Consider the following 81,432-nt stretch of genomic DNA (forward strand, 5'->3'; position numbering starts at 1 on the left):
TCGACCTTGGCAATGTCGAGGATGTCATTGATGAGGTTGAGCAAATCGTTGCCGGCCGAATAGATGGACTCGGCAAACTTGACCTGCTCTTCGCTGAGGTTGCCGTCGCCGTTCTCTGCCAGCAGCTTGGCCAGGATCAGCGAGCTGTTCAGCGGGGTGCGCAGCTCATGGGACATGTTGGCGAGGAACTCGGACTTGTACTTGCTCGAGCGCTGCAACTCGTCGGCGCGCGCCTGCAACTGCTCCTGGGCCTGGACCAGCTCGTCGTTCTTGCGGTCCAGGGCCTCGGTGCGCTCGGACAATTGCTCGTTGGTCTGCTCCAGCTCTGCCTGCTGGGTTTCCAGGTGGGCCTGGGACTCCTTGAGCACACGCGATTGCTCTTCGAGCTCTTCGTTGGCGGTTTTCAGCTCTTCCTGCTGCACTTGCAGCTCTTCGTTGAGCTGTTGAGTCTCCGCCAGCACCTCTTGCAGGCGTTGACGGTAACGAGCGCTTTCGATGGACATGCCGAGGTTGCCGGCGACGCGCTCCAGGAGCTCATCATCGCGTTCGTGCAGCGGGCGCAGGAAGCCCAGTTCGACCACGCCGTTGATCTGCCCATCCTCGATGGCCGGCATCAACAGCGCGCTGCGCGGCAGGCCGCTGCCCAAGCCGGAGCTGAGCTGGTAGTAATCCTCGGGCAGGTCCTCCAGGCGCAGCAGGCGGCCCTCTCGCACCGACTGTGCCAGCAGGCCATGATGGTCACCAAGCACCTGCTCGCGCCCCTGCTCCTCGGCGCTCAGGCCATAGCAGGCTACCCGCACCAGGCGGCCATGCTCGTCGCGCACGTAAACCGCGCCGACCACACTGCCCAGGTATGTCGCAAAAAACCGCAGGATGTTGTCGCCCAGCATGGGCAGGGTGAGCTGGCCCAGCACCTGCTGTGCCAGCTGAGTCTGGCCATTACGCAACCAGGCCTGGTGCTCCAGCCGTTCGGCGGAGCGCTGCTGGGCCTTGAGGTTCTGGTCATAATTTTCGGACAACGCCAGCAGGTCTCGACGGCCCAGATAGGCCAGCAACGCACTGAGGCCCACAATCAACAGCACGAACGCAGAGATCGCGGTTACCGTGACGCTGCTGACCTTGTCGTTGCGGGCCATGCGCAGCTGCTGCTCGGTGGTGACGAAGCTGTCGAACTCCTTGCGAATTTCGTCGGTCAGGCGTTTGCCGCGGCCATTGCCCACCAGTTCGCGATAGGGCCCTTCATTGCGGCGCAGGGCAATCATGTCGTTGCCGAAATCATTCCAGGCCTGCTGCAGCGCAATCAGCCGGTCGATGCGGTCGACCTGCTGCGGGTTGTCTTCAACCATGCCGCGCAGGCCGTGCAGGCTGCTGAAAATGCGCGGCTTGGCTACTTCGTACGGGTCAAGAAAACTCTCGTCCCCGGTAATCAGAAACCCGCGCATGCCGGTCTCCATGTCGATCGACAGCTTGACCGTTTCGTTGGCATTGCCGATCACCCGGTCGGTGTGTTCGACCCACTGCATGGCCGAAAGCAGGTAGTTGATGACCGCGACAAACGCCACGGCCCCCAGCAGGCCCACGCCCAAGGGCAAGCCGATGTTGCGGCTCAACAGCTTGCGAAAGCTACGCTGGTCTATCGAGGCTGCTTGAATCATGTGAAAACGCCCGAGCAAGAAAAGTCCATTGAAAAGTGTGGCCGATCAATCGTTATTGTTATCCGCCACTGCCGTCCTGTTAAGCGAGTCTAACCAGCTTTGACGGGTCTGGCGGGGCATTTAGCCAGTATTTGAAGGTGGCAGGCGCCAATCGTTCCATCTGATTGCAGGGATCGGTATCCTCGGGAACTTCTGCTGCCATGCGGTGCACAGATTAAAGACATTCATTTTGCACAGGATCCCAACCATGCCCCTTCTGGTAGTCGAAGACGACGACATCGTACGTATGCTGATGGTCGAAGTGCTCGACGAATTGGGCTACGCGGTCATCGAGGCGGCAGACGCTAATGCCGCGCTGACGGTTCTCGAAGACCCGGCCCAGTCGCTGGAGTTGATGATGACCGACGTCGGCCTGCCCGACATGCGCGGCGAAGAACTGGCGGACAAAGCGCGCGAGCTGCGCCCGCTGCTGCCGGTGCTGTTTGCCAGCGGTTATGCCGAAAACCTGAATGTGCCCGAAGGCATGCACCTGATCGGCAAGCCGTTCAGCATCGACCAGTTGCGCGACAAGGTGGTGGCGATTCTGGGCGCACCGTAACAACGGTGCCGCCTGCTTCGCGGGGACTGGGAACAACGCTTACAGCTCCCTGCGAAGCAGGTAGGTATCCATGATCCACCCCTTGCGCTGCCGCTCCCGCTCGCGCACGGCCAGGATCTGCGCCTTCACCCCCTGCAACGGCCCGGCAATCAGCAGTTCATCCGCGGTCCCCAGATACGCGCCCCAGTAGATCACCAACGCCGGGTCATCCAGCTGCGCAAAGGCACACTGCCCGTCGAGCATGACCACCACATTGTCGATAGCCCCCAGCCCGGCCAGGCGCCGCCCGGGCAGCACGACCAGCGGCTCGCCGATACGGTTTAGCGGTACCTGATGGCGCGCCGCCAAGGCCTGCACGCTGCTGATGCCAGGGATAACCTGCAAGCGCAGCGATACCCCGCGTTCGCGGACCAGGTCGAGGATGCGCAAGGTGCTGTCATACAGGCCTGGCTCGCCCCACAGCAGAAAGGCGCCGGTTTCGCCGGCGCCGATCTCCTGATCGATCAGCTGGGCATACAGCGCCGCACGTTGGCGGTGCCAGCCCTGCACAGCGCCCAGATAGTCAGCCGCCTGGCCATCGCGCAGCGGGTCGGCCACCTGTATCAGGCGATAGCCGCCCTCTGGTCGGTAGCGTTGCAGGATGGCCTTGCGCAGGCCCACCAGTTCGTCCTTGTCAGGGCCCTTGTCGAGCACGAAGAACACGCTGGCCTTGCGCAGCGCATCGACCGCCTCATAAGTAATCTGCCGCGGGTCACCCGGGCCGATGCCGATCAACAACAGGTCTTTCATTGCCCTGCCCTTCCAGAACCAGCCGCCATTGTCAGGCGGCTGCCGGTATTTGGCAAAGCGCCCGGTTACAGGATCGAGAAGTTGTAGCTGACGATCACTCGGGTTTCGTCCATGTCCCGCGCCCACTTTTCATAGTTGCTGCGATAAGTGGAGTTTCGCAGGCGCACACTGACGTCCTTGAACGTGCCACTTTGCACCTGGTACTTGAACTCGGTGTCGCGTTCCCATTCTTTGCCTTCGGCGCTGCTGCCCGGCACCTGAATATGGTCACCGTTGATATAGCGGGTAAAGAAGGTGAGGCCGGGTACACCCAGTGCCTTGAAGTCATAGTCATAGCGCACTTGCCAGGAGCGCTCCTGGGCGGCAGCGAAGTCGTTGACCTGAGCGTAGTTGACCAGGTACGGGTTGCTGCCGTCCAGATAGGGCATGGCGCTGTCGCCATACATGCGCTGCCAGCCTGCACTGAGCTTGTGGCCGCCCAGGCTGTAGCCAAGCATGCCGCTGAAGGCACGGTGGTCGATTGCACCGGCGCGGGCATTGCCGATATCGTCACTCTTGATCACACGCAGGTCGGCCGACAGGCTACCCACCGCCAATGGCTGGCTGGCCACCAGGCCGAGGAAGTGCTGACGGTAGATATTCTCCAGCTTGGCCACCTGGTACTGGGCACTGAGGCGCTCGTTGAAGCGGTAATCGACCCCGGCCAGGTCGAAGTGGTCGGCCTCGGTATCGCAGGCATAGCGCTTGTTCTTGCAATGCACGCGAATGTCCTGGCGGTCGGTGGAGTCCCGAGCAGTGTATTTGTCCAGGCGCGCCAGGGTGAACTTCAGGTCATGCAGTTCTTCGGAGGTCAGCATGGCGCCGTGGAACATGGTCGGCAGCAGACGACCGTCGTTATACTTGACCAGCGGCATATCCGGCATCATTGCGCCGTATTTGAGCACGGTGCTGGAAACCTTGACCTTGGCGGCAAGGCCCATCTTTGCGTACTGGTCGGCGGAGTGGCGTGGGTCGTGTCCGGAGGACGGCAACAGGCCGCTGTTACTGTCGCCGGGGCTGGAGTCGAGTTTGAAGCCGAACATGCCCAGCGCATCCACGCCAAAACCTATCGGCCCCTGGGTAAAACCAGACTGCACATTGAGGATGAAGCCTTGCGCCCATTCTTCGCGCTTGGAAGCGCCTTGGCTGGAACTGCTATGGCCGTCTCGGAAATCCCGGTTGAAATAGACATTGCGTGCTTCGACCTTGGCAGTGCTGTCTTGAAGAAAACCGGCAGCCTGGGCATTGACGCCGGCACACAACAGGAACAGGCCGGCAACACGACGCCCGGGGGCGAGAGGAAAAGGGGCAAACATGCGAGGAAACATCCAGAATCAAGGGCGAGTTAACAACCTGTGGCACACGCTGGCCACGGTACTGCGACAGGGCCGAACATTCGCCGGCCATTATCTGAAATTGTCGCGCAAGGCGTCTGCCACGAGCAATTGGACCATGGTCTAGATCCGCCCGTGGGTGATGCCGCGAAATTCCGAAAGTTACCGCCCGCAAAACTAGGAAAGTTCCCACCCTACTTGCAAAAAGTTAGCAGTTTACCCAGTACCGATGAATGACTACACTCGGTATCAGCGAACAGCGTAACCCACCCGCGTGGCCGGCGTTTTTTTATGCTTCTTCAATGTTCGTCACGCCCTGCCACGACTGACGTACAGGAGTGAATACAGTGTCCAGACTTGCAGAGTTTCGTGCTGCCGAAAAAGCGCTCCAGGAACAGATGGCGCAACTGGAAACGCTTAAAAAGGATGCCGGCCTCAAACGCGAAATCGAATTCGAGCAGAAACTAGTCGGCCTGATGAAAAGCTATGACAAGAGCCTGCGCGATATCATCGCCATCCTCGACCCGAAGGCGGTCAGCCGGGCCCCCAGCGCAGCGCCCAAGCAACAGCGCCGCCCGCGCGTGGTGAAGGTTTACCAGAACCCGCACACCGGCGAGCGGATCGAGACCAAGGGTGGCAACCACCGCGGGCTCAAGGCCTGGAAGGAAGAGTACGGGGGCGCCACCGTAGAAAGCTGGGTACGCTGATGAAACGTGCACATGGGCTTCACACTTTTTTCACAACGGCTGGCTCAGTATCGAGACAGCTAAAGGACTAGCGACCCCACGCGCCCGCACATGCGGGCCTCTAATTCCAGCGCCCTGCCTTGTGCAGGGCGCTTTCGTTTGCGCAATCGGCGCACTGCCGTATCATGGCCAGCCTGTCTGTTTTGCCGGTGCCCTGCGCCCGGCCCTGCCTCAGGAGTTCCCATGAGCCTGCACGATCTGCAAACCCTGCCGGGTGTCACCGCACAACCGGATACCGCCACCGCCCAGTTCGTCTTCAACCACACCATGCTGCGGGTCAAGGACATCGAGAAGTCCCTGGACTTCTACACCCGCGTGCTGGGCTTCCGCCTGGTGGACAAGCGCGACTTCGCCGAAGCCGCCTTCAGCCTGTACTTCCTGGCCCTGGTCGACCCGGCGCAGATCCCCGCCGATGACGCCGCACGCCACCAGTGGATGAAATCGATCCCCGGCGTGCTGGAACTGACCCACAACCACGGCACCGAAAACGATGCCGAGTTTGCCTATCACAACGGCAACACCGACCCGCGCGGTTTCGGCCACATCTGCATTTCGGTACCTGACGTGCGCGAAGCCTGCGCACGCTTCGAGGCACTGGGCGTGCCGTTCCAGAAACGCCTGCAGGACGGGCGCATGAACCACCTGGCGTTCGTCAAGGACCCCGATGGTTACTGGGTCGAAGTGATCCAGCCGACCGAGCTCAAAGGCTAAGCGTCAGCGCGGCTCGCTCGTCGGCCCGGGAACTCCCGGCCGCTTGCTGTGGTATATGAAGGTAACTGCTTCACATGCCACAGCGAGGTAAGGACGATGCAATCTCTTCACTGTGAATACCGCAAGCACACCATCACCGCCAGCGTGATGCCCCATCCCGACTCCCCCCTGCCCTATGCCGCGGGCTGTCTTATCACCGCGCCGGACGGGCACACCAGCAAGCGCATGTCGATGCCGATGAAGTTCTTCTCCGACCTTGAGAATGCCCAGCATGTGTCGCTGGCCCATGGCCGGGCGTTGGTCGACCAGCAGCTGGATGACGGGCAGAAGGTATTCTGAGGCTGTTTTTGCCAGCGCTGGCTACTTCGCGGGCAAGCCTTAACTGACTGGCATTCAGGCTTGCCCGCGACAGGGCCAGCTCGGGTAAGTCAGATATCCCGGGCGTAGGCCACCGCCGCATCTACCTGCGCTGATGTCGGCCGCACCCCGGTATACAGCACGAACTGCTCCAGCGCCTGCAGCGCGATCACCTCGAGCCCGGTGATAACCGGCTTGCGCAACGCCTGCGCGCGGCGGATCAACGGTGTCTGCGCCGGCATGGCCACCACGTCGAACACCCGCTCCGCCGCGGCAATGGCGTTTTCGCAAAACGCCAGCTGGTCAGCCTCCGGCCCGCCTGCCATTCCCACCGGTGTCACATTTATCAGCATTGGCGGGCAGCGGTCACCCAGCTCCGCCACCCAACGGTAACCGCAGACATCCGCCAGCTGCCGCCCGGCCTGTTCGTTGCGCGCGACAATGATGCCCTCGGTGAAGCCCGCATCGCGCAAGGCGCTGGCCACCGCCTTGGCCATACCGCCACTACCGCGCAAGGCAAAAGCGGTGCCGGGGTCCACCTGGTGTTGCGCCAGCAATTGGCGCACTGCCAGGTAATCAGTGTTGTAGGCTTTCAGGTGACCATCGGAGTTGACCAGGGTATTGACCGACTCGATGGCCGCCGCAGACGGGTCGATTTCATCGACCAGGGCCATGCAGGCTTCTTTGTAAGGCATCGAGACTCCACAGCCGCGGATACCCAGCGCGCGGATGCCCCCTATCGCCGCCGGCAGGTCATCGGTGCGCATGGCCTTGTAGTAGAAATCCAGGCCCAACTGCTGGTACAGGTGATTGTGAAAGCGCACACCGAAAGTGCCAGGGCGCCCCGCCAGGGAAATGCACAGCACCGTGTCCCTGCTGGGAGTTGTCGACATAACCTGCTCCTTTGTCATGACTGAATCGTTTGTTCACCCTAACAGAGCTAACCGCTGGTCGTCCCTTACACAACCTTTACCGTTCCCCTGTGCTCAGCTTACAGAGACCGGAGTCATAGTAATGAGGCCCCGAGAGTGGGGTTTACTGCGAGGTTGTTCCATGAACCGTTACATTCCCGGAATCGTGCTGCTGGCCGGTGCCCTGGCCATCAGCGGGCCTGCTGCCGCCCACGGCGGCGGCCATGGCGGTGGTGGTTGGTATGGGCCGGGCCCTCTGCTGGGCGCGGCGGTGGTTGGCGCGGTGGTCGGGGCGACGGTTCATGGTGGGCATGACCGCACCGTCTACGTCGAGCGCCAGCCCGTTTATTACGCGCCGCCACCCGTGTACGTGCAGCCGCCACCCCAGCCGGTGTACTACCAGCCGTACTACGCGCCGGCGCCACCGCCGCCCGGCTACCGCCCTTACTATGGCCCGCCGCCGGTGTACTACGGCCCACCGCGCTGGTAACGGTTGATAGAACTAATGACCACTATCGACAGCGTTGATTTCAAACCCGTCCGGCTGCTGCGTATGGTAGGGCCATGTTCTACAGGAGGTCCCCATGGCCACTATCCATATCATGTCCGTTGTCGGCAGCGCTGTCCCCGTTTCATTGCGTGAGCAGGGCCTGCTGGCGTGCTGGTACCTGATGCGCAACGGCGAAGCCGTGAGCGGCCCGATGCCAACCCTGGCCTCGGCCCAGGCATTGGTTGAACAGTTGCAGCCAGGCACTATGGTTGCCTGACCCGAATTTGTTGTGTGTTGCTCCCCAAGCCCTTCTGGCCCGCCCTCTGGCGGGCTTTTTTTTTGCTGCTTGCCGGTAGCCGGTGGCGTGGCTTCAGGGCTGGGAACTGCGGCTCACCTGGCCGGTCAAGGCCACGACCTTGCCCTGCAACCGCCCCACCGTCAGCACCAGCTCGTTACGCTCCCTGGCCAACTGGTCAGCCCTGGCTTGCGCCTCCCGACGCGCGTCGCGCTCGATATCGAGCAGTTCAGTGAGGCGGCGCACCACGGCGATATCCGCAGCGTCCATCGCGCGCTCGGCGGCATCCCTCGACAGCCACTTGCGCAGCCACAAAAATGCACCCAGCAACACAGTGCCTGTACCGCCCAGCCAAGTAACCGTGCCCGGGCCGAGGTCAGTCGGGTCCATGTAAACCTCTTTGCGCATGATGATGTCAGCAGCCCTGGAGAAAAATGTCTCGATGGCTTTCCTTGTTTGCAGGTTTAATTTAGCCTACAGCTAATTTCACCACAACCACCATTTTAGCTTTGCGCACATTTAGCAACGAGCTAAACACTGGCATGCTTCCACCTATGGATATCTACGAAATTCGCAAGCACAACCTGGTGAAGCTGATCGGCAGCCAGCGCAAGGGACTCTGCGCAGAGCGCTGGGGAATGGCGCCTGCGCACCTCAGCCAGATCCTCTCGGACAAGACCGCCAAGAACCTGGGCGATGACGTGGCGCGGCGCATCGAGGGCATCGAAGGCTTGCCGCGGGGCTGGTTCGACGCGATGACGCCCGCCGGCCAGGCACAGCCAGTGATCGAGGTCGACAGCAAGTTGTCTGCCGCCGACCTGGTCAAACAGATGCTGGCCAGAAGCGGCAAAGGCATTTCCGAGGTAACCCGACAAAGGCTGCTGGCCGCCGCAGAGGAACCGGGCGACGCTGCCCTGGTGAAGGCTGAGCGGGCTCGGCCCGGTCTGGTTGGTGACGAAGTGTGGATCGCGCACTACGACGTAAGGGCGGCCATGGGCGGCGGCCAGATCCCCCACGACTACCCCGAGATGTTCACCGATGTACGGGTCAGCCCAAGCCATCTGCGCGAACTGGGCGTGGCGTTCAGCGAGCACCATCACCTGAAGATGGTCACCGGCTGGGGCCAGTCGATGGAGCCGACCATCAAGCACCGCGACCCGCTGATCGTCGACGTGAGTATCCGCGAGTTCGTGGGTGACGGGATCTACTTCTTCTCCTGGGGTGACCATATCTACATCAAGCGGCTGCAGATTGCGGACGAGGATCACTTCGAGATGATTTCCGATAATACCCGCCACAAGGACCGCATGATTCGCCGTGAAGAGACGTATATCCAGGCCAGGGTGCTGCTGGTGTGGAATGCACACCTGGTCTAGTACGAAGCCCGCCAACCCGACGGGCTTTTGCTGATGATCAGAAAGGCGCCCCTTGGTCGCTGCCCTGCTCGACGATAATGTCGTCGCGCGCTTCTACGCTGCTGCGCTGCCAGCGCACCGTGACGCTGTCATCGTCGTTGAAGGTAAGGTCCAGTTCGGGCGTTTCCGACAGCAGGCCCATCACCTCGTCCCACTCCGCATCACCGTCGGTATCCAGGCGATGGACCAGCACCCAACGCTGTGTCTGTGCGAGCGGATGGTTGATCATCGACGACACCCGCAGACTCAGCCGCTCTATACCGGTCATTTCCTGGCGTAGCTCGGGCGCCGACTTCATGTGATATGACATAGCCTCATCCTGATATCTGTATATTTGTACAGTAGCCAGGGAAAGCTTATCTCACCGCCGAAACCAGCGTAAAGCCCCTATCAACAGAAAATTTGCCAGCGGGCAATTTATCGCCACGCGAAATTATTTTAGCTACGGGCTATTGACGATTATTTAGCGTACGGCTAAATTTTCTAACGCAGTCCGTCCGTGGCCGCTCGCACATTTCGTCGTCCATCCTCCGTATTTCGCAAGGAGCTCCCATGACCGTAGACATCAGCAAACTCACCATCGCCACCCCGGTGGCCGTATCCGCAACCAACCCTGTAGCCCTCGAGCTCAACGGTGCCGAAGCGGTCGTGCGGTTTCCTGGCATCGTCAAGGTGCTCGGCGATGGCTCGATCCAGTTCTCTGCCCCCACCAAAGGCGCTTCCAGCAAAAGCACGCACAGGACTCGCTGCGAGTGGACGGAAACGCAAGGCTGGACACTGTCCAGCGCCCGCGACCACTGGAATCGCCAGACCATGACGCTGACCAAGGTCAATGCAGCGCAGAAGGTGGTCATCGCCCAGATGCACGTGCGCGGGGACGACGGCCCGCCAGTGAAGGTGTTCTGGAACAAGGGCAATATCACCTTGGGGTTTCGGCGCACCTACAACCAGGCCGATCCGGTGAACTCCACGGTGCTGAAAGGCGTAGCGCTGGGGGCAGCGTTCAAGGTCAGCATCCATGTCACGGCCGCAGGTGTGGTCAACGTCACGGCCAGTTGCAACGGCGTGTCTGGCGCGTCTGGCGACCTGCAACTGGACAGTACCTGGGCGCCGCAGTTGTTCGAGTTTCATGGCGGGGTGTACAACCAGCTCGACTACACCGATACCACACCGGCTGATGACGGTTCGATCTGCATCATCAGCGAGCTCTCGCTGATGCATGCCTGAGCCCGGCAAAAGGGGCCGCTGCGCGGTCCCGATCCGGCGGGTATTTCAGGCCAGGATTAAATATCCTTCACCTTGCGCCCTTTAGTCATAAGGCATTCGACACCGTTTGGGCCATACTCCACAGATGTTTTTTGCGTTTCGGCAGGTTTTTGAGCGTGAGAAAAGCCCGTATTTACGGACCTTCCAGCCCTCCCCGCCACACTGCATCCCACTCGAAAACACAGCCATTGGTACAAAAATTGGTACGAGCTGCCTGTACGCCCATCCAGCATTATTTCAGGGCGACTAGTGACCCCTTTGGCCAACATCACCATGCGGTTTTTTAGTGGTGTTGGCCGGGGTCAGAGGGTTGAATTTGCTGGGCGAAACACCCCTCCTCTCCCCCTCAAAACCAGATCATTGGTATCAGAATTGGTATCGCCTGCAAGCTGTCGCTGACCGTCCATTATCGACCCGTTCCTGTCCTTCGCGGTAGGCAGCTCACGGCCACTAGCAGCCGGTCAGATGTGTGTAGGAAATCTGATGCAACTCAGGTGGTGCATACAGAAAAACGATCGTTGATAGTAATATGCCTTCATGGGCATAGGCCGAATACCGTCGTGTCCTATGTCATAGGTTACTCACGAGCTAAGATGCGGAGAATGGAATGTCCCTTGCTGGAAACGATAAGCTAACGATTGGCGCGATCATTAAATCAGTCAGACTCGTCCAGCAGGCTGGCTACCTCAAGGATGCCGGATCATGCGCCGGCCAAATCCTCTACGAAAACTACGAATATCTCATTCAACAATCGTTTCACCGCAACCTGAATTCAATCCCGGAAATTCTCAGGATAGTAAAATCGAAGAGAGATAAGGACTTAATACGTGGTTATCTACATTTGTTCTTTCCTGTGTACGCCAACGAGGAGTTGGAAAAGTGTAAGCCTAAGAAGGTTGAAGAGTTTCGGAGAGAAGAAACCAAGGCCCTGTTAATCGATTTTGAACTCTACAAGCGGCTGACAGATGCCAAGGTGGAGGTCACCTTCGATAAGCTTAATGACATCAGGCTTGAGGTCCGGTTCGTGACGACCAATTGGAAGGCCTACCTGGAGTCGTTCTTGAAATGGCCGACCACTGATGCGCCCGCTTCGCTTTCTGAATTAGTCAAAGTTGGTTGGATTAAGGCTGGCTTGCTAAGCCACTTTGGATATCACGTCGGAATGAGCGGACAGCCATCGGCAATGAGGATTAATATTCTCGATAAGCTATTCAATGCAACCTTGACGATTCATTACTTTGACAAAAGCTATCTCTCTGAGTGGGCTAAACCGTCCAGCCTCGAGCGGTTAATGAAAATGGCCAGGACGATTGCCGCTCTTTGTAGAAATGCCAAACGATCGCCGGGGAATTTCACACAGGCGATTTGCGATTGGGAAGAGGATTTGGAATATCTTCACCGGACTTACTACAAGACTTTCCTGAATCTGCAGGCCCTTAATTGGCCTGAGACGTGAGCAATATCTCTCCGTTGAGCCACCGTCAACAATGAGTCGAAAGCAGCCAGTCGCGAGGGACCGGCATCGCACCAGCCGGCCTAGAGTTGCTGGTTTCCTACCGTCTAACTAGCTGAGGTCCAGCGCTATGGCCGCTCAACGGTTTTCAAGACCGTGGTATAAGCGCCCGATCCATGCGGTTCCTGCGGAGAATTCGATTCCAAAACAAAGGCGAAACGGCCCGGCTACAGGCCGCATTCTGCAAGGGCCGCCGCTTCTGTTTTGGAATGGATTTTCTCGTCAAATATCAGCTTCGCTGATCTAAAAATGGCATTATTTAGCCACCATCCTTTACTGGACCGAGAAATGAAACTGGGACTCATTCCTTTGATTGCTGCAACGCTCGTTGGCTGCGCCACGCCACCAGCGCCCCAACCGAAACCTGCGGCTCCGACGGTGTTCTACCGCTACCCAATGCCACCGAATGCAGAGAAATTTGCTCAGTACATGGCTGCTCATGACTTGAAAGATCCGGAGTCGGCGAAATTCAGAGATACGTTTTTTGTGACTGCCGACGGGCGCGGCGACAACAGAGATAAATCCAAGGATTCATGGTGCGTCGAGGTTAACGGCAAGAATTCCTACGGTGCCTATACCGGTTACAGCTGGGCTCTGTTCCCTGCGGGAGGGACCAAGATGATTCAAGGCGGGGCTATGGCCGCCGTAGTAGAAGGAATTTGCTCGAAGGCAGTATACGGCTCTGTCTCAGTTCCACCCAGCACACTGCTAAAGAGCCAGCCACCAGTACTGCAGCAGTAGCGTGAGATTCGAGGCTCGGGCCGCACCACAAGCGGCCTGCGCATCCGACCTGTCTAATACGGTTCGGCCAGTTTCGGTGACTCTCGACCAGGAATACCGAGAAGCTTTCGAGCAGTTTTAGACAGCAGGTCGCCAGGTTTCAGCTCTTGAATGCAGCTCAAGCTGCCTCCTCCTGTTCGAGCAGCGCCCACAGTCGGGCCGCCTCGGCAAACTCCAACATGTCGGCAAGCTGGTCGGCGTCAACGTCGGTCCGTCGGTAGGCAGACATCGCCAGCTCCCCAAGCACTGCAGCTCGGCCATCGGGATCGGCCACCAAGGCAGGCTGATCATTGAGCTCAGCCAGCCAGGCCGATGGCAGGCTCAACATTTGACTGTCCACAGTTGATCGATCCTCGTTGTGTACGATTGGCTCATCATCTCCCGCCTCATGCCCCAGTCCGGCGTCGCCGGCACGCTGGCGGCCCTCATTGTCCCCCTCCCCCAGCGCTCGTTGATGTCATCCATCACCCGCATCAGTCGGTCACATTCCACCGACTGCTTAAGCGCGAACAAATCCTCTGAAGATTCGCCTGGCTGCCGCAGATCCATCAACAGCACCTCAGCCTTGCTGTATCGAAACTGGGGCCTGAAGATTTGGCCAACCGCGTCGGTAGCCAGCCTGGTCATCAGGAGCGTGTCGCAGGTTGGGTACGGCAGCTCGACCAACCCCCCTTGGGCGTGGTGGGCCTCGTCGGGGTTGAACATCCCGGTGCGGATGCTGACGCGCATGCGCTTGCAGACCGATCTCTGGGCACGGAGCTTTTCCGCTGCCCGACCAACGTAGGTGGCCACTGCCTGCTTGATCGGCGCCAGCTCGGTCAGGCGCTTGCCGAACATCCGGCTGCAGCAGATTTCCTGCTTCGGCGGTTCGGCCTCATCCAGTCCCAGGCACGGCGTACCCGCCAACTCCCGTGCGGTCTTCTCCACCACGACACTAAATTTCTGCCGCAGCGTCCAGGCGTCGGCCTTGGCCAAATCCATCGCCGTGTGAATGCCCATCGCCTCAAGGTGGGCGGTCATGCGCCGGCCAACGCCCCACACCTCTTTCACCTCGGTGTTCCGCAGAACCCAATCTCGCTTGCACGGATCGGTGATGTCGACCACACCTCCAGTCTGGGCCTGCAAGCGCTTGGCCGTGTGATTGGCCAGCTTGGCGAGGTTTTTGTGCCAGCGATTCCGACACCCACGGGTATGCCGGTGCACTGGAAGATCTTGGACCGCACCTTGCGCCCAAACTGGGTCAGGTTTTCCTGAATACCCGACAGGTCTGCGAAACACTCGTCGATGCTATAGATCTCGGTGGCAGGAACCATCGCTTCGATCAGGGTCATCACGCGCTCACTCATGTCGCCATAGAGCGCGTAATTACTGCTGAAGGCCATGATGCCGTGCCGGCGCAGCTTGTCCTTCGCCTGGAAGTACGGCTCGCCCATCTTCACGTAAGGCTTGGCGTCATACGATCTGGCAATCACGCAGCCATCGTTGTTGCTCAGTACCACGATCGGGGTCTTGGCCAAGTCCGGCCTAAACACGCGCTCGCAACTCGCGTAGAACGAATTGCAATCGATCAGCGCGAACACCTGGTCACTGCGCATGATCGCGAACGCTGTAACGCACGACACCCCAGATGACGAGTTCATCGCCCTCCATGATGTACCGCGGTGGGTAGGCCGGATTCTCCGATTTCAGGATCACCACGCCATCACGTCGGTGCAGACGCTTGCACACCGGCTCGCTGTTCACGGCTGCAATCACCACATCGCCGTGCTCGGCCTCGCGGCCGCGGTCTACGATGACGATATCGCCCGAGTAGATTCCAGCCCCCTGCATGCTCTCGCCCTCCACCTTCACTAGATACACATTGGGCGCGCGGAGGTCGAATAGCTCATCCAGGGAAGTATGACCTTCCAAGTGGTCCGCTGCTGGCGAAGGAAACCCGGCCGGAACATGGAACGAATAGAGCGGTAGCGGTTCGGTACCGCCGGTAGGCGTACCCAAGAATGTGATGGTCATGATGGAAGGTCCAATGCAAACTGTATGCATATACAGTAAATCTGGCATCGGGTGCCTGGTCAATCCTGGACGGTGAAATTTCTGACGGGCGAGAGGTGGAAGATGTGCGGACGGTACTCGATATACGAGTCGATGGATCACTACCTGCGCCAGCTATCGCTGGACCTGGTGGTGATAAATGGATATGACCATGCGCCAATCCACCGATACAACGTAGCGCCGTCCACTCGGGTGGAAATCGTTCGCCAGATAGGGGATGGCTTGAGCGTGGACCGCGTCAAGTGGGGATGGTCGCCTTTCTGGGCGAAGGGGAAGCGCCCGGATCCGATCAATGCTCGGGCCGAGACGGTAGTGACTGGAAAGTTCTTCAAGGGTCTATGGCCAAACGGCAGAGCCTTGGCGCCTGCAAATGGCTGGTTTGAGTGGCTGCCTGATCCAGCGGACCTAAAGCGAAAGCAGCCCTACTACATCACCAGCGTCGACGGCGAGCCACTATTCTTTGCAGCTCTGGCTGAGGTTCACCACAGCATGGAGCCGGATGAGCGCGATGGATTCGTGATCATAACCGCAGCGGCCGACCATGGGCTGGTCGATATCCACGATCGAAAGCCTCTGGTGCTATCACCTGATATTGCCAGGGAATGGATGGACCCAGCCACAAAGCCTGCGCGGGCGGCGCAGATCGTCGAAACTGGATGCCGGCCTGCGCAGGATTTTCGCTGGTTCCCCGTGGGTAAGGCCGTCGGCAACGTGCGCAACCAAGGACCAGAACTGGTTGAGCCGATTCAGTGAAGCGGCGGAAGATTCTTGCCGCGAGCCTTGGCAATTACCCTAAGTTGGTAGTCGGAAACCACCTGGAATAGAGACTCAGCCAGAAGGCGTAGGCGCTCCACTTCCTCCACCGGCGCGCCACGGTCCTGGGCCTGGTGATACTCGCGCATAGCGTCGATAGCCTGCTGAATCAGCGGCTCGCCGGCTTCGACCATTCCGATGAAGGTTCGCTTGTCCAATGGGCTCCCCTCTGATTTAGGCGATAGTGACCAGCACCAATCGCCTGCGAGTTTAGCTAAAGCTAAGCAGACGCCATCGGAAGCGGTAGCATTTCGTAACAATTACAGAGGGCGATGCACACCAGCCCTAGGCAAAATGCGGGGTTGTCGAGCCAATACACATGGAGCACATGGCGGTGCAAGTGACCCTAAGCAGTACTGATGATTACATCATCACGTACCACCAATCAAATGAAACATTGTCCGAGGTAGTGGTTGTCACGTTCGGCCAGATCAATTCTGGCCTGAATGACTCAGGATTCGGCACTCAATTCCTAAAAAAGCAAGGCATTGACACGATTTATGTAGGTCAAAGAAACAAGTCTTTTTACCAAGGACTTAGCGGTGACGACTTCGTTAGTGCGGTCTCCCCTACGATTGCAGGCCGTAAAGTATTCACATATGGGTCTAGCCTTGGGGGCTACGCCGCCCTTTACTTTGCATCCTTTTTAAACTGCATCGCCATATCGTTTAGTCCTCGATGCTCAGTGGACCCTTTAATATCTGACGTAATCGACAAGAAGTTTTCTGAGCCGTTCAGACATACTGCGTTGGACGAACTGACATCTGCTGGCCACTTAGAGCATGTAGTGGCCTACGATCCAGGCGTGGACATAGACCAGGCCTACGTCGATAGAAGAGTCCTCAAAGCTTTCCCGCGAGCAAAACTGGTCAGCGTTGCTAACGGTTTACATGGCGTCGGCCGAGCGATGAGCTACTCAGGGGTTCTCAAGCCTTTCATCCTGTCGATTTTGCAGACCGGAAATGTAATTGAATTTGAGATAGATCCGTCACTAGACCCTCGACACAGCGGCGAGCAAGCTTTGAAGGAGTACAACGAGGGCAATTTGGAAGCGGCACAAAAGCTTGCTGAGCGCTCATTAGGTGCGGGCGGAGACGAGAACTCAGTATTTGTAATTTCTCGTCTCTGCGAGAGGCGGCTTACCACCGTAAACCCAACTACATATAAGATCGACCCGACGATCAGGAAGTACTTTTTGCGACAGTTCGCGAAAAAGTCTGCCAAGCTACAGTCCGATACCGACGTGACGATGAACCTGATCGATGCGAACTGCCGGATTCTGAATTTTGAGACCGCTCATGATTTGGCGTATTTCTTGAGCATAAAAGAGCCGAGCAATGATGATGTTAAAAACAAACTGATCCGAGTTCGGAGAATCATCCGGCATTTGGAGTCGCTCGGTTAAGGTCACCGACCGCGTGGACATCCAGCGACATCAGCCGGGCGGCGTCAGGGCGTCATATTCACGCTCGCACTGCTGGCCGGCAATTGTGGCTCGGTCATAAGCTTTCGCCAGTTCTCCCGCTCGAGCATCAGCCCGTGTGAGCAGTTCGGAGAGCACCATGGCGGCGCGGGTGGCTGCCTCGCCTCTGGAGACAACGGCGGTATCCGTGCCGGGGCAACTGACGGCGGCAGCGAGCTGGGTGGCGTCACTGCGCAGCCGCTGGCCAGCAGCAGCGCGCCGTCCACTTCCTCAACCCCGTTGATGTTCATCCCGAGCTGAGCCATGCCGTTGACCTTGGCATCGTGCAAGCGCGGGATGATGTCTGGACCTGGTGTTGGGTTGAAGGGATGGCCACGCCATGCTCGCGGCGTCGAACGAGAAGGAAGTACATGCGTCACCGATACTGTATATTTATACAGTATCGTATGACCTATGATCCCTAAGGGCAACGCCGGATAGCTGGATAGACGAATGGCCTATTGCGGGCCGATCTGCTATGGCGACTGATCCAGATCAGACAAACGTCAACGGGGTCCAAGCTGGAGTACGTTCAAGAGCCTTATTGCAGTTTTCCCAAAATTGGATAAGCGCCCTACGGGCCTCATCCTCTGAAGCATAAGGGCCTTTTGGCTGAGGAACACCCTTCACAGATGCTTCAACTCTGCATGAGAATGCACCAGTACCCAAATGCCGTACTACTTTCCCTGCAGTTTGTCGATCGCTGTTGATGAATCCTTCAGCTTGAAGCTCAATGACCACTTCCACCACATCCAGCATCGCCACTTCTCCATTAAAGTTTGGAGTGCAATCTACCACAGCTCGTCGCGACCAATCAGCCGGGATGATTCAAGGCATCACGTTCTCGCTCGCACTGCTGGCCGGCGATCCTGGCTCGGTCATAAGCCTGCGCCAGCTATCGATTCGATTCGACAGACCGGCTGAGCAGGTCGGATAGCACCATGGCGGCGCGGGTGGCTGTCTCGCCCTTGGCAACAGCAGCGGTACACGTGACGTGACAGCTGACGTCGCCAGCGAGCTGGGTGGCGTCACTGCGCAGCCGTTGGCCAGCAGCGTGAGCACCAGCACCAGCAAACGATCTCACGACCTTTTACCCTACTTTCTTGCTGCGCATCTGCGATCCGATGTTGCTCCTAGCGCAAACCGCTCGCCAATCATTTCTGCCAAGCGATAGCTGCAATCCCGCGGCCCTGATACTTTGCCTGCTCATACAAGCGCACCCACCGCCCGTACTCCTTATGGCCACAACCTTGCTAGACGTGGTACTATCGCGAAATTTTAAGATTTAACTCAAAAAAGAAAATAATTAACCAACTACATTAGTGAAACCAACTGGACACCACCTCAGCCATATGGCTGTTGAATTGGAATAACGGAATAACCAATGGACGCGGCAAGATTTGATTCGACAGTACAAAGCTTTACTAAAAACTGGGAATTCGAGCTACTAATTAGACACTATGAGCAGCACGCAGAGAACACAGAAAAACATTTGGAATTCTGCGTACTCCTTGCTGACCTAGGACTCCTTGAAAACCTTCATCTTTTCATTTGCAAGGTCGGCCTTTACAGCCTAAAAAAGCTAGCCAGCGACCCAAACTCCAAGTACGCAAAAAGTGGCAACGCGAAGATTCTTCTAGAAATTTACGAGTCGGAAATCCTGCCCACTTTCGAACATCAACCTGGAAGAGCAACAGGCATTGACCACGAGTTATTGTGCCTTTCCCGATACAAAGACACAACCGTTCTCGAAAACTACATACTATCTAAAAAAGACGATATTTTTCAGATCGATCAAAACCCAAAGACATTGATGTATTTGACCTATGCTTTAAACCAACTATGGTCAAAAACCAAAGAAAGCCATACCAGCAAAATCACGCTCAGCAATTTCTCGAACTTTAAAAACCTGTCTGCAATCCGCAGAGCTTACATCACTAAAAATGTGTGCTTGCGCATAATTACATGTGAAGAAAGCATTGCCTTCCCACAACTTGGGCATAACGACCTTCAGAAATTGCTAGGCATTATTGCAGCTCAGAAATCTAGATACCGTGGTGCAGAGCGAGCATATGATTTAGTTTCCGACATCGTCCGCAAACAGCTCGCAAAACCAACTACATCTAAAAATCTTGGCTGGAATATCAAGCCGAGGGTTGCGGTTTGTATGTCCGGCATATACCGATGTGGAAACTTAGCAGTCGAGAGCATATTCGAAAACATCATCAAGCCTTTAGAGGCAGATGTATTTTTTCATTCATGGACAGAGATGCAAGATTGGCCAGGACTGGGCGGCGCGGGTGATGAGTGGGTGATAAGAACCTTCAACAAAGAAATTCTTTCGAAGTGCCCGCCAACCATCCGCTCAAAAAAACAATTCAAGTCTAAGTTCCCCAAATCATTCGAAAAACTCGACACTGCTTCACTCTCAGAATTCAAAGTAGAAAAGCTTCCACCTGAAATAAAATTTACAAAAGTTCTTTTAGACAACGATGCAACTGTTTTTTCTGAGAATGGAATAGACATCAACAATTTCCTTTCTTTAGACTCCCCCAACCAAGCCAAGATGATATACGGCATCTACAAAGCACATGAGTTGGCCGTAGAGCATGAAAAGCAAAATGGCTTCCGCTATGATTACATTATCAGATGCCGCCCAGATGTATTCCTGAAAAATAAACTTACATTTGACCTTTTAGAAGATCTCAAATCTCACGATGTAGCGATGGAGTTCTCAAAAGAATGGGGGCCTCAAGATCAATTCTGGTATGCCCAAAGAGCACCAGCACTTACTATGGCATCACTTTGGTCTGCATCCTTAGACAGTAATAGCTTATCCCCTTTCCCTCTAATACCGTCTATGCGTGCTCACAACCTCATATTGGGCTGGATGACAGATAATCATCTTCAACCTGTCAACACTCCTATAAAACGAGACATGAATCTAGTAAACAGTCAGGCCACACCACCTGACTTCTCAGCAGCTTTGATTGAAGACTTTACGAACGAAGCTAAAGATCTTAGCCAGAGCCAAGCAACACTTGACTTTTTCGCAGCCTTAAAGGGATTCAACAAGAAATGAAGCGCCTAATTATGGATTTGGATGATACAATTTGCTCAACCATAAATGGCGACTACAAGAATAGCACGCCGGACCTAAGTGTAATTCAAAAGCTTCATGAATATCGCGAGATGGGCTTTACAATTGCCATTAGCACCAGTCGTAACATGCGCACATATAATGGTGACATCGGAAAAATCAATGCGAACACTTTGCCCATAATCGTAGAGTGGCTCAACACACACCATGTTCCATATGATGAAATCATTGTGGCTAAACCATGGTGCGGAATGGAAGGCTTTTACGTAGACGATAAAGCAATCCGCCCCTCCGAATTCAAGAAAAAAAGCTATGAAGAAATTCAAGAGCTTTTGAGTTTGGAGAAATCTGCATGATCTTAATCACTTCAGCGGCATATGTTGATGCCGAATTTCAGGCAGAGTTTGGCAAGTTACCTCCCGCCTTTCTTCCAGTGGGAAACAAGCGCCTATTTACACTCCAAGCCACAGCAATAAAAAAAGCATACCCGAGTGAGAGAATCTGGCTTTCCATTCCCGAAAGCCATGCTGTATCAGTGCAAGATTTTCGAACTTTAGACAGCCTTGAAGTCAGCGTACTAAAGGTTCCTGACGGGCTAAGTCTTGCCGACTCAATCCTTTTCTCTTTGAATGTCATCGGGGCAAATAACACCACCGTCCGAATTTTACACGGCGACACCTACCTCCCCCAGATACCTGTTGGAGACAACCTCCTGGCGCTTGCCTCTACGCAGGATTACTACAACTGGGAAGTTGAAAAATCCAACCCCAGCGACGAACTTGTTTGGTGCGGTTACTTTGCTTTCTCCAACCCACAAAACCTAATAAAGAATTTAACAATTTGTCGCGGAGAATTTGTAGGTGCTGTTCGGGAATACTCCGCGAGCTATCCCACCGAAAAGATTTTGTTAGACAATTGGTTTGACCTAGGGCACATCAACACTTTCTACAAGACAAGAGCAAAAATTACAACTCAACGCTCATTTAATGAACTAAAAATCACAGATACCCATGTATACAAAAGCGGAACACCCCATCACAAAATTGTAGCAGAAGGCACTTGGTTCAAATCGCTGCCAGTTAGCCTCAAAGGCTTTGTACCTCAGCTTATGGACCAAGGAATTAAGGATGGGAAACCTTTCTACGTTATTGAGTTTTTGTATCTTGCGCCCCTAAACGAACTTTTTGTAAACGGCAATAACCCGAAATTCTTTTGGAAAAAAATATTCCGCCACATTAAAAGTTGGCTCCAGGCCTGCACCGAAAACTTCCCCGCAGAGCAATTGAGCCACGTACAAGCAGGCCGCCAAGACTTGATAGCTCGAAAGTCCGCGAAGCGTCTTGCGTCTTTCTGCGATACCAAAAATTACAACATGCATAAAAACGTCATTTTAAATGGTAAAACAATGCCATCTATAAACGACGTAATGGAGCATTGCATTAGCTTGGCCCTAGCCAAACCAACTCTACCTGGCATACTGCATGGCGATCTGTGCTTTAGCAATATGCTTTATGATTCACGCGCAGATATGCTAAAGCTTATTGACCCCAGAGCTATTGACTTCAACGAACAGTTCACGCTCTATGGGGACGTTGCCTACGACATCGCGAAAGCTAATCATTCGATCATCGGGTTGTATGATTTCATAATTGCCGGCGCCTTTAGCGCCCAGCAGATCGGGGACCTCAACTTCGTATTTGAAATATTCAAAGACGACAGGATTGATAGACTTCAAAGCGATTATCTCGACGAACAACTTCTCCCGAATACGTACGCCGCAGACTACATGCCGCTAACCATTCTTTTATTCCTATCTATGCTGCCACTACATGCTGACAATGAGCATAGGCAGCTTGCACTTTTCGCAAATGCTTTCCGGCTGTATGACCAATTCCTAATCGAGGCTAATTAAATGTTCATTATTCCGATGGTTGGCAAGAGCAGCCGTTTTTTTAACGAAGGTTACGATCAGCCAAAATACAAGCTGAACATTAAGGGTAAGTCTGTATTTGAAAGGTCGGTCCGTTCCTTTGAACGATACTTTGAGACTGACAAGTTTTTATTCCTCGTCAGATCAGACTTCAATGCGGCAGAGTATGTTGAAAGCAGCATTAAAGAAATGGGCATACTCGAGTACTCCATTATAGAGTTCACTGAGGAAACTCAGGGCCAAGCCGATACAGTTTATCAAGGACTCTCGAAAGCTGGCAGTTTCTTCACCCCCGATGAACCGCTGTACATTTTTAATATTGATACTTTCAGGCCAGGATTTAAAAAATCCGAGAGAAGCATTGACGATGGCTACCTTGAGGTTTTTAAAGGCGAGGGATCCCACTGGTCTTTCGCACTTCCAGGACCTAGCAACACCGTCATCAAGACCACTGAGAAAGAACGAATCTCCGAACTTTGCAGCAACGGACTTTACTACTTTAACTCGGCCGCCATTTACAATTCCGCATTCGAGCACAGCGTCAAAAATGACTTAAAAGCCAAAGGTGAGTTCTATATTGCGCCGCTTTATAACCACCTGATCAGCAACAATTTAAAAGTCAGCTACGAACTCATTCCGTCCTCTGAAATAATTTTCTGCGGAACACCTGACGAATACAAAGCGATCATTAACGCAACAATTTGAACGTAGCTGACAGTCCCCGAAAAATCCTTATTGAGCAAAATTTCCACATGAACAACCACCTTAGTGCCTCTGAAATTACGCTAGATGACCTCTACTACGACGACTACCACTCCACTAATGAAAGCATCCAAACAAACACGCGCCGCTTTGATCACATGAACGGCGTGGAAGCCCTTGAAATGATCAATGAGATCATCGCGATTCATGACCATCTTACCCGCGATGATCGCTATCTCATTGAATGGATGATTAGAGAGAAGCTTCCTTCGAGCATTACTGGATATAACACAGTCCGCGCCTGGATTAGCGATGAGCATAAAGATCTAGCAGAATTGCTTCCACTCCACTTAAAAAAACATCTTGCCCTGCAATAACCACCAGCTTTAGCCAAGGCCCAAAATCTGCTTCACCATCTTCCTAGATTTTATATATGATGAAGCATGGGCCTGGCGGCGTCTTCCACCCTCCAAGAAGTGACGGGATAGAGCATATACAAGCCGTATGGATAAGAAGGCTTCAGCCTCGCCGAACTTTGTGCACAAAGCAGTGACTACAGCTGAACTGGCTGGGCATGTGGATTGAGCGGGCCGGGCTGGATATTGGTGCATCAGCCCGGCGCACCTTTTCATCTCGTGACTTCTCGGACATAGGCTTGACAAGCCTTCAGTGCGATCAGCCCCCGGTCGCCGTAGTTGGTGATGGCGACAATTCGTTGTGCATGCGCTGTGTCAAGTTTGGCGCGTACGACTCCATGAACCATGCTTCCGGTACTGGCGGTTTCTCGCACCCCGCCGACACAACCAGGGGCGGCAAAGGCTCCGGTGTCGACAAGGACTGACAGCCGCAAGTCAGCAGTAGCCAGCCTGTCACGCAGGCGATCTTGAGTTTGTTTAGCATCACTCATTTCCTTCCAATGTGCTCTGTCCTGCTCCTGCAGGCGCTGCTCCAGGGCATATCGCTGGCTTTTCTGTCCTGCGAGCTGCTCGAGGGCGGCTGCCGCAGCCATCTCACGCTCAAGGCCATGAGCTCGATCCTTATCCGCCAACTGCCGGACATAGTTTGAAGCCTGATCGGATAGGCGCTGGCCGTAGTCATTGGACTGCCAGACCCAGGCACCACGCCACCCAACCCAAAGGCCAACTGCCAGCGCCAGTGCCAGTGCCAGTGCCAGCAGGCCGAGTCGCTCATTGAACGGCGCAGCTGCCATCACATTCATTCCAAGGCCCTCCGGATCCCCTCGTTGAATACCGCGTCGGGGTAGCGATAGTTTGCGCACTCATGGGCGATGATCGCGCCGACCGCTACACGCAAAGTGCGCACATCCTTGATGTTGATGACATCGTTTGCCCTGACGCCCAGTTTGGCGGTCACGGCTGCGATATAGGCTTCGGTGTTATTCTCGTTACCCGGCGCCCAGCGACTGACGGTTTCGCGCACCGTGTCGATCCCGAGACCTCCTACTCCCGGCATGCCGTCCTTGCCTCGGTAGTTGATGAGCAATTTACCCAAGGCTCGTATGCCGTTTTCGGCCGAGTCGAAACGGGCAAATCGCGGCTTGGCCACGCCCACCTCCAGGCCGAGCTGACCCTGCCAAGCATTGCGGGGGTTGAAATCGATGTTGCCCGGGTTGTTGTTGCGGACGCCGCGCGGTGTAGACATGTTTACTCCAGACACAAAAAAGCCCGCACTGGGCGGGCTGCATGAATTTCAGGCACAAAAAAACCGCTCAAGGCGGCTGTTTGGTGAAGTCCAGGATTAGGCGATGCCGTAATAAGTCTTCATCTCCGCCACCAGCTCCCTGAGCTGAGCGGCACCGAGCTCAGTCGAGAGCAGCGACTCGCTGAAGGTGTACAGGTCACCAATCTTTGAGTTTCTCAGCGCGTTCACGCTGTTGTGATAGCCAAGCTCCAAATAGGCATCAGCCGAAGGCGTTGGCGTGGCAACCGTCTCGGTGCGCTGCGTGAAGCTGTCCGCATCATTGATGGACAGGGAAATCACGCGAGTATCATTGTTGTAGTCCGCCACGAAGATACCCCACTCCGTCAGCGGGATTGCCTCATACACTGAGGTGAATTCGCCAGACCCCGTTGCCAGGCTGTTACGGGCTTCAACCGTCGCGTACTGCTGCCCATATGCGCGGAACAACCGCCGGGTAGGGGCTCCCGCGTCGAAGCCGACCACAAAGTTGGTCAGGTAGTTGCCAGCCCGATCAGCAGCATCCCACGCAAATGCCCCAACTGCTGTGTAGGACTGGGTCAGGCTGCCTGGCGGGAGCGCAATAGACGCCGCCGCCCCTTGGCCACCAGACGCCGCAGGCCCCGAGTAGAGAGCCGCCTTTCCGCCCAAGGTCAGAATCTGCCAGCGGGCGACATCCACCCCCATTGGGACCAGCAGCTTGCCTGTGAGCCGGCAACGGCCTGTTACGCCGCCGCCACTGAGGGCGGTCATGCTCCGCGCGCTGACAACGTGCTTGAGCGAAGCAACTTTGGCGGCTACCGCGTCGGGCGCGGTCATGATGATTCGTGGCGCGCCGGCAGCTGCAGCTGCAGTAACGCCCGGTAGGCGGATGAGTTGACCAGCCATTGAAATGTTCCTTCAGTCGGTAATCGGTGTTAAGCGGCTTGAACCGCGATGCGCTGGTGACAGGCCCAGTTGTAAACTGGCCGGCCCTGGCCGTCTCGGTCTGGGCTGTTATCGCGCAGGCATGCACGCGCGCCGGTCGTTGGTCCAAGCGGTTGGCCGGCGATTCCAGCGTCGGCAATGCCGATGTAAGGGTTTGCGCCGGTTGGAACCGCGCTAAGAGTGACCTCCAGCAAGTTTTCTCCCAGCAGGCGAACCTTGGAAACGCTCGCGCTCGACGCGTCGTCCACGTAGCGAATGCCCCAGTTGCCTGGGTCACTGACGTTTCCGGTGTCGACGGTGAGCGGCCCGGATGGGGTATGGAAACGCACGACAACCACAGCATCGGTCCGGATTGCCGAGATGGCATGTGTAGGCAACCAGCGGCCACCTCGGATCAACGCCTCCGCGGCGCGCATGTGCATACAGCCAATGCGGGTGTAGCTGTCGCCAGTTAGGTGCGTGCCATCCGTATTGCTCGGCACCCAGTATTTAGGACCTGCGCAAGCAAAGCGGTCCGGGTAGTCGAGAGCCGCCTGGAGCTGAGCCAGCGGGACGAAGCTGCTGACAAGCCCGTAGTTGGTGAAGTTGCTGATTTGGTCCAGCAGCATCGGCACCGGTTCGCTCTGTCCTGACGCGGCTCGGATATCGGTGTCCAGATCGGACTGCAACTGGAGAAGAGCCGCCAGGTAGGTGGCCTGGGCCATATTCCGGTCTGCCTCACCCTGAATCCAGTCAACGAACGGAACCCGGTAGGTAAGCCCCAGTCGCGCTGCTTCGGCCTTTGACGAAGCCACCGCCGTCAGCAGGTTGCTGTAGTAGAGCGACCCTTTGCTCAGTTGGGCGATAGTTCTCCCGTTCCTTCCGTGGGCACTGGTCAGCAGCCCGGCGTTCGCAGGCACCCCGCGCAGTCGATTAAGCTGTCCAGACATCTGAACAACCGGAACCTCACGCACGACGCTTACCAAAGGCTTGAACGGGACCACCATCGCGTCGGTGAGGGTAGTTTCCTGGTCTGCCAGCATGACCCCGCTCTGGATTGTCAGAAGACGGTTGGCAGTTGGCGGCTGGGTAGTCTGGACCACACTGGTGTCGCCCATGGATAGCGACTGGCCATAACCCAGGATATGAAGCAGCACCTGCACAAACGTGGCAACAGACCCGGCCACCGGAACGTCCACGGTAACAGAAGCCACACTGGTGCCTCGCCGGATGTAGGACAGCCGGCCGCTCGACACCTGCGGCGAGAAGTTGTCGCCACTGGACGTGACCTGGTACGGCACGCCATCCACCAGCACCCAGATATCCTGGCCACCCACCGGACCATCAGCGTAGGCAGCCACGGCGCCCGTGCTCTGGCCGAAGGTAACCACCTCCCCGCTCCACTTGATGCCGAGCAACACCACGCCTTGGGAATCGACCACCGCCCAGGCATAGTCGCCCAGCAGATCGAGGCCAGGCAGCGTGTCGAGAATGGCGTGCACAGCACCGTTCGCTTTAACGCCAAGAATCGCTCGGAAAAACTCATCAACGATAGCCCAAGGCATTGCGTCATCGAGCGAGCGCGGCGGGGTCTGGCTGAGCGCTGTGCGGGCCATGGCATCAGCATTCTGCGTGGCCAGCGCACTCGGGTATGTAGCGATCCAGTCAGCCGTCCCGCTTTCGTTGCGGTAGAGGTTGAGGTACTCCTGCGTACTGGCAGAGATGACGCTGAAATATCCGCCAGGCTGCGTGCCAGCTAGGCCCAAGGCGGTACTGGTGTAGATGAGCGCACCGCTCATCTGGGTGGCCAGGTCGGCCAGCACCTTGGCGTTCGTAGGGCGCTGCTGCCCTCCCCCCACGTCGACCATTTTGATTTGATCGGACAGCATCAGCTCGTTGGCCTTGTCGATCGTTTCCGTCAAGCGCGCGAGGTCTTCGGCTCCGCTCATGTTTACTCCAGGCAAAAAAAAGCCCACCGAAGTGGGCAGGAACTCAAATGGCCGGCGCGCCGGGCCAAGATCGGGTGTACCAGCGCTGCAGCAGGTTGCGCAGCGCGGCGTTCATCACCGGCAAGGACATGCCGGCGAGCAGTTCGGTGAACTCGGCTTCGTCGATGATTGGCAGTTCGAACAGTTCAAGCGTGGCCGTATAGCGCCACAGGTCATCGCTCACAAACTCAGGCCCGGTGTAGATGTCGGTGAACCTGGCCCGGTGCGGCTTCAGTCCAAGCGGCGTTCGAAGCGGGCAGAGAAACCAGTCGGCCCACCCGATCCCCCACTTGCACCACCCTTCGAACAGCTTGGCCTCCGCCGTCGAGAGCAACCAGCTGACGGGCAGCAGCGTAGGAACGCTGCCGAACCGACGCCGCTGCATAGCCCGACCACTCGACATCGTCGTCCTGACTATCGGGCTTACGGGCTTGAAGCCGTATCCATCCCCCACTGGCAGCGGGAGATCATCCGGAAAAGTCAGCATCCTCAAGCGTCCTCAGGTGCAAAGTTGTCGTCATCCGCGTAGACACGCGCGTCGTAGTTGACCGCCTCCATATCCGCCGAGTAGTCCCCCGGCTCGATGGACGTGATGAGGACCGGGTAGCACCACCTGGTAGAGGTGCCAAACAACAAGTGCGGCGGCTCAATCTCCAGGGAGAGGTCCGGTGCGAAATCAATCGTCGGGATGATTACTCGGTAGTCGTCCAGCCGTGCTGCTGCCCATGGCCCGCTGACAGAGCCGTCTGGCCGTCGAACCGCAAGAACGTGAGACTTCCCGGCCTCCCAGGTGAACGGCTCACTGCTCTCAACGATGACCGGCCCTTCACCTTGGGAGCAGTCGACCATTACTGCGGACTGGGCATAGCCGGGAATGTCGTCTGCCACGGCGTCGTAGCTGAGGTAACCGCTATTGAGCGCCGAGAGCTCAGTGCTCCAGCTGTAGCTTTTGGTCTGGTAGACATGCGCCCGGCGCTGCCGCATGCCATACCGCCAGGCGCGGTCGCGGTCGGTTACGCCATCGAGCGTGATTTCCTCTACCCTCTGGAATGCGTCGCCGGACAACTTGCACTTCACCGTTTCCTCCGCCCAGGTCTTACCGTCTTGGTACTTAATGAGCACCCCGTCGTAGTCATCCGGCGGCGGCGTTGTGAACGCTCGCTTCAAGGAACTGGTCATGTTCTGCGGCGTGTACATCTTGCCGATCTGGGTGCGCAATTCATCGCGCACAGGCGTGATACGCCCTCGCTCGAGTGTGAACTTAGCGAAACCAGCCTTCAGCGCATCATTCAGGGCATCCTTGACCGTGCCGGCTTCCTCGACCGAGAAATCGAAGTAGTCTCCGCGACTCTGCCAAGTGGCGCCGTAGCGCACGAACTCTTCGATATCCAGGTCGTCATCGGTCGCGCCTGCATCCTCTGCAACGTAATGGACCCAGGGCTCGATGTTCCGGGTAGCCGTAGGCTCGGACCAAGACCCATCGACCAGCACCGGCAGCTTGCGCGTGCCGATCACCGACACTTGGCTCTCGGACTGCGCCGACAGCTTGGTACCGCCCCGGGCATAAACAGCGATCACCGTCACTCCCTGATAGCGCAGCGGCGCCTTGTCGATCCTGGCGCGCAGGCCATACCACTGCACCCGGTCCTGCTTGGTGTTGGCAGTGGACTCCTCGCCGATTCGGCGAACCCGCATTTCGCCGCGCATATAGGCCGGGAAAGTGACAGCTCGGGTAAACGCGATCTGATCCCGCCGGGTTGCGGTGAAGGTCCAGAATACAGAGGTCCATCCCCCTGCCGTGCTGACATCGCGATACTGCGCTTCGACCTTAACGCTGGTTGCTCGCTGGTTACCGTTCTTTTCCGTGTAGCGAATCAGGCCGCTCGGGAAGAAGAAGTCCAGCTCCACCCGGCGTACAGTCTCGCCTTCCGGGCAGACCACGAACGACCCCGCCCAGTCGCCTTCAGTGGTCGAGCCGTCCAGCACAGCGCTCACGCCATTGCTTTGGATTGCGTCGAACCCATCCCATTCATCGTCAACTGCACCGGTGTCGGTCAGGCGAACAACTGTGATCGCTGAAGGGCCGTGGCTCTCGTCCTCTGGGGTCTCGTCGTCATCTTCTGCAGAGTCGTCCGAAACTTCCGTGATCCGGTAGCGCATGTCGCGATACCCGATCGAGGAAAGCAATTCACCGGTTTGCAGGCCAACAGCTGGAGCACCGCCGTCGTAGGCCATGGTCATCCAGGCATACTGCCCCTCCGTTGCAGCCTCCGACTTCACCCCCGTCGCAAAAACGGGGCTCGCACCCAGGATGTCGACGACGGCGCCGGCCAAGGTCAGTCCGGTGCCGGTGAACGGCGCGGCCTTTTCCGCAATCCTCAACCGGCCACTGGATGCGCTGGCCACCAACGGCGTGCCTGCCAATGCGGCGTTCACCGCAGTCACCAGGCCGGCCAGGTCAGTGGTGGCAGTGTTCAAGGCAACGGGGAAATCACTGGTCCCGCGAAATACCGTAAAGCTCAGCGGCGTCACATTGAAGTCGAAGCGCGTTGGTGCAGCGCTACCGGTGACCATAGAGGCGCTACCGGGCACTGCCGGCGTGCCTGGCACTTCTGGCGTATAGCTGGCCACCACGTATTCACCCGCGTTGGCACCCGAAATCTCGATGCGCATGCCGAAAAACGGCAGAAGCATGGGCAGATGCGGGCCGCTGACAACAGTCGCGCTGCCATCAACCGGCGCAGTGAACGTGTACGGGTACGGCACCTCGATGCGAGCGATCATTCCGCTGTCCCAGCCGAGCGGGAACCAGCCAGCCCCCTCCGGAACGGTCAGCACATGGTCGGCAACCAGCACCGATTCACCCGTAAACTGCTGGGCAACGGTGGTGGTGGTCGTGAGCGTGAGCCCCGCCCCGCCGGTGCTGGTTGAACCAACCTCGGTGGAGTTGTGCCACCAGAGACGGGCCGGCTCATCAGCCAGCGACTCGCCCGGTCCATAAATCCGGTACCGCGCGGTGCTGCCGAGCGATGCGATCGGGGTGTCGCCAATCTTCACGTCGGTGGGATTGATCTCGAACTCACCAACGCCTACACACAGCAGCATCTCCACCCACTGCTCCGTCTCATTGACGAAGTAGTGCCGAGGCGGCACCAGGTAGTCGGGGAAGATCCGCGTGCGGCCGGCGACCTCCCGGATTATGTCCCCCACCTTTACCTGGTTACCGGTGGTCTTCGCCAGGTTAAGGCTCTGTCCCTTCTGCGACTTGTTCGTCTGGGTGGCCAGCGGCTTCTGCGTGAGCATGATGACGCCGACCGCCACCACGGCGGCCACCACCGCCCACACAGCCACTTCAAGGCCTGTGCCCTTGGGCTCCGGGTAAATACGGACGGTGTCCAGCGGGGAAAACTCGGTCTTGCCCCAGCGGTCAGGTGCAATGAATACCCCGTTCACCTCAATGCTGATGGGCGGCGAGGAACGCGGCACATACCCTGGCACGTTGCGCTGCAGCCACCCTTCGATCGTCATCACCTTGTCGGTTTTGTGGCGCTCCAGGGGAGAGCCCTCAAGCTTGCTCGGGTAGAATTCGATCACGGTGATAACTCACTTTCAGGTACTGGTCTTGAAATCGCCGAAGCGGCTTGATGGTCGCCCCGCTGGGCTTCATCTCCAAGCCATGCAGCCGTCCTTCTGCCTCGACGATCAACGCAACGTGGATGCAGATATCGCCCCGCCAGACGCAGGCGATTGCGCCAACTTCCGGATCGCAGCGCTCCATGCCGGCGGCTTCGTGGTTGACTGCCCGGGTGAACTCCATCGGCATGGTGTTTCGGACATAACCCCAGCTGGGTAGCAGCCGCAGGCCGTACACCTCATGACGCACAGCCCTGGCCATCCCCCAGCAATCGAAGCGCGCAGGGCCGCGCCCGCCATCCTCGTAGGTGGCGGTCAAGTAGCTGTCGAACATCACACGTACCTAAGGCAGGGGGCGAAGCTCAAGTTGTACTTGCGCCTTGGCCAGGCCAAATTGATGTAGTCGGTGTAACCAGCCTGCAGCTGCACGCTGGCCCCTTCCATGAACCCGCTGAGCACCGTCATCCGGTACGGCATCTCTGCGGGTGCGGACAAGTCGGACGACATGAAAATCCGGAATACCAGCGTGATTTTCTTCCGGGCCTCCAGCGCCTGGTCGATCAGCTGCTGAGCTACGCCGGTGACGTTGTCGATTGCAAAAGTCAGCGTCTGGCTACCACTGTCGTCACGTTTGGGAAGCGCTGCATCGAAGGCAGCCGCGGTGAACTTCACCTTGGCACCTGTCTCCAGCGTGGCCACCACATCATCGAAGCCCGCGCAGATGTAAATCGGCGCCGGCCAGGCTGGGCAGCGAAGCTCAAGGGTCGGAATGATCCATGCCTTGCCGCCAGAGGCGTACAGCGTTGCAATTGCGGTCATCGCCCCACCCTTTTCGCCCCATAGGTTTGTTCGTAGGCCTTGGCCAGCACGCCGCCTTGGCGGATGTTTGCCACGCAGATATCAAGGATCTGGCGACCATCCGGGCCCGTTGACATCTGAACTTGCCCTGCCCGGCTGGCATCCTCGTACAGGTTGACCTGGGGAGCAGGTTGCGCCGGCGCCGGCCTGCCAGCGGCCACTGAATCAGCAGCGGGCGCCGAAGAGCTGCCGGGGCCGCCAACGAAGGCAGCACGGCCGTCGCTTATGGCCTCCAGAGTTCCAACCCCGATACGCGCCGTAGCCTCCGCATCGAACACATACTCGCCGCGGTGCACCGGGCCGGCGACCTCATCCTTGCGGCCATGGCCCGTGTAGCCGCCATCCATGAAGCCCACGCCCGACATCGCGGTCATGCCCACGGCCGAGGCCAGCGGGTTGGCGATGGTGAGTGCGGTGGCCATTGCACCTGGAGCCAGGGCCGGGCCTACGATCGGAATGGCCGCGGTCGAAGCAAATGCAGCCAGGCCGGCCTGCAGAGCTGTCGCCTGGGCGTTCGCAGTCATCATCCCGGCAGCGCTTGCCTGGGTGGTTTTCCCGACAATCAGCTGGACGCCCTGATAAATGAGCCATTGGGCGGCCATGTCGGCCAGTGCATTGAGCACCGATCTCGCAAACCCTCCGATCATGCTGTTCAGGGCATCACCAGCATCCTCGGCGCCGGTGGCAACATCGGTCATGAAGGTGCTCAGCTCGCCCCGGGCGCTACCCAAGATGCTGGTGGTGGCATCAGCTGCTTGGGCCGAGTAATTCCTTGCCTCGTCGGCATAGTTCGCCCAAGCCTCGCGCACCCCGTTCATCCAGTTGGACTGCTGCTCGTCCACGGCTGCGTAGTAGTTCTGTTGATTCTCGAGCTGCTTGTCTAACTCCTGCTTCAGGATCTCGGTTTCACCGGCGTACAGCTCTGGACTGATCTGCCCAGTGTTACGCTGCTCGTTCAGCGATTTGAGATCCGCGACATACTTCTGCCGCAGGGCAAGCTCAGAGCGCATGCGATCACGCGCCTTATCGCCCAAGCCGATACCAGCAAGCTCCTGATCGAAACCGTCAGCCTGGGTTCGGGTGCCACTCTGCTGCGCGGACCTGAAGGCGCTGAGCTTCAGGTCATCTTCATTGGCCTTCTTGATCTTGTTCAGCACGTCCAGCTCAGCAGCGAGCTCAAGCAGGCGTTTCTGCTGGGCTTTGGACAGGTTGCCGAGCTTCCCTTCCTGGAGCTCGAAGGAAAGCTTGGCGACCTCAGTCGCATCCTTCTGCTTGTCGCCAGTGGTGTTGATCAGTTCAATCTGGCGCTTGTAGCCTTCCTCGGCCGCGTCGAAGTCTTTCAGCTGCTTTTTCGCAGCCTGTTCGGACTTGGTCTCACCCTCGCGCTTGGCCTTATTGGCCTTATCGTTGGATTTCTTCTGCGCCTCGATGGCGTTGGCTGCCGACAGAATCGCCTTCCGATCGGTCTCGGTGAGGTCTGCATTCTCGGCGATGTAGCGGTTTGCGATCTTGATCGCGTCGTTGTTGTCTTGCAGGCCGCCGAGCTGTTTCTGCAGGGTTTCCAGGTAGGTCTGGCCGGCGCTGCTCATGCCGGTCTTCGCGGCATTGTTCGCTTCGGTCGCGACTGTGTTTTCCTTGGTAATCCCGGTGAGGACGCGCAAGGTTTCCGCAATCAGGCCTGAACGCTGGTCAGCATCACTGACGGCGCCCGCCTGGGTGATCCACCCCTGCAACGTAGCCGCTGGCAGCTGGAAGCGTGCCCCCACCTCCTTGAGGATTGGGGCAAGGTCTGCACCCGAAGACCGAGCCTCATTCAGCCGGTCGATGATTCCTTGGTAGTCGGCCAACTGCTTGTTGTACTGACCACCCGAGTCCCGAACAGGTGCTGTTACTGTCGCAGAGCGTATGGACTGGGCAAGGTCGCCATAGGCATCTTTGACCTTGTCTGCGGCGTTGATCTGCTCCTGTTGCCATTTCACCAGAGCGGCTTCGCGCTGGTCCCGGTTGAGTTTCTGGAACTCCTCCCGCAGTTGGGATACGGGCTTTTGCATGTCCTCCAGGCTGACCCCGGCCTTGTCCGCATTGTCGCGAAGCAGGAGGAAACTTGCCGCGGCGGTGCCGGCGAGAATCGCCAAACCCATGGGCCCACCCAGGCCAGCAAGGAGACCGGCTGAAGCTGCTTTCAATCCAGACTGAGCTGTTGCTACTGCGGCAGTTGCCGCAGCCTCCTTTGTCCGCGCCGTTGCGAGCTGAAGGGACATTTGGGTCTGAACTGCGGTACCGCGCGCCGCAATAGCCTCCCGCTCAGCAAGAATGGTGGCAGTCTGAGCTTTCCGTTGATCCGCTATCGCCGCCTGCAGGGTTGCCTCAGCCTGGGCAATGCGCGCAGCACGGTCAGCCCGCGCGGCCTGCACGGCAAGTCCGGTCTTCGCAACGTAGTTGGTCAGCGCAGCAGCTCCAACGCCACCCATGGCCACGGCCACCAGGTCCACGTTGTCAGCGAGGGCAATTAGCACGTTCGCAAACCCTGCAACTATGCCGGTTTGCTCTTCCATGCCACCCAGGAATACCTGAATGGCGTTGCTGATGTTCACCAGCGCATCTTGCACGCTGGTGGACATGTCGGCCGCAGCCTTGCGGTTGGCCTCAACAGTCTTCAGAAGGCCAGTGTTGATATCATCTATCGAAAGCTTACCTTCATTACCGAGCTTCCGAATCTCGTCTGCACCCTTCCCGGTGGCGGCGGCTATCGCGTCAACAATGGTAGGCATTGCTGTCTGGATTGACTGCCAACCATCGATCTCTACTTTACCGGTCTGCAGCGCTTTCGAGTACGCATCAAGCGCGGAGCCGGCTTTGTCGGCAGCGGCGGCGTTGGTCACTAGCAGGAAGCTGAAGCTGTCGGTGATGTCCAACGTCTCTTGGGTGTTGAATCCCAGGCTACGCATAACGTCCGCAGTGCGGATATACAGCTCTTGCGCTTCTGCCAGAGGCCGGTAAGTTTCCTGGGCAGTTTGCAGCAAGTGATTTTGGACCAACTGATACTCGCTTGCGCTACCGGCTGCAGCCTTCATCCTGTCAGACATCTGCCCGTAGGCGTCGACTTGCTGAATGATTCCGCCGATCAGGCCGGCTCCGGCCACGGCCGCGAAAGCACCACGAACGCGAGTACCGGCTTGCTGCGCTGCGGCGCCTGCCCGATCAAAAGCAGAGTCGACCTTCGCCAAACTCTGATCAATCGCCTGGGATGACCGAGCGACCAACTGATCAGCATTGGCCAACTCTCGACGCAGCTGAGCCGTGGTCGCCTCAATCTGGACCAGCATCCCCTGGACCTGTTGGTCGGCCATGTAATTCTCCAGAACGAAAAAACCCGCCGGAGCGGATGTTGAGCTATGCGTTTCGGCCCGTCAGCGCCTGGCGCAGCTTGTCGGCCACGGCAGAGGCGCTGGGTTTCGGCTTGGCCCCTTGCGCCTTTCCTTTGCCGAAGGGGTTGGTCATCTGCGACCACTCCAGCCTGGCATCCAACGCCATGAACAACTCGGGTAGCGGCGTTCGCCAAGCCACATCGGGTTGCCAGCCAAGCCAGCCCGTTGCGATCGAGTACAGCCGGTCAACGTAACTTCCGTCTTCGATGACGCTTACGCCGTCCCGGCTTGGTCGTTTCCCGGGTCTTTGCCGCGCGGGTTGTACAGCGCGACCAAGTAGGAGTTCAGCTGCGTCGACACATCAAGAACGCCGTGCTGCCAGACTTGCTCTGGCACTGCCTTGGCGGCCTTATCGTCGAGGCCGGCACCGGCCACCAGGATGGCGGCGCAACCGTCGACGCTGAGCGAGTTGATAGCCTGGGAGGCGCCGCGCAGTCCGCCAAAGCGGCTCTCGATCGCCCGCACAGCCTTGAGGGTTGGGGTAAGGGTGAATTCTTCATCACCCAACTTGACGGTAACGGTACCGTGCAGCGTGTTGTTCATTGATCAGGTCCTGTTAGGCCGGGGCCGAAGCCCCGGGCGCTTATGGGGTTACAGGGGCCGGCAACAGCTCGAGGATTTCCGAGTTGATGCCAAAGGTGATGTTGCGGCGCACCACGTTGTCAGCGGCGCCGGCCGCAACGGTGTTGTTCATCACTTTCGCGCGGTAGTAGAAGGTGGTCGGGCTGATTGCCGGTGATGCATCAGGGTCGCCGTCGTTGAGGGTGACCTTGATGTTGTAATCGCCCTTGCTGCGATCCTTGTGGGCGGTCTTGACGGCATTCTGGCCAGCATCACCGTTATCCAGGCCCACGGTCATGGTCATGTCGCCGGCATCAGCCGTGCCCTTGTACTTGCGCACCCGGCCATCCTCGAGCGACGTAAAGGTCACGCTGCTGAAGGTGTCGCCGAACTCGCCGAGGTCTTCGATTTCACCAACACGCACATAGGTGTCGGCCTCGAACTCGGTTTTGGTGGTCGCGCCGGTCTTGCTGCCAATGAAGAGGCGGCAGCCGGCGGCTGTATTGAGGTTGTCTTCTGCGGGCATGGGTGATCCTCCAAAGCCACGTTGGATAGAAGCCGCAGCGCGGCCAGTGGGTGATTCAGTGAGTGGTGATCACACGGACGGTGATCGACCCCTGGTAAGTGATGCCGTCGGCATCGCGCTGGGCGTCGGCCTGCTCGACCCGAACGGACACGGCACGGCCGACTTCCAGCGGCAGGCGGCGCTCGTCCAGGGCGGCGATAACCTCGCCGTTGATGCGTTTGACCTCGGCCTGGCCCACGGAATCGGACCAGACGGACAGATACAGCAGGCGCGTTTCGCGCTTGCGGCCCGAGATTGGGCTGCTGTTGACCGAAACCTCTCGATCGATGGAGACGTACGGCATTTCGGCGTTCAGCGGCGCGCCATCGTATATCGGGCAGCTAACCTCCGCCTGAAGCCTGGCAAAGATGGCCTCTTGCAGAGCCAAGGATGGATCAGCCATTGCCTACCCCCTGGCTTGCCTTGCGCAGCGTGCGCCGGACGGCTTCCTCAAGATCCGCCATGACGAACTCGCGGTTGACGTCCAGAGACGGACGCAGCCACGGGTGTGCGGGCCTGGCAGGTATGTCCGGATACTTCCCGAAGAAGTGCTGCCCATCGGACTTGTTCTTCGTGTCGCGCTGGCGGATCGAGTTTCGCCGGCCTTTCAGTTGCGACTTGTCGCGGTTGTTGGTGTGCACGCCGCCGATCGCGTTCCGGTCAGCTCGCTGGTACATGCTGCCGGAATAGCCCTTGGTCCCGTACTCAAGGAACCGTAGGTAAAAGAATCGGCGATTGTCTCGCTTGCCCCGTATGCCCACCTGAGCATCCAGCCCGCTGGGGGTGACGTAGACACGCAGGGCGGCTGCAGCAGCGCCGGTATCCTTGGGGATCAGCTGTCGCTGGGTTTCGAGTACCCGCGCGGCTGCTTTGGCCATGGCAGGCTGCAACTCGCTGTCCATCGTCTTGTGGATGTTGCGCAGCGTCCGGCGTAGCCGGATGTCACCGCGAAGGCTCGACCGGCGCGCCATACCCTACTCCTTGGCCGGATCAGCCTTCGGGAGCTTCGCGGCCTTGTCGGTGACCGCTTCAGCGTACCCCCGGGCAATCAGGCCTTCGCCATAAGCCTTGTCGACCTCGAACTCTTCGCCCTTCTCGCGCTCGCCAGACGCGCCGGTCAGCGGGCCCAATGCTCGAATTTTCATCATTCACCTCATGGGTTAGGTACCGATGAGCAGAGAAGCCTCATCAAGGAGTTTTCGTTGTCAGGCAACACGGCCTCAACCTGGTAGGTGATCCCCCTACGTGTCAGGCGCGATCCTGCGACGATATCTGGGCGCGGCCTGCCTATGATTTCGGCAGTTACAACAGCACTCAGCTTTTCAGCAACCGCAATGACTCGACCGCTTGGGGTGCGAACCTCACCCCACATTTCAGGGCGAGCAGCAGGCAGCCACGTCACTGTGGCGCCCCCGGATTTATTCCTCTCCTCGTGTCGATGAGCCACCTGTAGCCGATGACGCAACGGGCCGGCCCTCATACGCCCCACCCAATCCGGTGAGGCGTCAGGAGTGCCACCGAGCCTTTGGGCAGCTCGGTGGCAATGGTTCCGATCACAACGTCCTCGCGGTTGGCGTAAAGATGGCCAAGGATCAGCAAGCAAGCAGCCTCGATCGGCTTGTTGCAGACCATCGGCGAGTCACCGGCATCCCCGGCGGCGACAGCCTCATCCAGCGCCTGCTGATCGACGTAAAAACGGCGGTTCAGATATTCCATCGCCTGCCCCTCCGCCGCCTCGACCAGCAGCTCCAGGTACTGGTCATCATCATCGGGATCTCGAAGGTGATGCCGGGCAATGGACATACTGATAACCGGCATCATCTACTCCTTCAGCGGTTCGAGTGATGCCAGATTCCGCTGCACCAGTTCCTCCGCATGCCGGCGCGGCACCTTGTACGCTGGACCTCCGCGACGACGAAGCTCACCCTCGTCCATGTACGAACGCAGCGGATAGATCTGAAGGGACGCTGGGTTGGAGTTGGCCCGATCATCTAGCGCCAAGTCATCAGCGCCGGCGCCGCTATCTGCCAAGACTGAGGCGGCTTGAGCGACGGCTTCGGATGCGGCATCGGCAGCGTCCGTCGTAGAGATACCGGCACCCTGCTCGCCTGTGACGCAATCCAACCCAGTGCCAGCGGCCGCCTGCCCTTCTGCCGTCAACAGGCCCGAGTCCTCCACCGTGCCTGGAGCAGTTGCAGGTACGCCCGAATCAGCGGATTCGCTAGCGTCTGGAACGATCACTCGGCTAGGCGAAAGGGGCAATCCGGCAGCTTCAGTCGGCCCGCTGCTGGAATCAACCGTCGATACCGAATCCTTAGCATCAGCCGTCGAGGCTGGTGTTTCCTGTTTACGTGCCATTGGATTACTCCATTGCGGCGCCATTTCTGGCGCCGATCTGCGGGATGGTTAAGGCGTGACCAGCGGGCCAGTAACGAATGCTTCGTCGCGATAGATGGCAAAGGCCAGGCGCTCTTCAGCACGAATCGTTGCCATGTTTTTCTCGAAGTCATCACTGTTCTCGGTCGAGATCAACACTTCGATTTCCATGCGGTCGAAGATCTGAGCGCCGAGCTTGAAGGCACCAACCAAGAAGTCGTTCTGGGTCATGGCCTGGGTGGAAACCACCGGACGATTCCACAGCTTCGCGTTGGTGCCTTCTTGCGGTTGACCGATGATGTAGCGGCCTTCCCCGTCCTTGGTCAGCTCAATGGCCGCCCAGTCGATCGGGTTGAGCACGATGCCGTCCGATGGAAACTCGGCCAGTTCGGCCTGCAGAAGTGCCAGGCGCAGGCGGTCAATGCGCTGCTCGCCCACCACAGCAACGCCAGCTGGGGCGGCGTACAGTTGAGCAACCGTCATGAGGCCCTGCAGGTTCACCCCGGTGCCGTTGCCGTAAAGCAACTGAGCCTCTTCAGCCATGTTGAGGCCGTAGCGTGCACGACCGTCGATGTAGCTCTGCAAGGCCTTGGCATCGTCCAGCATCTGCCGGCTGGCTTTGAACAAATGGGCGATGGTCCTCACGTTCGCAGTGGTCAGGCCGAAGGTCAGATCGGAATACGGCTTGGCAGTCGTCTCCGCCACGGTGCGGGCGTTGTTGGTGAAGCCAGTCTCACGCACGTACTCGATGGAGTTCGATTCTGTGGTACCCGGCGCGACCAGGTCGCGAACGGTCAGTCGCCGTTGAGCCGGGGCAATGATCCCCGGCAGGCGCTGAGTCTGCACCAGGTCGCCGCCGGTTGCGGTGGTGATGGCCGCACGCGGTACGGAGACACGACGAGAGCCGCGGAAGGACGAGTTCATGTCCTTCATTTCTTCGCTTTCGATCACGAGGGCGCCTACCGATTTCTGCGGTTCCTCCTGATGGTTGCGATCCCGGCTTGCGTTCACGAGCTTCTGCTCGGCCTCGCCCAGTCGCGCCTGAAGCTCGCCCTGCTTTGTCAGCAGTTCATCAACCTTGGCGCGGGTTTCGGTATTCATTTCACCGGAGGCCTTGATCTGCTTCTCGGTCGCCTCGGCCTGGCTTTTGATCTGATCGCCAATGCCCTTGAGGCTGGCGTTGAGTTCCTTGACTTGGGCTTCAAAGTCCATGGTCACTTTCCTTTCAGAGAATTGAGGAGATTGGTTGCCGCGCTCAGAGAGGCGGAGAGGTCTGGCGCGACAGCGCGGGGCTTATCGGGCGGGGCAGCGTTATGCGTACCCCCGCCGGTAGCGCGAGGCATACCGGACTTGAAACTGGCGAATAGTTCGCGGCGCTCGGAGCGAGGCATGCCACCCTTGGCCAGCGCTACATCCATGGCCTTGAGCGCATTGGCCTGCGCGGCATCTTCGGTTTCGCGCTCGGTTACTTCAGTGGACGACAACAGCCCGGTGGCCAGGCCAAGCTCCACGGCACGCTTGCCGCGGATGTAGGTTTCGTCGTCCATCAGCTCGGCCATGTCTTCTGTCGACTGGCCGCTGGTCTCGGCATAGAGGTCTGCCATCGCGGCGTCGAACTCCTCCATGTCGTCAGCGATGTCGCGCAGGTAGTTGCGATTGCCGGCAAGCCAGGTCCAGCAGTTGTGGATCATGAGGAAGGCGCTGCTGGCCACCTCGCGTTTTTTGCCGGCCAGGAACACAATCGACGCAGCGCTAGCCGCCATGCCGAGCACCTTGGTGGTGACTTGGTGGCTGTGCTCCTGCAGGCGGTTGTAGATGGCAATGCCTTCGAACATATCGCCGCCTGGCGAGTTGATGTAGACGGTGACATCACGCTCGCCTATGGCCCGCAGCGCGGCATCGACTCGTTTCAGCGTGACGCCTTCGCCATACCAGTCTTCGCCGATCACTCCGTAAACAGTAATGGTGTCCGAGGTGTTCTCGACGGCCGCCTGGATCGCGGGATTCCATTTTTCGAGCGCGCGCGGGCTCATCTCGCTGCGCAGGCCGCGAGACTGGATCTTGTGCTTCATGGATTGCTCCCGTGATTTACTTTTCCGGCTGTTGGAGCCAGTTCATCAGTGCGGCCCTTGCGGCCTGGCTATCGTTTTGCTTGCCCAACTGGTCAAGTGGCACCAGGTTGGATTGCACCGTCAGTACATCGCCACCCGGCATGCTCGGAAGGTTTTCTTTGCGACGGCCCTCGTTTCGGGTCATGTAGCCGTTCTGCCCCATTGTGCTGAGATAGGCAGCGCGACCGGCGCTGTCCGCGCGCAGGAACGCTTCAAGTGAGTACTCTGCGTAGAACTTGATCCGGTCAACAGCCGTCATGCACCACTTGTTCACGCACTGCTCGATCGGCGCCGTAAAGGACATGATGCAGTAGGTTAGGAACGCGATCTGCTGCTGTTCCAGCCCCGTGCCCCAGTTGCTGCCCTTGTCGGTCTTCATCACCATCCAAGGCGGGACGCCGAACCAGCGGCAGATTTCCTCGATGCTGTGTCCTCTCGACTCCAGCAGCTGAGCATCAGCAGGGTTGATGCCGATCATTTCCGGCTTCACACCTTGCTCGAGCACGGGGCTCTTGCCGGCATTCAACGCCCCAGAGATCGTCTTGACGTACTCGCGGAACTCAACGCGCTGGGCAGGGTTCAGCGTTTTGTCCACCGAGAACGCGACCGTAGGCATCATGCCGTTGCGGAACGTACTGTTGGCGGCGTCGTCTGCTGACATTGCAGAACCGAACACATCCGCGCCGTAACGAATGGCGGAAAGTCCAACTCGGCCATCCAGGGTAAACGCCGGGATGTGCAGCATGTCTTGTCGCAAAATCTCCCGGCGCGCGCCCTTTCGGGGCCTGAAGAAATACCTGAGCCGTCCATCGTCGTCGAACTCAGGATCGACTCTCGACGGCATCAGGAAGTCCAAGGCGATGACGCGTCCAGCAGAGCGATGGATCTCGCAGTAGGCGTTGCCCCACAACAGCATCGAGGCGACCACTGCCTGCCAGAAATGGAAGGCAGCCATGTCTTCGTTGGGGCTGTTGTGAACAACGTCGTACAGCGGGAAATCGCGGGCGCTCTCTCGACTACCATCGGGCATCCGCCGATAGATGCTCAATGGCAGGCCGGCTACCGAGGTCGAGATGATACGGACGCATGCCCACACGGTGGACAGGCGCATGGCCTTGTCGACGCTGACTGACTTACCGCTACTGGACTGGGCACCGTTAAAGGCACTCCAGAAGCCGCCATCCGACAGTTTGATAGTCTTCCCCAGCCACTCACTCATGCTGGCTGAGGGTTTGGTGGCAGCAGCACCCAATGCCTGGGATAGGGTTTTAATCACTGACAAGCCCTCTGCGGATGAAGCCAGCGATGCAGAAGAAGCTCAGCGATCCGGCCAGCAAAGCCCAGCCGGTACCAGCCAGCATCCAGACCCCGCTGCATGCCAAGCAGAAAGCGACCACTGCGCAGGCGATGAAAATATGAAATGCGTTCATGCGATCAGTGGGTCCCGAATTCCAGCCATAAAGTTGTCCATTCCCCCACGCCCCTCAGGATTGAGGCTGATCAGAGAAACGGCGTTGAATGTAGCCATGAGCGGATCGATCTTGGCCGTGCCCGAGGCCTGCTTGGTGATCAAGAAGGCGTTGGCCGACGGCACGCCTTTGGCGTTCCCGCACGACCAGGCCATGAGCGGCTGGCCGCAGTGCAGCAGCGTGCCCTCGGCAAGCTTGCGTTCCGTGGTCTTGATCGCGCCGGTCAACTTCCAGCCTTGGGAAATGCCAACGATCTTGTCTTCTTCGACGCCGGCATCTGCCAAAGCATCAAGAACGGAGCCAATGCCAGCCGGGTCTAGCCCGACCTTGTCCAGCAGGCCCGACTCATTGATGCGCTTAACGATTGCAGCGAATTCCTCGACGTCATCGCCGATGCGCTTGACGATGGTCAAATCGCCAATCGCTTCGAGGTCCTTAAGCCTGGGCGCTTCGGACTTGCGCCGCTCAAGCACCGAGGGGTGGGCCCAGGCATGCGCCCAGTGGAACCACCGTCGCGTACCTGTCTCTCGGCCTACGACAGCAAGCCCGAGCAAGTCGTCCAGGCCGCCGCCGTCACCGCCCACATCAATGACCTCGCACCGCTCAAGGATCTGCTCCAGATTGAGCCATGTGGCCGCCTGCGGCTCCCAGAACTCTGCGCCCACCCAGGCGTCCGACATCAGGGCCAGGCCGATCTCGATGTTTAGGTGCTTGGCCAGGAAACCACGCAACTCAGCTTCGCCGTCGATTTCCGCTTGCATGAACAGGCGTTCAAGCGTGGGGCGATCCACCGAGAACCCCATGTTTGGGTTCACCAGGTGGAAGTTCTCGGGCTTGCGCGCAGCGCCGCTGTCGATCATCTCTTTCGAGAATTCGTAGATGATCGGCAGGAAGCGATTGTCGTTGATACGGCCATCACGCACGCCGCGGGCATAATTCAGCTTCGACCGGAACACCCCGGCCGGCGGCTCGTTCGATTGAGTGGTCAGCCAGATGACAAAGCCTTCAGGACGGGACAGCAGGCCACCGGTGGCCTCCCGGATCATATCAGCGGCTTTCGGATTCTTGCCAAACAGCCAAGCCTCGTCGATCAGCACGCCAACGGCCTTCTTGCCGCCCACCACGTCGCTATCAGCGGCGACGACCTTCAGCGTGGCGCCCGTCTCGCGGTGAGTGATCAGCCGAAGGTGTGGCTGCACGTGCAGCAGGTCCTTCAGCTCTTCGTCGTTGTTGACCATGTCCTTGGCTGGGACGAAGGCGTTGTCGGCAATTTCCTTTGTCGGAGCGAGGATGATGAACTCCGCCGACATCCGCCAGTTGCGCACTAGGGCCGTCAGCATGATTGCAGCGGCGATGGTTGACTTGCTGTTCTTCTTCGGGATGCAAAGCATGAACTCCCGAATCAGGCGCTCGCCTGTTTCACTGTTGTAGCTACCGAATACAGCCCCAGCGAAAGCCAGCACCCACGGTGCGCATGCACTCTCGATAGTTGGACTGCCCGGGGCGTCGACGATGCGAAGCCCCTTGAAAACCTCAAGGCTCTCTTCAGCCTCCTGAGGGAACAGCGGTTCAGGGATGATCGATTCGCTGGCAGCCAGGCGCCGCCACCAATCCGGGCAGGCCGTGGTCCAAAGCATGTGTCACCCCTTGACGACAGTGAGCGGCGGTTTGCTCTGGGAGTACTTGCCCTTGCCGGCCTCTTTCGCGGCTTCCGCCTTCTGTTCTTTCTTGCCCGTTTCGGCCTTCTTCCCGTGGATGTACGGAACGGCCGTCTGTGCGGCGTTCCGCCGGTCAAATACTTTTGCCCGTGGCTCATTCATCAGTGCGAGCAGCCAAACCAGCGGATCGTCGGTTGACGGCAGGCAGCTCAGGAACTCGCCATCGGCTTCGTTGACTTCGGGAGGGTCTTCAGCTGGCTCATCCGCCTTCGATTTTCCCCTACGTTTTTTGGGCTCAGGGTTAACACTGAGCTCTGCCCGACGAGCCAGGATGGCGGATGCGATCTTTGGATCACTGGCCCAGCGCGAACCAGCGGCAGCAGCCGTCGAGGGCTTGCTGCCCGCAGCTTCCGCCGCTTCTTTGTTGGACGCGCCCTTAGCCTTAGCGTCAACAAACTGTCGCTGTTTGTCTGTTAACACCATTAACAAAAACCTTTAGGGGGGAGAAAAATGTCTACGTGGGGTCGGAGGCGGTCTAGCTAGATGAGAATCCCTAACTTTTAACCCCCTACCCCTTTCGTGGCACGTCATTGGCGTGCCTTTAGCTCAGCGCGTTGGGTTTCGGCGATCTGCTGACGTGTCAGCCACCCAGCCCCGCCGCCTCCTCAGCCTGCTTGACGGAGTCGTGGCAAGGCTTGCAGAGACTCTGCCAATTGGCCTCATCCCAGAAGAGAACCATGTCTCCACGGTGAGCAACGATGTGGTCGACTACCCTGGCCACAGTTGTGCGGCCGTTCCGCTCGCAGTAGACGCACAGCGGGTTGTCGCGCAGGTACCGTTCTCGGGCTTGCTGCCACTTGTAGCCATAGCCGCGCTGGGAGCTGGTCATGCCGCTCCGCCAGCTGCCTGGCGTGGCCACCTTGACCCGCGAACCTGCGCTTTCCTTGATGCGAGAGCCGAGCGTCCTGAGCCGGGCCATCATCCCTGCGCCTTGCGAGACAGGAAAAGGTCGGAGTAGACCCGAAGCTTCTCCACACCCATGAAGCCGACCATACCTCCGGCAAAGGTGGCCATGCCCTGGGGCAGCCCCATCCATTCGAGCAGCGGCACCAAGGCCAACGTGATGAGGCCGCACAGCGCGCCCTCCAAGAACATCTGTCTCCGTGTGCCGCCGCCATACACCACCCGGAGGACGGCGATCGCAACGGACAAGCCAGCAGCACCCAGTTGAGGCTGATGGGCCAGCACCCCAGTGAGCACAGCGGCCCACAGGCTAGGATCCTTCTCGGGCATGTTCGGCATCTCGGTTCCTCCCTTTTGGGGAGCGGAATAGGTTCGGCCCCAACTGCACTCCCAGCTCGGGGCAATGGGTGTGGTGGAGCCGAAAACGAAAAAGCCCCGGCGAATGCCGAGGCCTTGAATATGGTGCAGATGGTCGGTGCGTACCCGGCTGACTCCCTCTCGTACTGTTTCAGCGAGCCTAGCGGGGGCGAGCGCCGCAATCTGCCATTAATCCATGGTACTCATCTGCATAAACGAAAAAGCCCAGCACTTGGCTGGGCTTCGCGAGGGTGCGCTTACTGTCGAGGCACTTGGACAAAAATGTTGTCACCCTTTTTCTGGATGGTGATATCTATCTCATTCCCGTTGTCCAGGAGCGCTGTTGCGCGATAGAAACCGGATGACGGCTCATCATCGATAGTTACCGCTATACAGCTCGACCGTTGGAACAACTGCTTGTGGATGATATCCGTCACCAGCGGGCAAGCAGCGTCTTCGATAGCCGAATCGCCACCAGCGGCAGCCAAAGCAATCGACACAACAAAAGCAGCAATCCATGCAAAGAAATAGTTCTTTTTGTGCCCAAGCAGGACTGCCCTCTTCCACAGGTAACCAGGGACGATAAGCGCCCACCAGGTTGCTGGGGCAGAGTGCCCTGCTGCTTTCAGACGTCTTTCATCGGCAATACAGAGACCAATGTTCAAGATCACAAACGCCCACCAGATAGCGGCTCCTGAGATCAGTTCAATCACGCCTCCGACCAGTTGAACACCCACCAACGCCCACACGAACCGGTTGTCAATGTCCGTAGCAGCGAGTGGCGGTGGGCCTACCGGCTTGGGGATGCTAGATGCCAGCACCGTTTCCTTAAGCTCAACCCAGTCACCCGCACCCTGCCAGACTTTCGTCTCCGGCTGGATAGCGCTGGTAGATGCAAAGCCATGCATCTGCTCAAGCGTAAACGGTCCCTGTCTCGATCCATTCAGTGCGTAGTACCAGTAAGCGTGCGACATTTTTCCCTCTTGAGTATCGGCAACACCATTCAAAAATAGATGGCTACATGACACTATCGGCGTGAGCTGTCGAACCTTTAAGGACGTAAGCAAAAAACCCCAGAGCTCAATGCCTGGGGTTTGTTTGTGTCGCGTTGCTTGCAAGCTGGACACGCTGCTATGAAAACAGGTGTTTATCCGCGCGGAAAGCTTTTTATGCAGCCTCTCGCAACTGCTCCAAAGCGCAGTCAATCCAAGCCACTCCGGTATTGATCAGCTCGCGGGCCTTGGCTTCGCTCATCTTGTGCTCGCGGGCGATCCGCAGCGCCGGCCACTTAGCACCGAAGTACAGCCAGACGAAGCCGCCCATCTGCGGGTTGCGCTTGTTCAGCCTGGCTACAGCGCCATCCACCGCAAGCGCCAGGTCGTCCGTGATCACGTACTGCTTAAGCCCTCCTTCCGCTGGAACGTGTTCCTTCATAAGCGCATACAGCGGGCATACGTACTGAGGCACGCCCATGCCATCCATGCGCCACCAGCCCCATTGCTCGAGCATGTAAGCGGTGTCACCAAGGGCCTTGTCTACGTAGGTTCGCTTTTTCATGTCCTTCCCCCTCAATCCCCGGTGTAGTTGGTGCCGCCGGCGCCGAGCCGGTTGCCTTCCTGATAATTCCGATCTGTGCCCCACGCCTTCCTGAGCGCTTCGCCGCTCGCAATGAGGCGCTGCTGGTAGATGTTCAGCAGCAAACCCAGCTGAGTTACGAGCACCTCCGGCGGCAATGCCTCGCCCGTGTCAGCCGAAACCCAACCTGAAGCATGGCAGGCGGCGCAAGGCAGCTCATGGAACACCCCCATGACGACCGCCTTTCCCTTGCAAACATGGCAGTGTTTTAGATCGATCGGCTTCGCCTTGAAGGCAGGGCCATGGCTCTTCCCTGTCACTTTGAATCCTCGCTTATGGTGGATACCGGAAGTCCGTCGAAGCCCGCGCGCTCTGCGGCCTTGCAGAGAATCCATGAATCCATTGATCTATCACCAGTCAAGCCGTGAACCGAGGCGAAACCCTTCTGATCAAGGTGGGCGTGCCACTTCTCCAGCGCCTCACGCTTGCGGCCCATGATGTCGGACTGGACGTACACCTTCACGTTGTGGCCCATGGCATGGTTGATCAGCAGCTCACCCACCAGGTGGTCGACGCCCAGGTCAGCCCAGCCGGTGCGGGCCAGCTTGCGCAGGTCGTGACTGGTCCACTCGCCCTGCCCCATGACGGTAAACACAGCGGACGCCTTGGCCTCGCTCATCGGCTTGCCCTGGCGCCCCGGGAACAGAAACTCGCCGTCGTAGCCTTCGTTGCGCTGGATCTCGCGGTAGGCCATCAACAGGAAGCGCACCTGGTCGGTCAGCGGCAGGCGGTGCTGCACGCTGGTCTTGGTGTGCTCGGCCGGAATGAACCACTCCCGCTCGGCCAGGCTGATATGGCTCCAGCGGGCCATGCGGGTTTCGCCCAGCCGGGTGCCATGGCACAGCATCATCAGGGCCAACACGCCATGCTGCGGGCGGTGCGCCAAGGTGCTCTTCATGCGGGTCATCAGGTCCTCAAGGTGCACACCACGCAGGCGCGACGGCTTGACCGTGACCTTGGCCTTGGAGAAGTCACCGAAACGGATGCCGGCCATGGGGTTGGAGCTGATCAGGCCGAGCTTGAAGGCCTGGCGGAACGACAGGGCCAGTAGCTGGAACACCAGTCGCACGTAGTCGATCGACAGCGACTCTTGCAATGGCCACATCAGCTCGCGGTCGAGCAGCGCCTTGTCGATCTGGGCCAGAGGGATCTGGCCAAGGCGCGGCACCAGGTGCTGCTTGATCGCCGACGCCGCCGTGCTCTTGCGTTTGGCCGACAGGTTGCGGTCACGGGACATGCGCTCAGCGAACCAGGCCAGCAACTCGCCGGTCAGCACCCAGCTCGACAGGCTCGATCCCTCACCGGCCTCCAGGCGCAGGCGAATGTCCGGCAGCGCGGCGGCCACCCTGGCAGCGCTCAGCTCGGGGTAGGAGCCGATCAGGTTCCACTTGCCCTTGTGGATCAGGTACCAGGATCCGCGCTCGCGGGAACGGTGAAACCGGAAGTACAGGCCGTGGTTGCCCAGGGCGCGCAGGTCACGCACCTGGCCGGCGGCCTGCCGGCGTATCTCTGCATCGCTGATTTTCACAGCAGCGGTCTTGGTCATGCTGCAACCTCCGTTTTTGGCAGGGCCAGGTACGCCCTCAGGCACTCCATGGCGTCGAAATGCCCCTGACACACAACGGCCAGGTAGCCTTGGTCGTTCAGCCGGCGAATGCACGCTTGCTGGCTGGAAGAGACAGGCGCCGGGTCTACGGTCGCCTTGAATTCGATGTACAGGCCGAAGTAACCGCCGCGAGCCATGGTCAGGACCAGATCGGGGATGCCGGCCTTCACGCCCTGGGCTTTGAGCTTGAGCGCCACGCCCTTGTGCCGATGGCCGCCATTCGGTACGTGGTAGATCAGCTCGTACACCTCCGGATAGCGCAGCTGGATCTCTTCGAGCAGGGCAGCCTGCTCCTGCCCTTCCCGGTCGACGGGCTTGGCGCGGGCCGGCTTGGCCTTGAACGGGCGAAGGACAAGACCACTCATGCGACCAGCACCCCCTCGTTGATCAGCTGCGCCTGGGTGCGCACCACGCCTTCGAGGTGCATGAACCGCAGCTCGTCGTAACTGAACGCTGTCCTGCTGCGCGAATCGACCGCGTCATGGCATGCACTACAGGCCCAGGCGCCCTGCAGGTCGTTTGGTTTGATGCCAACGCCGCAAATGCCGGCCATGCGGTAATGCGCCAGGACGGTGGTTTCCGGGTTGCCGTTGCAGACGCCTGGGATGCGCACCTGGCACTCCCGGCCGCGCGCGGCCTTGGTCAATTTGCTTTGGCGCATCAGCTTCCCTCCCGGCCACGGTGCGACGACCAATCGAACGGCAGGACGATGCCCCCACCCTCCCGCAAGCGGTCCGCCGAACGCTCGCCCATTGCTGCCGGGAGCTCTTTCGCACCAAGGTTGGAAATCACGATGGTCGGCAGCATCCGCTCGTAACGGCCGTTGATGATTGAGAACAGTCGGCTCAGCTCAAAATCGCTCGGCGCCTCCTTGCTCGCGCCGACCTCATCCAACACCAACAGCGACGGCCGAATCAGCGCGTCGAGGATGCTCCCCTCGGTCTGCCCGGAACTGCCATCGAACGTGGCGCGGATGGCCTGCAGGATTCCGCCGAGGGTCCGATAGGCTGCCGTATGCATGGTGGTGGCCATGACGGCCTGGGCGATCGACACACCCAGGTGGGTTTTCCCGGTGCCGGGGTTGCCTACCAGGATGAGGCAGCGCCCGGCGGCCAGATTGGCATCGAACTCGGCGGCGTAACGCTCGCAGCGCGCCTTGGCCTTGTGCTGGCCTTCGCAAGTCGCCGCATAGCTGTCGAACGTCTTGTCCTTGAACCGCTTTGGGATCAGCGAGTCGCCGAGCTTGTACGCCAGATCCACGCGCTGACGCTTGGTGTCTTCGGCCTGGGTTTTGGCGACCTGCGCCGCCTTGCAGCCTGGGCAGGGCGAGCGGAAGGTGTGGCTGAGCACCTGGTGAGTGGTCGCCTCATACGGGCCATGCTCTTCGCATATGGCCATGGAGGTCACCTGCGGACCGGCAATGCTGGACAGGTGGACCACTTTTTCAGAACGCATAGGAGCCATCCTCCCGTGGAATGAGGCCATCGTGGTAGTCGCGGTCGTTGAAGCCGTGATGACGGCTGTTTGGCTTGCCCTGGGCGGGCGATTTGGCGAGGAATCGCTTGGTGATCCACTCAACTTCGAAGCTGCGCCACCCGCTGTCGATCACGACTTCCATCACCTGGGCTGGCTGAATACCCAGAGCCAGGCACAGGCGGAGTTTCTCGTTCAGACGGGCCCAGACCCGTTCGCTCATCTGGGCGCCCTTCGACTTACGGACCGCCAGGTAATCAGCGATCAGCGATTCGTCGAGGCCGTGCGGATTGTCCGCAAGCATGGCGACCTTTCCGAATGGCGCCTTGCGATCTTCCTTCTCCCGAGCCGGTTCCGGCTCGCTGGGGGGGCATGAAACATCTTCCGAAGGAAGATTTTCATAGGGGGTTTCTTTCTTAGAATAAAGAAGGGACTCGGCGGTTTTGGTCTGTTTCGACTCTTCGCCGATTCGGACCACTTGAGCCGAGTCGGCTGTTTTGGTCTGTTTCGGATCAACGTAGATCCAGTCTTTTGGATCATTCACGCCGATGTCACCCCGGGCCCCACCCTCACGGAATAGAACACGACGACGCAGCAGGCTGGAAACCGCCTTGGACACGGTGTCGGGGTGAACGTGGATAGCCTTCGCGATGTCGGTAGCCGGGATTCGCTGAGCGCCGGCACCGAAGTTGATGGTGGCCTTGGCCACGTACAGCACAATCTTCATCTCCCGAGCAGGGAGATCGATAGCCAGCAGGCCATCCATGAGCTGGTTGTCCATCCGGGTGAACCCCCTGGACTTGTCAAGTGGGACGATGTTTGTCATGCTTCAACTCGTTAGAAAGTTGTAGAGAAAGCCGCCCTGCCAGGCGGTTTTTTTTCGTCCCCAATTCATCAACTGGATGAATGAACAGCAGGACGGTGACACTACTGGCGCAAGGCCAGTGGACTCATAATTCAATCCGTCAGGCGACGTCTTCCCAAGGAAACGCCGGACACAAATCCTCTTTCTTGAATTTCCCGACGGTCAGCCGCTCTGCCCGTTTCGCTACTACTGGAGACATTCCGTGCTTCCCTCGCACCCATCCGGAGACAGTGCTTTGGTCAACTCCGAGCTTCTCGGCAGTAACCTCTTGCGTTCCGAAGAAGGCAACGAGGTCCTTAAATATGGCGTTCATGCTGCCTCTCCATATGTGAATACCCATATCGTAGGCTATAGGAACACCCATTTGCAACAATATGGGCAGACCCGTAATAATCCATGCATGGAATACAAAGACCGAGTTAAAGCAGCTCGAAAGCACGCCAGGCTTACCCAGGTAGAGCTGGCCAAGGCCGTCGGCATCGACCAAGCATCCATCTCTGACCTGGAGAGGGGGCGATCTGGACGCTCGTCTTACAACGCCTCGATAGCTAAGGCTTGTGGAGTTTCAGCCCTTTGGCTGGAAAAAGGCACGGGCGAGATGATTGACTCTGCCGGCGAAACTTCAAACGTCGCGCCCGTAGAGCAGCCCTCTTTCCGATACCCCGTCATCAGCTGGGTGGCAGCCGGTGCATGGGCTGAAGCAGTGGAGCCGTTCCCGCCTGGTTTCTCTGACCGTTACGAGGTATCTGATTACGACTCCAAGGGGGTTGCATTCTGGCTGGAGGTTAAAGGTGACTCAATGACATCACCGGTGGGTACGAGCATCACCGAAGGAATGATGATCTTGGTTGACACTGAAGCGGACGCAATTTCGGGCAAGCTCGTAGTGGCAAAGCTCGCGGACAGCAATGAAGCCACGTTCAAGAAGCTGGTGGAGGACGGTGGGCGGCGGTTCCTCAAGCCTTTGAACCCCGCCTATCCTGTTGAAATGTGCGCGGAGGGATGTCGCATTGTCGGTGTAGTTGTCCGAGCAATGATGAAGCTTTGAAGGAAAAAAATCGTAAGTAAGCCCGGCCTGAACCGGGCTTTTTTTCGCCTGCACCTTGGCCGTGCTGCTCGATTCTTTGTCGTGTAACCGCGCTTTACACATCCTCCCATGTTGCAAAAATCACCGAGACCGTATAACTGTATGCATGTACAGTACATGGAGTCTCCGCAATGCCTTCCCTCGCCTTCACACATTCACCTTCCCATTCATACGAGCGCCTCGGATATCGAATCCAGGGTCTGATTTCTTCCCCTCACGTTCAAAAAAAGCAGTACGTGGACGTGAAGCCAGCTCCAGAAGAGTCCGACGCTGACTGGGCCCGCCTGCTGGATGCGCTTGAAGAAACGAATGGCATAAAAGTGGGGCGCACTGAGGATGGATTGATTCGGATCGCCTGGAGGGAATACGTCGATTTGTCTTGAAGCAAGCCCGCCGCGAGCGGGCTTTTTATCGCCTACACATAAAAATATGTGTTTACCCATAGACAGGAAATATGTGTTCACCTATATTTGCCTCAGCGCCGGACGAAGCCCGGCCAGAACATCCGGCAGCTCCGGCAGCCACCGCTCTTTAAAAACCAGCAGATGAGCCACCAGGCGCCGAGTTAAGCCGGCAATTGAGTTCTGGTGGACGTTACGCATCACAGCAAGCTTCCTCGCTCGACATGTCGACCCGCAGGTTTGCTGAGCAATACCGATTTCACTGGCTGGCCTTGGCAACAGGGCCAGACGGGAAATCAACCAGGAGAAACGCTATGAAGCGTGCTGAATATGAAGACCTTGAAGGTACGCAATGGCGGTCCTTATCGGCTTGTTAAGCCAGGGGGGAACTGATCACAGCGCGGCACCAGCCAAGGCTTTCGATATTGCCGAAGCATTCCAGCAAGAAAAGTTGAAGCGCATCGGCGAAAAACCGCCTTTTGACTGAAGAACAACCAGCGCTACGTCAGCCTGACGATAACTGCCCGGTTCACCTGGTTCCCCATCACCAGGCTGCATCGGTGTGTGATCTGAAACTGAATGGCAGGCCGCCCCGAGTAAATGGGGAACGAATACAGGACCTCGCTGGCCTCGCCTGAAAGATCCCCCAGATCACACACCAATGCTGGAACTTAAGGTGCATACCGGTGTGCCTTACAGCCCATAACACTCACCACAATCAACCTTAAATCGACTGCATCGGTCGTGACGTTCGCCCTCCCCTTGGTCCGGGAGGTCGACGGCTGCGAGCGTCACGACCAATGCAGCCACCCCGCAAGAGCAAATCATGGACACGATCACCATCGGCGCATGGATCGGCCACCTCGGCCGTGGCCTGGCGCCTCGCGAATTGCAATGCATCCTCGATGTCGCCCAAGGCTTCACCACCAAGGAAATTGCCAGGCACTTCGGCATCAGCGAAAGCGGTGTCGAGAAACGCATCGGTGACGCCATGTTGAAGCTGGGTGTTGCCCGGCGGGCTGCGGCCGTGGCCGAAGCCATGCGCCGCCAGATCATCAGCCCGATCTGCATCGCCCTGGCAGCCCTCATCACCATGCACGCGGTGATCGACGACAGCGACCCAATGCGCCGCGACCGCCGCGCGCCGGAGCGCCGCACCGCCCAAGTTCGAATCGTTCGCAAGGCCGAAGCCTTGGAACTCCATGCCTGACCAACAAGGACCAACCCATGAACGAAGCCATCCGCAATAGCCGTGTGCAATACGCCCAGGTGCAGCAGCAGGCCGAAGCCGCCGCCGCCCAGTTCCGCAGCAACTCCCGGTTCTTCGTCCAGCAGGGCGAGAACAACAGCTGGGCCATCGTCGGCTCCGACGACAACCGTCTGTACGGCCAGCGCCGCCGCTACTTCGATGCGGTGACCTACGCCGAAAGCCTAGAGCGCGCGGTGAACGCAAAGTCGGTACCGGTGCTGAAGGTCAGCCCGCCTGACGACGCCCGCACCCGAAGGGCCTCGCTGTGGGCCCTGGTGCTGATCGTCATGGCCGGAGCGTTCTCGTCATGAGCCGCGGGGTGAACAAGGTCATCCTGGTCGGCACCTGCGGCCAGGACCCGGAAGTACGCTACCTGCCCAACGGCAACGCCGTCACCAACGTCAGCCTGGCCACCAGCGAGCAGTGGACGGACAAGCGCTCGGGCGAGAAGGTCGAGCGCACCGAGTGGCACCGGGTGTCGCTGTTCGGGAAGGTCGCAGAAATCGCCGGCGAGTACCTGCGCAAGGGCGCCCAGTGCTACATCGAGGGAAAGCTGCAGACCCGCGAGTGGGAGAAGGACGGCATCAAGCGCTACACCACGGAAATCGTGGTCGACATCAACGGCACGATGCAGCTGCTGGGCAGTCGGCCGCAGGGCCAGCAGCCCGGGCAAGTGCCAGATCGGCAGCCGCAACAACAGCGCCCGACGCGCCAGCAGCCGAGCCAACAGGCCGCGCCGCCCGATCACGACAGCTTCGACGACGACATACCGTTCGCGCCCCTCCACCACCTGGCCGGTGCGTAGCCATGAAGCGCCGGCAGCGTGTTCACCCACCCGCGTACTACCTTGGCCGTGCCTGCCGCGACAACAGCCAGTCACGCGATGCCCAGCCATACGACTGGCTCACGGTGAACCGCGGCTGGTGGCTTGCCGGCTGGCATGACCGAGGCATGGAGCTTTCCGCTTGAAACGCATCACCGCGCGCGTCCGGCACGGCCGGCGCCAGCAGCACATCAATTTGCCGCCCAGCGGCTTGGGAGGTATCGGCCATGACCGAGGAGAGAACAGCATCTGCGCGGCACTCTGCCGACTACCGCGACCGGGAGAAGAAGAAGGCCGAGAAGCTGGGAATCGAGAAGGTGTTCTTCAACATGCCTGCCGGAATCAAGGCTGCCATGGCCGTCGAGATTGAGCACCACGGCTATGACCAGGTGCAGGAGCTCTGGCAGGATCTGGCCTTGTCGTGGATAGCGCAGGATCCTGAAGAGCGGGCGCGTCGCCTTGAACGACCTGACGCGCCAGCTTTTTACATCTCGCCAAAACTAGCGCGCCAGTTTCAAGATGCCAGCATTGCCGAGCTGAGGCGAGATCCAGGTGACGAGATTCAGCGCCCCGAATCAGAAGTCTGAAGGTTTATTTTCGGAGCAATACTCTTGCCACCTAACCGAAGCAGTGCAGGCTGCATTCTGCAAATCCCAGTACTTCTTGCGCTCACCCTCGCCATCCAGTTTAGGGTGCTCTTTTAAAAAGTCCTTTGCCGCTTTGTGCTTTGCCGAGAAGTCTTCCGACAGTTCAGAGATCCGATCCCAATATTCTGACATTTGCTCTTCCTTAACCCGGCCCAATGCCGGTCATCCGTAATACCCCATCCCAAACCAAATTGCCACCATGCCGCATCCGGCCACGGAGGGCGGCGCATGCATGGAGAAGAACAATGCCACAGCTCAACCGCAGCGCCAGCATCATTTTCGGTGATGCCAAGATCATAATCCGCGAGCCACACCCCGGGCGTCAGTCGTGGAACCAGGAGAAAGCCTGGGAGCGCGAGTACCGTAACCAGGTGCTGAAGCGCATCGTGCAGACTCTCAATCGCATGGGCTGGACATGCGCCATGCCTGAACTGCGCGAGCGCGACAAGCATGACCAGTACGGCATCGCTGAAAACTTCCGCCGCAACGAACGTCTTTGCAGCAAGGGTGACCTCAAGGCCAACCTGAAGCTGTCCGGCGCGACGATCACCTTTGAGATGTTCCAGAATGTGAACGCGCCAGATCGCCCTGATCATGATGGCCGGTACCAGAGCGACAAAGAGAAGCACATGCCCTACCTCATGCGCCTGGAGATGGAGCGCACCCGCCGACGGATCCGTACCTACCTCTGCAACATCTTCAGCGGCTACTACTTCGACACAGAGGCGACGAGGAAATTTGGGAACCAGAAATTAGGGCCAGGCCACCTCACGGCGCTCGCGCGGATTCAGCTGCACTACGAGCAGTCTTGGCACTTCAAAGGCGAGAACTGGGAGAAGTACAAGACCGGCGCTGGCATGACGTACAACCTCGACTCAGCTGAGGGCGTGAATCTTGAGCACGGTCAAACCGTATGGTTTACAGACCGTAAAGGCCGCTGGCAGCGGGGCCTGGCTCTCTACAACATCAACAATATGTGGTGGGTGATCACGGGGCCGTACAGCTATACCAACCTCTGCTGCAGCGAACTTCATACAATTCCGCCTGAGCTGCCAAAGATCAAAGCGAACCTAGCTCGGCGGCGCAAGCGCCTTGAGTCTCTTATGTCCCAGGCCGCGGCCAAGATGGACTTCAAGCGCGCTGAAGTGCTGAAGAACATACTGATCCCACCTCAGGAATCGCTCTACATGATCTGGACAGATCGACACGGTGGAGCCTACTTCGGGCCTAGCTACAGCGGCTACACCTGCGACACGACCCAAGCTGGCAAGTACACCCGCGCCGAGTTGAAGCCTTACCTGGGCGATGCCGACGAGAAAGACCACCTCCGCGCCGTTCCAATTCGCGCTGCCGCCTGACCCTCCCGCGCTGCCCGCCAGCGCCTTCAATCAGACCGATCATCAGCACCAACAGTCTCGCTAGCGATTATCGCTGTGAAGCTCCCGGTAAAGCTGTGGCGCAGCTCCTTCGGCATCTCATACGAGAAATGTACGAGCCAGGAGCCATCTCCAAGCTGGAGAGACTCCGTGCGGTACCGCTCCACTTGCGACTCATCGATACCGACTTTGACCGCAACTTGTCCGTTCGTTGGCTCGCTATCCATTAGCTGCACTCTCAGTAGCCCTGGCAGTGACTCATAGTGATAGCACAAGGACACTATAAAGACCAATTCACGCCTCCCCGGCGAGGGCGGCGCCTGCCTGCAAGGACCACAAAATGACGTGTATGACCTCCCTCGCCCTGCCCTTCGAAAAGGAGCTGGTTGTCGATCTATTCGCCGGCGGCGGCGGCGCCAGCAGCGGAATCGCCGAGGCGTACCGCGAACCGGATGTGGCGGTAAATCACAACCCAATCGCCTTGGCCGTGCACCGCGCCAATCACCCGCAGACCGAGCACTACGTGGCGGATGTGTTCGAGGTCGACCCAGTCCTGGCTACCAAGGGCCAGCCGGTCGGCATCCTGTGGGCCTCGCCAGACTGCCGGCATCACAGCAAGGCAAAAGGAGGGAAGCCGCGCGACCGCAAGATTCGCGGCCTAGCATGGGTAATCATCCGCTGGGCATACCAAACGCGCCCACGCCTGATCTTCCTCGAAAACGTGGAGGAGTTCGCCGACTGGGGGCCGCTCGACGATGAGGGCAAGCCGGTCAAAGCCGAAAAGGGCCGCACATTCAAGGCCTTCGTGAACGTGCTGGGCAACGGCATCCCAGAAGACCACCCAGACCTTCCCGAAATCCTGGCCGAGATCGGCGACCACGTTCCCAAGGAAGCGCTGGTGCGCGGCCTGCGCTACAACTTCGAGCACCAGGTGCGCGTCGCGGCCGACCAGGGCGCGCCAACGATCCGCAAGCGCCTGTACGGCATTGCCCGGCGCGATGGAAAGCCGATCGTCTGGCCGGCGCCGACGCACCACAAGAACCCAGGCAAGGGTCAGAAAGCCTGGCGGTCTGCCGCCGAGTGCATCGACTGGGAGCTGCAGGGGCGCACGATCTTCCGCGACGATGCCTTGGTGGAGAACACCATGAACCGGATTGCCAAAGGGCTGTGGCGTCACACCTTGGCCAGCAACGATCCGTTCATTGTCCCAATGCGCGGCACTTCGAAGGCGCACACCAGCACCCATAGCGTTGCCGATCCGGTATCGACAATCAGTGGTGGCGGCACCCATCACGCGCTGGTGCAGCCAACAATGGCTTTGGCCGGCTGCCTGACAGAGCACGCCAATGGATCAACACAGCGCACCTTCGACGCCGAGGAGCCGCTTCGGACGCAAGTGGCCCAGGTCAAGGGCGGACATTTCGCGCTGATCACCGCCAACTTGGTCACCTTGCGCAGCGGTTGTGTCAGCGCCCCAATGGCCAACCCTGTCGGATGCATCACTCAGAGCGGCGGACACCACGCCATAGCGTCAGCCCACCTCGAGCAGGCGAATGGCGGGTTTTACAAAGGCGATGGCCGAAGTGCGGTCGACCCTTTCTCGACGATCTTGGGCAAGGGCTCCAATCAGAGGCTGGTGACGGCCTATCTGGTCAAGTACTACGGTGCCGAGAAAGATGGCATCTCCATGCGGGAGCCGATGCACACCATCCCGTCGAAAGATCGCATGGCCGTCGTTCAGGTCGTGCAGTTGCAAACCCACACCCTGACGGACGAGGAGCTGGCCGGCGCCCGCAAGTGCGCTGAGTTCATGCGCAAATACCTCCCTCAGCACTTCACTGAACAGGCCGACGTGGTGATGGTTGGCGACTACGTGATGATCGACATCACGCTTCGCATGCTCAAGCCGCACGAGCTGAAACGCGCCCAAGGCTTCCGGGCTGACTACATCATCGACCGCGGCCTTTTCCTCGATGAGAAAGCTGGCCAGCTGTATTGGGATGCGATCTCCGGCGCCAATCAGGTAAAGCTGCTGGGCAACAGCGTCTGCAAGGACGAAGCCCGGGCCCTTGTCGCGGCGAACGCATCCGACCTCATCGAACTTTATCAGCGCCTGGCGGCCTGACGTCGCCAGAAGGAGACACCCATGCCCACAGAAAACCGATCCAGCAACACAGAGATGGTCAGCGTGCCGCGCGAACTGGCCGAACGCATCCAACTGCGCCTTGATCACGCGGCGTCGGCGTTCAAGGTTGCAAAGCCTGAGCGCGACCAGTTCCGCACCCTGTTGGCCAAGCCGGCCCCGCAGCCCCACGCCGAGCCGATAGCGTGGATGGTTGGTACTGCCATCTGGTGGACCAAAGAAGAGGCGGAAAGGGATTCGGCGGCGACTGGGCTGCCGATTGTTGGTCTTGGCCCGATGATCGACCCGGCCGTGGCTGAGCGGCTGAGCAAGGCCACCGCTTTCGTGCAGCGGATGGTTGAATGCGCGGGCGCCCAGCAGAGCGTGGCCACAGGCTATGTCCGCGACATTCTCGATGTGCTCAAGGGCAGCGCAGCACCGAGCGCGCCCGTTGAGCTGCAGCGAATGAGCTTCGAATACGTGCATGCAGATGGCGAGCGCCGCACCGTCGCCTTATCTCGGGAAGAGGTGGCCGGCTACATGGACGAGTTCTTGTTCGAGAAACTGACCGAAGAAATTTGCCAATGCGAGCCGATCGGCGAGACCAACGTCGTGGACTGCCGCTGCGACGAAGTCGCCGTACAGTTCAGCCTGGTCACGCCGACCTGACGACAAGGGCACATTTGTACTCCATGCAGCTGTAACCCCTCTCCCTCTATTTCGAGCAGGCTACAAGCTTCTCCGTTTTAGCCAGGCCCTCGGTGGCGATTCGGCGAGCGCGCCCCACACCCCAAGCCAATGCCCTGGTCATCGATTCGCCTGGGCGGGAGTCGAAGGCCTCCTCGTGGAGCGCAGCGCCAGCCGGCGCATAGACGCCGATAAACATCTGCGTGCTGCCCGTCCGCGACAGCCTCACCTGAACATCGATAAACGTCCCGTCATCGAGAGTTTCGTCATGTTCCCGATGGTGGAGTGTGGGATCCGCCCACTGCCAATAAACGTTTCCGCGAATTCGCATGCCGCCTCCTACGACTGACGTCTTTTGTGTATGGCCAAAGACCACCATAGCGAAGCGGTGCAGCTGCACAACCGGAATAGGCCGAACTGTGAACTGAATCGGACCACCGGCTGAAAAACCTCCACACATTCAATAATTTGTACAACTTATTGCCGCGATATGGCGGCCAAGGACGACGTCATGCCTGAAGAAAGCCAACTGCACCCCGACCTCGCGCGCATCTACGACATTTTTGGGCTGCATCACTCGCATCCGGTCAGTGTTCTAGAGGTCAACGTCCGGAACACAAAGCGCTTCTCTGACCTTCTTCAAGCGGTCGAGAGTGAGTTTCTGATGATGCCTGGCACCCCTTCGGACGAGCCCGAAGATGAAGGTTGCCCGGTGGATGATGAATGCCTGGTGAATCGGTGGGGCTCAACCCAAGAAGAGTACATCGAGCAGTTTCGGGCTGCGCTCCAGCACCTGAATGGGAAGAGCCGCACCATCACGCTTTCCGGCTGCGAGTTCACCGAAGACGATTTGCTCCGCACTGCGGTGCGAATGGTGAGAGGCACCACCAGGATGAAGCAGCCGCGGTGGGTCCTGATGAAGGACTCCTTCTGCTGCGGATCAGGCGTTGCGCACGCGCTGTGCCGGCGTTTCGGCTTCGATCCGGACGAGGACCTGCGCAAATGACCATGCGCCTGAAGAAAGCCGAGCGCGAGCAGCTCCGCCTGAAGTACGGCGGCCGCTGCGCATATTGCGGAAACGACCTGGGCGAACGCTGGCACGCCGACCACTTCGCCCCGGTGATCCGGTTGCTCGATGAGCGCGTGGCCGAGCAGCTGCAGAACCACAACGTGGGCAACATGATGCCGGCCTGTGTGCCCTGCAACCTGAGTAAGTCCCGCATGCATCTGGAGGACTGGCGCCGCTGGCTGGCCGGCCACGTCAACAGCCTCAACCAGTACCACCCTATCTATCGCCTGGCCAAGGCCTACGGCTTGATAGCCGAGACCGGCGCCGAGGTCGTCTTCCACTTCGAAAAGGTGAGCCAACCATGACCCGCCTCGCCCTCTGCCTCCTGCTGCTGGCAACCGGCGCCAGCGCAACCGAGAACGTCATCGACGTGCAGCACGACAGCCAGCGCGGCGTCACCTGCTACCTGCTCAACGGGGTCGGCATCAGCTGCATCCCCGACAGCCAGCTGCAGGCCGGCAACCAGCGCCAGCTCTCCCCGCACGAAACACAACCCGAACCTACACCCGCACTGGCGCCTGGGCGCTGGATTGATGAGAGGTATCAGCTGTGAAGATTGGAAAGCTGTTCCTTGGACTGAACTGGTGCTACGGCGGCAAAGATGAGGCCGTTGTCGCCAGCTGGGCGCTGAAATGTGGCTACTGGCGCTGGGCGGTCTGGTGGCGAAAGCCAAAGAAGGCGCTGTGCCTTCCGGCCTTCGGGCCATCCATGGCTGCAGGCACCCGGTACTTCGTTGGCCATGGCCACTTCGGTGCTTGGGCACGACTTCCGCTGATCGGCTCGCTGTCCATCTCAACCCAGCCGCCCTACCCGATGCAGGTGAAGCCATGACCGACCTGATCGAAGTGAGGGTATCCAACCTGATCGGCGCGCCGCTGGACTGGGCGGTGGCCATGGCCGAAGGTTTCGGCACAGATCCCGAATGCAGGACCACAATCTGGCGCACCCGGACCGATCCTACCAGCGTCAGCATCCGCGGCGCGGCCGAAGGCTTCGGCTATCGCCCTTCCAGCAACTGGGAGCACGGAGGCCAGCTTATCGACCAGCACAGCGGTACAGCGCAGAACATACCGGGCCTGCCCGAGGACGTGCGCTACGCCGGCGGACCGGCCGGCGCCGGGATCTGGTGTTACGGTCCAACCGCGCTGATCGCATTCTGCCGGGGGCTAGTCAATCACAAGCTCGGCGATATCGTCCAGGTGCCGAAGGAGCTGATGCAATGACCGAAGTTCATCGTTACAAAGCCGTCAAGATGCTTTCCGAAACGGGAAACCGCATCAGCTACGATCCGCACGGCCCTGACGTCGTAATGGCCGAGGCCTATGACCAGCTAAAGGCGGAGAACGAGACGTTGCGCAAGGATGCCGAGCGCAACAAGCGCATGTTGCTGGACGCTTGCGTATCCATCGGTAGCATTGGCGAAGCTCTCGGCCTGGATATGGACGCAGACGCCGACATGATGATTGGCACAGCCCGCGATCTGATCGATGGCCTGAACCGGATCATCAAGGAATGCCCACTTGGCAGCCCTGGCTTTGCCATCGCCACCGAGGTGATGGGAGAGCTTGGGGTGCAGCAGGAGGCTCAACCATGATCCTTCCCCTGATGTACATGGCCTACATGGCATCGAAGGCGCCGCGATGAGCAACATCTTCGGAATTACCGATGAGGAGTGCTTCGAGATCATGCGGGCGGCCGACGAAGCGCAGACCCAGTACCTTATGGATCAGCAGGCGCGCAATTCCCCTGTGCTAGAAGTGGTAAAGGCGCTGGTTGGTGCTGAGGTGTTCGCCCAGGTCGAGGAAGAGATTGAAGCGGCCGAGAACACCTACGACTACGAGATTGTCGACGAGCCGGCCGGCGCACCTCAGGACAACGGCTTTGCCCTCGGCGACGTGTACGTCGATCAGGAGTGCGGCATGTCCGGCGATGTCTTCTCCGGCACTGTAGCCCTCCCCCTGCCTGACGGCCGCTATTTCCAGTTCGCTTTCAACTGCTAACCCCTCCCCCTATAAATCAAGCCCGCCGGCACAGCTCGCGGGCGAGGATGACCTATGTCCGCAACCGAACGATTCCACCACACCGCGAACGACTGCCTGGAGCGCCTGGCGGCCGATCTCTGGCCGGAGGCCAAGCTGGCTCTGGTCATTTACACCCCTGGTAAGCCTGAGCTCGACATCGTGCTCAAAGACAGCGGCCTCAACGCAGATGAGGTCGTGAGCACCCTCCGCCGGCGCGGCGGCCTCAGCCTCGATGGCGAGAACGCCTACAAACGGGCTATCTGCGATGTGATTGTCGGCGCCATGGCCGGCGGCAAGCAGAACAGCAATCCACCGCCTCATGGTCATTGGGGCCAGGAGTTCTGGGATATCGGCCGGGCCGAGGGCGACCAGCAGGGAGAGTTGAGCCAGCAACTTCTGCTTGCTCGTGAACAGCGCAACGCCTTGCTCAAGGCCGCGACCGAGGCGCTGGCGGTTATCGACGGGATCAAGCCTGGCGAAAACGGCAACGGCACCCAAGTCCGGCTTGCCAAGGCTATTGAGTTCGCGAAGGACTGACCACCAACCTGCCGCCACCGGCGGCGTGGAGACCATCATGCAAGACGAAGAGCGCCAGCCGGTGGCCTATGTATCGGACAAGGTCCCGGAAGAGAAAATGGCCGAGCTGGTCGGCACGACCAAGAGGGCCCTGGAAGGCAAGCGAAGCCGCGGCGTGATCCCCGAGGGGGTCTGGAAGAAGATCGACGGTCGCATTTTTTACAGCATCAGGAGATACGAAGCGTGGCTGGAAGGAAGCTGGGGCTACCCACTGGAGTCGAATTCATCGGCAAATCAATCCGGATCCGTTTTACTTGGAACGGTGAGCGTCGATCCGAAACTCTCGCGTACCCCCAGACCGCCAAGGGGATCAAAACGGCAGCCGATCTACGCGCTCAAGTAATCAGCCTGGTCAAGCATGGGGTTCTGGACGAAAAGCGGTACGCCGAGCTCTTCCCGACTTCGAGCTATACCGCCCCAGCCAATGAACTCATGTTTGGCGAGTACGCGCAGAGCTGGCTAAACAGCTTGGAAGTGGTGCATGACACCCGGGTCAACTACAAGGGCCTGATGAACAACTACTGGATGCCCCATCTGGCGACTCTGCCGATCAAGGCCGTAACGCCGATGGTGCTAAGGGATGTGGTCGCGAAGACCGAGTGGAAGAGTTCGACAGTCAAACGCGCCGCGATTGCCAGGGTTAAGGCAATGTTTCGAGCGGCGGTCTATGACGAAGTTGTGGATAGGAACCCGGCGGCATCAATCCAGCTGCCGCAGAAAAACAGAAAGCAGATCGACCCTTTCACGGTTCAGGAGGCTGACGCGCTGATCCAGTGGATGTATGTAAACTTCTCCCGAGCCAACCAGGTATTCGCAGCGTTCTACGAGTTCGCACTCTTTACCGGCATGCGTACAGGCGAAATCATGGCGCTGCGCTGGGATGAGATCGACTTTGAGAAAAAGACCGCCCACATCTGCCGGATCGTGGTCGAGAACCAGGTGGTTGATCGCACCAAGACCAAGTACACCCGTACCGTGATGCTGAACAGCCGAGCCCTGGGCGCCTTGGCCAGAGCGCAAGAGGTGGCGCACTACCGGTCCAAGCAATCACGTCGGGTATCTACCGAGTCGCCGTACATCTTCCAACCTGCCGGGAAGTCTCCCCACATGATGAGGCCTGAAACGCCGGCGTACCACTTCAATGAGGCGATCGCAGCCCTGAAAATTCCTGCTCGACCGCAGTACAACTGCAGGCATACCTATGCCACGATGTGCCTTATGTCTGGCATGAACCCTGCCTTCATCGCTGGCCAGCTCGGGCACTCGGTTCAGGTACTGCTCACGACCTACGCTAAGTGGTTGAATTCAGCCAACGACTGGACCGAACTGGCGAAGCTGGAGACGAACGTAATTGGTACAGAATTGGTACAGGATTAAATATCCTTCACCTTGCGCCCTTTAGTCATAAGGCATTCGACACCGTTTGGGCCATACTCCACAATGCATCGGTTTTTTGGGGGAAAACCCTTGCACAGCCAACGACATACCAACCTTTAGTGAGCCTCAACGTGAAAACATCCCTGTCCATCCTCAGCCTGCTGCTGTTGCTCACAGGTACTGCGACCCTTCCGTCGACCGCTGCTGCACAACCCCCGGCCCAGGTCCAGCGTGACCCCTCCAAGCTGCACCTTGCTTCAGGCAGCGCCTTGCTGATCGACCTGAACAGCAACCAGGAGCTGTATTCGAGCCACGCCGACCGTGTGGTGCCGATTGCCTCGGTGACCAAGCTGATGACGGCAATGGTGGTGCTGGACGCCAAGCTGCCCATGGATGAGATGCTCACCATGACCATTGCCAACAACCCGGAAATGAAAGGCGTGTATTCGCGCGTGCGGTTGGGTAGCCAACTGGACCGCCGCGAAACCTTGCTGATTACCCTGATGTCGTCGGAAAACCGCGCGGCCAATACCCTGGCCAACGCCTACCCCGGCGGCTATCCGGCGTTCATCAAGGCGATGAATGCCAAGGCTCGCAGCCTGGGCATGGCACACACCCGCTACGTCGAGCCGACCGGCCTGTCGACCCAGAACGTGTCCAGCGCCCGCGACCTGGCCAAGCTGCTGATGGCCTCGCGCAAGTACCCGATGCTTAGCGAGCTGTCGACCACCCGCGAAAAGACCGTGGCGTTCCGCAAGCCCAACTACACCCTGGGCTTCCGTAACACCGACCACCTGGTGAACAAGAGCAACTGGGACATCAAGCTGACCAAGACCGGTTTCACCAACGAAGCCGGGCACTGCCTGGTGCTGCTGACCCGCATGGACAACCGTCCGGTGGCCATGGTGATTCTTGATGCCTTCGGCAAGTACACCCACTTCGCCGATGCCAGCCGTATGCGCCAGTGGCTGGAAACCGGCAGCGCCAAGCCGGCGCCGGCAGTGGCCATGCAGTACAAGTCGGACCGCCAGAGCAAGAGCCGGCTGGCGTCCGAGTAGTTGCCCGACATGGCGCCCCTTCAGGAGCGGGTTCGAACCCGCTCTCATAGAACTGCACATAACTTACTGATTTAGCAGGGACCCTGTGGGGTGGCCAGTCAATAGCTAGGCCGTGGCGCTGACCATTCCGCCCGCGCTGCTGCCGCCTTCCTGCTGCAACAGCTCCAGCAACTGCGCGGTCGCTGCGAGGATCAGCCCGTTGAGGGTGGCAATGCTCGCCTGCTTGGCCCCTATCGCGGCCGTCTTGGCAGCCTCGTCCATCTTGCTGTTCTGCAACGCAGCCAGCTGCTTCTGTTCCTCGGCCAGCTGCTTCTGCAAATCCTTGATCAGCTGACGCAGTTCCTTCATCGACTCCGATTCGCCGCTGTCTTCACTGTCTGCAGGTTGCGCCTGGCTACCCGCCGAAACCTTCATGCTGTCGCTACTCACGCTCAACGGGCCAAGTGCCTCACCGGCCTGTCTGGCCTGCTCGCGCTCGGTGGCGGCGGTGGCGCTCAGTGCCTGCGCTGAAACGCCGTTGATCATCAGGTTGCCTGCCGTAATTCCACTCATGTCGATTCCCTGCTTCGAAGTTGGGTCCCTGCCGTAACCCCCCTATCGGCCGCGCCACGCAGTTCTTTAGCCCCCTTAAATTCCCCCGCGGGTGGCTCGTTCCAATCTGTACTTGCGCAGGAGCCGGAGCCCCGGCGGGCGTCCACATTCGACCATTCAGGGAATCGCAGCCATGAGCCAGTCTGCACAGCAGGAAACCATCAAAGATCTGATCGGCGTGGGCTTCGGCCCTTCCAACCTGGCCTTGGCCATTGCCCTGGAGGAACTCGCCGAGTCCCAGGGCCATGCCCTCGACGCGCTGTTCATCGACAAACAGCAGGACTACCGCTGGCACGGCGAGACCCTGGCCACCCAGAGCGAGTTGCAGATCTCGTTCCTCAAGGACCTGGTGTCGCTGCGCAACCCCACCAGCCCGTACACTTTCGTCAATTACCTGCACCAGAAGCAGCGCCTGGCCGACTTTATCAACCTCGGCACCTTCTACCCCTGCCGCCTGGAGTACAACGACTACCTGCGCTGGGCCGCCGAGCATTTCGCCACCCAGGCGGTGTACGGCCAGGAAGTGCTGCGTATCGAACCTGAGCTGCACGGCGGCCGGGTCGAACACCTGCGCCTGGTATCGCGCGACGCACAGGGCCGCGAATACAGCCGCCGTACCCGTTCAGTGGTGGTCGGCAGCGGCGGCACGCCGAAAATTCCGGAAAAGTTCGGCGCGTTCAAGGACGACCCGCGGGTATTCCACCATTCCCAGTACCTCAGCAGCCTCAACAAGCTGCCGTGCAGCGCCGGCAAACCGATGCGCATTGCCGTGATCGGTTCTGGCCAGAGCGCCGCCGAGGCGTTCATCGACCTCAACGACAGCTACCCGTCGGTCAAGGTCGACATGATCCTGCGCGGCTCCGCCCTCAAGCCCGCTGACGACAGCCCGTTCGTCAACGAGATCTTCTCGCCGGACTACACCGACCTGGTCTACAACGAACCGGCCGACCAGCGCAGCAAGCTGCTGGGCGAATACCACAACACCAACTACTCGGTGGTCGACCTCAACCTCATCGAGCGCATCTACGGCATCCTCTACCGGCAGAAAGTCGCCCACCAGCACCGCCACAACGTGCTGTGCCGGCGCCAGGTAGAGGCGGTGGTGGCCACCCGCGACGGGCTGGAGCTGACCCTGCGCGACCTGGCCACCAGCCAGCAGCAAACCCACCGCTACGATGCGGTAATCCTGGCCACCGGCTACGAACGCCGCTCGCACCGCGACCTGCTGGCGCCGCTGGCCGGCTACCTGGACGATTTCAGCGTCGACCGCCATTACCGCGTGCTGGCCAGCCCCGACCTGCAGGCCTCGGTGTACCTGCAAGGGTTCTGCGAGAACAGCCATGGGCTGAGCGATACCCTGCTGTCGGTGCTGCCGGCGCGCGCAGCAGAAATCGGCCGGGCGCTGTACCACGACCTGGCGCAACTGCACGGCAGGCCGCAAGCCGCAGTGGCCATGACCCGCGCCTGACCCCTTCGCCAGCCACCGAAAAGCCGGCCTGACGCCTCGTGCGCAGGCCGGCTCTTGTCGTTTGAAACATTTGCTTGCATTTAAAAAGGCAGGTTTTCGATTCTCATTCGTCCTTATCAGTACAGCCCTCTTTGGTTGGGCACACGCTCGACCACCCATTGCAGAAGACCGTCTGATGGCCAAATCACCGAAAAAATCCAAATCCAGGCTGTGGTTCCTGGTCCACAGCTGGCTAGCCCTGCCGATCTGGTTCTTAGTGCTGATCGTCTGTTTTACCGGCATGCTCGCCGTGGTCAGCCAGGAAATTGTCTGGTTGGCCGACCCGGCCGTGCGTGCCAACAAGCCCGATACCGATGTCCAGCGCATGAGCTTCCAGCAGGTGCTGGAGGCCTTGAACAAGGCCGAGCCGGACATGGTGGTGGAACGGCTGAGCCAGCCGGATGGTTCGCACTTTGCAGTGAAAGCAAACGTGACCCTGCCCGACGGCACCAGCCCGACGCTTTATGTAAACCCCTACACCGGGGCCATCCAGGGCAAGACCCCGGACTTCAACTTCGAGGCTTTCACCCGCGCCCTGCACGGCTGGTGGCTGGTGCCGTTCACCAATGGCTTCAGTTGGGGCTGGTATCTGGTGTCACTGCTCGGCCTGCCCATGCTGGCTTCGCTGGTCACCGGGCTGGTGGTGTACAAGAAATTCTGGAAGGGTTTCTTCAAACCGGTGCGCACCGGCCATGGCTCGCGAATCTTCTGGGGCGACCTGCATCGCCTGGCCGGGGTCTGGTCGATCTGGTTCATTGCGGTCATTTCCATCACCGGCACCTGGTTCCTGATCCAGGCAATCCTGTTCGACAACCACATCACCATTTCCAGCCGGCCCATCGTGCCGGTGATCGCCCGTGAGGACGTACCGCAAACCGCGGACGGCAGCCCGGCACCGCGCATCGACCTGGATGAAGCGGCGCGCATTGCCGGCCTGGCCATTCCGGGGCTGGAAATCAACTTCATTTCGCTGCCAGCCACCGCCTACAGTCATGTCACCCTGGCCGGGCCGGGCTGGTACCCGCTGATGTTCCAGAGCGCCTCGGTGAACCCCTACACCCGTAATGTCGACAGCCAGTTCGAGATCAGCGACCGCTCCGCCCTGGAGTTCGTCACCGAGTCCATGCGCCCGCTGCACACCGGTGACTTCGGCGGTTTGCCGATCAAGCTGGTGTGGTTCTTCTTCGGTCTGGTCCTCACCATGATGGTGTTCAGCGGCTTGCTGATCTGGACCAGACGCACCGCCCAGGCCACCGCCGCCGCCATCAAGCGCAGCGAGCGGGCGCCGCGGGCGGCACGCAGTGAAACCACCGTGGAGATGCACCCATGAGCCAGGCCCAAGCCCTGCCCGCAAGCCCGCTGAAGCAGTTCTGGCTGAAGTGGCGGTTTCACCTGAACATTCTGCTGATCCTCATTCCGCTGGGCTTCATGCCCAAGTACTTCGCCGACGCCAGGCTGTTTCGCGGCGACGCCGGCCTGGGCGCCAACCTGATCAGCGACATCCAGGTCGGCCCCTATAGCCTGAGCCTTGCCGAACTGCGCGACGAGCCGCCACGCGCCGACGGCCCGGCCGGCAACTTCAAGTCGTTCAACGCTGCGCTGTGCAAGGCGTGCGTCAAGGACGTCAAGGCGGCCTACCTGCGCATCGGCAAACCGCGCAGCCTGCGAGCCGCCGGCACGATTTTTTTCGGCGCGCCGTACAACATGGGCACCTCGCTGCCGATCCCGCCGCGCACCAAGCCCGACGCACAGATCTGGATCACCCTGGAAGGCTGGGACGGGAGCATGCACCAGGCGTCGGTCCCGCTCGCCAAGGCATCGCCGGCCACCGTGGCCTGGCTCGAAAAACAAGGAGGCAAGAAATGAAACAGCTGCTACGCACCCTCGCCCTGCCCCTGCTGGCGCTGGCCGCCAGCCCCGCCCTGGCGCACAACCCGATGTGCGAGTGCGAAGAGCTGGCCAGCGGCCAGGTCAAATGCACCGGTGGCTTCTCGGACGGCAGCGGTGCCCCCGGAGTGACCCTGGATGTGATCGGTTACGACGAGCAAGTGCTGGTCGGCGGCAAGCTGGGCGACGATTCGACGTTGACCTTCAAGCGCCCTGACGGCGAGTTCTACGTGCTGTTCGACGCCGGCCCCGGGCACGTGGTGGAAGTCGACTACGCCGATATCCCGCAGCCATGAGCCGCGCCCAGGTGATTCGCCCGGCCGGCGCCGGGCACGAAACTCTGTATGTGCTGCTGGTCAGCCTGCTGATCATGGTGCTCGCTGCCAGTGTGGTGCTGCTGCGCGGTGAGCGTGAGGATGAACAGGCCATTGCCAGCCACCAGATCGACGCCCGCCGCGACCTTACCGCCGCCGAGCAAGGCCTGTACACCGACCTGCGGGTAGCCTTCGACGAGATCCAGCTGCTGCGCGAAGAAACCGCTGCCACGCCCAGCGTGCCGGCCCTGGCCGAAGAGGGCCTGCCGCCGTTCGTGGTCGATGTCGGCAGCCAGAGCCGCGGCGGGCACCAGTGGTCATGGCTGGATGCCGGCGCCTACCTGGGGCGCAGCCAGGCCCCAGAGGTTGCCGGCAGCCTGCTGTTGATTCTGCCAGCCGACAGCAGCGGCCAAGCCGATGTCTGGCTGCGCCGCGACAGCGCCGCCGTGCCCCCGGACGACCTCGGCCAGGCCGCATTGATCGCCGCCGGCTGGCAACAGGTGGTCAGCCACTACGACGCCGGGGTTACCCGCGAACACCGTCACTGAACCGAAGGACTCTCCCATGTTCCGCTCCGCCCTCGCCCTGCTCGTGGCCCTTGCCCTGCCGACCCTGGTGCTGGCCGACAACGGCAAGCCGCTGCGTATCGGCATCACCCTGCACCCCTACTACAGCTACGTGAGCAACATCGTCGGCGACAAGGCCGAGGTGGTGCCGCTGATTCCGGCAGGCTTCAACCCCCACGCCTACGAGCCACGCGCCGAGGACATCAAGCGCATCGGCACGCTGGACGTGGTGGTGCTCAACGGTGTCGGCCATGACGACTTCGCCGACCGCATGATCGCCGCCAGCGAAAAGCCCGGCATCAACACGATCGAGGCCAACCAGAACGTACCCCTGCTGGCGGCCACCGGCATTGCCGCGCGTGGCGCCGGCAAGGTGGTCAACCCGCACACCTTCCTGTCGATCAGCACCACCATCGCCCAGGTCAACAACATCGCCCGCGAACTGGGCAAGCTCGACCCGGACAACGCCAAGCTGTACACGCAAAACGCCCGTGCGTATGCCAAGCGCCTGCGCGGCCTGCGGGCCGAGGCCCTGGCCAAGGTCACCGAAGCGCCAAGCGCCACGTTCCGGGTTGCCACCATCCACGCTGCCTACGACTACCTGGTACGCGACTTCGGCCTCGAGGTCACTGCAGTGGTCGAACCAGCCCACGGCATCGAACCCAGCCCGGCTCAGCTGAAAAAGACCATCGACCAGCTCAAGGCCCTGGACGTGCGGGTGATCTTCTCGGAAATGGACTTCCCGTCGGCGTACGTCGAAACCATCCAGCGTGAATCCGGCGTGCGCCTTTACCCACTGACGCACATTTCCTACGGCGAATACACCAAGGAAAAATACGAAGTGGAAATGAAGCGCAACCTCGACACCGTGGTCCGCGCCATCCAGGAGAACCGCGCATGACTGCCGCCGCCAACCTGGTAGCAGCCAGCGGGCCACGCATCGAGTTCGCCGACATCGACCTGACCCTGGGCCGCACGCGCATCCTCGAACAGGTCAGCTTCAGCGTGGCCGCCGGCAGCGTGCACGCCATCGTCGGGCCCAACGGCGGTGGCAAGAGCTCGTTGATCAAGACCCTGCTCGGGCAGATGCCCCACCAGGGCCAACTGACCCTGCACTGGCCGGGTGAACGCGAAGTGATCGGCTACGTGCCGCAGGCACTGGAGTTCGACCGTGGCCTGCCGATGACCGTCGACGATTTCATGGCTGCCATGTGTCAGCGCCGCCCGGCCTTTCTCGGCCTGTCCCGGCGCGTGCAACCGGCCATCGATGCGGCCCTGGCGCAGGTCGGTATGCTCGACAAGCGCGGGCGGCGCATGGGCGCGTTGTCTGGCGGCGAACGCCAGCGCGTGCTGCTGGCCCAGGGGCTGATCCCCGAGCCGCAGTTGCTGGTACTGGACGAGCCGATGTCGGCGCTTGATGAAGCCGGCATCCAGGTGTTCGAACAGCTGCTGCAACGCTGGCGCCAGGCTGGCACCACCGTGCTGTGGATCGAGCACGACCTGGAAGCCGTGCTGCGCCTGGCCGACCGAGTGACCGGCCTGAGCCGCAAGGTGCTGTTCGACGCCCCACCCGCTCAGGCCCTGACCCCGGAGCGCCTGCTGGGGCTGTTCTCCGTCCACCCGCGCAGCGAGAGCCTTGCATCATGAGTTTTGAAGCATTCCGCCAACTGGTCCAGGACTGGGCCACCGCCGGCTATCTGCCCGAGGCACTGGCCTATGGCTTCGTGGTCAATGCCCTGCTGGCCGGGCTGATGATCGGGCCGGTGCTGGGGGGCCTGGGCACCCTGGTGGTGGTCAAGCGCTTTGCCTTCTTCTCCGAAGCGGTGGGCCATGCCGCACTGACCGGCGTAGCCGTCGGCATTCTGCTGGGCGAGCCCTACACCGGGCCCTACGGCAGCCTGTTCGGCTATTGCCTGCTGTTCGGCATCCTGCTCAACTTCCTGCGCAACCGCACCGGGCTGTCGCCAGACACGCTGATCGGCGTGTTCCTGTCGGTGTCGCTGGCGCTGGGCGCCAGCCTGCTGCTGATGCTGGCAGGCAAGATCAACGTGCACATCCTCGAGAACGTATTGTTCGGCTCGGTGCTGACGGTCAGCGGCCAGGACCTGGTAGTGCTGGGTATCGTCGCGGTGCTGGTGCTGGCACTGGCATTGCCGCTGTACAACCGCATCATGCTGGCCAGTTTCAACCCGCAACTGGCGGCCGTGCGCGGGGTGGCGGTAAAAACCCTGGACTACCTGTTCGTGGTGCTGGTGACCTTGGTAACCGTGGCCGCAGTGAAGGTGATCGGGGCGATCCTGGTGGGGGCGCTGCTGGTGATACCCGCCGCTGCCGCGCGCCTGGTCAGCCAGTCGCTCAAAGGGTTTTTCTTCGTCTCGGTGCTGATCGCCACGGTAAGCACCCTGTTCGGCATCCTGCTGCCGATCGTGTTCGACCTGCCGGTGCCGTCGGGCGCCGCGATCATTCTGGTCGCCGGTATCTGTTTCGCCCTGGCCGCGCTCGCGCGCGCCCTCGTCCCCCGCCTGCAAGGAAACCCGGCATGAACCTGAAACGCCTGACCCTGGCGCTGGCCCTGGCCGGCCTGCCGTCGCTGTCTTTCGCCACGCAAGTACTCACCACCCTGCCCGTCACCCACAGCCTGGCCAGCGCCCTGCTGGACGGCACGCCAGTGCAGCTAAAGCGCGCAGCGCCGGCCAACCTGCCAGCCAGCCGCCAGCCGTCCTATTTCAGCGGGCGTGGCGGGGCCAGCCTGGACAAGGCGGCGCTGCAGGCCGATGCGGTGATCGGCGTGCGCTCGATATGGCGTGACGACCCGTTGTACCCGATGGCCCGGCGCAGCAACATCCGCATTGTCGAGATCGATGCCGCACGGCCGGTAGATGGCGCACTGCCCGGCATCGCGGTGAGCGGTGACGATGCGTATGCTGCCTACCCGTGGCTCAACCCGACCAACCTCGGGCGCATGGCGGATGTGGTGGCCAACGACCTGGAGCGGCTGTCGCCGGACGACAAGCCGAAGATCCAGGGCAACCTGGCGGGGCTCAAGCGCCAGTTGCTGGAGCTTTCGGCCAATAGCCAGACCCGTCTGGCGAAGGTCGACAACCTGACGGTGGTGAGCCTGTCCGAACGCTTGGGTTACCTGGCCAGCGGCTTGAACCTGGATGTGGTCGAGCAGGCGCTGCCGGCCGAATGGGACGCTGCTGCGCTCAAGGCGCTGGGGGAAAACCTGAAGGCACAGGATGTAGCCTTGGTGCTGGACCATCGCCAGCCGGAAGCAGCGGTGGCTGAGGTGATCAAGGCGGCCGGCGCGAAGCTGTTGGTGGTGGACAGTGACCCTGAGGATGCGTTTGCCGGTTTGAAGGCCAGTGTTGACCAGGTTGTCGGGGCATTGAGCGAAAGCTGATGGTGCCTGTGCCGGCCTATTCGCGGGCCGGCACAGGCAACATGAATCTAACGCTTCAAACACCGTCTATAGCGCTCATCCACCCGCCCGGCAAACCACGCCGTGGTCAGCTTGCGGGTGATCTTCGGGCTTTTCAGTTCAATGCCCGGCAGCACCGCCCTTGGCACCGGTTTGCCTGCCGCAGCATCGGCCAGGGCAAACACCCCGCTGTACAGTTTGCTGTCCTCGAAGGCCAAGCTGTCGCCCTCCTCCAGCTGGCTGCGAATCTGCGGGTGGCGCAGCCCCAACTTCACGCCCAGCTTGCGCGCCGCCAGTTCAGTGGTGCCGGGCATGATCGCTCCGGGTGCAATAAGGTCCCCGTCCAGCGCCAGCTGCACGCCGGTCGCCTTGCTCAGTGCTGCCTGAAACGCCGCATTACGGCTGGCGTACCAGCCCGCGTTGAAATCGGCAAACCGGTAGAGCTTGCGGTCATAGCTGACGGGGTAGCCCAGCAGGTGCGCGATGCCGAAATACAGGCCACCACGCCGGGAGAACACTTCCTGGCGAATGCTGCCTTCGTGGCTGTATGGGTAAGCCTGCGCATGCTGTTGCGCGAAGTCGATGCTGACCTGCATCGGCCCACCGGTGTGCACCGGGTTGAGCCCCCCGAGCAGGGTCTTGCCCAACGGCACACGGGCGATGACCTCGTCGTACAGTTCGCTTAGCTGCCTTTCGCTGCGCACCGCCTGCAAACGCTGCTGGTAGCTCTGGCCGTTGCCCGAAGGCGTTTTCAGCAAACCATCGACAAGCAGCCTGGGAATATTCAGACGCGCAGCGCGGCGGTCGATTTCCTCACGGGCGATACGCCCGAGGTTGGGCACCTGCGGGTCGGCGTTGAAGGTGGACTCCTGCTCGGTCACCGCCAGTACCGCGCACAGGTTGCTTTTGCTCGGGGCAAGGCGCTGGGCCTCGAACGCCACTTGGATGTCTCGCGCCCAGCCCTCGCGGTCCTTGGTTTGGGCAGGCAACAGCCGCAGCAATTGCCCGCGGACCTTGGCCGGGTCCGCTTCAGGGGCCTCCTCGCGACGCCCGGCGCAGCCTTGCAGCAGCGCCAGGGCGATCAAGCCGATAGCCAGTAACCGACCGTTCAGGGCTGTTCACCGACCAGGTAGGTTTTGCTGATGTGGCGGAACAGCGGGTGGCTGGCACTGCCCATCAGCTCGAACAGCACCATTTCGCGGGTCACCACTTGCGCACCTGCAGCACGCATGCGGGCCAGGCCCGCCGCTTTGCTTGCCGGGGTGCGGCTGTCGCAGGCATCCTCGACCACGAATACCTGCTTGCCCAGCGCCAGCAGGCCAAGCACGGTCTGCAGCACGCAGACGTGGGTCTCCATGCCGCAGACGATCACCTGATCACGTGCCATCAGGCTCGCCGGCAGGCACCCGGCGGCCACGCAGGAAAAATGGCTTTTCTCCACCACTTCGGCGGCCGGCGCTGCGGCCAGCAACGCCGCCAGGGTATGGCCAAGGCCTTTGGGGTACTGCTCGGAAATCACCGTCGGCAGTTCCAGCTCGGCGGTCGCCGCCAGCAACCAGCGGGCGCGCGCACGCGTGCCTTCGGCGTCGCTCATGGCGCCGATGAGTTTTTCCTGGATGTCGACGACCAGCAGCGTGGCCTTGAGTGGATCAATCAGCATTGTCAGCCCCTTGCCTGGGAAAAGCCCTAGCCTCCCCCAGGCAAGCGGTGACGTCAATCAGGCGGACAGCCGAAGCGGCTGCAGTGACGCGGTCAGCGCGTCGAGCACGTTGTCTTCATGCTCATGGATGAAGAAGTGGCCACCGGGGAACATCTGCAGCGAAAACGCGCCTTGGGTTTCCTTGCGCCAAGCCTGAAGCTGCTCATCATTTGCCCGGTCATCGGTGCCGCCCAGTACATGCAGCGGGCACTGCAGTGCAGGCCGCTGGCGGTAGGCGTAGGTACCGCACAGCAGAAAGTCGGCGCGCAGGGTCGGCAGGGTCAGGCTCATCAGCTCGGCATTGCCCAGCACTTCCTCGGGCGTACCCTGCAGCTCGCGTAACTCGCTGATGAGCTCCCCATCGCTTTTGGGCTCGCGCCAGTTCTTGCCGTCGTAGTCTTCACGTCGGGTCGGTGCCGCTGTGCCGCAGGCGAACAGCGCCAGCGGTGGCGGACAGCCCTGCGCCTGCAGCTCGTGGGCCAGCTCGAAGGCCAGCAGCGCGCCCAGACTGTGGCCGAGCAGCGCGTAAGGGGCACTGGCCGCCAGGCGCTGTTCGCTGGCCAGTTGCCGGGCCAGCGCCTGCATGTCGGTGTGCAACGGTTCGGCCATGCGCGCACCGCGCCCGGGCAGCTCCACCGGGCGTACCTGCAGCCACGCGGGTAGCTTGCGCCGCCAGCGGCTGTAGACCATGGCGCTGGCCCCTGAATATGGCAGGCACAGCAGGGTCACCGTGGTCACTGGGCGGCGGCTTCGGCCATTTTCTGGCGCAGGCTCAGCGGGCGCATGTCGGTCCAGACCTCGTCGATGTAGGCCAGGCAGTCCTTCTTCAGGCCGCTCTTGCCCACGGCACGCCAGCCGTTGGGGATGGTCTTGTAGTCGGGCCAGATCGAGTATTGCTCTTCGTGGTTGACCACTACCTGGAACTGGATATCGTCGCGGTCGAAAACGGAAGTCATTGCCTGTCTCCTTGAGTGATGAATGCCGCTGCGCGCACTGCGCAGAGGGGCTTTCAGATAAACGTGGGAGGCAGCAGGAAAATTAAGCCGATATGACCGGTTTCGGCCGCCAAGGGCAGGCCTTGCTGGTTCGTCAGGCATCACCCAGCAGGTCATGGCTATCGAGCAGGCGGAAGGCGACCTGCGGGTTGCGTTCCAGCCCACGACGGATCGCGGCGGGGATCGCTTGCCGGGTCTTTCGGCAAAGGCCGGGCTGGTCGTCCAGTTCGATGACGATGCCGCGCATGGTCCGCACTTCGTTGAAGCCGGGGGCGATGTGGACACGGATGCCAAGGTTCTCGTACAGCCGTTGCTGCAGGCGCTGCAAATCATTCAGGTCGCTGATATTTTCCAGGCGTTCGAGCAGGCGCTTTTCCTCCTGACGCGTCAGCAGGAGAATGCGTTGGGCCGCTTGCGGGTGATCGACCAGATGTTCACGGCCGCAATTGCAGGCACCCGGTGGGCAGGGTTGGCGCAGAGAGGGAGGTGTGCTCATGGAGCAAGCATAGCCTGAACACGTCGCGCCGCGATGATTGCAAAGCCCGTCCGCAGTGGCTTTATCCGCCGCCGGGCATGCAGTTCAAAGCTGCACCAGGCGCTCGCGCAGAAAATTCACAAAGCCCTGCACCGGCCGCGCCACCTGGCGGTGCTGCGGATACACCGCCGACAGCTGCAACGCCGGCGGCGTCCACGCGTCCAGCACGCGCAGCAGCCGCCCATCTGCCAACGCCTGGCCAACGATGAACGTCGGCAGATACGTTACCCCCATCCCGGCAATCGCGGCATCGCGCAACAACTCGCCATTGTTCGCCCGCATGCGCCCGGTCACCTGGATCGCCTGCACCTTGCCGCCCTGGCGGAACTGCCACTGCACCTGCCGCGCATGCCCATAGGGCAGGCAGGCATGTCCGGCCAGCTCATCCGGCGCGGCGGGCACGCCCCGGGCCTGCAGGTAGGCCGGGCTCGCACAGTACACTCGCTCGACACCGGCAATGCGCCGCGCGATCAGGCTGGAGTCCTCCAGCGCGCCAATGCGCAGCGCCAGGTCGTATCCCTCACCGATCAGGTCGACGGCGCGGTCACTCAGGTCTACCTCCACATCCACCTGCGGATGCAACTGCAGGAACTCGGTCATCAGGCAGCCCAGGTGCGCCATGGCAAACGACAGCGGTGCGCTGAGGCGCAACGTGCCGCGCAAAGCCTGAGCCTGGCCGCTGATGTCGTGCTCCACCTGCTGCACCTCGCCCAGCAGGCGCAGGGCTGACTGATAGTAGTGCTGGCCCAGCGGCGTGGCGTCCAGCCGCCGGGTAGAGCGGTTGAGCAGGCGTACACCCAGGCGCTCTTCGAGTTGCATCAGGCGCCGGCTGACCGATTGCTTGGACATGCCCAGGCGGTCGGCCGCAGCGGTGAAACTGCCGGCCTCCATGACCTGAGCAAAGATGCGCATATCTTCGTAAGGGTTCATTGTCTCGCTCATGGTGACAGTCAAACGCTTTATAGCCGCTTTTTCCCGCAAGTGCATCTGCCTAATCTACGCACAAGTCGCAGCGATGGCCCTGCAGGCCAGGCAAGACGCCCACTTTCAATACTTGCATGAAAAAGGATTCGCTCATGAACATTGTCCACAAAACCCTTACCGCTTCCCTTCTGGCCCTGTCCGTTTCCAGCGCCTTCGCCGCTGGCAGCCCAGGTGTGGAACAACACACCCAGGCCTTCCTCGAAGCCCTGGAACATGGGGGTGGCAAGCCGCTGGAACAACTCAGCCCGAAAGACGCCCGGGCAGTGCTGACGGGTGCCCAGGCTTCGGTCAAGGTCGACCTTTCTGGTATCGAGGTGAAAGAACACACCATCCAGGCCAACGGTGAGTCGATCAAGCTGCAAGTAGTGCGCCCGGCCAATGTGAAGGGTGACTTGCCGGTGTTCATGTTCTTTCACGGCGGCGGTTGGGTGCTTGGTGACTTCCCGACCCATCAGCGGCTGATTCGCGATCTGGTGGTCGGCTCTGGGGCGGTGGCGGTCTATGTGGACTACACCCCGTCGCCGGAAGCGCACTACCCCACGGCGATCAACCAGGCTTACGCGGCGACCCAGTGGGTAGCCGAGCACGGTAAGGAGATCGGCGTGGACGGCAAACGCCTGGCGGTGGCCGGCAACAGCGTCGGCGGCAACATGGCGGCGGTAGTGGCGCTGAAGGCCAAAGAGGCCGGCACTCCGGCCTTGCGCTTCCAGCTGCTGCTGTGGCCGGTAACCGATGCCAGCTTCGAGACTGCATCGTACAAGCAGTTTGCCGAAGGGCACTTCCTGACTACCGGGATGATGGAGTGGTTCTGGGACAGCTACACCACGGATGCCAAGGCGCGGGAACAGATCTACGCCTCGCCCCTGCGGGCCAGCAGTGCACAGTTGAAAGGCTTGCCGCCGGCGCTGGTGCAAACGGCAGAGTTCGATGTGCTGCGCGATGAGGGTGAGGCGTATGCCCGCAAGTTGAATGCAGCGGGCGTGACGGTGACCTCGGTACGGTACAACGGGATGATTCATGACTATGGGCTGCTCAACCCGTTGAGCCAGGTGCCGGCCGTGAAGGTGGCGATGCGTCAGGCCGCCACGGAGCTGAAAGTACACCTTCAATAACTGTATCTACCATGCGGCACCGCCATAAACAGGTCTGGCCCTTTCGCGGGTGAACCCGCTCCCACAGGTTTTGCGTCGCCCACAAGGCTACGCGCTACCTGTGGGAGCCGGCTTGCCGGCGATAGGGCCTTCAGCCATTACCTCAGGGCTCGAACCCTTCGACGATGATCACCTCGGCCTTCGCCACCCCTCGCCGATGGCTGCACGCTTTCTGGTACAACTCGGACTGGTAACACGCCACCGCCTGCTCGTACGAATCGAACTCGATCACTACGCTACGCTGAGGGGTAGGCCGCCCTTCCATCGCCTCGCTGCGCCCGCCACGGGCCAGGAAGCGCCCGCCGAATGCCTTGAACGCAGCCGGGGCGCGCTGGGTGTACTGCTGATATTGCTCGGGGTCGGTCACGTCCACATGGGCGATCCAATAGGCCTTCATGCGCGGGTCTCCTGCTACGGCGATAATTGTGTATGATGGTATACCATAATAATCACCCCACCACAGTGAGCGTGCAACATGGCTTTCAACACCATCGAGGAACTTCTCGAGGACTACCGGCAAGGCAAGATGGTCCTGCTGGTGGATGACGAAGACCGGGAAAACGAAGGCGACCTGCTGATCGCCGCCGAGCGCTGCGACGCCCAGGCCATCAATTTCATGGCCCGCGAAGCGCGCGGCCTGATCTGCCTGACCCTGACCGATGATCACTGCCAACGCCTAGGCCTGGAGCAGATGGTCCCGGCCAACGGCAGCGTGTTCAGCACCGCGTTTACCGTGTCGATCGAAGCCGCCAGCGGCGTCACCACTGGCATTTCTGCCGCCGACCGGGCGCGCACCGTCGCCGCTGCCATGGCCCGCGACGCCCGCCCCGAACACCTGGTGCAACCCGGCCACATCTTCCCCCTGCGCGCCCGCGAAGGCGGCGTGCTGACCCGTGCCGGCCACACCGAAGCGGGTTGCGACCTGGCGCGCCTGGCCGGCTTCAGCCCGGCGTCGGTGATCGTCGAAGTGCTCAACGACGACGGCACCATGGCCCGCCGCCCTGACCTGGAAGTGTTCGCCGCCCGGCATGGCATCAAGATCGGCACCATCGCCGACCTGATCCACTACCGCCTGAGCACCGAGCAGACCATCAAGCGCATTGGCGAACGTGAGCTGCCGACCGTGCATGGCACTTTCCGCCTGGTTACCTATGAGGACCGCATCGAAGGGGGCGTGCACATGGCCATGGTCATGGGCGACATCCGCCGCGAGCAGCCGACGTTGGTGCGGGTTCACGTGATCGACCCGCTGCGCGACCTGGTGGGTGCCGAATATGCCGGCCCGGCCAACTGGACTCTATGGGCGGCGCTGCAGAAGGTGGCCGCAGAAGGTACCGGCGTGGTGGTGATCCTGGCCAACCACGAATCTCCCCAGGCATTGCTGGAGCGCGTGCCGCACCTGACCCAGCCGGTGCGGCCTTACCAGCGAGGGCAGTCGAAGGTGTATTCGGAAGTGGGCACCGGGGCGCAGATTCTGCAGGACCTGGGCGTGGGCAAGTTGCGCCATCTGGGGCCACCGCTGAAATACGCAGGACTCGCTGGATATGAGCTGGAGGTGGTGCAGAGCATTCCGTTCGAGCCCGCGATCCCGGACTGAGCGCTCTGCAGGGACGGAGTGATGGCCGGTCGCCTCGTCCCTCTTGCGAAAAGTTTGGAATACCATAATATGATATCCCGTAGACCTTAGATTTTCTGGCCGGCACCTACAATCACAGACGGCCCCACGACACTTTGTTTTAGCTGCTCCCCGAATACTGTTGGCGGGCGCACCCCAGCCCCGCCTCGAATAACAAAAGCAACGAGGGCGTAACCATGCTGTTGAGCAAACGTGTAACCGCAGTGCTGTCCGCCAGCCTGCTGACCCTGGCATGCCAGGCCGCCCAGGCCGCCGAAAGCCTCAACTTCGTCAGCTGGGGCGGTACCACCCAGGATGCCCAGAAAGAAGCATGGGCCGTACCCTTCACCAAGGCCACCGACATCAAGGTCGTCCAGGACGGCCCCACCGACTACGGCAAGCTCAAGGCCATGGTCGAAAGCGGCAACGTGCAGTGGGACGTGGTCGACGTGGAAGCCGACTTTGCCCTGCGCGCCGCCAGCGAAGGCCTGCTCGAACCCCTGGACTTCAACCAGATCAAGCGCGACAAGATCGACCCGCGGTTCGTCTCCGACCATGGCGTCGGC

104 protein-coding genes and 3 pseudogenes are annotated in these 81,432 nt (G+C 59.9%); 50 read left to right on the forward strand and 57 right to left on the reverse strand.

Annotated elements, in window-relative coordinates; all coding sequences use genetic code 11:
* A partial coding sequence (locus HP547_RS00005; RefSeq protein WP_172285166.1) for a CHASE3 domain-containing protein occupies positions 1-1,655 on the reverse strand: 1,655 nt, incomplete at its 3' end.
* Between the two features lie 247 nt (positions 1,656-1,902).
* Between HP547_RS00005 and HP547_RS00010 the strand changes: the two genes are divergently transcribed.
* Positions 1,903-2,253: a response regulator gene (locus HP547_RS00010; RefSeq protein WP_172285167.1), complete on the forward strand. Its 351-nt coding sequence runs from the start codon at positions 1,903-1,905 to the stop codon at positions 2,251-2,253.
* A gap of 39 nt (positions 2,254-2,292) precedes the next feature.
* On the opposite strand, the gene cobF is transcribed toward HP547_RS00010, so the two are convergent.
* Both cobF and HP547_RS00020 read right to left on the reverse strand, forming a co-directional pair.
* On the reverse strand, positions 2,293-3,042 hold the full coding sequence (cobF, locus tag HP547_RS00015; protein WP_172285168.1) for a precorrin-6A synthase (deacetylating): 750 nt from the start codon (positions 3,040-3,042) through the stop codon (positions 2,293-2,295).
* A gap of 65 nt (positions 3,043-3,107) precedes the next feature.
* Positions 3,108-4,397, reverse strand: coding sequence for an OprD family porin (locus HP547_RS00020; RefSeq protein ID WP_172285169.1), 1,290 nt, complete (start codon positions 4,395-4,397; stop codon positions 3,108-3,110).
* Between the two features lie 365 nt (positions 4,398-4,762).
* Here HP547_RS00020 and HP547_RS00025 point away from each other — a divergent pair, with 365 nt between their 5' ends.
* The 3 genes from HP547_RS00025 to HP547_RS00035 all read left to right on the forward strand — a co-directional run bounded on the left by HP547_RS00025 (position 4,763) and on the right by HP547_RS00035 (position 6,211).
* Positions 4,763-5,122 carry a histone-like nucleoid-structuring protein, MvaT/MvaU family gene (locus HP547_RS00025; RefSeq protein ID WP_172230408.1) on the forward strand — a complete coding sequence of 120 codons (360 nt, stop codon included), beginning with the start codon at positions 4,763-4,765 and terminating at the stop codon, positions 5,120-5,122.
* A 222-nt stretch (positions 5,123-5,344) separates the two neighbouring features.
* Positions 5,345-5,872: a lactoylglutathione lyase gene (gene gloA / locus HP547_RS00030; RefSeq protein ID WP_172230403.1), complete on the forward strand. Its 528-nt coding sequence runs from the start codon at positions 5,345-5,347 to the stop codon at positions 5,870-5,872.
* A gap of 96 nt (positions 5,873-5,968) precedes the next feature.
* A complete protein-coding gene (locus tag HP547_RS00035) occupies positions 5,969-6,211 on the forward strand; it encodes a hypothetical protein (RefSeq protein WP_172230400.1) in 243 nt (80 codons plus the stop codon).
* An 89-nt stretch (positions 6,212-6,300) separates the two neighbouring features.
* Here HP547_RS00035 and HP547_RS00040 read toward each other — a convergent pair whose 3' ends face one another.
* Positions 6,301-7,122: a shikimate 5-dehydrogenase gene (locus tag HP547_RS00040; protein WP_172285170.1), complete on the reverse strand. Its 822-nt coding sequence runs from the start codon at positions 7,120-7,122 to the stop codon at positions 6,301-6,303.
* A 160-nt stretch (positions 7,123-7,282) separates the two neighbouring features.
* On the opposite strand from HP547_RS00040, the gene HP547_RS00045 reads away from it, so the two are divergent.
* Both HP547_RS00045 and HP547_RS00050 read left to right on the forward strand, forming a co-directional pair.
* Positions 7,283-7,630: a hypothetical protein gene (locus tag HP547_RS00045; protein ID WP_172230378.1), complete on the forward strand. Its 348-nt coding sequence runs from the start codon at positions 7,283-7,285 to the stop codon at positions 7,628-7,630.
* Positions 7,631-7,724: 94 nt separating this feature from the next.
* Entirely contained in the window at positions 7,725-7,907 is a 183-nt protein-coding gene (locus HP547_RS00050) for a hypothetical protein (protein WP_172230376.1), read from the forward strand.
* Between the two features lie 93 nt (positions 7,908-8,000).
* On the opposite strand, the gene HP547_RS00055 is transcribed toward HP547_RS00050, so the two are convergent.
* Positions 8,001-8,315: a chemotaxis protein gene (locus tag HP547_RS00055; RefSeq protein WP_172230374.1), complete on the reverse strand. Its 315-nt coding sequence runs from the start codon at positions 8,313-8,315 to the stop codon at positions 8,001-8,003.
* A 164-nt stretch (positions 8,316-8,479) separates the two neighbouring features.
* On the opposite strand from HP547_RS00055, the gene HP547_RS00060 reads away from it, so the two are divergent.
* Positions 8,480-9,301 carry a S24 family peptidase gene (locus HP547_RS00060; RefSeq protein WP_172230414.1) on the forward strand — a complete coding sequence of 274 codons (822 nt, stop codon included), beginning with the start codon at positions 8,480-8,482 and terminating at the stop codon, positions 9,299-9,301.
* Positions 9,302-9,338: 37 nt separating this feature from the next.
* Here the strand turns inward: HP547_RS00060 and HP547_RS00065 are convergent, their stop codons facing one another.
* Positions 9,339-9,650, reverse strand: coding sequence for a DUF1654 domain-containing protein (locus tag HP547_RS00065; RefSeq protein WP_172285171.1), 312 nt, complete (start codon positions 9,648-9,650; stop codon positions 9,339-9,341).
* A 242-nt stretch (positions 9,651-9,892) separates the two neighbouring features.
* On the opposite strand from HP547_RS00065, the gene HP547_RS00070 reads away from it, so the two are divergent.
* From HP547_RS00070 to HP547_RS00080, 3 genes are all read left to right on the forward strand, one after another.
* Entirely contained in the window at positions 9,893-10,567 is a 675-nt protein-coding gene (locus HP547_RS00070) for a polysaccharide lyase family 7 protein (protein ID WP_172285172.1), read from the forward strand.
* A gap of 646 nt (positions 10,568-11,213) precedes the next feature.
* Entirely contained in the window at positions 11,214-12,062 is an 849-nt protein-coding gene (locus HP547_RS00075) for a hypothetical protein (RefSeq protein WP_070096505.1), read from the forward strand.
* 345 nt (positions 12,063-12,407) lie between these two features.
* On the forward strand, positions 12,408-12,860 hold the full coding sequence (locus HP547_RS00080; RefSeq protein WP_070096504.1) for a hypothetical protein: 453 nt from the start codon (positions 12,408-12,410) through the stop codon (positions 12,858-12,860).
* 157 nt (positions 12,861-13,017) lie between these two features.
* Here the strand turns inward: HP547_RS00080 and HP547_RS00085 are convergent, their stop codons facing one another.
* The 3 genes and pseudogenes from HP547_RS00085 to HP547_RS00095 form a co-directional block, all read right to left on the reverse strand.
* Entirely contained in the window at positions 13,018-13,227 is a 210-nt protein-coding gene (locus HP547_RS00085) for a hypothetical protein (protein ID WP_172285173.1), read from the reverse strand.
* Positions 13,221-14,494: pseudogene (gene umuC, locus HP547_RS00090) on the reverse strand (translesion error-prone DNA polymerase V subunit UmuC). Before umuC ends, HP547_RS00085 begins: the two are co-directional and overlap by 7 nt.
* The gene (locus tag HP547_RS00095) at positions 14,484-14,912 is read right to left on the reverse strand and encodes a LexA family transcriptional regulator (RefSeq protein ID WP_172285174.1); all 429 of its coding nucleotides are present in this window, start codon (positions 14,910-14,912) and stop codon (positions 14,484-14,486) included. Before HP547_RS00095 ends, umuC begins: the two are co-directional and overlap by 11 nt.
* 102 nt (positions 14,913-15,014) lie before the next feature.
* Between HP547_RS00095 and HP547_RS00100 the strand changes: the two genes are divergently transcribed.
* Positions 15,015-15,704: an SOS response-associated peptidase family protein gene (locus HP547_RS00100; protein WP_172285238.1), complete on the forward strand. Its 690-nt coding sequence runs from the start codon at positions 15,015-15,017 to the stop codon at positions 15,702-15,704.
* Here the strand turns inward: HP547_RS00100 and HP547_RS00105 are convergent.
* On the reverse strand, positions 15,698-15,922 hold the full coding sequence (locus HP547_RS00105) for a hypothetical protein (RefSeq protein ID WP_172285175.1): 225 nt from the start codon (positions 15,920-15,922) through the stop codon (positions 15,698-15,700). The genes HP547_RS00100 and HP547_RS00105 overlap by 7 nt on opposite strands.
* 176 nt (positions 15,923-16,098) lie before the next feature.
* Between HP547_RS00105 and HP547_RS00110 the strand changes: the two genes are divergently transcribed.
* Positions 16,099-17,169: a hypothetical protein gene (locus tag HP547_RS00110; RefSeq protein WP_172285176.1), complete on the forward strand. Its 1,071-nt coding sequence runs from the start codon at positions 16,099-16,101 to the stop codon at positions 17,167-17,169.
* A gap of 30 nt (positions 17,170-17,199) precedes the next feature.
* Here the strand turns inward: HP547_RS00110 and HP547_RS00115 are convergent.
* From HP547_RS00115 to HP547_RS29395, 3 genes and pseudogenes are all read right to left on the reverse strand, one after another.
* A pseudogene (locus tag HP547_RS00115) lies at positions 17,200-17,442 on the reverse strand (DUF2514 family protein); the annotation flags it as partial.
* 279 nt (positions 17,443-17,721) lie between these two features.
* Complete coding sequence (locus HP547_RS00120; RefSeq protein WP_172285177.1) at positions 17,722-17,985, reverse strand: hypothetical protein; 264 nt, start codon at positions 17,983-17,985, stop codon at positions 17,722-17,724.
* Between the two features lie 136 nt (positions 17,986-18,121).
* A complete protein-coding gene (locus HP547_RS29395; RefSeq protein WP_372242837.1) occupies positions 18,122-18,310 on the reverse strand; it encodes a DUF2514 family protein in 189 nt (62 codons plus the stop codon).
* 300 nt (positions 18,311-18,610) lie between these two features.
* Here HP547_RS29395 and HP547_RS00130 point away from each other — a divergent pair, with 300 nt between their 5' ends.
* Genes HP547_RS00130 through HP547_RS00150 form a run of 5 tightly spaced genes read left to right on the forward strand, consistent with a single transcriptional unit; the run spans position 18,611 to position 23,335 of the window.
* On the forward strand, positions 18,611-20,308 hold the full coding sequence (locus HP547_RS00130) for a hypothetical protein (RefSeq protein ID WP_172285178.1): 1,698 nt from the start codon (positions 18,611-18,613) through the stop codon (positions 20,306-20,308).
* Positions 20,305-20,682 carry a capsular biosynthesis protein gene (locus HP547_RS00135; protein ID WP_172285179.1) on the forward strand — a complete coding sequence of 126 codons (378 nt, stop codon included), beginning with the start codon at positions 20,305-20,307 and terminating at the stop codon, positions 20,680-20,682. The genes HP547_RS00130 and HP547_RS00135 overlap by 4 nt, the downstream gene beginning before the upstream one ends.
* Positions 20,679-22,238: a hypothetical protein gene (locus HP547_RS00140; protein WP_172285180.1), complete on the forward strand. Its 1,560-nt coding sequence runs from the start codon at positions 20,679-20,681 to the stop codon at positions 22,236-22,238. The genes HP547_RS00135 and HP547_RS00140 overlap by 4 nt, the downstream gene beginning before the upstream one ends.
* A complete protein-coding gene (locus HP547_RS00145; RefSeq protein WP_172285181.1) occupies positions 22,239-22,961 on the forward strand; it encodes a glycosyltransferase family 2 protein in 723 nt (240 codons plus the stop codon).
* 47 nt (positions 22,962-23,008) lie between these two features.
* Entirely contained in the window at positions 23,009-23,335 is a 327-nt protein-coding gene (locus HP547_RS00150) for a hypothetical protein (RefSeq protein WP_172285182.1), read from the forward strand.
* A gap of 251 nt (positions 23,336-23,586) precedes the next feature.
* Here the strand turns inward: HP547_RS00150 and HP547_RS00155 are convergent, their stop codons facing one another.
* The 34 genes from HP547_RS00155 to HP547_RS00320 all read right to left on the reverse strand — a co-directional run bounded on the left by HP547_RS00155 (position 23,587) and on the right by HP547_RS00320 (position 51,448).
* Complete coding sequence (locus HP547_RS00155) at positions 23,587-24,168, reverse strand: lysis system i-spanin subunit Rz (RefSeq protein ID WP_172285239.1); 582 nt, start codon at positions 24,166-24,168, stop codon at positions 23,587-23,589.
* A gap of 5 nt (positions 24,169-24,173) precedes the next feature.
* Positions 24,174-24,620 (reverse strand): structural protein P5, encoded by a 447-nt coding sequence (locus HP547_RS00160; RefSeq protein ID WP_172285183.1) that lies wholly within the window; start codon positions 24,618-24,620, stop codon positions 24,174-24,176.
* A gap of 96 nt (positions 24,621-24,716) precedes the next feature.
* Complete coding sequence (locus tag HP547_RS00165; protein WP_172285184.1) at positions 24,717-25,544, reverse strand: hypothetical protein; 828 nt, start codon at positions 25,542-25,544, stop codon at positions 24,717-24,719.
* A 29-nt stretch (positions 25,545-25,573) separates the two neighbouring features.
* On the reverse strand, positions 25,574-27,511 hold the full coding sequence (locus HP547_RS00170) for a hypothetical protein (RefSeq protein WP_172285185.1): 1,938 nt from the start codon (positions 27,509-27,511) through the stop codon (positions 25,574-25,576).
* Between the two features lie 43 nt (positions 27,512-27,554).
* On the reverse strand, positions 27,555-28,037 hold the full coding sequence (locus HP547_RS00175; RefSeq protein WP_172285186.1) for a hypothetical protein: 483 nt from the start codon (positions 28,035-28,037) through the stop codon (positions 27,555-27,557).
* 2 nt (positions 28,038-28,039) lie between these two features.
* Positions 28,040-31,144 carry a host specificity factor TipJ family phage tail protein gene (locus tag HP547_RS00180; protein ID WP_172285187.1) on the reverse strand — a complete coding sequence of 1,035 codons (3,105 nt, stop codon included), beginning with the start codon at positions 31,142-31,144 and terminating at the stop codon, positions 28,040-28,042.
* Complete coding sequence (locus tag HP547_RS00185; protein WP_172285188.1) at positions 31,116-31,517, reverse strand: hypothetical protein; 402 nt, start codon at positions 31,515-31,517, stop codon at positions 31,116-31,118. The genes HP547_RS00180 and HP547_RS00185 overlap by 29 nt, the downstream gene beginning before the upstream one ends.
* Positions 31,517-32,002, reverse strand: coding sequence for a DUF1833 family protein (locus tag HP547_RS00190; protein WP_172285189.1), 486 nt, complete (start codon positions 32,000-32,002; stop codon positions 31,517-31,519). Before HP547_RS00190 ends, HP547_RS00185 begins: the two co-directional genes overlap by 1 nt.
* Positions 31,999-35,391 carry a phage tail tape measure protein gene (locus tag HP547_RS00195; RefSeq protein ID WP_172285190.1) on the reverse strand — a complete coding sequence of 1,131 codons (3,393 nt, stop codon included), beginning with the start codon at positions 35,389-35,391 and terminating at the stop codon, positions 31,999-32,001. The genes HP547_RS00190 and HP547_RS00195 overlap by 4 nt, the downstream gene beginning before the upstream one ends.
* Before the next feature lie 43 nt (positions 35,392-35,434).
* Positions 35,435-35,575 (reverse strand): hypothetical protein, encoded by a 141-nt coding sequence (locus HP547_RS00200; RefSeq protein WP_306139469.1) that lies wholly within the window; start codon positions 35,573-35,575, stop codon positions 35,435-35,437.
* 107 nt (positions 35,576-35,682) lie between these two features.
* Entirely contained in the window at positions 35,683-36,012 is a 330-nt protein-coding gene (locus HP547_RS00205) for a hypothetical protein (protein WP_172285191.1), read from the reverse strand.
* 40 nt (positions 36,013-36,052) lie between these two features.
* Entirely contained in the window at positions 36,053-36,556 is a 504-nt protein-coding gene (locus tag HP547_RS00210; protein WP_172285192.1) for a hypothetical protein, read from the reverse strand.
* A 55-nt stretch (positions 36,557-36,611) separates the two neighbouring features.
* A complete protein-coding gene (locus HP547_RS00215) occupies positions 36,612-36,998 on the reverse strand; it encodes a DUF3168 domain-containing protein (RefSeq protein ID WP_172285193.1) in 387 nt (128 codons plus the stop codon).
* Complete coding sequence (locus HP547_RS00220; RefSeq protein WP_172285194.1) at positions 36,991-37,566, reverse strand: HK97-gp10 family putative phage morphogenesis protein; 576 nt, start codon at positions 37,564-37,566, stop codon at positions 36,991-36,993. Before HP547_RS00220 ends, HP547_RS00215 begins: the two co-directional genes overlap by 8 nt.
* Positions 37,567-37,569: 3 nt before the next feature.
* Positions 37,570-37,740 (reverse strand): hypothetical protein, encoded by a 171-nt coding sequence (locus HP547_RS00225; RefSeq protein WP_172285195.1) that lies wholly within the window; start codon positions 37,738-37,740, stop codon positions 37,570-37,572.
* An 8-nt stretch (positions 37,741-37,748) separates the two neighbouring features.
* Positions 37,749-38,075 (reverse strand): head-tail adaptor protein, encoded by a 327-nt coding sequence (locus tag HP547_RS00230; RefSeq protein WP_081011189.1) that lies wholly within the window; start codon positions 38,073-38,075, stop codon positions 37,749-37,751.
* A complete protein-coding gene (locus tag HP547_RS00235) occupies positions 38,072-38,413 on the reverse strand; it encodes a head-tail connector protein (protein WP_172285196.1) in 342 nt (113 codons plus the stop codon). Before HP547_RS00235 ends, HP547_RS00230 begins: the two co-directional genes overlap by 4 nt.
* A gap of 3 nt (positions 38,414-38,416) precedes the next feature.
* Complete coding sequence (locus tag HP547_RS00240) at positions 38,417-38,953, reverse strand: hypothetical protein (RefSeq protein WP_172285197.1); 537 nt, start codon at positions 38,951-38,953, stop codon at positions 38,417-38,419.
* 48 nt (positions 38,954-39,001) lie between these two features.
* Positions 39,002-40,183 carry a phage major capsid protein gene (locus HP547_RS00245; protein ID WP_016485706.1) on the reverse strand — a complete coding sequence of 394 codons (1,182 nt, stop codon included), beginning with the start codon at positions 40,181-40,183 and terminating at the stop codon, positions 39,002-39,004.
* 2 nt (positions 40,184-40,185) lie between these two features.
* Positions 40,186-41,043, reverse strand: coding sequence for a head maturation protease, ClpP-related (locus HP547_RS00250; RefSeq protein WP_172285198.1), 858 nt, complete (start codon positions 41,041-41,043; stop codon positions 40,186-40,188).
* Between the two features lie 16 nt (positions 41,044-41,059).
* Positions 41,060-42,358, reverse strand: coding sequence for a phage portal protein (locus HP547_RS00255; RefSeq protein WP_172285199.1), 1,299 nt, complete (start codon positions 42,356-42,358; stop codon positions 41,060-41,062).
* Positions 42,359-42,508: 150 nt separating this feature from the next.
* On the reverse strand, positions 42,509-44,188 hold the full coding sequence (locus tag HP547_RS00260; RefSeq protein ID WP_172285200.1) for a terminase large subunit: 1,680 nt from the start codon (positions 44,186-44,188) through the stop codon (positions 42,509-42,511).
* A 3-nt stretch (positions 44,189-44,191) separates the two neighbouring features.
* On the reverse strand, positions 44,192-44,692 hold the full coding sequence (locus HP547_RS00265; protein WP_172285201.1) for a terminase small subunit: 501 nt from the start codon (positions 44,690-44,692) through the stop codon (positions 44,192-44,194).
* Between the two features lie 157 nt (positions 44,693-44,849).
* Positions 44,850-45,188, reverse strand: a complete 339-nt coding sequence (locus HP547_RS00270) for an HNH endonuclease (RefSeq protein ID WP_172285241.1) — start codon at positions 45,186-45,188, stop codon at positions 44,850-44,852.
* Positions 45,188-45,511: a phage holin, lambda family gene (locus tag HP547_RS00275; RefSeq protein WP_172285202.1), complete on the reverse strand. Its 324-nt coding sequence runs from the start codon at positions 45,509-45,511 to the stop codon at positions 45,188-45,190. The genes HP547_RS00270 and HP547_RS00275 overlap by 1 nt, the downstream gene beginning before the upstream one ends.
* Before the next feature lie 275 nt (positions 45,512-45,786).
* Positions 45,787-46,503 carry a DUF4339 domain-containing protein gene (locus HP547_RS00280; protein ID WP_172285203.1) on the reverse strand — a complete coding sequence of 239 codons (717 nt, stop codon included), beginning with the start codon at positions 46,501-46,503 and terminating at the stop codon, positions 45,787-45,789.
* 193 nt (positions 46,504-46,696) lie between these two features.
* Positions 46,697-47,086, reverse strand: coding sequence for an antiterminator Q family protein (locus HP547_RS00285; protein WP_172285204.1), 390 nt, complete (start codon positions 47,084-47,086; stop codon positions 46,697-46,699).
* 11 nt (positions 47,087-47,097) lie between these two features.
* Complete coding sequence (locus HP547_RS00290; RefSeq protein WP_172285205.1) at positions 47,098-47,424, reverse strand: hypothetical protein; 327 nt, start codon at positions 47,422-47,424, stop codon at positions 47,098-47,100.
* Positions 47,421-48,710, reverse strand: coding sequence for a site-specific integrase (locus HP547_RS00295; RefSeq protein WP_172285206.1), 1,290 nt, complete (start codon positions 48,708-48,710; stop codon positions 47,421-47,423). Before HP547_RS00295 ends, HP547_RS00290 begins: the two co-directional genes overlap by 4 nt.
* Positions 48,707-49,135, reverse strand: a complete 429-nt coding sequence (locus HP547_RS00300) for a VRR-NUC domain-containing protein (protein ID WP_172285207.1) — start codon at positions 49,133-49,135, stop codon at positions 48,707-48,709. Before HP547_RS00300 ends, HP547_RS00295 begins: the two co-directional genes overlap by 4 nt.
* Positions 49,132-49,431 carry a DUF1364 domain-containing protein gene (locus HP547_RS00305; RefSeq protein WP_172285208.1) on the reverse strand — a complete coding sequence of 100 codons (300 nt, stop codon included), beginning with the start codon at positions 49,429-49,431 and terminating at the stop codon, positions 49,132-49,134. The genes HP547_RS00300 and HP547_RS00305 overlap by 4 nt, the downstream gene beginning before the upstream one ends.
* On the reverse strand, positions 49,431-50,168 hold the full coding sequence (locus HP547_RS00310) for an ATP-binding protein (RefSeq protein WP_372242838.1): 738 nt from the start codon (positions 50,166-50,168) through the stop codon (positions 49,431-49,433). Before HP547_RS00310 ends, HP547_RS00305 begins: the two co-directional genes overlap by 1 nt.
* A 46-nt stretch (positions 50,169-50,214) precedes the next feature.
* Entirely contained in the window at positions 50,215-51,069 is an 855-nt protein-coding gene (locus tag HP547_RS00315) for a replication protein (protein ID WP_172285210.1), read from the reverse strand.
* A gap of 139 nt (positions 51,070-51,208) precedes the next feature.
* Positions 51,209-51,448: a YdaS family helix-turn-helix protein gene (locus tag HP547_RS00320; protein WP_372242839.1), complete on the reverse strand. Its 240-nt coding sequence runs from the start codon at positions 51,446-51,448 to the stop codon at positions 51,209-51,211.
* Between HP547_RS00320 and HP547_RS00325 the strand changes: the two genes are divergently transcribed.
* From HP547_RS00325 to HP547_RS00355, 8 genes are all read left to right on the forward strand, one after another.
* Positions 51,344-52,156 carry a LexA family protein gene (locus HP547_RS00325; RefSeq protein WP_372242840.1) on the forward strand — a complete coding sequence of 271 codons (813 nt, stop codon included), beginning with the start codon at positions 51,344-51,346 and terminating at the stop codon, positions 52,154-52,156. The genes HP547_RS00320 and HP547_RS00325 overlap by 105 nt on opposite strands.
* Before the next feature lie 170 nt (positions 52,157-52,326).
* The gene (locus HP547_RS00330; RefSeq protein ID WP_172285213.1) at positions 52,327-52,578 is read left to right on the forward strand and encodes a DUF1654 domain-containing protein; all 252 of its coding nucleotides are present in this window, start codon (positions 52,327-52,329) and stop codon (positions 52,576-52,578) included.
* A 370-nt stretch (positions 52,579-52,948) separates the two neighbouring features.
* Complete coding sequence (locus HP547_RS29400; RefSeq protein WP_256676224.1) at positions 52,949-53,083, forward strand: hypothetical protein; 135 nt, start codon at positions 52,949-52,951, stop codon at positions 53,081-53,083.
* Between the two features lie 339 nt (positions 53,084-53,422).
* The gene (locus HP547_RS00335; protein WP_108191420.1) at positions 53,423-53,806 is read left to right on the forward strand and encodes a helix-turn-helix transcriptional regulator; all 384 of its coding nucleotides are present in this window, start codon (positions 53,423-53,425) and stop codon (positions 53,804-53,806) included.
* A 17-nt stretch (positions 53,807-53,823) separates the two neighbouring features.
* Positions 53,824-54,156, forward strand: coding sequence for a hypothetical protein (locus tag HP547_RS00340; RefSeq protein WP_172285214.1), 333 nt, complete (start codon positions 53,824-53,826; stop codon positions 54,154-54,156).
* A complete protein-coding gene (locus tag HP547_RS00345; RefSeq protein ID WP_172285215.1) occupies positions 54,153-54,650 on the forward strand; it encodes a single-stranded DNA-binding protein in 498 nt (165 codons plus the stop codon). Before HP547_RS00340 ends, HP547_RS00345 begins: the two co-directional genes overlap by 4 nt.
* Positions 54,651-54,652: 2 nt before the next feature.
* Complete coding sequence (locus HP547_RS00350; RefSeq protein ID WP_172285216.1) at positions 54,653-54,814, forward strand: hypothetical protein; 162 nt, start codon at positions 54,653-54,655, stop codon at positions 54,812-54,814.
* An 81-nt stretch (positions 54,815-54,895) separates the two neighbouring features.
* On the forward strand, positions 54,896-55,255 hold the full coding sequence (locus HP547_RS00355) for a hypothetical protein (RefSeq protein WP_172285217.1): 360 nt from the start codon (positions 54,896-54,898) through the stop codon (positions 55,253-55,255).
* Here HP547_RS00355 and HP547_RS00360 read toward each other — a convergent pair.
* Positions 55,244-55,447 carry a hypothetical protein gene (locus HP547_RS00360; RefSeq protein WP_172285218.1) on the reverse strand — a complete coding sequence of 68 codons (204 nt, stop codon included), beginning with the start codon at positions 55,445-55,447 and terminating at the stop codon, positions 55,244-55,246. The genes HP547_RS00355 and HP547_RS00360 overlap by 12 nt on opposite strands.
* A 113-nt stretch (positions 55,448-55,560) precedes the next feature.
* Here HP547_RS00360 and HP547_RS00365 point away from each other — a divergent pair, with 113 nt between their 5' ends.
* From HP547_RS00365 to HP547_RS00375, 3 genes are all read left to right on the forward strand, one after another.
* Complete coding sequence (locus HP547_RS00365) at positions 55,561-56,673, forward strand: hypothetical protein (protein WP_172285219.1); 1,113 nt, start codon at positions 55,561-55,563, stop codon at positions 56,671-56,673.
* Positions 56,674-57,031: 358 nt separating this feature from the next.
* A complete protein-coding gene (locus HP547_RS00370) occupies positions 57,032-58,816 on the forward strand; it encodes a DNA cytosine methyltransferase (RefSeq protein WP_172285220.1) in 1,785 nt (594 codons plus the stop codon).
* Between the two features lie 21 nt (positions 58,817-58,837).
* Positions 58,838-59,482, forward strand: a complete 645-nt coding sequence (locus HP547_RS00375; RefSeq protein WP_172285165.1) for a hypothetical protein — start codon at positions 58,838-58,840, stop codon at positions 59,480-59,482.
* Positions 59,483-59,528: 46 nt separating this feature from the next.
* On the opposite strand, the gene HP547_RS29405 is transcribed toward HP547_RS00375, so the two are convergent.
* Positions 59,529-59,831 carry a hypothetical protein gene (locus HP547_RS29405; RefSeq protein WP_256676225.1) on the reverse strand — a complete coding sequence of 101 codons (303 nt, stop codon included), beginning with the start codon at positions 59,829-59,831 and terminating at the stop codon, positions 59,529-59,531.
* 180 nt (positions 59,832-60,011) lie between these two features.
* Between HP547_RS29405 and HP547_RS29305 the strand changes: the two genes are divergently transcribed.
* The 10 genes and pseudogenes from HP547_RS29305 (at position 60,012) to pbpG (ending at position 65,601) form a co-directional block, all read left to right on the forward strand.
* On the forward strand, positions 60,012-60,506 hold the full coding sequence (locus tag HP547_RS29305; protein ID WP_175586059.1) for a hypothetical protein: 495 nt from the start codon (positions 60,012-60,014) through the stop codon (positions 60,504-60,506).
* Between the two features lie 2 nt (positions 60,507-60,508).
* Complete coding sequence (locus tag HP547_RS00385; protein WP_172285243.1) at positions 60,509-60,874, forward strand: HNH endonuclease; 366 nt, start codon at positions 60,509-60,511, stop codon at positions 60,872-60,874.
* Positions 60,871-61,122 carry a hypothetical protein gene (locus HP547_RS00390; protein WP_014591205.1) on the forward strand — a complete coding sequence of 84 codons (252 nt, stop codon included), beginning with the start codon at positions 60,871-60,873 and terminating at the stop codon, positions 61,120-61,122. The genes HP547_RS00385 and HP547_RS00390 overlap by 4 nt, the downstream gene beginning before the upstream one ends.
* Before the next feature lie 274 nt (positions 61,123-61,396).
* On the forward strand, positions 61,397-61,792 hold the full coding sequence (locus HP547_RS00395; RefSeq protein WP_172285221.1) for a phage protein NinX family protein: 396 nt from the start codon (positions 61,397-61,399) through the stop codon (positions 61,790-61,792).
* Complete coding sequence (locus HP547_RS00400; protein WP_172285222.1) at positions 61,789-62,163, forward strand: hypothetical protein; 375 nt, start codon at positions 61,789-61,791, stop codon at positions 62,161-62,163. Before HP547_RS00395 ends, HP547_RS00400 begins: the two co-directional genes overlap by 4 nt.
* 46 nt (positions 62,164-62,209) lie before the next feature.
* Positions 62,210-62,569 (forward strand): hypothetical protein, encoded by a 360-nt coding sequence (locus HP547_RS00405; protein ID WP_172285223.1) that lies wholly within the window; start codon positions 62,210-62,212, stop codon positions 62,567-62,569.
* 54 nt (positions 62,570-62,623) lie between these two features.
* Positions 62,624-63,127: a hypothetical protein gene (locus HP547_RS00410; RefSeq protein ID WP_172285224.1), complete on the forward strand. Its 504-nt coding sequence runs from the start codon at positions 62,624-62,626 to the stop codon at positions 63,125-63,127.
* A gap of 222 nt (positions 63,128-63,349) precedes the next feature.
* Positions 63,350-63,514, forward strand: a pseudogene (locus HP547_RS29810) (Arm DNA-binding domain-containing protein); the annotation flags it as partial.
* A gap of 84 nt (positions 63,515-63,598) precedes the next feature.
* Entirely contained in the window at positions 63,599-64,543 is a 945-nt protein-coding gene (locus tag HP547_RS00415; RefSeq protein WP_306139513.1) for a site-specific integrase, read from the forward strand.
* Between the two features lie 131 nt (positions 64,544-64,674).
* On the forward strand, positions 64,675-65,601 hold the full coding sequence (gene pbpG, locus HP547_RS00420; protein ID WP_172226984.1) for a D-alanyl-D-alanine endopeptidase: 927 nt from the start codon (positions 64,675-64,677) through the stop codon (positions 65,599-65,601).
* Between the two features lie 105 nt (positions 65,602-65,706).
* On the opposite strand, the gene HP547_RS00425 is transcribed toward pbpG, so the two are convergent.
* Positions 65,707-66,153 (reverse strand): hypothetical protein, encoded by a 447-nt coding sequence (locus HP547_RS00425; RefSeq protein WP_172226981.1) that lies wholly within the window; start codon positions 66,151-66,153, stop codon positions 65,707-65,709.
* Between the two features lie 172 nt (positions 66,154-66,325).
* Between HP547_RS00425 and HP547_RS00430 the strand changes: the two genes are divergently transcribed.
* The 9 genes from HP547_RS00430 to HP547_RS00470 all read left to right on the forward strand — a co-directional run bounded on the left by HP547_RS00430 (position 66,326) and on the right by HP547_RS00470 (position 73,869).
* Positions 66,326-67,660: a lysine N(6)-hydroxylase/L-ornithine N(5)-oxygenase family protein gene (locus HP547_RS00430; RefSeq protein WP_172285226.1), complete on the forward strand. Its 1,335-nt coding sequence runs from the start codon at positions 66,326-66,328 to the stop codon at positions 67,658-67,660.
* Positions 67,661-67,835: 175 nt separating this feature from the next.
* Positions 67,836-69,029 carry a PepSY domain-containing protein gene (locus tag HP547_RS00435; protein WP_172285227.1) on the forward strand — a complete coding sequence of 398 codons (1,194 nt, stop codon included), beginning with the start codon at positions 67,836-67,838 and terminating at the stop codon, positions 69,027-69,029.
* Positions 69,026-69,565 carry a thiamine pyrophosphate-binding protein gene (locus HP547_RS00440; protein WP_172226972.1) on the forward strand — a complete coding sequence of 180 codons (540 nt, stop codon included), beginning with the start codon at positions 69,026-69,028 and terminating at the stop codon, positions 69,563-69,565. Before HP547_RS00435 ends, HP547_RS00440 begins: the two co-directional genes overlap by 4 nt.
* The gene (locus HP547_RS00445; protein WP_172226969.1) at positions 69,562-69,882 is read left to right on the forward strand and encodes a hypothetical protein; all 321 of its coding nucleotides are present in this window, start codon (positions 69,562-69,564) and stop codon (positions 69,880-69,882) included. Before HP547_RS00440 ends, HP547_RS00445 begins: the two co-directional genes overlap by 4 nt.
* Positions 69,879-70,448, forward strand: coding sequence for a DUF6162 family protein (locus tag HP547_RS00450; protein WP_172285228.1), 570 nt, complete (start codon positions 69,879-69,881; stop codon positions 70,446-70,448). Before HP547_RS00445 ends, HP547_RS00450 begins: the two co-directional genes overlap by 4 nt.
* Positions 70,449-70,464: 16 nt before the next feature.
* Positions 70,465-71,367 (forward strand): metal ABC transporter substrate-binding protein, encoded by a 903-nt coding sequence (locus tag HP547_RS00455; protein WP_172226963.1) that lies wholly within the window; start codon positions 70,465-70,467, stop codon positions 71,365-71,367.
* Positions 71,364-72,113, forward strand: a complete 750-nt coding sequence (locus tag HP547_RS00460; RefSeq protein WP_172226960.1) for a metal ABC transporter ATP-binding protein — start codon at positions 71,364-71,366, stop codon at positions 72,111-72,113. Before HP547_RS00455 ends, HP547_RS00460 begins: the two co-directional genes overlap by 4 nt.
* Positions 72,110-73,009 carry a metal ABC transporter permease gene (locus tag HP547_RS00465; RefSeq protein ID WP_172226957.1) on the forward strand — a complete coding sequence of 300 codons (900 nt, stop codon included), beginning with the start codon at positions 72,110-72,112 and terminating at the stop codon, positions 73,007-73,009. Before HP547_RS00460 ends, HP547_RS00465 begins: the two co-directional genes overlap by 4 nt.
* Positions 73,006-73,869, forward strand: a complete 864-nt coding sequence (locus tag HP547_RS00470; protein WP_172285229.1) for a metal ABC transporter solute-binding protein, Zn/Mn family — start codon at positions 73,006-73,008, stop codon at positions 73,867-73,869. Before HP547_RS00465 ends, HP547_RS00470 begins: the two co-directional genes overlap by 4 nt.
* A 47-nt stretch (positions 73,870-73,916) precedes the next feature.
* Here the strand turns inward: HP547_RS00470 and HP547_RS00475 are convergent, their stop codons facing one another.
* The 6 genes from HP547_RS00475 to HP547_RS00500 all read right to left on the reverse strand — a co-directional run bounded on the left by HP547_RS00475 (position 73,917) and on the right by HP547_RS00500 (position 78,046).
* Complete coding sequence (locus tag HP547_RS00475) at positions 73,917-74,999, reverse strand: DUF1615 domain-containing protein (RefSeq protein ID WP_175586066.1); 1,083 nt, start codon at positions 74,997-74,999, stop codon at positions 73,917-73,919.
* Entirely contained in the window at positions 74,996-75,547 is a 552-nt protein-coding gene (locus HP547_RS00480) for a hydrolase (RefSeq protein WP_172226935.1), read from the reverse strand. The genes HP547_RS00475 and HP547_RS00480 overlap by 4 nt, the downstream gene beginning before the upstream one ends.
* A 57-nt stretch (positions 75,548-75,604) precedes the next feature.
* Positions 75,605-76,324 carry an alpha/beta fold hydrolase gene (locus HP547_RS00485; protein ID WP_172285230.1) on the reverse strand — a complete coding sequence of 240 codons (720 nt, stop codon included), beginning with the start codon at positions 76,322-76,324 and terminating at the stop codon, positions 75,605-75,607.
* Positions 76,321-76,542, reverse strand: coding sequence for an MbtH family protein (locus HP547_RS00490; RefSeq protein WP_172285231.1), 222 nt, complete (start codon positions 76,540-76,542; stop codon positions 76,321-76,323). The genes HP547_RS00485 and HP547_RS00490 overlap by 4 nt, the downstream gene beginning before the upstream one ends.
* Before the next feature lie 133 nt (positions 76,543-76,675).
* Positions 76,676-77,077: a hypothetical protein gene (locus tag HP547_RS00495; RefSeq protein WP_172285232.1), complete on the reverse strand. Its 402-nt coding sequence runs from the start codon at positions 77,075-77,077 to the stop codon at positions 76,676-76,678.
* A gap of 84 nt (positions 77,078-77,161) precedes the next feature.
* Positions 77,162-78,046, reverse strand: coding sequence for a LysR family transcriptional regulator (locus tag HP547_RS00500; protein ID WP_172285233.1), 885 nt, complete (start codon positions 78,044-78,046; stop codon positions 77,162-77,164).
* A 146-nt stretch (positions 78,047-78,192) separates the two neighbouring features.
* Between HP547_RS00500 and HP547_RS00505 the strand changes: the two genes are divergently transcribed.
* On the forward strand, positions 78,193-79,212 hold the full coding sequence (locus tag HP547_RS00505; RefSeq protein WP_172285234.1) for an alpha/beta hydrolase: 1,020 nt from the start codon (positions 78,193-78,195) through the stop codon (positions 79,210-79,212).
* Positions 79,213-79,354: 142 nt separating this feature from the next.
* Here HP547_RS00505 and HP547_RS00510 read toward each other — a convergent pair whose 3' ends face one another.
* Entirely contained in the window at positions 79,355-79,648 is a 294-nt protein-coding gene (locus HP547_RS00510; RefSeq protein ID WP_172285235.1) for a DUF1330 domain-containing protein, read from the reverse strand.
* Positions 79,649-79,726: 78 nt separating this feature from the next.
* Here HP547_RS00510 and ribBA point away from each other — a divergent pair, with 78 nt between their 5' ends.
* Both ribBA and HP547_RS00520 read left to right on the forward strand, forming a co-directional pair.
* Entirely contained in the window at positions 79,727-80,848 is a 1,122-nt protein-coding gene (gene ribBA, locus HP547_RS00515; protein ID WP_172285236.1) for a bifunctional 3,4-dihydroxy-2-butanone-4-phosphate synthase/GTP cyclohydrolase II, read from the forward strand.
* A 215-nt stretch (positions 80,849-81,063) separates the two neighbouring features.
* Positions 81,064-81,432: extracellular solute-binding protein (locus HP547_RS00520; protein WP_172285237.1), on the forward strand; the 369-nt coding region annotated here is incomplete at its 3' end.

The sequence above is a fragment of the Pseudomonas sp. CM27 genome (assembly GCF_013179515.1).
GTDB lineage: Bacteria > Pseudomonadota > Gammaproteobacteria > Pseudomonadales > Pseudomonadaceae > Aquipseudomonas.

Bases quoted from the DNA above. Each gene is read 5' to 3' on its own strand.
- HP547_RS00010 (WP_172285167.1), top strand. From the start codon at position 1,903: ATGCCCCTTCTGGTAGTCGAAGACGACGACATCGTACGTATGCTGATG.
- cobF (WP_172285168.1), bottom strand. From the start codon at position 3,042: ATGAAAGACCTGTTGTTGATCGGCATCGGCCCGGGTGACCCGCGGCAG.
- HP547_RS00020 (WP_172285169.1), bottom strand. From the start codon at position 4,397: ATGTTTGCCCCTTTTCCTCTCGCCCCCGGGCGTCGTGTTGCCGGCCTG.
- gloA (WP_172230403.1), top strand. From the start codon at position 5,345: ATGAGCCTGCACGATCTGCAAACCCTGCCGGGTGTCACCGCACAACCG.
- HP547_RS00035 (WP_172230400.1), top strand. From the start codon at position 5,969: ATGCAATCTCTTCACTGTGAATACCGCAAGCACACCATCACCGCCAGC.
- HP547_RS00040 (WP_172285170.1), bottom strand. From the start codon at position 7,122: ATGTCGACAACTCCCAGCAGGGACACGGTGCTGTGCATTTCCCTGGCG.
- HP547_RS00045 (WP_172230378.1), top strand. From the start codon at position 7,283: ATGAACCGTTACATTCCCGGAATCGTGCTGCTGGCCGGTGCCCTGGCC.
- HP547_RS00050 (WP_172230376.1), top strand. From the start codon at position 7,725: ATGGCCACTATCCATATCATGTCCGTTGTCGGCAGCGCTGTCCCCGTT.
- HP547_RS00055 (WP_172230374.1), bottom strand. From the start codon at position 8,315: ATGGACCCGACTGACCTCGGCCCGGGCACGGTTACTTGGCTGGGCGGT.
- HP547_RS00060 (WP_172230414.1), top strand. From the start codon at position 8,480: ATGGATATCTACGAAATTCGCAAGCACAACCTGGTGAAGCTGATCGGC.
- HP547_RS00065 (WP_172285171.1), bottom strand. From the start codon at position 9,650: ATGTCATATCACATGAAGTCGGCGCCCGAGCTACGCCAGGAAATGACC.
- HP547_RS00070 (WP_172285172.1), top strand. From the start codon at position 9,893: ATGACCGTAGACATCAGCAAACTCACCATCGCCACCCCGGTGGCCGTA.
- HP547_RS00075 (WP_070096505.1), top strand. From the start codon at position 11,214: ATGTCCCTTGCTGGAAACGATAAGCTAACGATTGGCGCGATCATTAAA.
- HP547_RS00080 (WP_070096504.1), top strand. From the start codon at position 12,408: ATGAAACTGGGACTCATTCCTTTGATTGCTGCAACGCTCGTTGGCTGC.
- HP547_RS00085 (WP_172285173.1), bottom strand. From the start codon at position 13,227: ATGTTGAGCCTGCCATCGGCCTGGCTGGCTGAGCTCAATGATCAGCCT.
- HP547_RS00095 (WP_172285174.1), bottom strand. From the start codon at position 14,912: ATGACCATCACATTCTTGGGTACGCCTACCGGCGGTACCGAACCGCTA.
- HP547_RS00100 (WP_172285238.1), top strand. From the start codon at position 15,015: ATGTGCGGACGGTACTCGATATACGAGTCGATGGATCACTACCTGCGC.
- HP547_RS00120 (WP_172285177.1), bottom strand. From the start codon at position 17,985: ATGCTGGATGTGGTGGAAGTGGTCATTGAGCTTCAAGCTGAAGGATTC.
- HP547_RS00130 (WP_172285178.1), top strand. From the start codon at position 18,611: ATGGACGCGGCAAGATTTGATTCGACAGTACAAAGCTTTACTAAAAAC.
- HP547_RS00135 (WP_172285179.1), top strand. From the start codon at position 20,305: ATGAAGCGCCTAATTATGGATTTGGATGATACAATTTGCTCAACCATA.
- HP547_RS00140 (WP_172285180.1), top strand. From the start codon at position 20,679: ATGATCTTAATCACTTCAGCGGCATATGTTGATGCCGAATTTCAGGCA.
- HP547_RS00145 (WP_172285181.1), top strand. From the start codon at position 22,239: ATGTTCATTATTCCGATGGTTGGCAAGAGCAGCCGTTTTTTTAACGAA.
- HP547_RS00150 (WP_172285182.1), top strand. From the start codon at position 23,009: ATGAACAACCACCTTAGTGCCTCTGAAATTACGCTAGATGACCTCTAC.
- HP547_RS00155 (WP_172285239.1), bottom strand. From the start codon at position 24,168: ATGGCAGCTGCGCCGTTCAATGAGCGACTCGGCCTGCTGGCACTGGCA.
- HP547_RS00160 (WP_172285183.1), bottom strand. From the start codon at position 24,620: ATGTCTACACCGCGCGGCGTCCGCAACAACAACCCGGGCAACATCGAT.
- HP547_RS00165 (WP_172285184.1), bottom strand. From the start codon at position 25,544: ATGGCTGGTCAACTCATCCGCCTACCGGGCGTTACTGCAGCTGCAGCT.
- HP547_RS00170 (WP_172285185.1), bottom strand. From the start codon at position 27,511: ATGAGCGGAGCCGAAGACCTCGCGCGCTTGACGGAAACGATCGACAAG.
- HP547_RS00175 (WP_172285186.1), bottom strand. From the start codon at position 28,037: ATGCTGACTTTTCCGGATGATCTCCCGCTGCCAGTGGGGGATGGATAC.
- HP547_RS00185 (WP_172285188.1), bottom strand. From the start codon at position 31,517: ATGTTCGACAGCTACTTGACCGCCACCTACGAGGATGGCGGGCGCGGC.
- HP547_RS00190 (WP_172285189.1), bottom strand. From the start codon at position 32,002: ATGACCGCAATTGCAACGCTGTACGCCTCTGGCGGCAAGGCATGGATC.
- HP547_RS00195 (WP_172285190.1), bottom strand. From the start codon at position 35,391: ATGGCCGACCAACAGGTCCAGGGGATGCTGGTCCAGATTGAGGCGACC.
- HP547_RS00200 (WP_306139469.1), bottom strand. From the start codon at position 35,575: ATGGCGTTGGATGCCAGGCTGGAGTGGTCGCAGATGACCAACCCCTTC.
- HP547_RS00205 (WP_172285191.1), bottom strand. From the start codon at position 36,012: ATGAACAACACGCTGCACGGTACCGTTACCGTCAAGTTGGGTGATGAA.
- HP547_RS00210 (WP_172285192.1), bottom strand. From the start codon at position 36,556: ATGCCCGCAGAAGACAACCTCAATACAGCCGCCGGCTGCCGCCTCTTC.
- HP547_RS00215 (WP_172285193.1), bottom strand. From the start codon at position 36,998: ATGGCTGATCCATCCTTGGCTCTGCAAGAGGCCATCTTTGCCAGGCTT.
- HP547_RS00220 (WP_172285194.1), bottom strand. From the start codon at position 37,566: ATGGCGCGCCGGTCGAGCCTTCGCGGTGACATCCGGCTACGCCGGACG.
- HP547_RS00225 (WP_172285195.1), bottom strand. From the start codon at position 37,740: ATGAAAATTCGAGCATTGGGCCCGCTGACCGGCGCGTCTGGCGAGCGC.
- HP547_RS00230 (WP_081011189.1), bottom strand. From the start codon at position 38,075: ATGAGGGCCGGCCCGTTGCGTCATCGGCTACAGGTGGCTCATCGACAC.
- HP547_RS00235 (WP_172285196.1), bottom strand. From the start codon at position 38,413: ATGCCGGTTATCAGTATGTCCATTGCCCGGCATCACCTTCGAGATCCC.
- HP547_RS00240 (WP_172285197.1), bottom strand. From the start codon at position 38,953: ATGGCACGTAAACAGGAAACACCAGCCTCGACGGCTGATGCTAAGGAT.
- HP547_RS00245 (WP_016485706.1), bottom strand. From the start codon at position 40,183: ATGGACTTTGAAGCCCAAGTCAAGGAACTCAACGCCAGCCTCAAGGGC.
- HP547_RS00250 (WP_172285198.1), bottom strand. From the start codon at position 41,043: ATGAAGCACAAGATCCAGTCTCGCGGCCTGCGCAGCGAGATGAGCCCG.
- HP547_RS00260 (WP_172285200.1), bottom strand. From the start codon at position 44,188: ATGCTTTGGACCACGGCCTGCCCGGATTGGTGGCGGCGCCTGGCTGCC.
- HP547_RS00265 (WP_172285201.1), bottom strand. From the start codon at position 44,692: ATGGTGTTAACAGACAAACAGCGACAGTTTGTTGACGCTAAGGCTAAG.
- HP547_RS00270 (WP_172285241.1), bottom strand. From the start codon at position 45,188: ATGGCCCGGCTCAGGACGCTCGGCTCTCGCATCAAGGAAAGCGCAGGT.
- HP547_RS00275 (WP_172285202.1), bottom strand. From the start codon at position 45,511: ATGCCGAACATGCCCGAGAAGGATCCTAGCCTGTGGGCCGCTGTGCTC.
- HP547_RS00280 (WP_172285203.1), bottom strand. From the start codon at position 46,503: ATGTCGCACGCTTACTGGTACTACGCACTGAATGGATCGAGACAGGGA.
- HP547_RS00285 (WP_172285204.1), bottom strand. From the start codon at position 47,086: ATGAAAAAGCGAACCTACGTAGACAAGGCCCTTGGTGACACCGCTTAC.
- HP547_RS00295 (WP_172285206.1), bottom strand. From the start codon at position 48,710: ATGACCAAGACCGCTGCTGTGAAAATCAGCGATGCAGAGATACGCCGG.
- HP547_RS00300 (WP_172285207.1), bottom strand. From the start codon at position 49,135: ATGAGTGGTCTTGTCCTTCGCCCGTTCAAGGCCAAGCCGGCCCGCGCC.
- HP547_RS00305 (WP_172285208.1), bottom strand. From the start codon at position 49,431: ATGCGCCAAAGCAAATTGACCAAGGCCGCGCGCGGCCGGGAGTGCCAG.
- HP547_RS00310 (WP_372242838.1), bottom strand. From the start codon at position 50,168: ATGGCCATATGCGAAGAGCATGGCCCGTATGAGGCGACCACTCACCAG.
- HP547_RS00315 (WP_172285210.1), bottom strand. From the start codon at position 51,069: ATGACAAACATCGTCCCACTTGACAAGTCCAGGGGGTTCACCCGGATG.
- HP547_RS00320 (WP_372242839.1), bottom strand. From the start codon at position 51,448: ATGGGTATTCACATATGGAGAGGCAGCATGAACGCCATATTTAAGGAC.
- HP547_RS00330 (WP_172285213.1), top strand. From the start codon at position 52,327: ATGCCTTCCCTCGCCTTCACACATTCACCTTCCCATTCATACGAGCGC.
- HP547_RS29400 (WP_256676224.1), top strand. From the start codon at position 52,949: ATGGCGGTCCTTATCGGCTTGTTAAGCCAGGGGGGAACTGATCACAGC.
- HP547_RS00335 (WP_108191420.1), top strand. From the start codon at position 53,423: ATGGACACGATCACCATCGGCGCATGGATCGGCCACCTCGGCCGTGGC.
- HP547_RS00340 (WP_172285214.1), top strand. From the start codon at position 53,824: ATGAACGAAGCCATCCGCAATAGCCGTGTGCAATACGCCCAGGTGCAG.
- HP547_RS00345 (WP_172285215.1), top strand. From the start codon at position 54,153: ATGAGCCGCGGGGTGAACAAGGTCATCCTGGTCGGCACCTGCGGCCAG.
- HP547_RS00350 (WP_172285216.1), top strand. From the start codon at position 54,653: ATGAAGCGCCGGCAGCGTGTTCACCCACCCGCGTACTACCTTGGCCGT.
- HP547_RS00355 (WP_172285217.1), top strand. From the start codon at position 54,896: ATGACCGAGGAGAGAACAGCATCTGCGCGGCACTCTGCCGACTACCGC.
- HP547_RS00360 (WP_172285218.1), bottom strand. From the start codon at position 55,447: ATGTCAGAATATTGGGATCGGATCTCTGAACTGTCGGAAGACTTCTCG.
- HP547_RS00365 (WP_172285219.1), top strand. From the start codon at position 55,561: ATGCCACAGCTCAACCGCAGCGCCAGCATCATTTTCGGTGATGCCAAG.
- HP547_RS00370 (WP_172285220.1), top strand. From the start codon at position 57,032: ATGACGTGTATGACCTCCCTCGCCCTGCCCTTCGAAAAGGAGCTGGTT.
- HP547_RS00375 (WP_172285165.1), top strand. From the start codon at position 58,838: ATGCCCACAGAAAACCGATCCAGCAACACAGAGATGGTCAGCGTGCCG.
- HP547_RS29405 (WP_256676225.1), bottom strand. From the start codon at position 59,831: ATGCGAATTCGCGGAAACGTTTATTGGCAGTGGGCGGATCCCACACTC.
- HP547_RS29305 (WP_175586059.1), top strand. From the start codon at position 60,012: ATGCCTGAAGAAAGCCAACTGCACCCCGACCTCGCGCGCATCTACGAC.
- HP547_RS00385 (WP_172285243.1), top strand. From the start codon at position 60,509: ATGCGCCTGAAGAAAGCCGAGCGCGAGCAGCTCCGCCTGAAGTACGGC.
- HP547_RS00390 (WP_014591205.1), top strand. From the start codon at position 60,871: ATGACCCGCCTCGCCCTCTGCCTCCTGCTGCTGGCAACCGGCGCCAGC.
- HP547_RS00395 (WP_172285221.1), top strand. From the start codon at position 61,397: ATGACCGACCTGATCGAAGTGAGGGTATCCAACCTGATCGGCGCGCCG.
- HP547_RS00400 (WP_172285222.1), top strand. From the start codon at position 61,789: ATGACCGAAGTTCATCGTTACAAAGCCGTCAAGATGCTTTCCGAAACG.
- HP547_RS00405 (WP_172285223.1), top strand. From the start codon at position 62,210: ATGAGCAACATCTTCGGAATTACCGATGAGGAGTGCTTCGAGATCATG.
- HP547_RS00410 (WP_172285224.1), top strand. From the start codon at position 62,624: ATGTCCGCAACCGAACGATTCCACCACACCGCGAACGACTGCCTGGAG.
- HP547_RS00415 (WP_306139513.1), top strand. From the start codon at position 63,599: ATGTTTGGCGAGTACGCGCAGAGCTGGCTAAACAGCTTGGAAGTGGTG.
- HP547_RS00425 (WP_172226981.1), bottom strand. From the start codon at position 66,153: ATGAGTGGAATTACGGCAGGCAACCTGATGATCAACGGCGTTTCAGCG.
- HP547_RS00430 (WP_172285226.1), top strand. From the start codon at position 66,326: ATGAGCCAGTCTGCACAGCAGGAAACCATCAAAGATCTGATCGGCGTG.
- HP547_RS00435 (WP_172285227.1), top strand. From the start codon at position 67,836: ATGGCCAAATCACCGAAAAAATCCAAATCCAGGCTGTGGTTCCTGGTC.
- HP547_RS00440 (WP_172226972.1), top strand. From the start codon at position 69,026: ATGAGCCAGGCCCAAGCCCTGCCCGCAAGCCCGCTGAAGCAGTTCTGG.
- HP547_RS00445 (WP_172226969.1), top strand. From the start codon at position 69,562: ATGAAACAGCTGCTACGCACCCTCGCCCTGCCCCTGCTGGCGCTGGCC.
- HP547_RS00450 (WP_172285228.1), top strand. From the start codon at position 69,879: ATGAGCCGCGCCCAGGTGATTCGCCCGGCCGGCGCCGGGCACGAAACT.
- HP547_RS00455 (WP_172226963.1), top strand. From the start codon at position 70,465: ATGTTCCGCTCCGCCCTCGCCCTGCTCGTGGCCCTTGCCCTGCCGACC.
- HP547_RS00460 (WP_172226960.1), top strand. From the start codon at position 71,364: ATGACTGCCGCCGCCAACCTGGTAGCAGCCAGCGGGCCACGCATCGAG.
- HP547_RS00465 (WP_172226957.1), top strand. From the start codon at position 72,110: ATGAGTTTTGAAGCATTCCGCCAACTGGTCCAGGACTGGGCCACCGCC.
- HP547_RS00470 (WP_172285229.1), top strand. From the start codon at position 73,006: ATGAACCTGAAACGCCTGACCCTGGCGCTGGCCCTGGCCGGCCTGCCG.
- HP547_RS00480 (WP_172226935.1), bottom strand. From the start codon at position 75,547: ATGCTGATTGATCCACTCAAGGCCACGCTGCTGGTCGTCGACATCCAG.
- HP547_RS00490 (WP_172285231.1), bottom strand. From the start codon at position 76,542: ATGACTTCCGTTTTCGACCGCGACGATATCCAGTTCCAGGTAGTGGTC.
- HP547_RS00495 (WP_172285232.1), bottom strand. From the start codon at position 77,077: ATGAGCACACCTCCCTCTCTGCGCCAACCCTGCCCACCGGGTGCCTGC.
- HP547_RS00500 (WP_172285233.1), bottom strand. From the start codon at position 78,046: ATGAACCCTTACGAAGATATGCGCATCTTTGCTCAGGTCATGGAGGCC.
- HP547_RS00505 (WP_172285234.1), top strand. From the start codon at position 78,193: ATGAACATTGTCCACAAAACCCTTACCGCTTCCCTTCTGGCCCTGTCC.
- HP547_RS00510 (WP_172285235.1), bottom strand. From the start codon at position 79,648: ATGAAGGCCTATTGGATCGCCCATGTGGACGTGACCGACCCCGAGCAA.
- ribBA (WP_172285236.1), top strand. From the start codon at position 79,727: ATGGCTTTCAACACCATCGAGGAACTTCTCGAGGACTACCGGCAAGGC.